We start from the raw sequence: 113,459 nt of genomic DNA on the forward strand, positions 1-113,459 counted from the left end.
CCTCCGTCACCGCATCCTCCTCCAATAAGGAGAACGCACCGTCACCACCGACTACGGAACAGAGCCGATCGTTTGACAGACCCTGGAGACTGGTGAGTGTCCTGCCACCGGTTCTGGAGGTCTCGCCAGCGGATGCCGTCGCCCGTGACCCGGCGGTCGTAGACGAGGGCGTTGTCGGGGTCCCCCATGATCTGAATGTCGTTGTCGAAGGAGGACAGGAAGCGGACGTCGGGCTTGGTGAGGAGGCGAAGATGACGTACTTCGGCCGCCGGTTGTCGGGGAGCCGGGTGGAGACCATGGAGAAGTGGGTAGACCCCCTCGGTCCCGGTCTCTCGCAACTCGACGGCCGCACCGCAGACGTGCGCGTTGATCGTGTCCACGGGGAGGCGCTGGGCCGGCTCTTCGAGGAGGACGTCTGCGGAGACCGCCCCTTAGAGGAACCGGGCGAACCTGGCGTCGCTGGCCTCGAATGCGCCCGGGTTCTCGAGGAGGTCCTCGGTCGACCAGTCCCCCGGGTTCCTGGTGATCTCCTCCCACGCGTTGACACGCGCCGGCACCGCTGGTGGCTTCAGCAGCCTGGCAGCCGGGTCCGGCCGCTGCCGGCCGCAACCGACGGCACAGCCGAGCAGCCGGACGCCCGCCCAGCTCCACCGCGATCGACCGCAGCCAGCCCGTCAGCTGGAGGCTGGAACGGCGGTGCCGCTCCGTCAGCCCGCCGACATGCTCGACGAACGTCCGGCGCGAACAGCTCTTCCGGTCGCAGAAGTATCTGCGCCCCGGAGCCGGACTATTCGCTTACCTGACCACCCGTCGGACAACCCGCTTCATGAAGGCGCGAGGCTAACGGCTGCTCATCCAGGGTCGGTTGGTGTGAGCGCGCTCGCGCCGTCGTGGTGAGGGGCAGGACAGCGAGAGCGGCGGCCGTCGCGGCCCGCATCAGGTTCTTGATCACGGACCGTTTTGTGGGCGGCGCAGCAGCATGTGTGACACGAGAGCTGCTCTCGTCTGAGCTGGTTCAAGGCGCTGTCCTTCGGCCCGCCCCCTATGCGCTCACGCTTCGGACGGCAGTCCTGCCCAGGGCGGAGTGATCAGTAGGTGAGTGCGTCCTCGGCGGTGCTGAAGAAGCTGGTGACCTGACCGTCGTTGACCGTGACGGGACCATCGTTGATCGGCACTGTCGTGGGGGTCTCGGAAGGGGTGAGCGCAACCTCCACCTTGTTGGCGCTCTTGCCTCCCGCGGTGTCGGCGCGCGAGAACATGATCCCGGCATAGGCGCTCTCGCCGGCCTTGAGGATCCAGTCCTTGCCGTCGGGTCCCACGTGCTCGGCGGCGCCGTCGAGCCCCGGAATCGTGATCACCAGCTCGTTTGCCGGCAGCAGACAGGGGTCGCTGCCCTTGTTCGTCGCGGTCAGCAAGGCGTGGTTGACGGGCTTGGACGCGACGGTGACGTTGTAGCCCAAGTCGGTCGTCTCGCACATGCCCACGCCTCCGTCCTGGCCGTCGTCGGACCCAGGCTGCGACGACGGCGGGGTGCTGCCACCGCTGTCGGAGGAGCCCCCGCTGGCGCTGCCACCGTCACCCGGGCCGGCCGTCGAGGGCCTGTCGGAGCCCTTGTCCGTACCGGGAGCGGACGGGTTCGCACTCGGAGCGGCCCTGTCCTGCTCGGCGTCGCCGTTGCATGCGGTCAGTGCCATGATGCCGAGCGAAAGAGCGGCTAGTACGGCGGTGGTACGGCGTGAACGAGCTGCATAAGCCATGAGAAGCCCCCGGGAGTCGGAATGTCCCGGTGATCGTGCCTCATGGGAGCGATGCTTCCGCCCGCTCACACCGAGCGGGAGCGGTTTTCGAACACGTTTGTGACACTGTGACAGCGACCATGGCGCAGCCAGGAATCACACGGGCCAACCAGGGCCTGTGTGATGTTGTGGTCAACCAGTGGCCTGCAGAAGGTCGTTGATGCTGGCGGGTGGCGAAGAGTTCGAGTGTGTCGATACGCGGTTCGAGAAGCCCCACTCGTTGTCGTACCAGGCGACCACCTTGACATGGCGGCCGTCAACGCGGGTGAGGGCCGAGTCGAAGATCGACGAGGCGGAATTGCCCGTGATGCCGGAGGACACGAGCGGGTCGTCCGCGTACTCGGGGATGCTGGCGAGCGGCGCCTCGGCTGCCGGGCGGTAGGCCGTCGGCACAAGTGCGCTCTTCGCGGCGCGCCGCCACACCGCAGCCACCCGACGCCGACCGCGGCCCCCGGCCACCGCACGCTGCCGCCGATCACGCCGGCGGCAGCGTGAGCGTGCACCCGGGAAGGTAGGCGAGGGCGGCGGAGGACACCACGTAGGCGGCCATCTCGATCTTTGTGCCCGTACGTGTCGATCACGTCGGTCTGCATCGGCTCGCCGGTCTACCTCTTGAGCAACAACTCTCCTCAGGCAACTGACAATCGGACGGGTGCGCACGAGCGCGGTCAGCCGCCGCGCGTTCCGTCCGAGCCGTCGGGGCGGACGCAATTTCGGCTTTCCGCTGGCGTGTGACGCCGCGGCCCGCGCCTCCTGAAGGGGGCGGCCCGTTCGGCAGGTCCGTTCAGAAGCTGAAACTCGTTGTTCTGAGTCGAGGACTTCGCCTGTGACCCCACGCCCGTGACCGCCGACGGCACCACAGTGAGGGCGGTGCGTCCGGTTTTGGTGTTACGGCGGAAGCGACCGGGTTTCACTGCCATCATGTCGAGCCATGGGTCGATGGATGCCGGGGTTTGCAGCAGGTCATTGCTTGCCCCAGAAGGCTCGGACCACCGCCGCCAGGGCGTGGATCACCTGGGACAGCGCCGTGAGCACGCGGGCTCGGCCCTGGGCGGAGGTGTCCCTCAATGCGATGTATGCGAGTAGCACCACTGTGATCGCCATGATCAGCCGGTCCGTCACCAGCGTCCAGTCTGTGATGCCGGTCATGTGTCGGCTCCCTTGTGTCAGAGGTGTGGTCCCGGCCGGTCGACCGGGCTGACGGCAGCGTCTCCGGCCTGACAGGGGGCGTCACGGAATCCGGAAGGAAGCGGAATAGGAGCACGAAAGTGCAGGTCGGATCAGTGCGCACACGGATTTTCCGGATGCTGCCCGGCACATGAAGGGGGGAGAGATGAAGAGACAGGGCGAACCCGGATGGGGACGGGAGTACCTACGGAGGGAGTTGCGCCGACTGCTGGATGAGTCGGGGCTGGGGCAGAAACAGGCCGTCACAAGGGCGAACAAGCTGCTGCCCGACAGTGTCCCGGAGCTGACTGTCAAGCGGGCCAGCGAACGTTTTGCGGGGGACCCCGGTTCCACCTTCCACCATGTGTGGGCGCTGGCCGAGGCCTTGCTCATCGCCTGCAACAAGCTCAAGCCCCGCCCCGCGGACCCCGGTAGGGGCGCGGTCACAGCCTTCGAGCTGGAGCGACTCCGCAGCTACGAGGAATTGCGTGCCCAATGGTGCTCCTGGTGGCACTGGCTGTGGGAACAGGCTCGCAGGGATCAGCCGCCGGGCACCGACCCACGTCTGTCCCCCTACCTGGTAGCTGCAGCGAGCTTCGCACGTATCCACCCGTACCCGGGGCTGGAGGATGCCCCCGATCCGTTGCCGCTGCCCGAGGGCTACGTGCCTCAACGGGCCCTCACCCTGCCCGTGCGGGATCAGACCGAGCTCGCATCACCGGGGCTCGCGCCGGCGCCGGCCACCACGGGTGTGGAGGTGTCCGCTCTCGACGTCTTCACGTCCGAGAGCCCCCTGAGCCTGCTCATCGGACCGCCGGGATGCGGCAAGTCGACCCTCCTGCGCATCCACGTCCTGGACGCCGCGGACGAGAGGACGGACGGCAAACGCAAGCGTGCCACCGCAGTTCCGGTCCTCGTCCCCGCCGTCAAGCTGACCGGATCGGAGCCGTTGCCTGAGGCCATGGCCGAAGCCGTCCATGAGTTGCTCGGGCAGTACCTGCCTCCGGATGTGTCCTTGACCGCGGACTTCTTCGAACAGTGCCCTGATCCGCAAGCCACCTGGCTCGTCTTGGTCGACGGCCTGGACGAGATCGCCGATCACGCAGCGCGCGCGAGCCTGCTGGATCGACTGGCCCAGGCGGCAAGAGGAACGCTGTACCGGATCGTCGTGGCCACCCGCCAGATTCCCCCCGGTGACGTCGCCACCTGGAAGACCGAGGCGACGCGCTTCGAACTTCAGCCCTTCTTTCCCGATGACCTGCGGTCATACGCGCAAGATCGGTTCCGGTCCCTGGGCAACCCGGACCATCACACTGAGCAATTCATCACCCTGATCGCGGAAGCCGGTCTGGATGAACTGGCCCGCGCTCCGCTCATGGCATCCATGTTGTGCCAGTTGTACGCGGTTGCCCCCGGCCGGCGTCTCCCCCAAGGACGCAGCAACGTATACGGCCGCTTTGTTGAAGAAATGTACCGGCGAAACGCCCACAAGCGCGTCGCCGACATCCAACGACAAGCCATCGAGGCGCTGGAAGCAAGTTTCCAGCACATCCCCGACAGGCAGGCTGTCAGAGCCGCTGCGGAGAGCACGTGCAACAACCTCCCCAAACTGATCAACTCCCTCGCGTGCCAGATGTTCTTCGAGGAGTTGACCCCCACACTCGACGCGGTGACCAGCCACCCCCTCGCCCGGCCGCCCGCCCCGGCGCGGAGGCCGGAATGGAACCAGTTCGTAGCCTGCCTACTCAATTCCACCGGCCTGCTGTCCGTCGAGAATGGGCAACTGGCCTTCCCGCACCGCACATTCCTTGAGTTCCATGCCGCCTGCTACGCCACCCGCGACAAGAAGGAAAGCGTTCGGGCGACACGTCGCCTGCTCAACAGGGGTTGGATGTCACTGCCCGGCACTTGGCCGTTCGGCCCCAGGGATTGGCGCATGACAGTCCGCGGGCACTCCCTGGACAGGCATCTGGGAGCAGACGAGGCATCCGCTCGTGAGCGCGAAGACATGTCCTACGCCGGCTTCGTGCTGGACCTCGCCAACGACAAGGGCGTCGCTGTCAAGAAGAGGCTTATGCGCGTCGCCAGGACGGGCGGCGCCAAAGGCGGCACCTTCATCGCCCTGCAGGCAGCGCTCGGCACCCGCATCTGCCCCGAGGCGGAGGCCGCCGCACGCGCCACGCTTGCCTACATGGCTCTCGGAGCTCACACGGAACCGGGCGCAGAGAGACTGCGGGCCGCCGAGACGCTGGTAAGACTCTGCGATGAACGCGGCCTGGAAGCCTTCACCGCCGTAGCGGACAACCCCAGCCTGCTCGTCACCCTGAACCCCGTGTATCTACCTCCCAGACCGGATATCCCGGGAACGGTCCCACCGCCCTATTCCCCGACAGAGAGAGCCGAGGCGCGCGAACGTACTCGCCGAGACACACTTGTCCACCTCGACGCCGTGATGCGCGACGCCACCCTTGGCGACGCCGCACGCCTGCAGGCGTCCCGCGCACGTGCGGCCATCAGCTGATCCGCTGCGCGGCGTACGCCGACAGGGCTGCCTCGGCCGTGGTTGTCGTTACATGAAGTGACCATTGCCGCACTCCGCGTTGTGTAGAGTTCAAGAAGGTTCTGAGGGGGTCCCATGTCCGAATTACTGACAGCCGCGGCTGTCATCGCGCCGTTCGTCAGCTCCGCCGCGACGTCCTTCGCCGGCGCCGTCGTCGACTCAGCGCAGAACAGGCTGGCGGACAGCGCCGTGGAGAGGGGGCGGGTGCTGCTTGGCAGAGTGCTGCGCAGAGGCGCCGACGACCCGCCGCGGACGGAACAGGACGCCGCCGCTGCCACAACCATCGCGGAACTCTCCCCGGACGACCGGGAGATCCTGGAAGGCGCGATCGGGGAATGGATGACCGACGGCGACGATCTGAGCGCCCGGTCCCTGCGGACGCAGATCGAAATCGCGCATCGCGAGTACCACGCGGGCGACCGGATCCAGGTGACGTCGCACGGCGACGGCTCGCCGACGATCGGAAAGCTGGACACGGCCAACTTCTACTTCAACCCCCGTCCGGACCAGGGCGGCGGTAGTTGAGGGCCGAGCCGCCGACACAGGGCGGAACCGTCACCTCCGGGGACAACTCACCGGCGATCGGCTTCGTCGGAAAGCTGTTCCTCAGCGTCTTCGTCGGTGATGTAGTCGAGTTCGCCGACAAAGCGAAAAGCTGGGGCGGCTGGAACTGGCCGCCGTTCCTGCTGGTCGTCTCGCTCGGCAGCTACGCCCTGATCAGCGCACCCGACGGGCCACTGCGCCAGTTCCTGTGGGTCTACCTCGCCATCGTCGCCGCTGTCGGCCTGGCACTCGTACGGCTGATCTCGCCCTCGGGCGAGAAGCGGGCCCGTCACTGGCGCGTCCTGATGTCGGCGACGGCGGTGATCTGCGCGGTCGCCGGCACGATCGGCATGGACCATCTCTCGGAACACGGCGAGATCGACGTCACGGGGCGGACCGGTATCACCGCCGGCACGGTCACGAACGGCTCCCGGCTGCGGCTCGTCGTCGACAGCCCCGCCGACCGCTCACGGCTGCGGCTGACGCTCACGATCCGCGACGCAGCCCGGTCGTCGCAGTTCTGCGCACCCGAAACCCGCTACTCCGCCCAGCTGCGGGGCAACGCGAGCACCCGCGTCGAGAACGTGGAGAGCGGGCGGACGATCGAGTTCCCGCTGGGCGGGCTGCAGGGCGAGATCGACGTGCGGATCACTCTGCTGACCGACGAGGGATGCCTGATGAACCTGTTCGTCGAAGACGCCGTACTTCACGACTGAGAGGACACTGTGGCTGCCACCTCAAAAACCAGGCGCTCGGCCCTCCGCCTGCCCGGCCGTGTGTTCGGGATTGCCGCCGCCGTGGCCTTGCTGGCGAACCTCGCCTCCTGCTCCTCCACGGAGCCGGAGCCGGAGTTCCTCGGCGCGAAGCGGATCACGGTCGCGATGCACAACGACCTGCCCGGTATCTCGTACTCCTTGAACTACGACCGTTCGGGACTGGACTTCCTCCTGCTCCAGAACGTCCAGGGGGAGCTCGACGTCGCGTTCAGCGATCCCGTCGACGTCTCCTCTGGCGACCGGGTCACCCAACTGCTTGAGCGCAAGGCCGACATGACGATCGCCTCGTTCTCCATCACCGCCGAGCGGATGGACCTGATCGACTTCGTGGGCCCCTATCTCAAGACCCGGCAGGGATTCCTCGTCGGCCCGGCGGGCGCCGACGTGCAGGAGCTGGAGGATCTGAGCGGCACCAGGATCTGCACCTGGCAGGGAACCACCTCGCAGGAGGCGCTGGACGGCATCAGGGATACGTCCGGGGCGGAGCCGGTCATCCTCACCGACGCGTCGGACTGCATCGAGCAGCTCCTCACCGGCCAGGTGATGGCCGTCTCGACCGACCAGGCCATCCTGTACGGCTTCGCCCGGCACTACGAGAAGGAGGGCCTGCGCGTGGTGCCGGACGTGACGATAGGAGCACCGCAGTACTACGGGATCGGGCTGCCGAAGGGGCATCCGGCGGATTGCCGCAAGCTCGAGGCGTGGCTCAAGAAGCACGTGGGCACCAGCACCTGGATCAGGGACGTCGAGACGTCTCTGCCCGCCCTCACCGAGGAGAACCGGGCCTGGATCAGCAGCCATAAGCCGAAACCCGAAGAGATCGAGGCACGGTCGTGCCGCGACAGCATCAGCCCCTGACCGCCGTGCCCCGCCCGGCGGCCCCGTACCCTGCCGGGCAGGCCGGGTACGGGGCGTCGGCGTCGGCGATTACTGAGGTTGAACTCGTGGAGTCGTAGGGGCTGACGGCTCGTCGCGCGTGCGGTATCACCGGGACATGCGGTATCCACAAGGGGGCGGGCTGACCGCTGAACGGCAGCAGTTCCGCGAGGAGTTACGACTCAAGGCGGCCGAGAGGTTCGCCAAGGGCGAGGCGAGCTCGGTAATCGCCAGGGACCTACGGGTCAGCGTCCGCTCGGTGCAGCGATGGCGGCAGATGTGGGACGAGGGCGGTCCGAGGGCTCTGCGGTCACAGGGGCCGGCGTCGCTGCCGAGGCTGAGCCAGAAGCGGTTCGCCCAGCTGGAGGCGGAGCTGGCCAAGGGACCGGCCGCGCACGGCTGGGAAGACCAACGCTGGACCCAGAGCCGTGTGAAGACGGTGATCGGCCGGCGCTTCCACCTGACCTACACGATCCAGGGCGTGCGCAAGCTCCTGGTGCGCAACGGCTGGTCCTGCCAGGTTCCGGCTCGACGCGCCATCGAGCGGGACGACGAGGCGGTGGCCGGGTGGGTCCTTGCGTCCGGCGGCGGGCCGACGGACCCGGATCTCGGTGCCGTCGACGATGCCGGTCGTCCCGCTCGCGCCGAGATGGTCGACGACCTCGGCCAGAGACCGCAGCCGCATGTCAGGACTGACGGTGCACCCCCGCTCGGCGAGCAAGGGCCGCACCTCACCGATGGCCCGGGTGATGGTTGAGCGGTCCACTCCGAACCAGCAGGCCAGTACGTCATGAGTGCCCCCTGACGAACATGGACGAGCGTGGCCAGGAGCCGGTCGAGGAAGACCAGCCGGTGCTTCACGCCGGCGCCCACGGCCCGCTTCCTCACGCGAGCGGCAAGCCTCGCCTGGTGACGCTCCTGCGACAAAGGGCCGACCTCATCGACGAGTTCAGCAATCACTCCGGCAGTCAGACCCGTGATCCGCCGATTGTTGATGATCACCACACGCGTCGAGTTCCCCACCACCTGACCATGATCAACCATCCAGACTCGACGTCTCACCCCTTACCGTGCACGAACTCGTTAGCCAGGCGCGGCGCGAACGGCACGACCATGGCGGCAATTTCGGTGATCAGGTCGGCACTGCTGCTGTGGTGCAGCACCGCGACGGCTTCGCTTATGTCGGAGAAAGCCCGCTTTCGGTCATCCGCCTCCGCCACCGCCGCTGGTGTTGTCTGCCCCGTAGTCCTGCTGTCGGCCCGGCTCCGAGCCTGGCCCCCATTCGCTGTACCAGACGAGCCACGCCCCTATGAGCAACACGGTGACTGTAGCGACCAGCGATATCCACGCTCCGGCTCCCATGCGTCGCAATTACCCACAACTGCTTGCCCTCAATGCAAGAGCCCGGGCGATCTGCCTCGGAGACGCAGGGCGGGCGGGCCTGTGGGGACCCGCGGGGCCCACAGGCCGCCCGACGGACAGTCGGCGGACGAGCGCCGGGTGGTGAGGTTCGAGTCATCGTCCTCGTGACGGAAAGCCACTCCGGCATGCAACGCCGCTGCAGGGACCGAACACTGGGACTGCTGCCTGGAATCCCTGCCGCCTCGACGGGCGCCCGCTGGCGCGCCGCAATCCCTGGAGTCGGCGGACTGCTTGCCCTGCGGCGGAATTAAGTTCGAGGGCGCCGATGAGGCAGTCGATTACCATCTCAGCCACATCTACGCCAAACTGCACGTACGGTCCCGAGTGGAACTCGCCAGTCGCCTCGCCGTCACCGGCGACTGATCAGCATTCCCGACGAACGACTCCTGGCGCTCGAAGCGTTCGTCGCCGTCGTTCGCGACTGCATCCACTGGGCTCCCCCTTGCCCAGTGCGGTGGGCAGGAGGTCGGCGAGGAGGCGTACGGCCACGGCGGCTGGTGACCGACAGGCCTGTCGAAGAGGTACGGGGCGGTGAAAGGCCGGCGATCAGGGCCTCGATATGCGGGCGTTCCAGGAGGAGGACGTCGCCACAGTTCTCGGCCTGTCGTGGACCCTTTGTCCTCGACCGGCAAGACAAGAGCCTGCCGGGAGGCAGTCAAGCCGCTCGCGGCACAAGGCTGGTGGTTGTTCATTGCGCGGCCCAGGGCGGTCGGCAGTTCTGCTCTTTCCCTGGCATCCAGTTGCGCACCTCGGCGTTAGCGAAGGCCCAGAGCCGCAGGCGTTCCTCTCCCTCCAGGAGGGGTCCACCCGGCGTTTTGACACGTCCCAGTTCCCGCAGGCTTCTTGGCGCTTACTCTGTAGCGAGCAGCGCGATGCGGGCGATGTCTGCGCCCGAGTCTCCTGGCTTGGTCATGCCAGAGGCTCAGCAGAAAGGCGGGCATGTTTGACCGCTCCCGCGGCCGCTCCGTGCACGTGCCGGTGGGGCACGTTCTGCTGGCCGGCGGCTTCCGGCACGACACGAACCGGGGCCAACTGGTCGCCATCTCGTTCGGCTACGGTCGAGCGGTCAGCGCCGGCTGGCCCCCCACCCGGGCCACGGACAAACTCGCGCCGGAGAGCCACGCCTCGGCCCGCCGCATCAGGTGGACCGTGGACCCCTACGGGAACTGGCTGGCCTTCGTCGATTCTTCTGAAGTCGGCGACGAGTGCACCGGATTGCTTCACGATGAGGAGGATGCCCGTGGGGTTCCTTCCGCATCCACTTCCAGGGAAAGTCCACCACGAGGCTGCTGGGTGACCTGGACGCGCACCGGCACGTCGACGACGGAAGCGAGGTCCTGAGCGACTTCTGCGGCGAGGTGTTCAGCAAATATGCCGCGATTGCGAAACCCGAAGAGGTACAGCTTGAGCGATTTATGCTCGATAGCACGCTCTCGAGGTCTGTAAGAAATGCGGATCGAATAGACGTCGGGCTGCTCGGTCATGGGGCACAACGCGGTCAATTCGTTCGAGACAAATGCGATCTCGTTGATTCCGGGAGCGCTGGCGATCGTCTCGATCGCCTCGGGCCCGATGGAGCCGCGCACCGGCCGGCCCAGCAAAGTAAGCCCCTCGGTGACCCTCGAGGTCGACGCCTCGTCGCTCATTCCTGTCCCCCTGAACTCGTCACCATGACACGGCGGATCTCGACCAGCATCCGGCGCCGACGTCTGCAATTGCCGACCGCCCCGGGCACTGCCCTACACCGGAGAGTCTCCGTCGTCGTCAGCACGCCTGGAGTCTAGTTGGGTGACCAGTTCCCAGCCAGGGCGCAGTGATGCGGGAACCGGCTTGGCGGGAGCGGCCGTGTATTCGCGAGCGAGCCCCCGTCCCTGCCCCAGTCCGGCGGCCCTCGCCCGACAGCCGCCTGTCCGATCGCCAAGCATAATTCGGGGCCCCTAGAGCCTTTGCTTCCGGGCCACTTGAGCGAACACTGCCGGCGAGCCCGCCACACCCTCTCCACGGCTATCGCGTGGAAGAGGAGTGGGAGAGGAGCCGCCGGCGAGCATCGCGTCGGGCGTCTCCCCTCGATTCCGAGCATGTGTCTGCGGCTGCCAGGCCCCCGGTGCGAATGAGCGCGCAGCGCTCGGTCCGGGTAGCCGCGGAGCGCGTGTCCGGCACAACATTCTCGGCAACAGGGTGCCCTGTTCGGGAGGCGGCGGCATGATGGTCCCGCGGTGAACCACTCTGGTCGCGGAGAGGAGCGGATCGATGACATCCACGCAGGACGACGGGCCGGACACCGAGGAGGCGGCAGAGCCGCCGGAGCCCGTACCCCACCGGGAGACAACGGCCATGGACGGCCGGATTCCGGCAGCCCTACTGGACTCGCTCGCGGGGGAACTCTCCTCGTACGCCTCCGACGGCGACGAAACCGCGGCCGACGCCTGACCTACGCCCAGCTATTGCCTCCGAGGCTGCTCTCCACCGCCGCGGCGGCTTCCTCGCCCCGGCGGTAGCCGATCTCCCGGGCCAGCTCGGAGGCTCGGCTGATCTCGTCCCAGGCGGCCTCCTCGTCGCTCACGTCCTGGTAGACACGGGCCAGGGCGATCCGGGCCTCCACCTCCGCGACCCGGTATCCGCCGTTGCCCGCCATCGCCAGCGCCTGGTCCGCGTCCCCACGTGCGCTCGCGGACCGGCCCGTGGCCGCGGCCAGGCGGCATCGCGCGAGCAGCGAACCGATCAACACGTCCCGGCGGGTGATGCCGCGCGCAATGGCGTGGGCCGCTTCGAAGTGGGTCCGGGCCCGCTGCAGCGCCTCCGTCTCGGCGGGGGTGCGCGGGTCACTGTCCGGACCGCCGCGGGGCGGACCCGCCTCGTCCAGCGCCAGGTCCCCCAGTCCGATCAGGCAGGCGGCCTCGTCGGCGGTCCAGCCGGCCCGTCGGCAGACGGTCAGATTGGCCTCCAGGGCCCGGCGTGCGGCCGCGGCCCGTCCGGTCGTGCGCAGATGTTCCGCGTAATGGATGCCGCTCCAGCTGTACAGGAGGGGGATCGGGGTGAACTCCCGAGCCAGGCGCAGCGCGGACGCGAAGGCTTCCTCCGCGGCGTCGTGGTCGCCCCGATAGTGGTGCAGCGTGCCGCTCAGGGTCTCGGCGACCAGTTCGTCCTCACGGTCACCCGCCCGCCGTGCAAGTTCGAAGGCACTCTCGATGGCCTCCTCCGCGCCAGCCAACTGTCCGAGAGCCAAGTGCAGTTCGACCCGGTTCTGGCAGCTGACCGCAGCCTGGTGGTAGCGGCCGAGACCGCGGAAGGCCGCCTCGGCCCGGCGCAGTATGACCACCGCGTCCCACAGGCGCCCCAGCATCTGGAGACCGGTGGCGACCTCGTGCAGGACCCAGCCGCGCATCTCCGGGTCACCGCCAGCCGTGAAGGGCTCGCGCCGGAAGTCGCCCCGCGGGAAGAAGTCGGTGAAGCAGGACAGGACCGTGTCGTACGCGCTGAGTTCACGGGTGATCAGGCCTCGATCGCCTGCGTACAGCTGGTCCGTGATGAGCAGATACGCCTCGGCGTACGCGCCGGAGCGGCACGCGTGATGGACGGCCTCGATCAGTGGATCGAGGCCGTCGAGTGTGGCAGGGGGGTCGGTGCGTGCGTCGGCGATGCGCATGTAGTAGCGCTTGGCCCACTCGTGGAGGCGGGTGTGGTCCACGCTGCTGCGCGCCGACTTGTAGTAGTAGTCGCGGATCAGGGGGTGGGTGCCGAGCCGGCCGCCCTGGTCGCGCCGCACCACCCGGGCGTCGACGAGATGAACCAGTGCGGCGGCATGGGCGACGGGCAGCGCCGAGCCGCACTGCACGTCCCCCTGCACGCCCTGCACGTCCTGGACGCTTTGCGCGTTCTGCGGGAGCACGGCCTCCAGAGCCTCCTCCCCCACCGGGGTGCGGAAGACGCTGAACCCGATGAGCAGTTCGCGCTCGTTCTCCGACAGCCACGCGTCGTACTCCCTCAGGATGCGCCGTACCAGCTCCCCGCGGGGCAGGGCCGGATCCGGTCGCGGCAAGGTGGCGACCCGGCGCACGTCACCTCCGTACCGCTTGACCAGATAGGCCGCGATCAGGCTGAGGGTGAGCGCGTGCCCGCCCCACTGGTGGGCCACCCGCTCGAGTGCCGCGTCGGAGCCGCGTACCCCCAGCGTCGCCAGGAGTTCACGGCCCGCCTGGGCGGTCAGCGAGGGGACGTCGATCTGCCGGTGGGTCACGAAGGAGATGAGGTCGACCACTGGTGCACGCGAGGTGATCAGGCAGAAGGACGGGTGGCCGGGTGTGGCGAAGAAGGTGAGGAAATCCCGCAGATCCGGGCTGAGTATGGCCCCGTAGTGGTCGCCGCGCTGCTCCTGTACGGCTTCGAGCCCGTCCAGCACGAAGATGTACGGCTGGGTGCTCAGCAGCGAGGCGATGATCTCGGCGCGGGCCCGTCCGTCGCCGCAGTCCTCGGAGGTGATCCGGCCGCCGCTGACGTAGTCGAGCGCGGCTTCCAGGAAGTCGTCTGCCCCGGAGCGTTCGGCGAAGGTCCACCAGAAGATGCGGGACGGCTGCGCGTCCTGGTCGGCGTCGACCCGGGCCGCTCTGCGCCGGCTTTCGAGCCACTGGCGGGCGATGGTGGTCTTGCCCTCGCCGCCGAAGCCGATCAGCCCGACGACCAAGGTCTCCGGGTCGTCCGCCACCCGGTCGGTCTCGGCGAGGAGCGCTTCACGCCCCACCCACTCGTTCAGCAAGGCGGGCGCGTCCTCCAGCCGGTGGGACCGCGGCAGCTGAACCCTGCGGAGTAGTTCGTCGTCCATCTGAGGCGGTTCCGCATGCTGCATCGGCAACGGGTCGGCCCGGATGACCAGCGAGAACGGCGGGAAGGTGACGAGGTGGGCGTTGACCGCCCAGGCGGTGTCGCGGTCCTCGGCCGCTCCCGACGAGCCCCATTTCTCGGAGACCATGCCGACGACCAGGTTGCGCACGCGGTCGAGCACCGGGGCTCCGCTCATGCCCTCGGCGATGCCCGCCGACCGGAGCTGGACGGGCTCCTTCAGCAGGGCGTGACCCTCCGGAGCCTCGATCTCGCCCATGATCGTCCCCTGGGCGAGGAGCCCTTGGTACTTGCCCAGCCTGCGGTACCCGTAGCCGATGAACTCGTTCCATGCAGATGCTGCGGCATCGCCGAGTACGGCCACTCGGCTGTTGGGGATCGGGGTCTCAGTCTTGAGGCAGACGATGTCGTCGTCGTTGTCCTGGCAATAGGCGACCACCCTGGCCCGGCGGGTGACGGCCTTCCAGTGGTCCACGGCCGGGAAGTGGATGTCGACCTCCGGAGGCTCGGACGCCCGTACGTCCAGCCCGCCCGCCTCCAGTACGTGGCGGCAGGTGACCACGAGCCCCCGGCTCGCGATGGCCACGCCGCTGCCCAACGTCTCCCCGCTGTCGGAGAGAGCGACCCTTACGGTAATGAGCCTTACATTCTGCAGTCTGACCTGGTATCCGGAGTTCGGCTCTCCCGTCATGGACTGTCCGCGCTCCAGGTGAGCCGCACCGTGAGCGCCGCGCCGACACCCGCCTTGGCGATCATCGCGCCGCTCTCGGCGTCCAACGTGATACCGAACTCGACCTCCACCTCGTCCGGCCGTCGCGGCAGCGTGCCGACTGCTGCATTGACCCGCTGTGCCATGGAACGGATGGTTCCCATGGCGGCGTTCACCGCGTCCTCCGAGCGGCGGAGCAGGTCGGCGGGACCGACCGCGACCTGCCTGATGCCGCGCCCCGGCGGGAATTCGACGAGTAACCGGCCGTCGTCCGGTGTGAGGTCGTCGCCGTCCGACTCGGTTGGCGCCGTGCCGTCCTGCCCAGTCATCAAGGCTCCCCCTGCTCCGGATCGGCCGATCGGCGATCCCCTGTCTGTTTTGCCCGCACCATGAAAGACTTCAACTCGTCGATCCCGCAGGAAAACTGGAATTTTGTCCGGCGCGGGGCCCCTTGTCCGAAGGGTCCGGCACTGGAGAGTTGGTTGTGTGACCCTCCCCACCATCGATCTGCGACCTTGGTTCGCCGAAGACCCCGTGGCCGTGCCCAGATCGCCCGGGTCGTCGACCGGGCCCTGCTCTCCGTGGACACGGGCCGGGTGGTGCTGCGGTCGAGGCGCGGCACCGAGATGCTTCGGCGTTTCCGGAGATTGGGGCTGGGGCCGCGCAGGCACCGGATGCGACCTCGCTGGACGGCGAGCTGGTCGTATGGGACGCCGCGGGTCGTCTCGCCTTCGAGCGGCGGGTCCCGACTGTCGGTGGTGTGATGGCTCCATGCGGCTTGAGCACTGTGTGACCAGGAACCACATCGGGGTGTGGAATGAACGCGTGCTGCCGCCGTTGCCGGAACGGATCACGTTCTGGCCGGTGCTGCGTGGCTCTTTCTTGCCGCTCCTGGTCTGGGCTGGCGTGACGTGCTTCGTGTACTTCGTCTACGACCCAGTTGCAGCCAGCAGCGGGAGCAATAGTCAAGACCTGTGGATCAAGCCCGTGGCAGCCCAATGAGCATGGCGATCTCGTTCGTCGGCCATGGTTCAGTCTTCGGTCATGGACCAGGTCTCCCAGACCAAGTCCAGGCGTCGGTACGCGTCGTCGAACCAGGCGTCGGCCAGTGGGACGGTGACCGTCACTGTCGTCAGGGACATGGAGTAGTCCTTGATCGTGATCTGGCACCGGTCGTCGTCTTCGTCGAGTTCGATGAACAGCCACGGGGCGCGTCTTCCCTCGCGCCAGGCGATGTCCTGGCCCGCGTCGAGCGAGTCCAGAGCCTGTTGCCACTGCCGCAAGTCCTCGGGAGAGATCCAGGTCTTGAGGGTGCCACGGACGAACGGCGTATCGAGTGATAGTCAGGTACCCGTCACGGGTGTTGCCCGTGCTGCAGTTGCTGGAATCACGGCACGGCGCGTCGTACTGGACGCCGCGAACCTTCGGAGGAGTATTCTGTGGCCTGGGCCGGACCGGCGGTCAGCGCGGCGAGTGCGCCGGCTGTGAGGACGGCGGCGATGGCGGCATGGGTGTACGCAAGATGTAGGTCCCACCTCAAGAGTGCTGATGAGCGGCAGAAGCCCAACACGAGCCGCTCGTTACGGTTTCAAGGTCCTACCCCGGACATCTACCGGCACGGTGTATCGCAGCCGGACGGGCGGGACTTCGAGGCGTTCCGTACGGGAGTCCGCAGGGAGACGGCGGGGAGACTCCCTCGAGGGACTGGCCAGAAGTGCGGTGGGTCGTACCGGACGTCGGCCGGTACAAGGGCAACAAGGGCAGGCCGGCCCCGGCCAACAGCGGAGGCCGGCGCACCGAACGAGCTCCGGCCGCGCCGGCCAGAGCCCTCCAAGGTGGCGAGCAGCGCGCAAGCAGCGGCACACCGTTACCCGGATCTTTCACCGCCTGGTCGAGGAGCGTGGGGCGGACGTCTCCTCCGGGATGGTTCCGCTACTACGTCGCCGGCCGGAAGCCGGAGATCCTGGCTGCGTCCGGCAAAACACCCTTGGAGCCTTTCGTTCCGCAGACCCCTCAGGCCGGTCTGGCGGCGGAAGTCGACTTCGGCGACGCGCCGTGCGACCGCTGCTGCCTACGCTCCCCCCACGGATGCCTTGGTGCTGACGGTCTTCCTCATCACGTCCACGGCCGTCGCCGGCTATCTTCTGCGTCGCGCATGGCGCTCCTGGTGTCTGATCCGGCGCGGGATACGGACCACTGGACGTGTCCTGTACGTCCGAGAGGACACGGACGGCGACGGGGACCCCAAGTACATCCCCGTGATCACCTTTCACAGGGCGGACGGTACGGAGTGCGAGGCCGAGCCGGCCGACGGAACCCCGAACAGCCGTCTGCTCTTCCCCGGACAGACATGGAACATCCGCCACCACCCGGCCTGGCCCTCGAAGATCTACATCGAACACTACGACTCGCCCGAGATGGAGATCATGCTCGGGCTCGTCGCCCTTCTTCTCCTAGTGGCCGCAGCGACCATCCTCGGGCACCTGCTGCTCTGAACCACTCCTCATCCCCGGAGACAAGCGGGGTTCACATGACCCGAAGTCTCAACCAGCTGGGCGCGTTCATCGACCAGCGGGATTACCGGTCGCGTACATCCCGGCCAGGGCACACCCCCGAACTACCCGCGCACGCAGGCGGAGACGACGTCTCGCTAAAGACGTTGGACGGCTCACTCTCCGTCGGCGGCAAACAGCTCCTGGACCACGTCGCCACCGCACATCCAAGCGTGGCCGAGGTGGCGGCCGATGGCGGCTCCCAGGGCACCGTCATCAACCACGGAGCGGGCCTGGGTATCGACGTGGAAGTCGTTGAGCGGCCCACCCGCTCGCGGTTCCAACCCCTGGCCAAAAGGTGGGTGATCGAGCGGACCTTCGGATGGTTGATGCAGCACCGCCGCCTGGCGCGCGACTACAAAGCTTTACCTCAGCGGTCTCAGGCAATGATCCACTGGGTCCTGGCTGACAAAATGAGCCGCGCGCTCACGGGAGAATCCACGCCAACCTGGCGAATCGAGAAGGGTGTCAACACGCCCTGAACACTGATCAGATGCCCTCTTGACGACCGAGCTGCCGAGTCCTGGGACCTAAGCCGTCTCTCCCTGGGCGGACTCCCGGCTCCAGCGCAGTTCGTGCACTGCCTCCGCCGCCTCCCTGCGTACCTCGGGGTGGGGGTGCTGGAGGAGCCGCTCCACGATCGGTAGCGCCGCCTGGTCGTGAGTCGAGCCGAGGATGGACAGGACGTAGCCCAGGAGCACGGGTTCGAAGCCATCCGCGCCGACAGCGAGCGGCTCCACCACCCGGTAGGGAAGCTCATAGTGCGTGGAGGCAGTGAAGACTGCGTGCAGCGCGGACTCCCTCACTGGGTAGCCCCTATCGGAGAGCGCGGCCATGACGAGGCGCTCTACGGCCCGCTCGGCGTCGCCTTGCGTCAGACGGCCCGTCTCCAGGACGTCGCTGACGACTTCGAGGCACAGGTCCCGGCGGTCCGCGTCGGAGCCGTTCAGCTCCTTCCAGGCCGATTCGATCAATGCCGTCAGGCCCTGGTATCCGTCCACGGCCAGAGCATACGGAGACGGTTGCCGCCTGGTCTCAGGGATAAATGAGCGGTCACGGCGCCGACACGGCTTGCGTTCCCTTGAGCACCGGTCGTCCGGCGCGGCAGAGGTCTTCTGCTTCGCGTACGGGTTGTGGGCCCAGTGGCCGGGCTGCGCGGTGTTGCGTCTGGCGCGGGTCCTGAGCAGGGGCCATCGGTTCTGTTTCTTGATCGCGCGTGGGCAGTCCCGGCTTACGGCGGGCTGGGAGGAGGAGGCTGCCTGCCGCCCGTTCAGCCTCGGTGAAGGATCGGATGAGCTTGGCGGTGGTCGCTCCGAGCTGGGACGGGATGCTGCAGCGGATGATGCGGACGCACTTCGGATAGGAGACGCGGTCGGCGTCCACGGCCGGGCGGGCGAGCGCCGCCGTGAGCGCGAACTGGCGGATTGCGTGGGGGACGGCGAGGTAGACGCACAGTTCCTGTCGTCATCGCCAAGCAGGGCGACTGGGCCCCACTCCAAGGTCCTCCCGCAGTATGGATGGGTCAGCGCTGTGGGCGCTTGGCACTTCAGCCGAACTCGCTTCTTCCGAGGCGGCCTCTCCAGGAACGGGGGATCCTCATCTGGGCGACGACTCCGCGTCAAGCGCGCGCCAGCAACATGCCACTACTGTCAACTGGCCCTGCACCGCAACCCTGGCGGGACGACGCCAGTCTCACTGGGTAGGCACAGCACCGTGTTGTGTTCTCGGCGTACGCGGCTTCGCCTCATGGACCGCCGCTCTGGGGGGATGGATGGGCTTCGACGAGAACGAGTCCCAAGCAGTGCGCGAGGAGCGCTTTGCGGCGGAGCGGGCCAGGCGCAGGGCTGAGCGCAGGTCGGCGTCGCTCGACCTGCGGGGCTCGCACGTCGGTGTGGGCATCGTGGCCGTCGTCCTGGCCCTTCTCGGCTGGTACGGCAAGCTCGTCGCGCTGGGCGTTGTCGGCGGGATCTTCCTGCTCTGGTTCGCTATCGCTCTCGTCTGGGTCCATGCCGACGGGGACCGAGGCGGGCATGCGATCCAGCGTGCCTACAGCGCCACCTTTGGCTGGGGCAACGGACTGTGACCTGGTCGATCCGGAGGCGACGGTGCTACGGACCGTGGGGGTCAGGTGGTGCAGGGCCGGGCACGCAGCAGGGCAGGGGAAGCTGAGGCGACTGGCGGAAGAGTGCCACCTGGCTCACCCCTGGAGTGCCGACCGCAGAGTCCAGCCAGCCGCCGGCTGCCCACCTGACCGGCCTGCTCCTGGGCGCGTCCATGCGGCGGTGGGCCAGCTGCGGAGCAGTGCGGCAATCCTGGCGGCGGTGCAGCCGGGATCGAGAAGGAGGCCGCGTAGAGCCATGACGTCGCGGCGCGCTGGTTTGACCGCGATGCCTGAGGCTTCGAGGTACATGACGCCGCTCGCGGCGGCGACGTCCATGTTGGAGCGCTCGAGCCATCGGTAGCGGCCGAGGGTGTGCACGAGGGCGGCGGCCTTGGCGTAGGCGCTGCCGTGGACGGGCTGCTCGAAGAATTCGGCGCGGTGGCGCGCGACGGCGGCGAGAGGTACACCGTAGTCGTCGGGGGCCGGATCGCCCGCTCCTGCGACTTCGGCGACCTGCAGGCCGCCCACGGCCTTGTCCTGGATACGCTGCCGGACCGCTCGCCGGGATCTACAACCCGGCCGGGCCGGGTCGGACAACTCTGGCAGGCTGAAGAGATGATTATGAAGAAGGTCTCGTGAGCGACGATGAGAAGTCCCGCCTCGGCGAGTTCAGCGCCCGGCTGAAGAGCGACGACATCGACGTCGTCTGCGGGGCTCTGGACGATTACCAGTCGGCACAGGCGGACACCAGGTGGGGTGTGGACAACCCTTACTGGCCGCTGGCCAACGAAGTGCGCTTCGCTGCCCGAGACCTCCTCGGGCAACCTCCGTCCGGCCACAGCCACGCGAGCGCTCTCACCATCATGTGGCATCTCGCCGAGGAGGAGGACGCGGACTTGATCGCGGATGCCCTCGAAGGCGCCCCGGACGCCGGGGTGCGGGAGGATGCGCTTCTCGCGGCCGGCACCGCCCTCGCGGAGGGTGAGGAGCCGAACCGGCGGCTGCTGGAGCTGATCGGTGCCATGGTGCTGGACGAGGGCCTCGATGTGCGGGATCGCAGGAAGGCCATGCACGCCCTGGACGATCTCGACCTGCCGGAGGTCGAAGACCTCATCGTCCGTCTCAGTGAGTCGTCCGAACTGGAACTCCAGTTGCACGCGGCGGGTTGTCTCGCGACGCCCCTACGGCTCCGCATCCACCGCGACCGCGTCAGGCGGCTCGTCAAGTCATGGCCGGAGGACGCGGGTTGGGAGGCCAAGCACATTCGCGAGGCGATCGAGGGCTTCCACAGCACCTACTGGAAAGACACCGAGCTGGACGATCCGGTACTCCGGAACGCCCATGACGAACTGAGGTTCCCGCTCAGCGACGAGGGATGCCTGCAAGCATTCGCCACCCTGCTCCGCAGCGAGGACCCGGTCGCCGTGGGCATCGCACTCGACCAATACGAGTCCTCGAAGGGGCTACGTCGCGTCCTGGAGGACGAGGAACGTGCCGAGGCATACCTGCCCGAGGTGCTGGCACGCGCTCGTGAGGTGCTCCGGCGGCCGATGTCTCCCGCCGAGGTGAGCGCCCTGAACATGATCGGGGCGCAGCACGCCGAGCCCGGCGACGCCGACCTCCTGCTGGACGTACTCGCGCGCCCGGACTCGGACGCGGTACGCGAGAGGGCCGTCTGGATGGCTTACGGCGTGCTCGACGAGGCCGAGGTGAAGGACGAGAGGCTCGTCGCCGCGCTGGGCGACCTGATCCTCGACCCGTCCGTCGGCTTCTACTTCACGAAGGAGAAGGCGATCCGCGTCCTGGCCGACAGCCTCGGCGCGGACGCGGACGGCATTCTCCTCCGGGCGCTCCGTGAGGGTGAGCCGAAGGTGCAGGCTCACGCGTCCTATTTCCTGGTCGGGACGGGAGGTCTGGATCGGCACCGTGCCATCCTGGAGGAGGTCGCCGAAAGCTGGGACGACCAGCCTCCGGCGCATCCCTGGGGCGAGGACCCCATGAAGCTGATTTTCGGCAAGCCGCACAGCGTCCACTGGGAGGGACACCGGCTGGCGGACCCGGACCTTTATCGCGCCCACAAGCGGCTGAGGGCGCCCACGGTGGACAAGTCGTATCACCAGGCGCTTCGCACGCTGCTCGAAAGCGACGACCAGGCGGCCGTGGGCATCGCCCTCGACCACTGGTGGAGTCCCGATGGCGCCGTGAAGCGGGGCGGCGAGGCAGCACGTGAACCGGAGAGGGCACTCGTCCTGGACCGGATCCGGGAGGTGCTGCGGCAGCCTCCCTCACCGGCCGAGCTCAGCCGCGAGTACGGGCCGGAGGCCAAGCACCTCACGGCACTGTCAGCGCTGGGCGTCGTGGCGGCGGAAGAGCCGTCCCTGCTGGCCGAGGTCGTGGAGGCCGCCGCGAGCGATCACGTCCGCGAGCGGGTTCTTTGTGCGGTGGAAGCGGTGTTCAAGGGCGCGGAGGAGGCCGACCCACGACTCGTCGAGGCGCTTGGGAATGTCGCCTGCGACGAGAACCTGCCGTTGAACGACCGCGTCAGGGCCCTGGAACTGCTGGACGAGTCCCCGGGGACCAACTCCGTGGACGCGCTCGTCCGGGCGACGCGCTGCCCCGAGGTAGAGGTTCAAGCCGCCGCGGCATGGGGGCTGATGTGGGAAGAGGTTGTCGAGGACCATCGCGCCATGCTTGAGGAGCTGAGTGCGAGCTGGCCCGTGGAGGACGCCCCGTGGGAGGTCACGCGAGTGCGGGACTTGCTCAACGCCGGTAAGGAGTGAGGCGGGCCGCGCGTGGCAGGTAGCGCATGGCGCGTGAAGCTCCTGGGCCGAATGAAATCTGCTGGTCGGACCGACTCCACACTGGCCACCCGGAGGCAGAGCTGTGACTGTCACGGCGAACACTGGCGATGACGGCTGGCTTGTGGGGCTGTCGCGGTAGAGCGCAGGCCCGTACGCTCCAGGCGTCCGGACGGGGAGGCCCCCACCCGGCGCCTGGCACGTTCACCTCATCCACTCGTACTCGTCGTCCTCCCCTCCGGCGTCACGGTCGTCGCCGTCGAGCAGGTTGTTCACCTCGTCCTCGGTGAGGAGTTCACGCGTCTCGTCCATGCCGTCATGATGCCGAGCCCGTCGTGCGGGCTGCGTCATCGGCCGCGCCGCGAGGAGTACACCGCCGCAAGCAGCGTGATCCGCATCGGGGAAACGGCGTATCTGACCACCCGAAAGCCACCCCTCGGCTACTTTTCCCCTGAGGCCAGAGGTAGGAGTCCGCGGCCGTCTCGGCCCACGACCGCGTGGAGGTGGACTGCGGCGGGCTGACCTGTCGAGGGTTGGAACGGGGCCAACGACGTGCTGTTCTTCGGCAAGAGCGGCGAGTTCGCCGGCAACCGCCGTGACGAGCAGGAACTGTCCATCCTCGCCCTGGTCTTCGTCAGTACCCTGATGATCCAGGACGTGCTCGCCGAGCCCGAGTGGGCCGGCGTGCTCACCGAGGAGGACCGCCGCACGCTCACCCCGCTGTTCTGGATGCACGTCCAGCCCTACGGCGAGGTGCCGCTGAACACGTCCAGCCGCCTTCAGCTCTCCGCCCCGACCCACTCGGAGCCGGGACCCGCCTCGGACTGACCGCCAGCGGCCAGTCCGAATCGTCACACTCAGCTACACGTCGGTTGGTTCACCATTCGTGGGCACGCCTCTCTGCGCGCCGGGCGGCGTGCTGAGCTGAGCCCGTTCCGGCTGGGCTGGTCACCGCGGCGCCTGCGCGAGGATCGCGGCGGTGCGGGCGTAGACCTGCTCACCGAAGGCGGGGTCCCGGGAGGCATCGGAGGACATGTCCAGCTCCGCAGCGCTGTAGTAGCCGCCGGTCGCGTCGTCCAATGCGGGGTCGCTGGCCAGTCGAATGCTGGTACGTGCGCCTTTCTCCGGGCTGGCCATGAACGCCTTCCCTACGATCCCGACCACCTTGAGGACGCCGCCGGCGTTGTGCCCGAACGCGGTTTTGACGCTGCCGGGATTCGCCGCGTTGACGGTGACCCCACTACCGGCGAGTTCCCTGGCGAGGGCGTAGGTATGGGCAAGGTTGACCAGCTTGGAGTCGCTGTACGCCTGGAGCTGGCTGTATTGATCGGGGTAAGTCCAGTCCTGCAGTTTCGGGTTCCCCCGCTTCTCCAGAATCGAGGACAGGTTGACCACGCGAGAAGGCCGTCCTGTCGCGGAGGCCCCGATGCGTAGGGTGTCCAACAGCTCCGAAGTGAGAGCTGCGACCGCCAGGTGGTTCACGGCCAGGGTCCGTTCCACCCCGTCGGGGGCCAGTGCGCGCTGCGAGAACGCCGCGCCTGCGTTGTTCACCAGCACGTGCAGACCCTTCGGGGTCACCTGCAGCACCTGCTCGACGAGACCCCGCACACCGGCCAGCGACCCGAGGTCACCCGACACCGGCACGAACCGTCCCCCGCTGCCCTTGAGCTCTCGGGCGACCGCGGCGGCCCGTGTCTGGTCGCGTGCATGGGCCAGGACGACCGCCCCGGCCTGGCCCAGGGCGGTTGCGGTTGTCCGACCGATCCCACTTGTCGTCCCCGTCACCAGGACGGTCCGCCCGTCCATCGGCCAGCTCCCTGTCGACTTCCGGCCAGCCATTACGGCCTCCTTCATGGATACTGAACCCCGACAGTACATTAATTGCTGAACATGTACAGCATTTTTCTCATGAGAGGTCGGGAATGGATCCAGCAGCTCGCTCAGAGGCTCACCAGCAGGCCGTGAACGGGGCGGCGCTCGCGGAGAGCCTCTTCGCGACGGCCCACAGGTTGCGACAGAGGGCCAGCAGGCAGCTGTTCAACGAGCAGGTCACCTATGAACGACTCCGGCTGCTGACGTTCCTCCGCGATGACGGTGACCTCACCATGAGCGAGATGAGTAGCCGACTCGGCGTGACTCCTCGGGCCGTGACCACCCTTGCGGTGTGCCTGGAGTCCGCAGGAATGCTGACCCGCCAAGTCCACCCCCGCGACAGGCGCTCGATCGTCCTGCACATCACCGACGCCGGGCGTGATGCCGCCGACCGCCTCTGGGACGCCCACCGCAACGCAATGGCCGCCGTTGTCGACAAGCTCACCGAGGATCAGAAGACCGCACTTCGGGACATCCTCGACTCCCTCGACACCGACCGCTGAGTCGCGGCAGGAGAGGAGCCCTCCGTCTCGGCCCCCGAGCCGGCCTGCCCGGCCCGTTCAGCACCTGACCCACCAGGACGAGCGGGGAGCCGGACCGCAGCCGGCCCGACTGGACCGACGACGAGCGAGCCGCCGGCACGCGCATCGGCGTCTCGGCGTCGCGCTGGGATGTGGTGGGTTCCACTCCCCCATGCCCGTCCACTACCGAGCTGTACATCGACAGCGGGGGCGCGCACGGCAGTTGACGTGATGAATGGCGTGATGCTGGGCTACACGGATCCTGGGGGCCGGCTCGGGACTTTGCTGAGGTGTCGGTAGACAGTGGGCGGGGTGACACCGATTCCGTAAGCGATCTGCTGCTCGGCATGCCGGCGGTGAGCTTTGTGACAGGGATCACAGCAACGGGCTTGGGTGGTCGGACAGGACGGGGTGTGGAGCTATCGTTGCGCGCTCGTGTGCGGGCCGGGGACTCGGCGGCATTCGGGCAGATCTTTGATGAACACGCCCAGGTGGTGTACAAGCACGCCGTGCACTGGACCGGCGATTGGGCCGCTGCCGAGGACGTGGTGTCACTGACGTTCTTGGAGGCCTGGCGGCTGAGGAAGAAACTGCGTCCGGGCGGAGAGATCCTGCGGCCTTGGTTGCTGGGGATCGCGACCAATGTTCTCCACAACACCGCCCGCGCCGCGCGCCGGCACCAGAGGGCGCTGACGCAGCTGCCTGCGCGCGAGGCAGTGCCCGATTTCGCGGAGGAGCTGGTGGGACGGCCGGCCGCCACCGAACAGCTGGCCGCGGCCAAAGCCGCGCTTGAGCGGTTACGGCCGGCGGAGCGGGAGGTGTTTGCCCTGTGCGTGTGGTCGGGCCTGGAGCGTGCGGCTGTGGCCGAGGCGCTGGAGGTGCCGGTTGGCACGGTCCGTTCCCGGCTGTCGCGGGCTCGCAGCCGGCTGCGGGAGCTGACCGAGCAGGAACTGGCCGGGGTTCCAAGCAATGTGCAACGCGAGCCTGGCAGCGGACAGATACCGGGTGACCGCACACCCGCGGTGGGGTCGATCCAGGAGAAGAACCGATGAATGCCAACCCGCAATCGCCACAGCGGTCGGAGCGAGGGGAACTGTCCCGGCTGCTGCCGGCACCGGCGGACCCGGATCTCTCTCGCGACCGCCACCTCTTGCTGAAGGAACACCTCATGAACCACGTGCAGGAAGACTCCCGTCTCACCGCGAGACGCCGGCGTCTCACGACGCGATTCGTTGTCCCGGTGGCGCTGGCGGCGGCCGTGGCCGGCGTCGCGGTGAGCATCGGTCAGACGCCTGGTGACACCGACACGGTCACCGTCGCGGCCGGGCCCGACCGGATCACGAACGTGGCCTACACCCTCGACCGGGAACCCCACAACATCGTGAAGCTCAGCATGCCGATCGAAACGTCGGGGATGAGCGTGCAGAGGGTGCTGTCCGATCCCGCCGGCCTGCAGCACGACCTGGACCGCATGGGAGTGAACGCCCGCGTCTACCGGGACGACCCCAGCTGCCCTGTCGCCCAGAAGGACCTCAACCGAGACAGGGAGGCCAACAAGGCCGCGGTAGGGAAGATCGGACGCGAGAACGACCGGCTGGTCACGACCATTCACCGGGACAAGATTCCCAACGGTTCCACCCTGGTCGTGGTCCTTCCCCCCACCGGAGGCAAGGGCCACGGACTGTTCGGCATAGACGTCCTCAAGGGGGAGCTCCCCTCCTGCTACCACGCCCAGAACGAGGAATTGCCCTAACCACCTTCGGCCCTTGCCTTGGCCGGTGAGCACAGACAAACCGCTCACCGGCCAAGACGTCTCTGCCGACTGTCAGTTCTTCCGGGCCAGTAGCAGGGTCATGAGGGTGACTCGCCCCGGTGACGAGGTAGACACTGGATTTCCTGTGGCCCATCGCCACGAGCGGAGCCGACCATGAGGAGCAGCAGGTATGAGAGCTTTGGTTTTCGACGATTTCGGACAGAAGCCTTCGGTCCGTGAGGTGCCCGATCCGGCGCCCTCCCTCGCCGGGGCAGTGATCAAGGTTGAGGCGGCAGGACTGTGTCGGAGCGACTGGTACGGCTGGCAAGGCCACGACCAGGACATTCGTCTCCTCCCGCACGTGCCGGGACATGAGTTGGCAGGGGTGGTCGAGGCGGTGGGATCGCAGGTCTCGAGATGGCGGCCCGGGGACCGGGTCACAGTGCCGTTCGTGTGTGCATGCGGGACCTGCGGCGCGTGCGCGGCGGGAGAGCAGCAGGTGTGCGAGCGGCAGACGCAGCCGGGATTCCATCATTGGGGCTCGTTCGCGGAGTATGCGGCAATCGATCACGCCGACGTCAACCTGGTCAGACTGCCGACGGCGATGGAGTTCACGACTGCGGCGGTCCTGGGATGCCAATTCGCCACCGCTTTCCGCGCCGTGGTCCAGGTCGGCGCGGTTCGACCGGGTGAGTGGGTGGTGGTGTACGGATGTGACGGGATCGGGCTCTCGGCTGTCATGATCGCCGCGACCGCCGGGGCCCGGGTGGTCGCGGTGGACAGCGGTGGCGAGGCACTGGCCATCGCCGAGCGACTGGGCGCTGCCGCAGTGCACCGCATGTCTGCGAGTGGTGAGGCCCCCGGCAGCACCGGTGGCGTCCCCGAGGCCGTTGATGCGGTCGCCGCCGCGGTCCGGGACATCACAGGAGGGGGAGCCCATCTGTCGATCGACGCCATGGGCCACGCCTTCAGTACCGAGCTGGGGATCGGAAGTCTCCGACGGCGCGGACGGCATGTCCAGGTGCGGGCCACCGGCGGGCTCACCGGGCTGTCGATGAATCGGGTGCTGGCGTACGAGCTGGTGGTCTCCGGTAGCCATGGCATGGCCGCACATGCGTACCCCGCAATGATCGACATGGCGGCGGCCGGCATTCTGCGGCCGGATCTGCTGATCACCAGGACTGTCGGCTTGGACAAGGCCGGGCTCGCCCTGGCCGAGATCGGCACCGTACCCGGCATCACGGTGATCCTCCCTCACGGCTGATGCCGCATCAGGCACGGTTCGCGCAAGGCACGACAGCAGCGCAGGAACTTCAGTTTCTCGACCTCGCCGCCCACATTGTTGGTGAAGCCTGCACCGGTCCGGTGACCAGCCAGTGCAGGCGTGATGGCCTCGGCTTCGGGTCGAAGATCAGCAGCCCGTTAGGCCTGCGCGCGCTCGTCGGTCAGCAAGTGGGCCACGCGGACGTGGGTTTCCCGCTCGTCGGCCTGGCGGGCGGTGCCCACCTTCTCCAGGAGGGTGACCACGCCAGGCCGCATCTCCTTCGTCGAGCTCCAGTACTCGCAGCCCAGGCGGACAACAGCGACGGGGAGTCGTCTCCATGGCGCGGGTCGGCAGGAACCCGTCCAGCTCCTTCAGCTCCAGCGACTTCGCCGGACGCCGCCCCAGATACTTCGTCACCTGCCGCAGATGGTCCGTACGCCTCTGCTCCCGGGCCCTCCCGTAGCCGCCCAGGACCTCGAGCGGCAGGCCGAGCTGCCGAGACAGGCGGCCCACCGCCACCGGCGGAGCAGAGGGAACCTCGGCCGGGGATGAAGCCGAGCCACGGCAGCGTGCACACCTGCACCACGGCGCCGAGAACCGTCTGGGTCGCAGGAACTTCCGCAGAAACGCCTCATCCGCCGGAGTGAGGGTGAAGTAGCGGATCAGCTCGTCCTTGCCGATCACCGGGAACGAGTCCGGGTGGCTCCGCCGGGCCCACCCGGAATGGGAGCCAGTGGCGTGGACGACGTCTCGTATCCGCTGTCCCCCTCCGGTGGACGGCGACAGGACCGGGACCCCGCCGCCCCGGCACGCCTCGTGCGGGGCATCCGGGGAGAGATCCGTCACCGTGCGTCGCGGAGCTGAAGAAGGTACGCGGCAGTCAGCGCAACGGCACGGTCCTCGTCATGAGACAGCTCCACAAGGGCACGTGACGCCGTCGTGCCCGGAATGCCCGCCAGTGCTTGGGTCAGCCGTCCGCGTGCAGGCGCTTCAGTGGTGTCGTGGGCAAGGCGGTCGACGAGCCTGGTCGCGATCTGCTCGGCCGTCGCGGTGTCGCTCGCCAGCTTGCTCAGTGCGTCGGCTGCATCGGTGTCGTTCCTTCCCTCCACGATCATGTCGATGAGCGTCGGCACAACTTCGGCCACACCACGTGTCCCGAGCGCCAGAGCCGCGTACCCGCGGACCGCGACGTCGGGGTTCGTGAGAGCGTCCCGCAGGTGCGCGGTTGCCTCACCACCGGGCAGCTCCGCGAGGGACTGAACTGCACGCTCCCGCACCGCGGCCACCGGTGAGCGCAGGCCCTTGGCCAGCAGTGCCGAGCCGCCGTCACCCGATCGCGCCAGCGCCCAGCGAAGGGCTCCGGCGACGTTCGGCTCCGTCTCGCTCAGTGCCGCCTCGACCAGGACCTCCACCGGAACCGGAACCCCGTCGGCCGAGGAGAGGGCCGCGCGCTGGCGGGCGTCGGCGCTCTGCGACCCGAGTGCCTGGAGGAGCGCAACGACCTGGAGGACGTCCTCCCAGTCGGCGGGGTTCGCGGCGTCGATCCGGCGCAGCCGCTTGAGCAGTTCGGTCTCGGCCGCGATGCGTTCGCGTGTCTGCCGGATGAGGTCGCCGACGAGCGCCGAGGGTGTGAAACCGGGATCGTCGAGCGCGCGCCCGATCTCGCGCAGCGACAGACCAAGCGACCGCAGGCTCTCGATGTGGAAGATCCGCCGGATGTCCTCCCAGGAGTACTCCCGATAGCCGGAGCCCGTACGCCCCGAAGGCCGCACCAGGCCGAGCGATTCGTAATGCCGGAGCATGCGGGCACTGACCCCGGACCGTCTCGCCACCTCACCAATCAGCACAGTTCAATCGTCCGTCTTGGGGGCCCGGGCGAGGGCCACGACGCGCTTGGCCTCCCCGATCGCCAACTCGAATCCGGCGTCCGGGTCTCGCAGCAGTTGTTGTGTGGCGAGCGCGTGCGCACGCACACGCGGGTCAGAGGCCGTCGTCGCAGCATACAGAGCCGGCACCATCACTTCACCCAGCGCGACCAGCGCCTGGCTGAGACTCAGCTGCGTCTCCCGCTCCCCGCGCCCGAGCTGCGTTGCCAGCACCGTGGCCAAGGCGGACTCCTCGCCTTCCGGGACGAGCACGACCGCGGCCCGCCAGGCGCTCCGCGCCACCTCGTCGTCGGCGTCGGACAGGAGCGTGCGTGTGATCGCCGGCCACGCCTGCCGGTCCCCGATCTTGGACAGCGTGTGCAGCGCCTGGCTCCGTGCCTGCGCACGCTCCGAGCGGACTTCGCGAAGCAGCCCGGGGAGCGTCATGGACACCGGATGGCGGGTGAGCGCCCAGGTCAGCATGTCGCGGACGAAGAACTCGGGCTCGATCGCGCATCGCTCGATTAGCTTGTCGACGAAGTACGGGTCAGGCGTCGTGCCGACCGCCAGAGCAGCCCGCAGTCGCACGGACGAACGGCCGTCCTCCAGCGCCTGGAGCGCTCGTATCGCATCCATGTCCTGTCTCGTCATGGTCATCGGGACCACCTCCCTTGGAAAGCAGTGAAGGCGTTGTCACCGTGTCAAGGTCAAACGGGGTCGGCTGCCCGATCACGAGTCACGAAGAGGACGCACCCGGTGTGCTCCAACTGGTCCGGCTCCAGGTAAGCGAGGGCTCGATGATTGCGGCGCGGTCACGGGCGGCGTAGGCGCGCGTCAGGTCGAGCGCCCACCACGCGGCCTCGTTCATCCGGGGGTCGGTGAAGCCCTGGAAGTCCTTCATCGCGTCTCCGTGCTCGATCGGTCGGCGGCGTCGGCCGGGATGCGGGGGCGAGGTACGGAGGCTGCAGTCCCGAGGTCGAGGCGCTTGTCCATGTCCGAGCGGAAGGTGCCGTACGGGTTGACGTTCGACCAGAACAGGACGGTCAGGCCGCGCCGGTCCTCGTCTCTGAGCTTCTTCGCCCAGGCCGGTTCGGCCAGGACCTGTTGCACCAGCAGCGTGTTGACGTGGACGAGTGCGGACGGGAGCAGGTACAGGGCGAGCATCGAGGTTTCGGCGTGTTCCTTGTCCGGGCCGGTCAGGGCGCCGTCCTTGCCGTAGCGCAGCACGGTGTTGGCGCTGCTCCAGTTCTCGACGACCTGGAGCCCGCCGTGGATCTCGCGGCGCGGGCCGGGGCTGGCCAGGTAATCTCAGGCGAAGACCGTGCGCTCGGCACGGCCGAGTTCTTCGAGGGCCTGGCAGGTGGGGTGCTTGGGGCCGCCGCGGGTGAAGCGGCGAGCACCTGCTCGGCCTCCGCCGTCCCCAAGGTGCAGCACGGTCGCGTACTTGACCATCTGGTCGTACTGCTGGGCGATCAGGTCCCAGCGGATCGGCCTCGTCAACGAGGCGCCGAGCGCGGGCCAGCCGGGCGGGGCGTCGTCCGGACGGTACAGGCGGATGCTGCCGATGTTCTTCAGCCGGGGCAACAGCGGAAGTTGAGCAGCTCGGTGAAAGCGAACCCGACGACCGAGGCTCCATGCGTATCGACGTGGTTCGACTCGATCTCGGCGTCTGTGCAGTGCCGCAGCAGGCCCCTCGATCATCGCCGCGACCTCGGATGACGAGCAGGACTTGAGCTGGGAGTAGACGCAGACGTCCTTGCGCTCCACGTGCCAGTGGATCACCACGCCATTGCCGCTGTAGCGGGCGTGGTTTGGGGGCGGACTGCGAGGAACCACCTCGCCGGCCTTCGCGGTTCGCGCGGGCGGCGCCCTCCACGGCCTCGACCTGCGGGCGGACCCGGATGCGGGTGCTGATCTTTTCGGAGAAGGTCCTGTCGCGCGGGATGCCGTGCGCGCTTAGCGCGTCCAGCTGCGATTGCAACTCCCGGGTGAAGTAGGAGCACCGCGCGTACCCCATGCGGATGTCCGCTGCCGTTGTGTCCGTCTCGGGCGCGGCCGACGGCGGGGGCGCCGGGCCGCCAGGGTTGGCCGTGGCTGCGGTCACGCAAGGGCCTGTCAGGGGACGGCGGGGGAAGTCGAGGCGCTCCTGGTGGTGCGAAAAGCGGGATGAGGGGGCGGCGGTCGCCATCGCCGTGTACGAATCGTTCGGGCGCGGGACGGAAACCTTCCTGGCCTGTCGGCATACGCGCCGGACAGCCGGGACAGCAATCAGCCATGTCTGAAAGCGACGACCAAGACGCCGACTCAGGAACCCGGAACGAGGCCGCCGCGTCCTCGGTCCGGCCGCTCGCTGCTGCCGGCGCCGAGCCTGACGGGCGGGACATCCAAAGAACTCGGCCAAGCAGTGGCTCAGCCGCCGGGGAGCTGCCCGCCGGCATGGGACACAACGGCAACGGGGGCGCCGGCGAGAGCGACGGCACGCGTGAGAGTAGTGGATCCGGTGACGCCGCTGGCGCCGGTGCCGACTCAGCCACCGATCACGGTGACGATGACCGTGGCACCGGCCGGGAGCCGGCCGAGCCGCCCGCCGATGACGCGCAGCAGCGGCCCTCCCCCGAGCTGGACCGGCCCATGCCCTCTCCCGGATCCTCCGAGTCCGCTCTCGTCCAGACAGGTCGCGCCGTGACGGCCGCTCTCACCGTCCTCGCGGCACTCGGCGGTCTGGTCCTCGGCATCAGGGCGGAGTTGCGGACCACCGAGGAGGCCGAGCAGGCGGACGCGAAGATGGTGTCCTTCTACCGGACCCCGACAATGATCACCGTGCTCAATGGCAGCAACCGCGTCATCGCCATGCGCCTGTCGCTGGAGCAGCCGAGCGTCTGGTGGGACCTGCAGGCCGTGCCGCCTTGTCAGAAGATCGACATTCCGCCGGCTCTGCTCAAGATGTCCATGTCGGAGGCAGTGCCGCGTGTGACGGTCGAAGACGTCGATCTCAATCGACTGCGACTGGAGTTCATGGACTCCGAGGGAAAAACTTGGACACGCGCCGGCGGAGGCCCGCTCCGCCGGTCCGCAGGCTGGGAGCAGTCCCTGACCTCTGTGCGCATGGTCAGTCCGGAGCCATGGAACGCCAAACCTGAGGAGGCTCCCGGTTGCGGCGCTTAGAGGAGCTTGGCGATCGAGTGATCGAGTGCTCGGGGCTGGGCAGCATGTCGCGGGCGGCTCGGATGATGTCCGGGTCGACGATCACGGTTTGTTGAAGCCTGGCGCAAGGTGTCGGCGCTCTCGCCCTGAGGCTTCAGTGCCGGCGGCGGTTCAGTACCCCGATGAGAGCGGCAAGGTCGGCGGCGCCCGCCGGGTCATCCGCGTAACGGGTGGTCTGGAGAGGGCCGACCTCAGGAAGGACAATGTTCTCCCTGGCCAGGACGTGGACCAAGGTCAACAGGGCAGCGCGGGCATTGCCATCGGTGAAGGGGTGGAAGAACGCCACGTCGAGGTATGCGCGGGCAGCGCGGGCCGCCAGCGGGATGTCTGGGTCGGTCGTCTCGCGGAGGCAGGAAGCGAAGTCGGCCTGGGTGCGCGGAGTCAGGCCGTAGCGCTCGCGGCCGGCCTTCGCATAGGCGTCGTTCGCGCGGAACGGTGCCTCTGCTTCGCCGAGGACCTCGCGCTGCCAGCCGGCCAGCAGGGCGAAGTTCAGAGGGATGCGGCGTGCGGCATTGGCTCGGGCCAAGGTGTGGGCGGCGAGCAGACGCTCGGCGCGAACGGGGTCGCGTCGGCGCACCGGCCCGTCGCACCAAGTCCGGAATCCGTCGCTCGCAGGGGGAACCCGCCGTAGGACTGGTGCGTGTTGCCAGTCGGCCTCGCGGCGCACGCGCAGCCAAACCGAAAGGCTGTCAGTAGCGGTCATGGAGATCCTCCAGGGCCGCCCTCTCATGGTGGTCCCGGTAGGGGGCGTGGCCGGTGAGGCCGACGGCGAGGTCCTCGCCGACGGATTCGATCAGCGTCCGTTCAGGGGTGACCCAGCTCTTGAACCGGCCGCCGATCGCGCTCTCCACTGCTCGCCCGGCTTCGGCCTGGTCCATGCCGGTGGTGGTGAGGAACCAGCCCAGAACCATCGAGGCCTGCCCGTGCCAGCCACCCTCCGCTCCCGAGTCGAGCGCGTGCGTCACGAGCCGGACGCAGGCTCGCTCCATGTGCCAGCTGCGATCCTCGGGTGAGGCGCCTGACGGCGGCGCCAACTCGGCGAAGCGCTGAGCCGTCCGCTCCAACCACTCCCGCCACTCCAACAGCGCGGCTACGACGCGTGCCGCGGTTTCGTCAGGGGTCGTCACCGAGCTTGCCCCGCTGACCCAGCTACCGATGGGCCCGCCGTAGCGGTAGCACCAGCTCCATCCCCAGGCCCAGGTGCCGTATCGCTCCCGGATGATCGCGTCCACCTGGCTTTCACACCAGCGTTCGCCCTGCCACCAGCCAGCCATACCGGAGAGCACGGGTGGCACCCACTCACGGACCAGCGAGCGGATGTGGGCTTCCTCGTCCTCGTCCCAGGCGAACGGGTGGCGGGCCGGGTCGAGTTCATCCCAGTTCCGAATGCCCTCGTAGGTGATGGGGGGCACACGGTTCTCGGGGAAGGGCAGGGTGTCACGGTTGTACGTCAGCGCTGGCCACTCTTCCTGTCCGATGTGATCGACCCGCCAGTCTCGCTCGAAGACGCTGGGGTCGCGAACGGTTTTCCGGACCGAGCCCCGGTGCGGCCATCCGTGCAGAAGCCCGCTCTCATCGTCACCGACCGACGGTTCTCTCAACGGCCGGCGCCCGGCCTCGGCGGGCGGAAGAACGTGTGCGGCCGAGGAAGTGATGTGGTCGAACTGGAGCGGAGACAGGCGCGCCAGCAGGTCGTGGGTGACGGGGAAACCGTCGGAGGCGAGCACACGTCGCGGAACCGGGAGTCGATGGCCGCAGGGTCGAGCAGGGCGCGGAGGATCGTCCGCGTCGCCTTGGTGTTGCTGACGCATCCCGGTGACAGAGCGGCGCACGACCGGATGGCGGGGTCGGGGTCGGCAAGCCAGCTGGTGGTGTCCTCGCCCCAGGCGCCGATGGCCAGGATGTTGGCAGCGCGTTCACGCCGGTCGGTGCTCTCGGCGAGTAGATGACGGAGGATCTGGGTGGTTCCGGAGACTCGGCCGGCCAGTTCGGGAGACTGGAGGAGCGCGGCGGTGGCGCTGAGGGCGGCCTCCCGGACGTTGGGGTCCGGGGCCAGGCCGCGACGAGGAAGCCGCCGCGCTGCTCGCCGCCGGGACCGAGCACTGGTGTTCCGACTTCCTGTGGTGCTGTCGAGGCCTCGATCGCGACACGGCGATCGGGCTGCTCGCCACGATCCGCGAGCTCCAGGGCCACACCGACGAGGCGATCGCCCTGCTGCGCACCGGCAGCACCACGCTGCTCAACAACCGAGAGCAACTGGCCGCGCTGCTGGCACGGCACGGCCGGCTCGACGAGCTGCGGGCAGCTGCGGCGACTGATGACTCGGGGTACGCCGTACAGCAACTCGCGAGGTTGCTGGAGGAGCGCGGCGACGTGGAGGGGGCGATCGCGGCATACCGGCAGGCCGACGGACCCGTGGCCCACGACACCTCTTCGGCGTTCGAGCTCGCGCAGCTCCTGGCCCGGCACGGCCGGGGGAACGAAGCGATCGACGTGATGCGCGTCCAGGCCGACGCCCGCAACGAGGACGACTGGATCCTCCGTACCCTGTCCGACCTGTGCCTCGACCAGGGCCCGCCCCGAGGACGGCCTGGCGCACGTCAACGCCCTCGCCGCCGCTCGCGGGGGCGAGGAGGAGTGGGACCTGTACTGGATACGGCTGCCGCTGATCGCCGCCCGCGACGGCGGCGACGAAGCGATCGCGCAGGCCCGCTCCCATCCCGACGGCGCCACCTCGTACGTGGCACCGCACATCGCCGAGCTGCTCGCCGGCGACGGACGCACCGAGGAAGCCGTCGCCGTCCTCGAACAGCACGCCTCCGCGAACAGCCATGACCTGGCCGGCTACCTCATCGACCTCGGCCGCGTCGAGGACGCCCTAGCCGTCCTCCAGCGGCGCACCCCCCGGCAGCCCGAGCTGTCGGACGGCACCTGGCACGACGATCCCCCGATCTGAGGCCGTGTTCGGACGCGCCGGGTAGCGTCCCGTCACCTGGAGAGCGGTGTGCCGGTTGGCCTGGGCGGATGGCATGAGATGCGCCGCCGTCACGCTGACAGTGGTTGACGGGATGCTGTACGTCGGCTGCGACGACAAGCAGGTGTACGCCTTGGCACTGAGGACAGCCGGGCATAGCTCCCGGGGTTTCTGGAAATCGCCGAACGGGCCGGCAAGCGCGACGACCGATCCCCAGCCTTTATATCCCGATATGATGGCTTCGTGATCATGCTTGGTCGGCTACGGCGCCGTCGCTTTCCCTACGACGGCAGGTGGGAAGCTGCACTGCTGTCGCCCGTGATCCTCACGGTCCTCATCGCCGGCCTGGCGTTCTCCACACCCAGGGAGATCGCTTTCAGCCGTCTCCTGCCCGCGGCGCCTGCCCTCGCCGCCGCGATGTGGCCCGTACTCCCCACGATCCTGCTGGGGGCGTTCTGCCTGCTGGTCATGATCAGCCTCAGCTTCTTCTACACCGACCTGGGGACGCCATACACGGGGGCTGCGATCGTCGCGGTCACCTTGGCCGCCGCCTACACAAGCCATCGCCGTCTCCAGCGGGAGGAGACGCTCTTCCATATCCGGCTCGTCGCCGACGCGGCCCAGAAGGTGCTGCTGCGCCCCCTGCCGGCTCGCATCAATGACATCGAGATCGAGTCGCTGTACCTGGCTGCCCAAGAGGAGGCCCGGATCGGCGGCGACTTCTATGAGGCGGCCGACACCCCGTACGGGGTCCGGCTGCTCATTGGTGACGTGCGCGGCAAGGGCCTGTCCGCGGTAGGAGCGGCATCGGCGGTGATCAGCTGCTTCAGGGAGGCCGCGTATGACGAGCCTGACCTGAGGGGCATCACCCGGCGCTTGGAAACCAGCATCACCCGCCACATCGCCGCGTTCCCCGGCCCGGACCTGCCGGAGCGCTTCGCTACGGCTCTCGTCGCGGAGGTCCCGCGTGGCGGTGGCCACGTCAGACTCATCAACTGCGGGCACCCTCCGCCGCTGCTCGTGCACCACGGGCAGACCCGCGTCCTGGAGCCTTCCACCCCCTCGCCGCCCCTCAACCTCGCGACGCTCATCGGAGACACCTACTGCGTCGACACGGTCGCCTTCGCCCCGGGCGACCAGTTGCTTCTCTACACCGATGGCGTGACGGAGACCCGGGACCACGCGGGCGAGTTCTTCCCACTCCCGGAGTGGATGGGGCAGCAGGGCCTGATGTCGCCCCGCGAGCTGCTCGACCGGCTTCACCGCGACCTGTTCCAGTACAGCGGCGGACGGCTCGACGACGACATCGCGGCCCTCGCATTGCGGCCGAATACCCGTGCCCCCATCCGACCTGGGTCCGAACAACGACAAAGCCCCGGGCCTGTGATCTGAGGCTTTCGCGGGGGGCGGGTGACGGGAATCGAACCCGCGCTCTGCTTGGGAATCTCCGCGCTTCTGGGCTTGATCCGACTCCTGACCGGCGGCAACGCCTGTCGTGGCGAATACTCGGACGCACCCCGGGCATCCGGTGTTGACCGCGGTTCACCGACCTGTCGGGCATGTATCGGCACGAGCGTGCGACCGGGGTTCAGACGCCTTCGCCGCGGTTGATCCGCTTCGCCGCCATGTGCTGAGCTTGGGCCTCGCGACGCAGGCGACGTTCGTAGTCGGCGACCTGTTGCCGCACGGGTCGGCTGGTAGCTGTCCGAATCAGCCGTTCGTTTTCGCGATCCACGAGGAATGGTCCGTTGCCCCAAAACGAGCGAGCTGTCAGCAGCCTCAGCCCTCACGGAGGCCACCGCACGCTCATCGCCTCGGCCAGAGCCTTGCGCGTGAGGCCCTGAGCATCCCGCGCGCTCTGCAGGATCTCCCACAGCAACTGATCTGGCTCCCACTCCGCGCCTCGCCCGGGCGCCGTCTCACGGTCTTGCAGCATCGGTCCCCTGACTGTGCTGCCCCGCTGCCTCGCGGGGCCGTACTCCACCGCCGACCACGCGGGAAAGGAGATTTCCCCTTTCTACCCGTGGGTACCGTTGCTGTCGGCACCTTGGCGCCGCCGCCCGGTCGGGCGGTGTCCCCCAGGTCAGCACGGTAACGGCCACCGGAAAGGAGGGCATCGATCGCCCGTCGATTCTCCCGTCCGCGACTCCCGTGGGCAGCCACCGACCCTCCCACGCAGTCCTGGGGCACGAGCATCTGACCAAGGACCCTGCCTGGCGCTCTCCGGCGGGCTCCGTACCGGACCACTGGGAACTCATCGCTCTCGTCCGCGGGGCCTCAGCAGGCGACGACCACAGCAGACTGCAACGCCTGGACCGGCACGTCCTGCGGTGGATGAGCGAGGCGTTCCTTCGCGGCCGCGCGCCGCCTGGTCGGCTCCGGCCGCAGTGAGGCGGATGAGCACCTGATCGCGGCGGCGCGCTCGATCCTCGCCGAGGGCGGCCGTCGGCCGGAGGGCCAGTCGGCGATCGCCGTGCACGGACCGCGTCCCGAGGGTGAGGACGCGGCCTTGCGGATCTGGCCCGAGCGCGGCCTGGCCGCCGACCGGACGGTCCACCGTTCTCATGGCTCGTGTCGATTCCGGTCTACACGGTCCGTCGAATTCGTTGGCGTGGGAATTGCCGTCAGGGGAGGAAGCGTCGTGATCCAGCTGCGTGAGCACCAGGTGGAGGCGAAGCGGGCGATTGTCAGGGCGGCCGCGTTGTCTGCACGCATGGAGGCTCCGGCTCGTGGTGTGCGGGCAACGGTGGTGTCGGCGACCGGTTCGGGCAAGACCTACACCGCGGCGGCGGCCGCACTGGACCTGTACCGGCACGGCCGCGTGTTGGTGATGGTGCCGACGCTCGAGCTTCTGGTGCAGGGCCCAGTCGTGGCGGAGGGTCGGCCACAGCGGGCCGATGGTCGCGGTGTGCTCGATCGAGAGGGACGAGGTCCTCGACGCGCTGTGCGTGCGGACGACGACGAACTCGATCCAACTGGGCCTGTGGGCGGGGTCCGGCCCTGTGGTGGTGCTCGGGGCCAGCTCCTGCTCCCTGGTCGCCGTAGGGAGCGATAACGGCCTCGTGGTAAGCCCGCCAGGACCGCCAGGAGTTGCTCTCTGTCCTCCTTGTCAGTGAACCGGTGGGCCCAAGGCGGCGCACCCTTGGTGCGGTCGAGCCGGGCGATCTCGTCGCGTACCCGTTCCGGTGGAGTGTCGATGACGGCCTTCATCGCCTCGCTCATCCCCTCCGCGGCCTCCGGCGGGTCAAGAAGTCGGGGAAGTAGGCCGTGCGTGGGAACACGGCGATGAGCAGCGTCAGCACGGCCTGGCCTTGCCGAGGGGCGTGCCGGTGAGCGCCGCACACGTCGTGCGGAACCAGTCGGCGTACATCCACCGGCCCTGTCGGTCTGGGAGCGGTGCAGGCTGCAGGCGATTGCCCACAGCGGATCAGGGCGTGAAGCCAAGCGAGTGCATAACAGGTCGGTGTTGCCGAAATGAATGCGCAACATGTCCGCTCCCCTACGCGGGCTGCCGCATGGCGTGTCCCAGGCCCTGCGTGTGCGTCGACTGGGCCGAGATTCACACACGCCCTCGGTCCCATTCAATGCGGGAACAGGCCGAACTTCCGCAAACGAAGCGAGACGTCCAACACCGCGCGTTCATTCCGAGGACGGCTCCCCATCCTCTGCCGGACCTGCGTTCTTCGACCGTGCTCAAATGTCCTCGCCGTCCAGACCGGATGCCGCCAGCATGGTGCTCGTTCGCCCATCACCGGCGCAGCAGAGCCGGATCACCGTCGCCGTGCGAAGAGACGGCAAGGGAAGACAGGGGAAAGAACATGTTAGGAACGCGCAGTATCCGCATCGCGCTGACCGGTGCCGCCGTCGCCAGCTTCGCCATGATCATGCCGCCCGCCTCGGCCTCCGAGGCGGTGCCCCCGCCCGCGTACGCCGACTGTCCCAGTGGCAGCGTCTGCTTCTATACGGGAACCGGCGGCACCGGTTCCCGGTGCACCTGGAGCAACGCCGACCCGGACTGGACTTCGGGGAGTGTCACCTGCTCCTGGGCGCGGACTCAACCGGCCCGCTCCATGTACAACCACGGAACATCCAGCGCCTACACCGCAGTCGCCTTCTACACAGGCGCGAACTACACCTCCTACAACGGCTGCATGGGGCAGGGCTGGGCAGGCAACATCGGCCCCGCATACCTGCGCTCCCACAAGTGGGTCACTTTCGCCTGCTGAGCCTGCCGCTCAGGACCGGTCACGAGGCTGGCGGTGCCAGTGCCCAAGTGTCACCTGGCCGTGGCGTCGGGTATGGGGGTCCGAGCGACGGCCGTCTTCGCCCCCAGCCCCCACCCCACCCCACTTCGCTGGGCACACGCAGGTGCCGCTGATCGCGACGTTCCCCGGCTCCCGGAAGGCCCGGGCTGGTGGTACGAGCCCAAGTTCGATGGACACGGTCATGCTGAGCGAGCCGGAGTCCGTGGTGCTGCAAGCGCGCTCCGGCCGGGCGCGCAGCGCACGAACCGGGCCGCAGGGCAGCGGAGCGCCCGGCACGCAGCAAGGCGGGAAGGAAGCGCAGCGGACCGCCCCCACCAGGCGACACGGACCACGCGACCTGGGGAGAGAGCGCCTGGCGGGGCTGCTGCGCCCGGGCTCCCCGCGGGCGGTTGGTGGCGAGCAGCTCGGTGCAGTCGACGTCCAGGGGCAGGCCGATGACGGTGAACGTCCGGGTGGCTGCCGCGGTCATGTGATCAGCTCGAACGTCGCGCTCTCGATGGACCGGGTTCGCAGGTCTCCCTCGGCAGCCGGGACGACGTAGGCGCCGTTGTCGCCACCCCAGAGGGTCTCAGGACTTTCCCCGTCCTCGCCCTCGGCCGCGGTGCGGGAAGTGCTCCAGAACGGCCTCTGCCGCGTTCTGTTCGGCCTCGTCGAGGGCTTCTCCCTCGGCGACGACGGCGAAAGCCGACGTGGGATCCCAGCAGTCGTACCAGTCGCCGACGATCGTGTATTTCATGGGATCCCTTTCTCGGTGATCCGGAGGCCCCGGCCCCGGAATTCACGTCCCCGGGCCCGGGGTGACCTGGTGTCAGTGGCGCCGCGCGCCCAGTAGGTGGGCGTTGATGCGCAGCAGGTAGAGGTCGAGCGGCGTCAGGGCCTGGTCCTCGGTGAGCCCGTGATGTCGGTCCTGGGGTCCGTGGCTCCGGTGAAGATGACGTCGCCGAAGTGCAGGCCCGGGTGGGGCTGGTAGTCCAGCAGCAGGGCCGAGGCGTGCGGGTTGCGCGGGCGGCGCAGCCCGATGGTGTCGGCCAATCGGGGGATGGCCGGCCCTGAATTGCCGTGCGTCGCCGGCGCATTGACGAGCGGTCGCCGGGGGCCGGGCGGCCGGCCGGGCAGACAGGTGCACCCCGGTGCGGCCACGTACCGTACCGGGGCGCAGGGAGGGGTGGTCAGGCCGCGAGGACGATGTGCGGAACACTGCCGCCGACGGGTCGCAACAGTGGGGGTCCAGGTCGACGGTGGCCGTCTGGGTGTCGCCGTGGACGGTGAAGACGGTGGCCCAGGCCGCGGCGCTGCGCTGGATGGTGAGGGCCTTGCGGGCAGCGTCGACCGGGTCGGTCGCGTTCAGATCGATCTCCCAGGTCACGTGGTACTCGGGCACGGTTCTGCCTTCGGCAGGCGAGGCGGAGGGCGCCGGCCGACGGCGCAGCCGGTCGCCGGCGGGGGTCAAGCAGCGAGGACGAGGGCCGCGTTGTCCAGGCTGCACTCGTCGACGCTGACGCAGTGAGTGAGGTGGTCGAGGTGGTCGAGCCGGACTTCTTCGCCCTCGGCGTCCTACTCGTCACGAGCGGCGAGGAGCTGGATTGAATCCTTTGGTGATGAGCCGGACGGCAAGTGTCACTTCCCAGGCGAATACGGGGATCGCCATGACCGACCCCACCAGGGAGACCTGCTCGTAGAGCCCGAACATCACAGCGGTCGCCGAAGCGCAGATCAACGAGCCCCCGACAAGTCCCAGGACGGCGATGAACCGTGGCACGAGCCCCGAGCGGTACATCAACCACGCCAGAACCAGCGAGTTCGCCCCCAGGATGAAGTTGGGCCCGAAGAGGAACGTCCAGTCATGGATCGCTACGAGCGTTTCGCCGGCCGTGACGAGAGACCCGGCATCGGCGTCCGACGTCTGCGCGAAGTCTCTCCTCAGCGTCACGACCGACAGGACGCTGATGATGCCGACGACGAGGACGGCGGCTTCAAGAAGGCGAGCGCAGACATAGCCCAGCGCGGCCCCCTCGTTCTGCCTCTTGATGATCGGAAACAGTGTGACCCCGGTGCCGATGACGGCCGTCACGAGGACGATCTCGAACAGCGCCCCCAGGAACACCCGAGTGTCGGCGCCGGAGCCGACGACGTACTCGGCGCCGTCCAGAGCGGGGCCGTACAGCGCGAGCCCGCCGATCGCGGAGACCTCGGTGAGAAGGAAGAACACACCCGCGACAACAGCGGTCTTTCTTGTTGAGTCCATCTGGACCCTCCACCTCATGCATGGTGTACGGCGTACACCTGCGGCCCAGGGTAGGCGTACGCCGTACACTCGTCAAGGTGGGAGTCCGGTTCACGACGGATCAATCAGGGAGCTGATCGGAAATGGCCCAGCAGACGGAGGCAGTGCGCCGGGCGCCTCTGAGCAGGGACCGAGTGCTGCGCGCCGCCGTCGCGCTTGCCGATGAAATCGGGATTGAAGCGCTCAGCATGCGAAAGCTCGCGCAGCAGCTGGGTGTGGTGCCGATGGCCCTCTACAAGCACGTCGCCAACAAGGACCAGCTCCTGGACGGCATGGTCGATGTCGTCGTCGGCGAGATCGACCCTCCGGCGCCGGAGTCCGACTGGAAGAGCGCGGTCCGACAGAGGATCCTCTCGGCGCGACGAGCTCTCCTGGGCCACTCCTGGGCGGCGCAAGTGGTGCAATCGCGAGCCCGCCCGACGCCGGTCGTACTCGCGTATATGGACTCGGTGATCGGAATGTTCCGGACCGGCGGCTTCTCCGTCGATCTGACGCACCATGTGATGCACGCCCTGGGCAGCCGGATGCTGGGGTTCACCCAGGAGCTGTTCGACGCCTCACCGAGCCCCGACCCGGAGGCGCAGGCGGTCGTGGTCCCTGCGGACGCCGGGAAGTTCCCCTACGTGACGGAGCTGGCCATGGCAGTCGCCCACGACGAGGAATCCGTCGTGGGCCAAGGCTGCGACGATCAGTTCGAGTTCGAGTTCGCGCTGGACCTCCTCCTGGACGGATTCGAACGACTCCGTCAGCAGGGGTGGACTTCCGCCACCCCTTCGGGGGAGAAGACCGCCTGAAGGGGGCGGCAGCACGGCGGGCGGGTGCCGACGGCGAACTCTTGCGCCAGGAACAGCGACTGCTCGGCGGCGGCGATGCGGGACAGCCCGGCGCGCTGCTCTCCGATGGCACGGCAGCCGTCCAAGGGGCGCAGGACGTCCGGCCGGAGCTCTTCTCGGTGTGTGTGCTCGATGGGGCGGCTGCCAGTGCCGCCGTGGTGGTGGTGCGCGGAGCATCGGTGACGCCGCCCGCCCCCGCGGTGGCGAAGGGCGCCTACGGTGAGCTGCGGGGCGGCGGATAGCGTGCGGGCATGGCGAATACGGGGAAGCGACGGGTCCTGTACCGGCAGGGCAGCGGATTCTGGCGGATGACGGCGAAGTGGGTTCTCGTCTTCGGGGCCCTGTACCTGCTGGACGGCGGGCTGCTCCGGTCGTGGGGCGACGCTCTGGTCTGGCCGATGATCGGGATCCTGCTGTGGGTGCCGTTCGGGATCGGCGTCGTCTGGTACCCGAAGAAGGACCAGCGCGTCGAGCTGACGGTGCGTGAACTGCGGGTGCGGCGCAAGCGGCTGCCGATGGAGAAGGTGAACCTGCTGCACGTGGCGCGGCTGTGGCTGGAGGGGCGGTCAACCGCGGACGACCAGCCGGTGCTGGAATGGACACGGTTCGACCGGGTGGTGTGGGTGCCGCTGCGGGACGGCCGAGCGTTCGGCGTGGAGTTCCGCGACCCGGCCGCGTTCGCCAAGGTCTTCGGCGCCTTCGCGGTCGCGGCGTGCGGCGGGCCCGACATGGTCCGCGCGAGGGCCGCAGCGGAGACCTACCCGGATCCGCTCCCGATGCGGCCCCGCCCCGCCGACGACCCAGGCTCCTGGCTGGACCTCCTGGACATCTTCAACTGACAGCGGAAACGCCGGCAAGGGGCAGCACTCCGTCAGGGACACGGGGAACTGCACAGGGCCGGCGTTCTCGACCAGCTCCCCCGGGAGGCTTTTCCACAAACACCTCCTGCTACTTGCCGAACCTGCCTGCGCCAACGAGTATGCGCCTGAGCTGAACAGGAACCCTTCGCCCCCTGGATCGCTGTCAACGCAATCGCATCCTGGCATATCGCCGCGGGCAGGACATCGACACCGCCGGCCCCTGGTCAGGGTGCAGGGCCAGCTGTGACTGAGCAGCTCAGATGGGGCGGGATCATCCGCCGAGCGTGGTTGGGCCGAGGCCGGACGGCAGCCGGCGCACTGCCACTGCCACGGCCTCCTGCGCTGTGGCGAATTGACCAAGGTCCTGGCTGATGAGGCCCCTGCCCACTCCGTACGTGCCGTCGCTGTTGGCGCTCAGGCACGGTCCGACGAGGGTCAGGTCCGGACGGGTGGTGGTCGAGAAGCGCAGTGCCCAGTGGCTCGTGAAGGGGTAGAGGGCGCGCAGCGCCGGCTCGGCGAGCGCCGCCTCGATCAGGTTGCGGTACGTCTCCTGCCAGGCGTATTCCAGTTCGGCCGCCTCCTGGCGCATGCCCTGCCATTCGGATTCCGTCAAGCGCGCGGGATCGTTGTCGGGCACCTCGAACCGGCCGGTCAGGTGCACGAAGGGTGCCGCCTGTCGGATGTCGTACAGGGTCGCCCCGTCGTGCCACGCTCGGGCGGCCCTGGCTACCTCCGCCAGGTCGTCCGTCCTGCCGTCGATGAGGGGCATGCTCTGGAACGGTTCCTCGCCGCGGATCGACCACCGCCGTTCGTGCGACCATGCGCTGATCGCCAGCGGCTCGCGGTGCGGCAGGGTACTTGCGACGGCCGCGTGGCGCAGCGGCGCGAAGCCCGGGGATGTAACGGGGACGGCCCCGAGGCAGCCGTCCGCCTCGGCCCGCAGCGCTGCGGCGAGGCTGCCGCGGGCCGCGATGTCGGGATACAGGACGGAGGGATCGGGAGGGGTGGGCACGGCTCCTGATTGTGCCCGAGTCTCCGATTCCCAGGGCAGGCGGATGGCGCGCCAGAGGCCTGGTCGGCTCCATTCAAGGTGCTGATAGCACCAGCCAAGGGCGTGCAGGACCCGCCCGCGGTGCCCGCTGAGGTGCTCCAGATGTGAATTGAGCTGACCAGTTGCCAACTGCAGTGGACAGTCTCAAAACGCTGTGACTGAGCGCTGTAGTTGGCCTCACCGGCCAGGTGCGTGCTCAGGTGCGACGTCCCGTCCGCCGCCTGAGCCCTCGAAGCCGTAGCGTCAGATTCCGGCGGCATGCAGTTGGGCGAAGGTGCCCACCTTCAGGACGATCGCGTCTGCGGCTCGCAGCCACGCCTTTCGCCGGCGACCGACAGCTCAAGGGCTGGCTGCGTAGGCGGGAACGGAAGCACCTTTAGCCCAGTTCGGGAGGGGTCGTCGGCTGATGGTGCGTGGAGTGTTGGTGAGAACCAACACAGCCCATCAGTGTGTGCAAGGGGTCGGGTGGTCCGGGGGTATCTCACCTCCGGACCACCCGACCGCTCTGAGGGCTGGGGTGGCGGGCGAGCCGGCGGAGGGGAGGGCTGGAGTCAGTTGTTGACGCGGTCCATGAGCTGGTCGGGGTAGCGCGGCCCGGCGGCGGCGCCGGGCGGGAGAGCTGCGTCCAGGGCGGCGAGGTGGTCGGCGTCGAGACGGGCGTCGGCGGCCGCGGTGTTCTCTTCCAGGTAGCTGATGCGCTTGGTGCCGGGAATGGGGATGATGTCGTCGCCCTGGTGGAGGAGCCATGCGAGGGCCAGCTGTGTCGGCGTGAGGCCGGCCTCTGCCGCGAAGGTGCGGACCTGGTCGGCCAACTGCAGGTTGCGGCGCAGGTTGTCGCCCTGGAAGCGGGGGTCGAAGCGGCGGTAGTCGTCTGCGGCAAGTGAAGCGGTGTCCTTGATCGCGCCGGACAGGAAGCCGCGGCCGACCGGTGAGTAGGGGACAAGGGTGGTCCCGAGCTCGCGGGTGGTCGGGAGGATCTCGGTCTCCAGGCCGCGTTCCCACAAGGAGTATTCGCTCTGGAGCGCAGTGATGGGGTGAACGGCGTGTGCCCGGCGCAGGGTGTCCGCGTTCACCTCGGACAGTCCGACGTGGCGGATCTTGCCTTCCGCGACGAGTTCGGCCAGGGCGCCGACGGTTTCCTCGATCGGAACGGCGGGATCACGCCGGTGGAGGTAGTACAGGTCGATGTGGTCCAGGCCCAGCCGGGTGAGGGAGGCATCGACGGCCTTCTTGGCGTACTGCGGGGTGGAGTCGACGGTGAAGGTGCCCTCGTGCAGGCGGGCGCCGAACTTGGTGGCCACGACGGCTTCCTCCCGCCGTCGGCCCGCCAGGGCGCGGCCCAGCAGGGTTTCGTTGTGGCCGGAGCCGTAGACGTCGGCAGTGTCCAGAAGGTTCACGCCCAGGTCGAGGGCGCGGTGGATGGTGGCTATGGACTGGGTGTCGTCGGTGGCTCCGTAGAACTCGGACATGCCCATCAGGCCGAGTCCGACGGCGGAGACCGACGTTCCGTTGATGCCCAGGGTGCGCTGCTGCATGAGTGATGGCTCCTTGCTGAAGCGGAGGGATGTGGGTGTGCAGCCGGAGCCACACGACCATAAAGTTATGCTCCATAATTATAATAGTCAACACTTGTCAGGTCGCATAACTTTTTATAGCTTGGAGGGATGACGGCAGACGAGCCCTTGACCTCCGAGGTGATCCACCTTTTCGCGAAGGTCACCGACCGCTACACCCGCGAGTACGAGGCCGCCGCGGCTCATCACGGCCTCACCCCTCAGCAGGTGAAGGCACTGATCGCCCTGAATGAGGCCCCGCTGCCCATGCGTCGCGTCGCCGAACGACTGGGAGCCGAGCCGTCCAACCTCACCGGCATCGTGGACCGCCTGCAGAACCGGGGCCTGGTCGAACGCCGGCCCGAACCCAACGACCGGCGAATCAAGCTTCTCGCCACCACAGACGCCGGGAAGGCAGCGGCCCAAGACCTGCGCAGCCGTCTGCGCTTCGCCCGCAACCCGCTCGCCGCCCTCGACGAAAAGCAGCGCCGCGACCTGCGCGACCTGCTGCAGCTGATGACCGACGAGTAGAGACCAGGTCAGCAACGCGCCCCCAGGCACGCCCCCACGTCCCGGAGCCCACCAGCCGATCGAAGATCCGCTTCACCGAGTGCCGCTGCTCGCTCAGGTCCGCCCGCAGCATCGGCTCGATCAGCGGCTCGGGCGTCGGCTCCTTGCGCGGCTCCGGCCAGCCGACACCAGGGCTTTCTCTACTGTCAGAAGGCCGACACCATCTGATCGTTTCAGAATGAAGTTCATCGTGCGGCTTGGAAGTTGGGTGTTGCGTCGGCAGGATCTGTTGGAGGTCTGCTGATCTTGCGCCTGATGACCTGTGGGAACGCGTGGCCCCCGCTGTTGCCTGCTCGTCCGCCTCGGCGGCATCGGTATCCCGGGCGGTTGCCGGCGGACGACCGGGCTGCCTTGCGGGGCGTCGTTTACCTGCTGTGCAGGAGCGTGAGCCGGGGGGACGTTCCGGCTGAACAGGTCGGCTGCAGCAGTGTGACGGCCTGGCGGCGTCTGCGGGAGTGGACCGAGGACGCCTTCTCCGGGCCCGCGGCATCACATCGAAGATCGACCGTGAAGGCACCGCCCACGGCTCCGGCCTGGGCGGGACCCGCTGGGTCGTCGAGCGGACCTTCGCCCGGCTCCACCAGTTCTAGCGGCTACGGATCCGCTACGAGATACGAGCCGATCTCCACCTCAGCCTGCTTCAACTCGCTTGCAGCATCATCCGCTTGAGGAGACTGCGAACCTCATTCTGAAACGATCAGCCAGGGAGGCATGGAAGCGAGCTCGCTGCCGTGGGCGAGAGCCGCAGGCCAGTACCGGAACCGCGCGGCCAAGACTCATCGCCATTCGAACTGCGGTTTCAAGTTCTCACCGCCACCCCCGCATGGTAACACCTGTTACCATGCGAATTATGGCGAAGAAACAGTTGGGCGCCCGTGTGGACGCCGACATTGCAGACCTGGCAACCAAGCGCGCAAATGACCTTGGCTTGAGCATCGGCGACTACCTGGCGCGCCTGGTGTCCGAGGACGTCAGCGGCCTGCGGGCCCGCGGAGTGGATGCAGCCGCTCGCTTCCTGGGCGAGCACCAGGCCCTGTTCGACGACGCAGAGAACGCACAGTCGACGCCGGGGACGCGCGCCGCCTGATGGAGCTGCATATCGACGTCCCCTGGATCCTGCAGGTCGCCGAGGTTGCAGGCGCCGGCGACCCTGCCCCTGATGACTACGGCGTTCCGCTCGCGGCCGTCGCCCGTCATCGCGCCGAGCTCTTCGGGCAGCCGGTCTACGACGGCCCGTACGCCAAGGCTGCCGCACTGGTGCACACCTTGGGACGCTGCCGGTGGCTCGAGCGTTCCAACCTTGCGGTGGCAGCCGCCACGGGCGTCATGTATCTGGAGGCCGCCGGAGTCTCGGTCAAGGTCACCCGCGACGACGCGATGGCCCTGCGCGACCTGCTCCTGGATCCGGCCTGCGACGCCCACAAGATCGCCGAACTGCTGCGCTCCTGGGCGCCGACAGATTGAGAGTGCGAAGCGCCGGAGCGATTTCCACTCCCAGAGCGGGATGCCGCTGGCGCCACTGATCGGCATCCTGCACCCCCTTTCGCCAGATATGTACAGTTTCCCGCTCACTTCCGCGGGAACCACCATCAATGCCAGGCGCAGGATGTGGCGGCTGACTGCGCCCGGCGGAGCGCAACGAACGCGGCCGTGCGATGGGGTGGTGAGAATCGTGACTCGTCCGGTGGAGTGGGGTTCTGAGCCTTGGGCTGGTCACCGTGCCAGTGAAGATGTACACGGCCACGGACAGCCACGTGATCCATTTCCGTCAGCCGCAGCACGGAACATCGGACCGGGTGCGCAATAAGCGTGAGTCTTCACGGCGTGAGGTAGGTGTGGAAGACATTCGCCGGGTCGTACGCGGCCTTCAGCGCACGCAGCCGCTCCCAGTCTTCCGGAGCGTAGGACCTCCGAGCCCTGGACGCGTCGGCGGTGAGGTCGGCTTCGGCGATGTAGTGGCCGGTTCCGTACGGCTCGACGGCACGCATGGTGTCCCGGAGCCAGCGGGTGTTGACGGCGTCCGCCGCAGGTTCGTCCCAGATCGCGAAGGGGGCGACATAGGTCTCACCCAGCACCGAGAAGGCCATGTCGAGTGAGAGGGTGGGGTCCCGCGAGGCGGGCCACAGGGGGGCGATGACGAGCGACCGCTCGGAGGGGGCGTGGGTGACCGAGGCGGCGAGCGCGGGCAGCAGGGTCTCGTGCCCGGTGTCCGACCACAGGGTGTCCACCATATTGCGGTGTCCTTGGGGCCAGAAGCCGGACGACGTGCCGTACAGGTCCTCGAAGGTCTTCGGCTCGTCCACCTGCCGGAACAAGGCGCGTTCGGCGAACGGGCAGGCCCGCAGCGGCTCCAGGCAGCGGACGGCCTCGTGACGCGTTCGAGCGAAGGCGGTGCCGGTGAAGCTGATCACCTTGGGCCTCGGCGATGCCGCCGTGATATGCGGGGAGGCGGTCGCGAGCATGAAGGACGCCTCGACATTCGCCGGTAGCCGCTGGGCTGCCTCGGTGGCCCAGCGGGTCACCGGTTCGACGTCGGCCAAGGCAAAGACGTACGTGGTCTCGGCGACCGCCGCCGGGAGGTCGTGCAGCGTTACGTGGAAGCGGGTGGCGACGGCGAAGAAGCCCGGGCCTGCCCCGCGTGCGGCCCAGAACAGGTCGCGGTTCTCGTCCTGGCTGCAGGTGATGCGGTCGCCGTCCGCCGTGACCACCTCGACCGCCCGCACGCCGGCGGCAGCCGGCCCGAGGTGGCCGGAGTTCCAGCCGAGGCCGCCGCTGAGGAGGTAGCCGCTCAGGGCGACGGGTCCGCAGTGCCCGGCCGGGAAGGCGAGGCCGTGCGGGGCGAGCGCGGCGACGAACTCGCGGCCGGTGAGCGCGGGTTGCACGGTCGCGGTGCGCGAAGCCGGGTCGATCTTGCACGTGTCGAGCACGGAGAGGTCGATGAGCATGCCGCCGTCGCGCAGCGGTGAGCCGCACCAGCTGTGCCCATGGGCGCGTATGGCGACCCGGAGATCCTCGGAGCGGGCCAGCCGGATGGCCGCCGGGACATCGCGTTCCGAGGCGACCCTGACGATCAGGTCGGGAAAGCGCTGCGGCTTGAGGTCGTTCCACAACATGGCCGACCATGTGCTGTCGTAGGCGGCGTCGCCCCGCCGGACGATTTCCCCCTCGATTTCTCCGCTCATGATGGGCTCCTCAGCCGGTGGTCAGCCCGAAAACCAGCAGGCACACCGCCCAGCACAGCACCACGAGGGCCGCCCCCGCCACATGGGTGCGCACACCACGCGCCCGTCCAGGCACCAGCCAGAAAGCGAGGACCCGGTTCACCAGGGGCATGAACAGCCAGGTCAGGGCGGAAACGCTGAGTACGTTTCCGATGAACAGGCCGATGTAGCCGGGCAATCCGAGGTTGTCCAGCTCATAACCGACTGTCAGGTTCAGGACCATGACTGTGGGATACAGCGCCAGCACCACGGTCATGGCCTGTTTCCAGTTGGGCGGGACCGCCTCGTCCGGGTCTTCCCCGAAGCGGAACCAGCCGCTGAACGCGGACCCCACCTTGCGCACATCGTAAGAAGAGAAGTACTCCTGTCCCTCCTCCAGGAGCTTTGCGCGGGCGCCGGACGCAAGCCACTCGTCGAGGTGTTCGCGAGTGTCGAATCGGAATACGACGACCCAGTTGTCCTGAACCCCCTTGACCGGCTTGAACAACTCGGCCCCCATGAAACCCGGATACTTCTCCTGGGCCTTGAGGACCTTGTCCTGCCACCGTACGAAGTCCTCCTCCCGGCCCGGTCGCACGTCATGGGAGATGACCGCCGTGACGGCTTCCCCTTTGACGGGCGGCGGCGCACCGCCGGCCAGGACTTCCTGAGTCGGCGTCCCATCGAACAGCGGACGGCCCTCTGCGAGTAGTTCCTGGCGCTCGCGGGACTCAAGCCAGGCGGTCAGCTGGTCGATACGGGAGAAACGGAAGACCACCACCCACGCGCGCTCGTCGCCGGTGCCCGGGGGATACATTTCCGTCCCCTCGAATCCGTCGAATGCCCGCACGGCCTGGTTGGTCCGCTCCTGCCAGCGCTGATAGTCGTCATCGCGGCCTTCCCGTACTTTCTGGGAGGTCACAACGGTCGCAGGGCCGCCGGAGAGGGCACGGCTTGCAGTGACACCCATGCCGAGTAGTCTAGTTCAAAGGGGTGTTATCGGACAAACGGGGCAGTTCTCTTCGGTAAATGGTAAGCGGAGGTCCGACATGGGTCACAAGGAGTTTTTGGCGGAAGCGGTACGACTGGCCACTGAATCCGTCGAAGAAGGTTGGGGCGGTCCGTTCGGTGCCGTGCTCACCCGGGACGGCGAAATCGTGGCCCGAGGGCAGAACCGCGTTCTACTCACCGGCGATCCCACCGCGCACGCCGAAGTAGAGACCATACGCAAGGCCGTGCAGCGCCTGAACCCCGAAGCTCCCTCCATATCGCCCGAACACCAGAACGCGAGCACACTCGAATATGTGCCGCGGCCCGAAGGATCCCCCGACCAGGTGCCGGAGCGGGCCCGGATGCTCAAAGGCTGCTCGATCTACATCAGCGGCGCACCCTGCCCGATGTGCATGAGCGCCATCTACTGGTCGAGGATCGACAGCGTCTACTACAGCTGCGATCTGACGGCCACACGCGAGATCGGCTTCGATGACGCCTTCCAGTACGAGGACTTCCAAAAGCCCCTCGACCAGCGCCGGATCCATGTAGAGCAGATCCACCCCGAGCTCGGCGCCCAGGCCTACGAAGCCTGGACACACAAGCCCGACCGGCACCCGTACTGAACAGGACGAGCGGAGGGAGGTTCCGCGGCCGTTCGCACGATACGCGGAACCGTCCCCCTCTCGCTCCCCCGGTCCTGCGGCTGCGTGCAAGTGGTCAGCGGTGAGTGTGCTGTTCGGCATGATTCCGGGTTCCGGTGGGACAGCCATCAAGCGCCCCTGGCGTGATCGGTTTGCTTGCCGGGCTGACTTTTCGGATTGCGGATGGCTGTGATGCCGGGGTCGGCATGGGCGCGCAGCAGCAGTGCGACCCAGCTGCGGTAGGGCGCCCACCGCTCGGCGATGCGGGCTAGTGCTGGAACGCCGGCCGCTTGACCTTTGAGGGTGTAGGCGTCGGCCATGGCTGCGTGCAGGCGAGGTTCGTGGCGGGGGAAGTGGTCGGGGTGGCCGGCGCCGCGGATGAGGACGAGTTCGGCGGAGAACGGCCCGATGCCGGGCAGTTCCTGCAGCGCGGCGAGGGCCTCCCGGGCCGGCAGGGCGCGCAGGCGGGCGGGGTCCAGTTCGCCCGCGATCGCGGCTTCGGCCACGGCGTGCAGCCGCCGGATCTTCTCCTTGGTCAGACCGGGAAAGCTCGTGATCGCCTGCAGGACCGGCGGGGCGGGGAACGCAGACAATTCTTGGCCGGCGACCGCGACGCGATGTCCGTGCCGCTGGGCGAGCAGGCGCTTGACGGCGGCGGCGTGGCTCATGCGGACTCGGCTGCCGATGACCGCCCATGCCGCTGCCTCGTAAGGGGAGTTGAAACAGACCGGCCGCAGGCCGGGGAACTCGTCCACCAGCCCGCCGACCACCGGGTCGGTGGATCCGAGCGCGATGAAGCGGGTGGCGTCCACGTCGAGAGACAGGATCCGAGCCACGTCGGCAGCGGCCTTCTCACCGAGGCCCTCGCCGACTACGGAAGAAGCCGGTGCGGCGCCGTGGGTGCCTGTGGAGTGCAGTGTGACCTCGGCCCGCACCGTGCCGGCCTGGGTGGCCACCGTCGTTTCATCCTGCTGCACCGCGGCGGTGACGGTGAAACAACCGTCGTCCGAGGGAAAGGCCAGCCGGAGCGTGCGATCCTGTCCGCTTTGGTAGGGGGCCGGGGCGAAGCCCTCCAGGAAACCAAGGCCGGCTGCGAGTGAGAACGGGCCGCGGGGAGTGAAGACGACGCCGGACATGCTCAGTCTCCGTGGACGGTGAGTCGGTAGCCCTCGGGGCCGGTGAAGGTGAAGGTGGGGCCGAACGGGCTGTCCTGCAGGGCCGTGACGTCCGGGACCTTGGCCGCCAGGAGTTGCTCGTGCACCTGTGCGGCGTTCGCGGCCCGCAGCCACAGCACGACCCCCAGGCCGGGACGGGCGTCACCGTCCAGGTCGATGCCCGGGAGCGGCTCGCGGACGGCGAACGGGACGGGGCTGCCGGCGAATACCACCGCGCCGGGCGGCGATTGCGGGGCACGGCGCATACCGAGGTGCTCTTCGAAGAAGGCCGCTGCGGCCTGAACGTCCTTCACCTGCAGGGCGACGAAGTCGGGGCCGTCGACAGTGGCGGGCATGGTTCCTCCAAGAAAGCTGATGTCAGGACTTTGACATAACGACTGTAGGCGCCGACTCTCAGTCATGTCAAAATGCTGACATGGATACTCCTGCACCCGCCCTGCCGCCCCACCCCACCGAGGACGTCACCGAGCACGTGGGATACCGCCTCAAACGCGCCTCCGCCGCCCTGCGCACGGCCATGGACAAGGCCCTGCGCGAACACGACCTCACCGTCCCGCAGTACTCCTGCCTCGAGCTCCTCGACCAGCAGCCGGGCCTGTCCAACGCCGACCTGGCCCGCGGCACCTTCGTCACACGCCAGTCCGCCAACGTCGTCCTGCGCGGCCTGAAAGAAGCCGGCCTCATCACCCGGCCCGCCACCACCGACCAAGGCCGCGCCCTGCCGGTCCACCTCACCCCGGCGGGCAAGCAGCGCCTGCACACCGCCCGCACCGCCGTCTACGCCATCGAGGAACGCATGGTCAACGCCATTCCCGGCAAACGCCTGACGGCCCTCCTCAAAGACCTCGACACGATGGCCGAGGCTCTCGGCGAGTGAGCAACGCACTTCCCTCCAGGCGCGTCCGCGAGGAGTTGGGCGCCGCAAGCGGGGCGAAGGTCGCCCTTGGCGCAAGGAGCGCGGCCACCGAGGCCGGGTCCCGGTTCTCGAAAAACGCGGTGATGAACGCCTGGGCGGCCTCGAGGGTGTCCTGGTGCACGCTGTTAGTGATCAACTACGACTGAGCGGCCGCGCAGAACGGCCATACGTCAAAGACTAGCTACTAAGGTAAGGCGTGCCTAAATTCCCCTAGCCCGCAAGGGGTGTCAAGTCCGCGGGTACGCGCTGACCTGTCCCGCCGTTCCGGCCGCGCCCCGAATATCCACCCATGTCGCATACCCCGCAGTTGGACCGCCCGACCCGGAACGCTTTGGAAAGACCCCTGGCCCCTCTCCTCTTCACGGCCACGAGCGTGGTCGGCACCGCTCCGGCAGCTCATGCTCCCAGCAGTCCCACCACGGCATCGCAATCGTCAGCGGACTCTCCTGCGCGTGGACGAGGCCGAAGTGGTCCTGAAGACGGCCAGGGGAGGCTGCTGCGGCTGGCGCTGAAGGAGCTGCTGTTTTCCGACACCGCGCTGTCATCAGCCCGGACGGTCCGGGGCCGTCGGCGGACGACGAGGGCGAGATCGTCTCCGTGGTGCTGGGGCAGCTTGATGAGGCGGAGAAACGGAAAGTCCGGGACCGGGCTGAGCATGTCCGAGAGGTGCTGACGGGCTATCGGTCTGGCAGTTCAGAAGTCGCACGCGACGATGAGCCTCGTCCCGAGTACTCGCCAGACAGGCCGTTGGAGGCCAGATACGCGGCGAAGATCGCCGAACTCGGAATGGGTTTGCGCACCTTGAAGAAGTGGATTGCCGGCGAGCAGGACCCCGACCTGCTCGCCGGCCTCTTCAAGCTCGACCACCTGGCCACCCGCATGCGCCGCAATGGGGAGAACCTACTCGTCCTCGCGGGTGAGGAGGCGGGCCGCCGCTGGAGCGCCCCAGTCCGGCTCGTGGATGTCCTGCGGGCCGCCACCAGTGAGGTCGAGCAGTACCAGCGTGTGCACCTACGCGGACTGGTAACCGCGGACGTCGACGGCAGGGCAGTGAACGACATCGTTCACCTCATCGCGGAGCTGTTGGAGAACGCGACCGCGTTCTCCTCACCGGACACCGAGGTGCTCGTCACGAGCCGGCTTCTGTCCGGCGGCGGAGCGACGGTCGAAATCCAGGACAGCGGCATGGGCATGACTGCAAAGGACCTTGAGGATGCCAACGACAGGCTCCTGAACCCGCCAGTCGTCGATGTGTCGGTGGCACGGCGCATGGGCATGTTCGTCGTCGGCCAACTCTCCGGCCGCCACGGCATCCGCGTCCAGCTCCGCAGGTCATCCACCCGCGGCATCACAGCAGTCGTCAGGGTGCCCCAGAGGTTGGTCCGGGCACACGGGGATCACATGGATCCTCCCGGACTGTCAGCAAGTTACGACTCGGAAGGGCGCCTCACGGGCTGGCGCAACTACGACACGACCGAGCAACTCAACGACAGTACGCTGGTCGAACGGGCGCACCGGACACGCCGTCACAGCGCCCGCTCCACCAGCAAGGAGAAAGGACTACCGCGAATTTGACCTGGCCCGAGGTGAAGCCTGGCGCTCTCGCGTCTACTGGAAACCGTCACGTCAGATCCTGGGCCTGGACCGCCGCGACCCGGCCGCCACCCCGGCCATGGCCGCACACCCCGCCGTACTCGACGCCATCGCCCGAGTCGTCACCGCAGCACACCGCCACAACCAGGTCTCCGTCTCGGCTACGCCGCCGCGCACCCCACGTCACCCCCTCCTCATCGGCCCCGGCTGCGACATACTCTCCATGGCCCCAGCCGCCCTGTTGCTGCCATGAAGCTCACGACATCCCTCATCCCAGCACCCCATCCCGGTTCGGACATCTCCGTTCTCTCCTGACACCTGGAGAGCCTGCCAAGGACTGCACTACTCCCTGGGCCGGTTCGAGCGGCAGGTCGCGAGGAACGGATCCCGGAGGACACCCCGTATGCACCTTGAACGCCCCATCGCCTCGCCGATCTCGCCCTTCGGTCTGGGCCTGGCCGCCGTCGGCCGTCCCGGTTACATCAATCTGGGTCGTGACGCGGACCTGCCCGCAGACCGCTCGGCCACCGTTCTGCGCGCCCATGCCCACCGGCTGCTTGACGCGGCCTACGCCCGGGGCGTGCGGTACTTCGACGCCGCCCGCTCCTACGGCCGGGCCGAGGAGTTCCTCGCCACTTGGCTGGAGGCCCGTCCCGATGCGCGGGATGTGGTGATCGGCAGCAAGTGGGGCTACATCTACACCGCCGACTGGCGCACGGACGTCGAGGTCCACGAGGTCAAGGACCACAGCACCGCGACGTACGACCGGCAGCTCGCGGAGACGCGTGCGCTGCTGGGCACCCGGCTCGACCTCTACCAGATCCACTCGGTCACCCCGGACAGCCCGGCGCTGACCGACTCCGCATTGCACGACCGGCTGCGCCGGCTCGCCGCAGAGGGGGTGACCATCGGACTGTCCACCAGCGGCCCGGCCCAGGCGGAAGCCATCCGGGCCGCGCTGGAGATCACGGTGGACGGCGAACCGCTCTTCGGCTGCGTGCAGGCCACCTACAACCTCATGGAGCCGTCAGCGGGGCCGGCGCTGGCCGAAGCACACGCCACCGGGCGCACGGTGATCGTCAAGGAGGCCATGGCAAACGGACGCCTGGCCGATCGGCACGCCACGGGGCGGGACACCGTCATGCTGCGCGAGATCGCACAGGAGACCGGCGCGCCGTGCGACGCCGTGGCTCTGGGCGCGGTCGCCGCGCGGCCCTGGGCGGACATCGTCCTCTCCGGCGCAGCCACGATCGAGCAACTCACCAGCAACCTCTTGGCGGCGGACCTGCACCTCAATCCCGATCAGATGGAACGGCTTGGCGGGCTGGCCGAGTCCGCCGGAGCCTACTGGGCGCATAGATCGCGGCTGGCCTGGGCATGAGAGGTCCGGGCCGCGACCCGCCCCCAGCCGTACGCTCACATCCCGAGAACTGCGCATCCGCACCGTGTGTATCCACCCGACCGTCCGGAGCGGCACCGGGTCCATCTGCCGAGGATCCGCGAGACGAAGAGAGACACACAGCTGCCGACAGCGGTGAGACGCACAGAACCGCAGGTCATGCTGTCCGAGGTGGGAAGCGGTCCTGTTTCGGCGGGCGCCCCTTTGCCGGGCCCGTTCCTGGTCGGCAGCGGCTTCCTCCAGGGCCTCCATGACCTTCTTGCCGATGCACATCCCGGCGGCGTCGTGGTGGGCACGGGCGGTGGTGGAGTCCACACTGACCAAGGACAAGTCCGTCTGCCCCTGGCGGGCGGCCTCAGCGATCACGCCTTCCAGCAGCGCGGTGAAGACGCCGGCGTCCCTCCAGACCCGGAAGCGGCCGTAGACCGTCGGCCACGGGCCGAACTCGCCCGAATCTCCCGCCACTGACTGCTGGTGCGGAACCCCCGGATCACCCCCTCGAACTGCTCACGCAGCCGCTCGGGGTACGGGCCGTACTCTCCCATCGGCAGGAACGGCTCGATCAACTTCCACTGCTCGTCGGTGAGTTTCCTGCGCGTCACGATCGTCTTCCTGCCGGATCCGGCTTCCAGACGCTCAGCGCCAGATCGCGCCCTCCCGGCGTTCGAGTCGGGTCTGATCGTGTCGCGTGGGGTAGGGCTGCCCCCGTCTCTGGCCATTCGAGATTGCCGGATCCGGGCACCAAGCGCGGGCACGACCTTGCCGCTCTCCGGCCTGTTGCCGATCGGCGGTGTGTGGCTCAATGCTCCCGGAGCGAAGGGGGCAACGGCGATGGCTGTGCAGACGGCGGAGCAGGGGGAGTCGGCCCGGCCCGGGAAGGCGTGGCTGCGTGCGGTGGCCTGGACGCTGCTTGGACTGGTATTGCTGGCGGTCTCTGCGGTCCCGAGCATTTCGGTGCCCAAGCGGATCGCCGATGAGAAGGCCTTCTTGGAAGCACAGCCGTGCGGCAGCGAGGAGGCGGCAGGGGTCTTGGCCGACTGCATGCGCACGATCCGCGGGACGGTTCGCTCTGCCGAGGACGCCAGGAGCGGTAGAGCGATGGTCTTCCGCGTGCAGTTGCAGGCTCCTGTTCCGGGCCCCGCCGCTCGGCCGATGCACCTCGATTCGCACGGCGAGTTGTCGGAACTCATCAAGCCGGGGGACGAGGTGGAGGTCACCGCCTGGCGGAACGTCCAGGTCGCCGTCAGCCACGACGGGATCAGCGAGACGCTCCCCGGGCTGCCGGACCAGAAGGCCACCATGCTCGTCGGGCTCACGCTGGCCGGTGTCTGGCTGGCGAGCTTGGCCTTCATCGCGGCGTTCGGCAGCGCCCGGCGGCCTCAGTGCTTCGCCACCGATCGCCGATGCGCACCCCGGGTCCGGTTCGGCCCGGCGAAGTGCGTAGGCGTGGTGGCCGCACCGCTCGCCGCGGCGTACCTCGCTAGCCACATCTGGGACGCCTGGACGGCAGTGGTGATGACGGTGGCCATCTGGGCGCTGATAGCGCTCCCAGTCACGATCGCCGCCCTGCTCTGGCACCGAGGTCAACCTCTCACCGCCCGGCGCCCCGCTTGACGCCGAGCACGGCCGGGCCGGCTGAAGCGCTCAGTCCCACAGCTGGGTTCCGGCCCTTCGTCGCTGCTCGTGCCCCTACAGGTCGACGTCGATGCCGTGATGCCCGCGACCATCGACACCCCGCACTTCGAGCAGGCGGCCAACTACACCGGGCGCAAAGTGGTCGCCATGCCTCCCGTCCACAGCCCTGAGCGGGTTGCCCGGGCCATCGTGGATCTGGTCCGCCACCCACGTCGCGAAGTGGTGGTCGGCCCCGCGGGCCGCGCTCTGGTACGCCGTTTTCGGATGACGCCGGGAATCGCGGCGCGGGCGATGGCACGGCAGACGGACGAGACCGATCTGTCTCAGGACGAGAAGGCTCCGGTCACTCACGGAGCACGCACGTACCGGCTCTCGGAGAGGGGGCGGTGCAGGGCGGCTGGAACGGGCGGCGGCGCTCCGCGATGCGCAGGACGGCCGTAGCCGCCGCGCTGGCGGGAGCGGCCGTGACCGCTGCGCGGCGGATGAGTCGTGGTCCGGCGGGGGCCTGACCGGCACCCGGCCGTGTGCGGGTTCCCCACACGCACTCGGCGCCCCATGCAGGACGCCGAACGCACTGCGACCAGATCCAGTCGGTGGCGCGAACGTAGGGGACCAAGGTGCGTATGCGACATGGGACTGGTGCCCTCGAGTGCTTAGCCGCCCTGCTCCGCCACCATCCATCGAGGAGAGCCGCCAACACATCGAGGGGCAAGCTCCCAGACGACGACCGGTCGGTGCCCAGGCTTTCCCGGAGGTCCCGGCCGGACGCCACTGGCATCGCGCCGCGGCAGCGCTCGGAGTTCAGCTCCGGGCGGGGATCAGCTGCGCCCGGCCGTGGAGCAGTACGAGCACGGCGTCTTCCTGGTTGAGCAGTGTGCGGACATGTTCGCCCGTGATCACCGGATCGCGTCCCACTCCCCTGATCGCGTCCCTCTCCCCTGGTGGCCGTTAGCCCGCCGACTGCCTGAAGCCGAGTGCGGGCACCGGTACACGGACGGCCTCGATGACGAATCCGCTGCGCACCCGCGCCGGGATGCGGTTCAGCGGGATGCTCAGGTCCTGTTTCGGCACGTCGTACTCCAGGCGTGCCAGCCGTGGCCCGACGGATCGCAGGAGTGCGATCGTGACGTCCTCACCGGGGCAGCGGTGGCCGGTGGCGCGGTCGCCGCCGCCCTGCGGGACGAGTTCGTCCCGGTGGGGCGGCCTCTCCAGGAAGCGCTGTGGGTCGAAGGTGTACGGGGTGTCCCAGAGGTCGGGGTCGTGGTCCTGTCCGTACAGGTCGAGGAGGATCAAGGTGCCGGACGGGATGGGTTCCCCCCGCCACTCCAGGTCGGTGACGGCCCGGCCACCGAGGAAGGGGGCGAAGGGGTAGAAGCGCCGCAACTCGTGGGCGAAGGCCACGGCGTAGGCGGGGTCGTCGTCGCCCAGCCGTTCCCGGACGTCGGGCCTGAGGCGCAGCGCGTGACCGGCGTAGGCGACGAACCAGCACACCGCGACGGTCGGACGGATGACATTGAGCAGTTCGACGGCGGCGGTGTGCGGGTCAAGGAGTCGGCCATCGGCGTCCCCGTGCCGGACCACGACGTCCAGTGCCGACCCGGCCGGCGCGGTGGTGGCTTCCTCCCGTACGTCTTCGACCAGACGCCCCAGCCACGCCTCACTGCGGGACCGCGCACGGCGAGCCCGCCAGTGGCGCAGCCCGGGCGTGGCGAAGCCGTCGACCATGGCGACCAGGTCCCGGGCCACCGACTCCGCGTCGTCGAGGGGGATTCCGGCCCACCGGCAGACGCCTCGGGTCAGAACCCGGCTCGCCTCGTCGAACAGGACGACCGCCGGACGGCCGGGCCACGACTCCACGGCTTGGTCCCACGCCCCGGCGACGCATTCAACGAGGCGGTCGACCGCCTCCGGCCCGGTGAGCAGGGAGAGGAACATCTCCTTACGCACCCGGTGATCCCGGCCGTCCAGGGTGTGTACGGCTCCGTGACCGAAGAGTGTGCTGAGCACCGGACCGGGAAACGCCGTACGACGCTCCACACGCCGTTCGTCGTAGAAGAACCGCACCGCTTCCGGACCGTGCAGGGCGACGGCGTGCTGTCCCATGACCCGCGCGCGCACCAGGGGGGCGGTGGTACGGCGCCGACGGTCGGGCAGCCAGGCGTACCCCTTGGCAAGAACGGCGAGTGAGCTGTCGACGAGCGGGGGGCGATGACTCTGATTCATGGTGCCCCGAGTGCCCGCCGCCCCAGACCGGAAACGCGGCCGGCCCCCGCTCACCCGAACAGGTACGGCCTTTCCCAAGCCCATGAGCGGCGGCCCATGACCAGTTCGCCCGGCTCGGACCGCCACCACGACCACCTCGTCATCCACCCCCGCAGTGGTATCGCCAACAGCGCGGCCCATCAATCTGACCACCGCCTCGACACCGCTCGAGCGAACTCGTTCGGCGGCTACGAACGGGAGAGGCCCGGCCTTCCAGAAAGGAAGACCGGGCTCATGCTGAAGGCGACATCGGGCTACCGCTGCCCGCCGCTCTCACGTCCGCCCTTCTGGCCGGCCTCCGAAGCTCGCGCCGGCGTTCGCGAGGTTCCCTGAGTTGTTGGACGCAGCCATGACTGCTCCTTCCCTCACGTCGCTGTGGTTCCTCACAGCATGTGTCCAGGGCGAGGTAGGTCAATCGGCACTCATACGACGTTTTACTGACTATTGGTCACCCCCTCGCCCGTGGCGCCAGGCGCGCGGCGCCGCCGGGCGCTGCTGTGCCGTCCGGCTTGGGAGCGCGGTCTCATCACCGCCGGGACAGCACACGATCTGACCGCGGGCGGCGAGGACCACATCGCAGCCGTCGCACCGCTTCGAAGGGGCCAGCCGAAGACGTGGTGACCGGCGGCGGACTCAATCCGGCGCTGCCGACCGGCCAGGGCCGCTGCTGGTCGCAGGCGTGGCCTTCTCCGCCATCGAGGCGGAACTACCGCCGCTCCCCATGCCAGATGTGGGTCCCGCCTATAGGTGCGCCGCATCATGCCTGCCCGCACCGAGCGCTTCCCGCCACCGGGCGAGCTGCGGCTGAACGCCGTCGTCCATCAGGACAGCCATCCCCTGCACCACGGTGGCCGAGAGGGCGCTTTGGGGGCTGGCTCTGGTTCTTCGTACAGCCCATCCCAGTGTGACCATTTCTGCACACTCCTGTCTTTCCTTTTTCACGCGAGGGCAGTTTCGGGCAGAGTTGGGTGATGGGCAGCAGCATCGCCCAGTTATTAGCATCTTCTGCATTCGGGGATTTTCTCGCTCTGTCCGGGGTGGGCAGTGATGGCGCGAGGACCTTCACGCATCTCATATGATTTGCGTCATCCACTATTTCTCTTGTTCCTGGGGGGACTTTCGTATGTCCGGACATGCTCAGCTCGCGCAGACCGGCGCTCCCGTCATCGTGGTAGGCGGTATGACCTATCCACTCGGCGGTTGGATGCTTGCCCTTGCTGCTTCTCTTGTTTGTGTCGGCCTCGTGGCTGTGAGGTTCGGGTTCCGCCGGAATCTGGCCGCAGGTCAGGATGCCGGTGCGGTCGTGGCGTCGCGGCGGCATCGTAAGTGAGAGGGCGCCGTCGCCATCAGCCGGTGCTGAGTGCCCATCAGCACCGGTCGGTGACTGTTCTGACGGGTATCGTCGTCCTGTTATTGGCGGCGGCATGGACGACGCACCATGCGGTTATTGCCTTCAGGGCTGACAGCGAGACGGAGAACCGGCTCAGGGTTGTATGGATCAGCCTTTTCCTCGTCTTCTTGCTACAGACTTTCATGTATCACCTTGAGGGTGTTCCGCGGCTTACGGACCGCACGGTGCGTCAATTGGCTTCCGCGCACGTGTCCATCCTCGTTCCGGTTTACAACGAGGACCCCGGTTATTTGAAGTTGGGGCTGGAGAGCTTCCTGCGCCAGACGCGGCTGCCTGATTCGGTGCACATTGTCGACGATGGCTCAACCAGCAGCGATTACGCGGATGTGCGTGCGTGGTGGGAGGAGGCGGCCCGCAAGGCCGGTGTCGCCACCACGTGGCAGCGCGTGCTCAACGGTGGCAAGCGGCATGCCCAGGCGCACGGCGTCAGGGTGAGCGCCGAGGCGGACATCTACATCACGTGCGATTCGGACTCGTGCTTTGCGCCGAGTGCGATCGAGCAAGTCCTGTTGCCGTTCGCCCGGCCGCGGGTTCAGTCCGTCGCCGGTATCGTGATCGCCACCAACAACCGGGTGAACTGGCTGGTGCGGGTGACGGACCTGTGGTTCGTGGTGTGCCAACTTGTCGACCGCTCCGGACAGTCCGCCCTGGGCGCTGTCATGGTCAACTCCGGTCCGCTGGCCGCGTACCGGGCCGACGTGATTCGCGACAATCTGGGCTCGTACCTCAACGAGACCTTCATGGGGCGGTCCGTGATGTTCTCCGACGACAGCTTGCTGACCTTGTATGCCCAGCAGCGCGGGCTGACCGTGCAGCAGCCCAGGCCATCTGCTTCACCGCCATGCCGGAGAAGTGGAGCCACTTCACGCGGATGTATCTGCGCTGGATGCGCGGCTCGACGATCCGTTCGGTGTGGCGCATGCGGTATCTGTCGCCGGCGCGCCCCGCCTACTGGCTGCACGCGATGCGGTGGCTGCAGATGGTGCTCACCCAGATGGTCGTCCTGTGGCTGGTGCTCGTCGAGCCGCTGCTGTACGGACAGATGCCGCCCGGGAGCATGCTGGTCATCCCGTTCCTGATCGGGTATGCACAGGGGTTGCGTTACCTGAGCATCATCCGTTCCGATGAGCGGATCCGTTCGCGGGCTCTGACCTGGCTCACGATGCCGCTGGCGATCGTCCTCGCCTGGACAGTGCTGCGCTTCTTGCGCTGGTACGGCATCTTCACGTGTGCCAGGACAGGGTGGGGTACCCGGCAGAACGGGGCCGAAGTCACTCTCGGCGGACAGAGCTCCCCGCCCCCGCCGGAAGCCGCAGCACAGAGCACGTACGTCAGGGCCGTCGATCCTTGGGACGAGTCCACGCTGGAGATCCGTCAGTATCGCGCCCACACACAGGCCCCCTGGCAGCGCCTCAGCCGCCCGGCACCTTCTTGCAGCACCTCGTCCCACGATGCAACGCGGGCACCTCGTCCCCCCCACACAGCCGGCCTGCGCCGCATCGTTTCTCTGTGAAAGTGAAGCCGCACATGCACAACTCGAACCACAACGTCGCGGTCTTCGGCGCCGGCTACATCGGATTGGTCGCCGGCGCCTGCTTCGCCGAACTGGGCCACCGCGTCACCATCCGCGACATCCAGCCGGCACGAATCCAGGCCCTGCAGTCCGGTGCCGTCCCCATCTACGAGCCGGGCCTGGGTGAGATGCTCGCCCGCAACAGCAAACGTCTCCGCTTCACCCTCGACGCCGACGAGGCGGTCCGCGATGCAGAGATCGTGTACGTGTGCGTGGATACCCCGCCCACAGCCTCGGGAGACGCCGACCTCTCCCGCATCTGGGCAGTGATCAATGCGCTCAAAGGAGCATCCCACCTGGCGGTAGTCACGGTGAAAAGCACCGTCCCCGTCGGCACCGGCGCCCGGATACGCGCTGCGATGGACACCGCCGGCCTGGAACACGTCCCCTACGCCTCCAACCCCGAGTTCACCGCGGAAGGGAGGGCCGTGGAGGACTTCATGCACCCGGACCGCATCGTCATCGGCACTGAGGACGACACCGCCGCCGAACTCCTCGCCGACCTGCACGACGGAGTGAAGGGACCGACACTGCTCATGGACGTCGCCTCCGCCGAAATGGTCAAACTGACCGCCAACGCCCTCCTCGCCACGAAGATCTCCTTCACCAACGAAATCGCCACACTGTGCGAGGCAACCGGCGCAGACATCGCCCACGTCACCAAAGCCACCGGCATGGACCACCGCCTCGGCCCACATTTCATGAACGCCGGCCTGGGCTACGGCGGCAGCTGCTTCCCCAAGGATTCCCGCGCCCTACGCGCTCTGGCCAGCAACTCCGGCTACGCCTTCCAACTGCTCACTGCAGTCATCGAAGTCAACGACCTCCAGCCACGCCGAGCCGTCCAGCGGCTCAAGAACGAACTGAACGGTCTCAAAGGACGCACCATCGCACTGCTCGGCATGACGTTCAAACCCGGCACGGACGACATGCGCGAAGCACCCAGCACCGTCATAGCCTCACGCCTGCAGGCCGAAGGCGCCCACGTGCGCTGCTGGGACCCCATGGCACCGGCCTGCAACGACGGGCCGTGGGCATCGGCACACCGCTGCGCCACACTCCCGCAGACGATGACAGCAGCAGACGGTGCGATCATCGCCACCGATTGGCCCCAACTCCGCCAGGCCAACTGGAGCCGACTGGCCACCATGATGAACACCCCGTGCTCTTCGACGGCAGAAACCTCCTCACACCACACGTCATGAAACAGCACGGCTACACCTACCTGAGCATCGGACGCCCCACCACACCAGCCACTCCCGCCACCACACCACACGACAGACATCCACAACGAGCCTGATGCCTGCCCTTGCGCCGCGGGCAGGGCGGACGCTCTCCGGCGCCAACCCCCCGTTGCGGGGCGGTGGAACCTGTCCCGGCGGTGTCGGACCGGTACGGCCTGGGGCGCCAGTGCCTCCGTCTGGTGCACCCCAAGAGGGCCGGCGGGGCTCGTCTTGATCTTCCATCCTGCTGCCACCTCGTCTTTCAGCGGCTCAGGCAAATCGCCCCTCAGGGTCCGTCGCCGGCGGTGAGATTTTTCCGCCAATCCGTCACGGGGCCTCGATGGGCGGCTACAAACAGTCATCGAACCTTCGTTCTCCCATCGCACCTCCCCCCACGTGGTGATCGCATCCGGGCATGCCGAGACGACGACGGCGGCGACTGACGCTCCTTGCCGTCCTCGAACGCCTTGCGCAACTGCCGGTACAGCGCAGCCACGTCCACCGGTTGGGATATGAGGTCAGGAGTGGGGTGGTGCGGAGCCATGCGCCAGTAGCGAGGAGAGGGAGCCCGGCCTGGCGGCAGCGCTGGCTGGCCGGCTCTCAGTGCACGCCAGCGGTGAGCTCTTCCAATCTGCAGCGCTGGGGGCCGGTCCGGACGCTTCCGGTGGCCGGGCTGCCACTGAGCGCGGCGAATGGTGCTGGGCTTGGTGCAGCGGCCTTGGCCGCGTTCGCGCTGCTGCGAGGGCTATCAGCACATCAGTGCGCCGACTCGGCTGTCGAGGTCCATTCAGGGAGCGGCGAGGGACTGGGGGTCGCCGTTGTAGGTGGAGGGGTCGGCCGGGACAATTCCGGCACCGACAGGAGCCGCCACGCCTCCCACGTACATCGCCCGGTAATGGTCGTAGGGGTGCTGTTCCTCGAAGTTCTGGGCGACTGCGGTCAGCTGAAACGGCTTTCCGTCGTTGCTGACTTCCCGCTTCACCGGTTTGTGGCCCGGCACGACCACGGTGAAGCGGAAGGTGAAGCCGCAGGAACGCTCATTGGCGCTGACGAACGCCACAATCGTTTCGGTCTCCCCGTACTTCAGGGTGATGCTCTTCCGGGCGAAATAGGGTTCGCTGTTCTCGTCCGTGGGTTCGGGGATCCGGTCGTCCAGGTTGAAAAACAACGTTCTGGTCTTGGACTCGCCGCCGTTGGTGCCGCCATTGAGGAAAAAAGTACCTGTGAGCGGCGGCGCACAGTCTCGTTTGAGGATCTGGATGTTCGTGATGCGGAGCTCTTTCTTGCTGCGTCCGCTAACGGTGAGCGAGATGGTCCTGAAACCGGCTGGTACACCGCCGTTCTCGTTGAACCAGTCCTCGAACGTCTTCCCCTTTCCGTAGTCCTCGTTCTTCAGCTTCTCCACCTGGGAGCCCGACAGCTTCATGGTGGACGTGAAGACGTAGTCGCCCGTGCTCAGCCCGAGGAAGGAGACGTCGTCCACAGACAGCGGCGGTGTCTCTGAGGCCGGGATCCAGAGGACGTACGCCGAGCCCGCTGCCAGCACCACGGCCATGGCGGCGCCTATGGCGTACGGCTGACGAATCCTCCGCGCTGCCGCGGTGTTCACGGACTGGCTCTCGGGCGTGCGCCGGTACTGCGGACGCGGTCGGCCGCCGCAGGCGGTGTAGCCGTCGGCCCAGCGAACGAGCAGGCCGTCGCGCGTGTCCTCATCCAATACGTGGTGCTCGCAGTACGCCAGGACCAGGAGCTCCACGTACCTCCAGTCCGGAAGCCTCTCGGCCTTCCTGCCCTTCACCGTGAGGGCGTTGAGCCATGTGCCCTTCGCCGGGCCGCTCACGCCCATCTCGAACCCGGGGGCGTTCCCCTCGCTGACGATGTCGCTTGCGATCTCGACCAGTTTGTCGTACGAGAGCCCGTCCGCGCGGAGTTCGTTCAGAGCCGCGCGGAACGCCTGCGGAGTGCGCTCCTCGACGGCGGTGTCCAAGAGTTCCTGCCGCCTCGGCGTCTCCTCGGTCATGTCGCCCCCCTGCTAGTGGTTCAGCAGTATCCCGGAAGGGCCGGTCCAGGGGAGGCCCTCTCGCAGATCCGGTGCAACTTCGGACACTTTGGCGGATTCACCTGCATGAATGCCGGTGTCCGCAATTGCCATGATCTTGGACTGGATGTGTCCGGGGGTCCTGCATGACGGTGTGGAGCACTCCACACGACGACCACGAAGGACTGACACCATGCCTACGCCGAGCCCCGCTGTCCGGGTCATGGCCCTCGCCATCGCGGCGCTGAGCGCCCTCGTCGCCGCGCTGGTCGGTTTCATCGTCCTGCCGCACCTCGGCGCGAGCATCCTGACGACGACGCTGAGCTCCTGCGGGGCCTTCGTGACCGTCAGCGCCGGCACCCTGCATGTGCTCCGGGAGTTCAACCTGTTCTGATGTACGGCCCGGACTCAGCGGGCCGCTAGACGCCCCTGTCGGTAAACCCATGTCTCCTCGACCTGACCGGACGGACAGCAATTGAAGTCGTCCTTCAGATAGAAACTGTCCACGATCGTGATTCGGCCGGGTTTCATCGACTCCACCTTCAAGAGATTCGGCGGTTCGCCGAGCCGAGGCTTACGGCTCGTCAGAGTTCCCAGCACGGAGAGTTCCCGAGCACCGCCGTCGAAAACAAGAATACCCATGGCTCTCTGCCCTGCGGCGGTGGAGTCGTGATTGGCGCACACCACGGGCAGCGCGGACTCGTCACGGTCGTCGCCAGTGATGTCGCCGTAGAAGATCTCGTCTGTGAGGGCCGCCACGTCCTGCGGCATGTTCGGCTCCGGTCCGTCGAAATCCGACGGCACGTTGACGGCCGATCCATCACGCAGACGTATCGGCTTGGGGGACCTGCACAACGACCCCGGGATCTCGACGCTGCGCCAGTCCACGGCACGCAGGTCGATCGGATCCTCATACGTTTCCCCGCGCGAAAGGAACCGATAGGCCGCGAGGGAGGCCACGGCCAGGACCACGCACACCATCAGCGTAAGCACCTTTGCCCGCCACATCGAACGGTACACGGTCCCCGCCTCTCGTTCCGCGCCGCGAAGAGTGGTCACAGTGTGCCGTCGCGGTCGGCGCCTTGGAAGCGGTTCGCCCTATCACCGTGGTGTGCGACCTCCCCGTTCGATAGGAGTAAGAGGGCATCTGATGTCGGTAGTTGGTGGTTCGGGATGTTCTTGTGACTGCTGGTGCTGGCGGTTCGTTGGGCTGGGTGTGAGTGATCGTCGTCCCTACCGCAGTGATGTCTCCGACGTCCGCCTTGATCGAACCGGATGGACCGAGTAGGACTGACAGCGAGCGTCACATGCAACCCACTCTGACCTGCGAACCGGTGCCGGCTGTCGACGTGGTCCCCACGGCAGGACGTAACGTCCCGCGGTGTGACGCGTTGATCGTGGGCGCGGCGTCGCACGGGAACCTGCCGGTGTTGCCGCAAGGCGGCCGTCAGCACCCAGGTGTCTGCGGCCGGCGGCCCTCGAGGACGGTGCCGTGGCTGACGGGGCGGGCTGTGAGGGGCTCGAGCAGCTGGGGCGGTTCGTGCGTGCTGCGTGTCAGACCGCTGAGGATCCGGGTACGCCACCAGCGGCGCTGTTGACCAACCGCCGGGCCGGTGGCGTACGTGCCTGGGCGGCGTACATCGCCGGCTGCTCAACGCGCTTGTCGTCTCCGCTACCGATGCCGCGCCCGACGTCGCACCGGGGTTACAACCGGAGCCGGGCAAGAAGGTCATGGAGGGCTGCCGACCAGGAACGGGCCCGGCAAAAGGGGCGGCCCGCCGGAACAGAACGGACAGGTCGGAAGTGACGCCCCCGGCCAGGACGAGCGGCGGCACGTCAGGCGACGGCGCAAGCTCCACTTGAAGCAACCCTGCTCGGCAGGTCCCGTGTCGGGTTGACCAGCAAGGTCATCTCGCCGCTGACCGCAAGTGCCGTCCGTTGTCGTTCGTCCTGACCGCAGGACAGGCCGCCGACAGCCCGCAGTTCGTGCCCGTGCTGCAGAAGGTGCGGGTCCGTCTACCGGTCGGCCGTCCTGGGACCCGGCCTGACGCTGTCGCCGCGGACAACGCACGATTCATTTTTCAGTAGCCACCGAAGATTTCAGTTCCGCGTGCTTCGAAGGCGGGACGCCGGGCAACTGCCCGGCCGCGCCGATCGTCCTTCAGGCATGACGCTAGCAACGCCCGACCCACCGTCCACCATCTCCCCGGCCTGGCCGCACTGCGGCCACGGCGCCGACCCCGCGATCGACCCCGTCGGCTGCCGCGGCATCCACGTGCCCGGACACGCGGCCTGCCTGGCCCACCTGGACGAGGCCGACCGCGCCGCCTATCTCGCAAGCCTGGCTCCCGGCGCCGATATCGACCACCGAGGCACTCCCTTTAGCGGAGCACTGTTGGGCGAGCTACTCGACGCCCTGCGCGACCCCACCACCAGCCACCCACGCATAGGCATCGCCTGGTTCGACGGGGCCACCTTCACCCGCAATGCCAGGTTCGGCGGGGCCACCTTCACCGGCGATGCCGTGCTTGACGGAGCTACCTTCTCGGGGGACGTCTGGTTCGACGGGGCCACCTTCACCGGCACCGCTAGGTTTGGCGCAGTCACCTTCGGCGGCGTTGCCGGGTTCGACGGGGCCACCTTTGCTCGCATCGCCTGGTTCGGCGGGGTCGACTTCAACGGTGACGCCAGGTTCGGGGCAGTGACCTTCTCCAGCACCGCCGGGTTCGACGGAGCCACCTTCGCCCGCATCGCCAGGTTCGTTACAGCCACCTTCAACGGTGACGCCAGGTTCGGCGCAGTGACCTTCTCCGGCACCGCCGGGTTCGACGGAGCCACCTTCACTGTCGCCAAATTCGGCGGAGTAACCTTCGCTGGCAACGCCGGATTCGGCGGAGCTACCTTCTCCGACATCGCCAGGTTTGACGGAACCACCTTCACCAGCGACGCCAGGTTCGACGGAACCACCTTCACCAGCGACGCCAGGTTCGACGGAACCACCTTCACCAGCGACGCCAGGTTCGACGGAGCCACCTTCACCGGCAGCGCCAGGTTCGGCGCGGTAACCTTCGCTGGCAACGCTGGATTCAGGGGAGCGACCTTCTCCGACATCGCCGGGTTCAGCGGAGCACGCTTTGAGGCGGCGTCGCGGTTGGGGCCGCTAGTGTGCGGTGACAAGGTGAGTCTGGACGGTGCGGTCTTCCAGCAGCCGGTGACAGTGGAAGCCGCCGCCCGCCGGATGAGCTGTGTGCGCACCAGGTGGGCATCGACCGCCACGCTGCACCTGCGCTACGCCGAGCTGGATCTGAGGGACGCGGTCTGCGAGTACCCAGTGGTGATCTCCGCCCGCCCCGCCCCCTTTCCCCGTCGTTCGGAGTCAGACAGCGTGCTGCCGGAGACGCATCTGTCGGGCGGCCGGCGCAGCGTGCGGCTGACGTCGGTGAGCGGGGTTGATGCCGCGCATCTGGCGCTGCACGACATTGACCTGAGCGAGTGCCGGTTCGCCGGCGCGGTCCATCTCGACCAGCTCCGCGTGGACGGTTGGTGCACCTTCGCCGCCACCCCCACCGGCTGGAGTCGGCGCTTCCCCTGGCGGTGGACCCGGAGGAACACACTGGCCGAGGAGCATCACTGGCGGATGAGCACCGCCCGCAGCCCCGCTCCAGCCCGCGGCTGGACCACACCACATGCGGAGGCCTCCGAGCTGCGTCCGGCGGCGGTGGCCGCGCTGTACCGGCAGCTGCGCAAGTCACTGGAGGACGGCAAGAACGAGCCAGACGCCGCCGACTTCTACTACGGCGAGTGCGAGATGCGCCGACACGACATCACCCGACCATGGGGTGAGCGGTCGCTGCTGACCGCCTACTGGGCCATCTCCGGCTACGGGCTGCGCGCCTCCCGCGCTCTGGCGTGGCTAGCAGCAGCGATGATCGTCACGGTCGCGGTGATGGTGCTGTGGGGCCTGCCCGCAGATGACCCCAAGCCGCAGATCACCGGCCGCCAAGTCGCCGCCGGGCAGCAGATCACCCTCACCACCGATACCCCCGACCCGGCTAAGCCCACCGGTCCGTGGACCCGCCGCGTCACCGCCGAGCGGTTCGAGAAGGCCCTGCGGGTTGTGATCAATTCGGTGGTGTTCCGCTCCTCCGGCCAGAACCTGACCACCGCCGGCACCTACACCGAGATGACCTCCCGGCTGGCCGAGCCCGTGCTCCTCGGCTTGGCGGTCCTGGCCGTCCGCAGCCGCGTCAAACGGTGACCACCGCCCACACTGCAGAGGAGACCGCAGACGCCACGGCCACCGGGCACTGAAGTGATCGGTGTGCTCGCACCGCCCCAAGTCACCGCACAGAAGATTTCGGTGGACAGGCCGCAGCCACGCCCACTGAACTCTGCCGTGCAGCCTGACCACCGCCCCAGCAGGGGCGCCGGCGACCGCCTCCAATCCGTGCGGAAGTGAGCGACACAGGGCACCGGCAGCCGAGGGCTGAGCCTGATCTTCGGACACCGCCCTGTCCGCGTCCCTGACCGATTCCCCGGCTACCGGCGGCGTGGCACGATCCGCGGGACGACCGACGGCCACGTGACCGATTCAATGGGCCGTGGCCGATGGCTGATCCCCCGGCACGCTTCCACCCCTGTTCGATGCCAACTAGGAAGGCGACCCCGTGACCAGAGCGCGACTCCCGACGCGGTGGCCTCGCTGATGTCAGTCCTCGAGGCCCGCCTCGCCCGACGGCTCCCGACCGTGGTCGACACGACCAGCGCCAAGCACTCCGACCGAGCCGAACTCCTGGCCCGCGCACGCCGTCACGGTGTTCCCACCATCGCCCTCCTGGTCACCACGCCCGCCTCCGTGTGTGTCGCTCGTCAGCAGGACCGGCCCGCCAACCGGCGCGTGCCGCAGGCGGTCGTCGAGGCGCAGCACGCCGCCATCGTCGCCGCGTTCCCCGGAATGCCGAGTGAGGGATTCGACCATGTCGTCTTCGCTGAGAGCATCGACCGGCTGGGGCCGCTTGCAGCGCCTCAGCGACCGCCGGAGCGCGGAGCAGGGCCTGAACAGCGACCGGTTGGGGGTTCTGCTGCTCGTACAACGCTCCTTCAGCCCTGAGATCCTGCCGATGTGGCGCTGGGTCGACGGGTCGCACCTCGCTGGCGGCGACCGGGTCGGTGAGATCCGCCTCGGAGGCCGCTCGCTCTGGCGCTCCGCCGGGACGTCGACGCCGAGGGCGACATGGGTTTCGACACCCTGCTGCCCTGCCCCGACGGCGACGACGGTGATGATGACGTTTCTATGAAAGTATCGGCTGGTTGTGCAGGCAGGGTTGCGCAGGAGCGACCACTCGGGAATGAACACGCGGACGTGGTGGGGGAATGGACGCTCTGGAGCCGGCGTGGGACGAGACGGCGACCATGCTGGTCGGCAGAGCTGACGAACTGAAGCGGCTCATCTCGGTGATCGGCAGTCTGGGGCAGGACGGCGTTCCCGCTGTCGTGGACATCGCCGGAGACGCCGGCATGGGGAAGAGCCGGCTGCTGAGCGAGCTCTGTGGGCGGGCGCGGCAGGATGGGCTGACCGTGCTGCGCGGCAGGGCCACGGAGTACGAGCAGCACACTCCGTTCCAGACGTTCACGGACGCGTTCGCCGACGTCGATCGTGCCTTTCTCGACTCGGATGCCGTGCCCGAGGTGGCGGCAACGGTGCTGCGCGGAGCCGACGGTGCGCAGGGCTCGGATTCGGGTTTGGGCAACCGTGACCGGTTCGGCCTCTATCGCGCCGTCGCGGAAGTGCTGACCAGGCTCGGTGAGCGCAGCGGGTTGGTGATGGCCCTGGACGACCTGCACTGGGCGGATCCCGCGTCCTTGGAGTTGTTGGACCATGTGATCCGGCACCCGGTGGGCGGCCGGGTGCTTCTGGTCGTGACCCGACGAGAACGGCAGACGCCGCACTCCCTTGCCGCTGCTCTGACACGCGGCGTCGACAGTGGGGCCGTACTGCGTATGGCGCTGCGACCGCTGCCCGAGCAGGCGTCGATCGAGGCGCTCGCCTCCGACCTGCCACCGGGAGACGCGAAGCAGATCTATGAATCCAGCGAGGGCAACCCGCTGTACCTCCACTGCCTTCTGCACGCCTACCGCCATGGCGCGTCGTCGCGCGGCACCACCCTCCGGGCCCACGACGACACCGCCTCCGCAGTGCCGAGCGGACTGGGATCCCTGCTCCTGGACGAACTGACTGCGCTGACCGCGACGCAGCGCCGTACCGCCGAAGCAGTGGCGGTCCTCGGCGACCATGCCACGCCCGCAATGCTGAGCCTGACCACCGGACACATCACGCCGGAGGAACTCGACGACTGCGTCGGTGCACTTGCGCGGCGCGATCTGCTGCGCATGGGGTCCGACGGCCGCTGGACACTGCGCCACCCGCTGCTGCGGGCACTGGTCTACGAGAACACCGCCGCACCACGCCGTGCCGAGATCCACCGCGGCGCGGCGGACGAACTGGCCCGGGCCGGTGCCTCCGCCGCCGAGCGTGCTCATCACGTCGAGCGGTCGCTGGTCGGCTGGGATCCCATGTCGGCGGCCGTGTTGAGTGAGGCGGCCGCCCAGTGCGCCCACACGGCGCCCGCGACGGCCGCTCATCTGCTGGACGTCGTCCTCCGGCTCATGCCGGACACGCCCACCTGCGCACAGCAGCGTGGAGAGTTGACACTGGCGCGCGCCAGAGCACTCGCTGTGGGCGGCAGCCTGCGGGAAAGCCGTGACCTGCTCCACACGCTGATCAGTAGGTCCGGGCAGGACGGCGCATCGCTGCGCAGGGATGCGATAGCGCTGTGCGCCATGATGGAACGGCATCTCGGACACTCCCCCGAAGCGACAGCCCTGCTGCAGCGGGAACTGGCCCGCAGTCCCGGCCCCGAGCCCCGCCAGGCGGTCTCCTTGGGACTCGCGCTGGGCATGGCCGCCCTGAACACCGTCTCCTACCCCGACGTACGTGACGAGATCGAGCGGACGCTTGCGGTGGCACGCTCCCACGGCGACCTCATGGGAGAGATGGGGGCCTTGGCGCTGGGGTCGTTGGGAGAGGCATACGAAGGGGAGACGGCGGCGGCCCGCCGGCTCGCCGATGTCGCCGCCGGGCTCGCAGACGCTCTGACCGACCCCAACCTCACGGAACTGTGCGAGTCGCTGGTGTGGCTGGCCTGGGCGGAAGCCCTGCTCGAGCGCTATGCCGACGCGGAACGCCACGCCGACCGGGGTCTGGACATCGCCCGCCGCAGCGGTCAGGTCCACGTCCTGCCACACCTGTTGAGCAGCAAGGCCTTTGTGCACCTCAACACCTGTCGGCTGCCGTCCGCCCTGGAGTCGGCCGAGGAGGCGGAATCCATCGCACGAGCCATTGGCAGCAGTGATCTCCTGGCCTTCACTCTGTGCTTCAAAGCGTTGATCCTTCTCCTGCGCTGCCCCCTGGGCGACACCAGGGCCTTGACGACCGCAGAGGAGGCCGTGGCTGCAGCCGGCGGAAGCAGACACTGGTGGGCGTCGTTGGCCAAGTGCGTGCTCGGCCACACGGCGCACGTGAGCGGCGACCCGCACCGTGCGCAGGACGCCATCCTGAAGGCCGGCGGTCCCGAACTGTTGGGGCTGCAGCCCTCCGTACGCCCTGGCCAGCTGGAAACCCTCGTCGGCACCGCCATCGCGGTCGGCGACGCCGATCAGGCCGCGCGCTGGGCCGAACAAGCCGTCGAGGAAGCCGACCGGATGGGTCTTCACGGTCAGCGCGGGGCGGCACTGCGCGCCCAGGCGGCGCTCGCCCAGCATCACGGTGACAGCCGCGCGGCCGCACAGCTCTTCGAGCGCGCCGCGCAGGCGTACGCGCCGTCCGGTGCGACGGTCTGGGAGGCGTACTCCCTGCTGTTGGCGACTGCCCAGGCGCAGGCCGCCGGCGACGGTCCGCGCGCCGTCGCGATGTGGGAGCGGGCCCGCCGTCTCGCCGACGACGGCGGCGCGCGCCTGCTGTCCGACCTGGCCTCGATCGTGCGCCCCCAGGCCGAGGCAACCTTGCGCGCACCCACGGAGCTCGACCAACTGACCACACGTGAACGGGAGATTGCCGAACTCGTTGCCGAAGGACTGAGCAACCAGGCCATCGCGACGAAGCTGTACCTCAGCCGCCGCACGGTCGAGACCCACCTGTCGGCCATCTATCGGAAGACCTCCGTGCCGTCCCGCTCGGCACTGGCAGGCCTCATGACGCGTGCGGCCCTCGACCGTCGCGCGTGAACAACGCACCACAGTTGAGGCACGACGCATGGCTCAGGCCGTGGCGTCCCGGTAGTCGCCGAGGCAGCGGAAGGCGCCCCCGGTCGCCCGGAACAGGTACATCGCGTCCGTGAAGCGGTAGGTCGACGAGTCGTAGCGCAGCCGTTTGGTGCTCCCCCGGTAGTCCGTCTCGCGCAACCGGCCCACGATCGCGCCCCGTTCCGCGCGTGACGCGCCCAGCGCCGTCATGGCGCGGGCCACGAAGAGCGTCGCGTCGTAGGCCTCGGCGGAGTACCGGGGCGGGGCGGTGCCGAAGCGTGCGCGGTAGGCGGTGACGAACGGCTTCGCGGCCGTCACAGTGGTCGGATCGAGGAATGCGGTGGCGAACACCCAGCCCTCGGCGGCGTCGCCCGCCGAGGCGAGGAAGCGGGAGTCGAGGGCGCGTTGGGTGGCCAGCCGGGCACCGGAGTAGCCGGCGGAGCGCAGCGCGCGGGCCAGCCGCGCGGCCCGCGCGTACCCACCGGCGAACACCACCGCGTCCGCTCCGGCATCCGTCACCGACTCCGCGAGGGCACGGAAGTCGTCGGCCGAGTCGTCCGCGGCGGCGAGGGTGTGCCGGACCATGGTGCGCTGCCCGGATCGCATGGCGTCGTCGACGCCCGCGCACAGACGCCAGCTGAAGTCGCCCTCGGCGGTGTCGTCGATCACCACCGTGTTGTGGGCCCCGGCGGTGCGGACGAGGTACGTGACGATGGGCGCCGCAAGGGTCGTGTCGTCGGGGCGGGTGGGCGTGTACACCCTGTAGGTGGTGGGGGACACATCGTCGAGTCCGACCGACACGGTGACCATCGGGAGCAGTGCCTGCTGGTAGAGGCCGAGGGTGGCCTTCGCGCAGGCGTCGGTGGTCGGCCCGAGCACCGCGCGGACCCGCTCGTCGGCCGCCAGTCGCCGGGCGACCTGCCGCGCCCGGGTCGCGTTGCCTTCGTCGTCGTGCACCTGGAGTGTCAGGTCGAAGCCCCGGCCGGCGCGGGAGTTGAGCTGGTCGACGGCGAGCCGGACGCCGTTTTCCTGGGCGCGGCCCGTCGTACGGCCGCTGCCGCTCAGGTCGGCGTGCAGGGCGACCGCCAGACGCGGCAGCCGCGCCTCGACGGCGTCCGTTGTCGAGGCGCGGCCGGGGCGGTTCGCCGTCCACCAGGCCGCCGTTCCGCCGGCGGACAGGACCCCGGCGGCCGAGCCCAGTACCAGGAAGCGGCGGCGCGTGGCGCCTCCCGGGCCGGCCGCCGTCTCTTGGCCGGGGGGTGCGTCGGCCGCCGTCGCCCCGGACACCTCGGTCGCCTCGACGGCGGGCAGGGCGAGGGCGGCGGCCGAACGGCGCGCGATCAGCTGGACCAGGGACTCCGGCAACCAGCCCCCGCCCTCGCCCGCACCGTCCAGGGCCCGCCGTACCTCGGCCACGGCCGGCCGGGAGCCGGGCCCCTTCACCAGGCAACCCCGCAACAGCGGCAGCAACGGTTCCGGTACGCCGTCCAGGTCCGGCTCGTCGTGGACCGTACGCATCAACATCTCGGCCGAGGAGCCCCGCCCGAAGGGGCGCTCGCCCGTCACGGCGTACGCCAGCAGACAGCCGAGTGAGAAGACGTCACTGGCCGGCCCGATCTCCCGGCCCCTGCCCTGGGCCTGCTCGGGGGAGAGGAATCCGGGGGAGCCGACCACCATCCCGCTGGCGGTGAGCGCGGTGTCCTCCGGCATCCGGGCGATACCGAAGTCGATCATCCGGGGTCCGTCGACTGCGAGCAGCACATTGCCGGGCTTGACGTCCCGGTGCACAAGACCCGCCCCGTGCACCGCGTCCAGCGCCTCGGCCAGCCGCGCTCCCAGGACGCGGACGGTCCCGTACGGCAGCGGGCCGCACTCCTCCACCGCCTCCGCCAGTGAGGGTCCGGGCACGAACGCCGTGGCGAGCCAAGGAGACTCAGCGTCCGGGTCCGCGTCGAGCAGCGGCACCACCCAGGGGTTGGTGACCCTGCCCGCCGTTTCCACCTCCCGGCGGAAACGGGCCCGGAATCCCTCGTCGTCCGCGTACGCCGCGCGGATCACCTTCACCGCGGCGAGCGCGCCTCCGGGGCAGCGGGCCAGGTACACCACGCCCATGCCGCCCGCGCCCAGCCGGCGCAGCAACCGGTAGCCCGCGAGCCTGGCCGGGTCGGCGCCGCGCAACGGCTTCATCAGCGTCCCATCAGGTGGACACCTGGTAGGGCGCCACGCCCTGGTACGCGAACCGGCCGCCGTCGACCTTCCACAGGTACACCCCGCTGCCGTCGATGACCAGGGTCCCGGTCGTCTTGTCGAACGCGAAGTTCCTGGCGATCCCCTTGTAGGTGGCCGAGCGCAGCGCCGTGGTCAGGCTCTGCCGGGTGCGGCGCGCGGCGGTCAGCGAGCCCAGACTCTTCACGGCGAGTTGCGCCACGTCGTACGTCTCGACGGCGTACCGCTGCGGCTCCGCGCCGAAACGCTTGCGGTAAGCGGCCGTGAACGCCTTCGCCTCGGGCGCCACGGTGGCGTCCATGACCGGGGCGACGATCACCCAGCCGTCGGCCGCGTCCCCCGCGGCGGACAGGAACCGGGCGTCGAGCACCCCCTGCGCGGCGGCCCTGGCCCCCGGGAAATCACGGTTGCTCAGTTCCCGGGCCAGCCGCGCGGCGCGGTCGTGATAGCCGGCGAAGACCACCGAGTCGGCGCCCCCGTCCAGCAGGGCGTCCAGGGTCGGCCCGAAGTCGGTGCGCAACGCACTGACCACCTTCGGCACGGCCGGCTGCCGTTCGTCCCGAAGGATCTGGGCGAGGGTGCTGCTGATCTCCCAGGCATGGGCGTCCGCCGCTCGGTCGTCGACGATCCCGACCGTGCGCGACTTCGCGATGCCGCGCAGGTACGCGTCGAGGTAGAGCGAGAGGATCGCGTCCGTCACCCGGGCGTGCAGGAAGGACCGGCTGCCGATCACCCCCAGCGCGGTGGCGCCGGGCGACACCGCGATCAGCGGCAGCGAGGCGGCGTCATACGTGGCCAGCGAGGTCAGGGCGGTGGCGTCCGTGGTGGGACCGATCACGGCCAGCACGGAACGGTCGGCGACGAGCTTCTTGGCCGCTTCGGGTGCCCGGGCCGGATCGCCGCCGTCGTCCACCGTCTTCACGGCGAGTGTGAAGGGCCTGTTCGCACGGGAGTTGAACTCGTCGACCGCGAGCCGCAGCCCCCGCTCCTGAGCCCGGCCGACCGCTTTCTGATCACCGGTCAGGTCAGCGTGCAGACCGAGGGTGTGCACTGAGCCGGTGGCCGTCGGGATGGGGCCGTCGTTCTTGCCGTCACGGGAGAGCGCCCACCACGCGGCCAGTCCGCCCCCGGCCGTGGCGGCCGCCGCGCCCCCGGTCAGGAGCAGGAAACGGCGCCTGCCGATGGCACGGGTCGGAGGCCGAGTGGCTGTGGTGTCCGTCGGAGCGGCGCCGGCGGACTCGGGGTCAACCTCGGTCTCGTCGACGGCGGGCAGCGCGAGCCCGGCGGCCGACCGTTCCGCGATCAGCCGGACCAACGGCTCGGGGAGCCAGGCCTCGTCACCGGGGGCCCGCTCCATCTCGCCGGGGGCGCGCTCCTCTTCGCCGGGAATTTCGTCCTCGGGCGATTGAGGACGTACCGCCCGCAGGGCCTCCCGCGGGTCGGGAGGCGAGGCGGGCGACGAGGTCGTGGCGTCGGTGAAGGCCTCGGACAGCGCCTCGGCCGTGGGCCGCAGCTCCGGGTCCTTGTCCAGACAGCCGCCCACCACCTCGGCGAGCTCCGCCGGAACACCCTCCACGTCCGGCGCGTCGTGCACGGTGCGGTACAGCAGCGCGTCGAGAGCCCCGGTACCGAACGGAGGGCGGCCGGTCGCGGCGAAGGCCAGCACGCACCCCAACGAGAAGACGTCTCCGGCCGGTCCCGGATCCCGCCCGCCCCGCGCCTGTTCCGGTGGCAGGAACCCCGGCGTGCCCACCACGACACCGGTTGAGGTGAGCGCGGTTTCCCCGGGATCACGGGCCACACCGAAGTCGATCAGCCGTGGTCCGTCGAGCGCCAGGAGCACATTGCCGGGCTTGACGTCCCGATGCACGAGACCTGCCACGTGGAGCTCCCGCAGCGCCTCGGCGAGCCGCGCCCCCAGCACCCGCAGGCTCCGCACCGGCAGCGCCCCGTGCGCGGCGACGGCCTCGCCGAGCGAGGGGCCGGGGATGAACGCGGTCGCCAGCCAGGGCTGCTCCGCCTCGGGGTCCGCGTCCACGAGGGACGCCACCCAGGGGCTGGTCATCCGGCGGGCGGTGTCCGCCTCGCGCCGGAACCGCTCCCGGAAATCGGTGTCCTCGGCGTACTCGGCCTGGATCACCTTCAGGGCGACCAGGGTTCCGACGGCCGAGCGGGCCAGGTACACCACACCCATGCCACCCGCGCCGAGCCGTCCGAGCAGCCGGTGGCCCGCCAGCTTGGTGGGGTCGGAAGTACGCAGCGGCTCCATCATTCCCCCTTCAGCCGCTGCTCGATGCGCGTCAGCATCTGAGCCAGGGCCTTGCTGCCCAGTTGTTCCAGTTCCTGCGCGGTGTTCCCCTTGGCACCCGTCGCGGAGACGGCCACGACGACGGTGCCCAGCCGGGCGACCATCCACCGGTACGGCTGTGCGGCACCGCCGTTCCCGACGTACTCGCCGGCCTCGACGACGTAGTCGTCGGCATACCCCTGTTCGCGGGCGCCGAAGGGGGTGCCGAGCGACATCAGACCCGTGATCCGCTCGTCGGACCGGGGCCGCTGTTCCGGGCAGCGCAGCACCTCTTCGAGGGTGGTGCTCAGCTGTTCGTCGGCGCCGAGGACGGAGGCGTGCACGGTGGCCACGGCCGTCACCTTGACCGCGCCCTTGCCTCCGCCGGCAGGCAGACTGCTGTAGCGGGACGCGCTCGCCAGCACCCCGTGCGGGAGCTTCTCACGCTGCCAGCGACAGCTCCCGTTCAGCACGGCCCAGGTGCCCGGGGTGCTCTCCCCCGGATCCTGGGCGACGAAACCCCGGCCCCAGTCGCGCGGGGCGAGCACGACGGACTCGGCCAGGCGGCGCCCGTCCTTCGAGGTCCGGGGGACGAGGGAGGCATCGGGCGTGAAGCCGGAAGTGGCGGCGGACGAGCCACCCGACGGGGGCGCTGCGGCGCTCGGCAAGTCACTGGCCGACGTGCTCGGTGACCTCCTGGCCGAGGGCGAACCGCTCTGCCGGGTAGCCCCGTCTTCCGGCTGGGCCGAACACCCGGCCAGCAGACTCCCCGCCACCAGCAAGGTCACCCAACTGCCCCGCATTCCATGGGCGTTGTCTGTCACTCGGTCCCCTCAACACCGTTTGCACCGTCCGACGCATCGAACGTAGACGGCTGGGAGGGAAGGCACCTCAGTGGAACCACGTATTCGGCTACGTATTCTGCAGGTGTGCCGCCTGGGGCAATCCCGGCCGACGCCCAGCCCAACGCGCAGCTGTCCAAGACGCATCCCAGCCTGCGGTCGCGACGACTTGGGACGGCGGCAACGCGTGGTCGGGCGCGGAGGGACCGCACGTACACGCGCTGCCGTGAGGCTCCGGCGGCTTGGACGACCGCTCCGGGCGCTGAACCTACGTACTCGATTACGTAGTTCCCCGGAAGCCTCCAGGAGATGCCGCGGAGGAGACTCACGCGACGGACGACGACGGGGGCTTCGATGACGGGCGACTTTTCGGACGGCTGGTGGGCGCTGCTGCTTTTCCCGGTGGCGCTGTGGGTGCCGTTCGGACCCTTCATCATGGGCACGCTGGGAGTGTGGTGCGCCCGTAGACCCGGCTGGCGGCCACGATTGTGGTCAGTGCTGGTGCCGCTGGAGCCGGTGGGGTTTCCGGTCACCCACACGATGCTGCCCCTGGACGACTTGGACGATCCGACCCAGAGGGACGACTTCCTGGGCGTGCTCTACGTCATGGTCCTGGGCACAACCGCACTGCCCTGGCTGCTCGGCTACGGCATCACGCGCGTGACGCGCACCCTGCGCGCCCGCCGGGGTCGGGTCTGATGGCGACGCAGGACGGGGAGTCCGCCACCACGACTGACCGGACCTCTCTGGCGTTTCGCGGCACCACCGCCTATTTCGCGGTGTCACTGGCCATCATTGGGCTGTACGTGGCGTGCCTGTTCGGCGCGAAGGTCCTCGCCGGTGCCGGGTGGGTCGGCACCCCGGGCCGGCTCGCGGTCGAGCGGTGCGTGGACCACGAGTCGACCTCGTCCGACGGTTACGCCGTCCGGACGTACCGGTGCTCCGGCACCTTCCGCCCGGACGACGGCGGACCGGAGATCGAGCACGTCACGCTCAAGGGCGGCCGCGGCGACGCGTACGTGCCGCCGCGGCCGGGAAGCTGGTGTTACGGCAACTCGCCGGACCGTCCCTGGTGGTGCAAGGGTGACCAGCCGACCTCGGTTGCGGTGCGCTATCTCGGCGGCGAGGCGTGGATGTTCGGCAGCGGCCTCTTCGTGCCGGGTCCCGTGTCCCTCTTCGGCCTGTGCGTCTTCGGGCTCGGGCTGCTGCTGACCCTCCAGCAGATGGTGTGGCCGGACCCCGAACGGCGCCCGCGGTGGCTGCGGCGCCGCATCTACGACATCTGCGTGGTCGGAACGCTCAGTTGGGTGGTACTACTGGCCGCGCTGGCGTTCGACGTCAACGGCTGACAACGGGTCCGCGCCCAGCCGTACCCAAGCACCCGTACGACGACGACCCACTGTACGCGGTGGTCACGTGTGGAGGGACGTTCCGGAACCCACCCGTGCACGTCCCTGAAGGGCCTGGGACCCTGCCCACCGTCCGCGACTCACCCGCATCGCTGTTTCCCTTCGTCGCGTTGCGTGATGCCGTGGCGGCGCTCAGAGGGTGGGGAAGAGCACTGCGAAGAAGAGCCACAGCAGTACGGCCCAGAAGGCCGCCGCCGCCAGCGACACGAGCAGGGAGCTGCGCCACCTGAGCACCAGGAACGGGAAGAGCCCCAGGGCCGCCCAAAGACCGGCCACGTCGATCGACATGCGGGCGGCCTGACCAAGGGTTTCCGCGCGCCCCGCGGCGATACGGCGCAGCAACCGCTGGGAGACGAAACCGTACAGGCCGAAGACGATCGGGAAGAGCCACAGCGGGGTGATCGTGACCAGCTCGGACTCGGAGAACTCGTTGAACATGACCAGGTAGACGAGGGCGGCGCCCAGCACACCGGCGATCAGCGCGGTCACGTAGAGGGCGGTCAGGGCGGCCGGCTCCGCCGCACCGGCAGGCGCGGGATCGGGCGCGAGCACGGGCGAGGCGTACGGAACATCGGCCGACGGGGCCCGGACCACCTGGTGGCAGTGGGGGCAACGGACGTCCTGCTCGGCGCGGTCGGCCGGAGCCGACATCAGGTGCCCGCACGAGGCGTGGAATTCCACTTGCTGACGCTGGTTCATGCGTTGCCTCCCCTTTACCGCTCCCGTATTGCTCGACGCCGGTGACGCGTCGGTCGACCGCAACAGCCCCGGCCCAAGGGACAAGAATGCCAGAGAGCGTCAAGCCTGCCCCGACGCACGGCTCGTGGAGCGATCTTCACAGCTGCGAGCCTCCCCCAGCATCCGGGAAACTGCGTACTCGCACACGTAGTCGCGCGGACCGTGGCCGTTACGGCTGGGCGAAGAGTCCGCGAGTTGCCGTTCCGCAACCGGCACCTGCCCAAACGGCGGGAAGCACGGTGGTTGAGGGCGTAACTGGTCCGTGGATGGACTGGACTTGGTCGGCCGGGCGCTGACGCGCTGGGCGCGGCGCGAGCGCGGCCCACGAGCTCAGAGTCCGGTGACTTTGGCACTCGCCGACAGCTCGTAGACCAGGGTGACCGTGCGGCGGCTGCCGGGTGGGAGGGCGACGTCCCAGCGGGCGATGCCCTCGGCATCGACCACGTCGGGCGCCGGGGAGCATGCATCCTTGTGCAGGCGTATCTCCACCGCCGAGACCTCGGAGACCGGGATCCGCTCCCGAAGGACGACCACCCGCTCGCCGTGCTCCCCGGGGGCGGAGAACCGGGACAGGTGCAGCCGGACCGTGCGGGTGACCACGGTCCGCTGTGTGATCCCGGCGGTGTCGCGGGACTCCTCGGCATGCCGGACCACCCTGTAGTCGTCGCAGCTGCCGAAGGCCAGCTCGACGGGGGCGCCGGGGGCGGTGAAGTCCAGCGTGCCGCGGCCGCTGAATCCGCTGCCACGGACCAGGTCCACGGGCCCGGCGAGCAGCGCGTGGCCGGACAGGTTGTCGAACCGCACCACCTGGGTGACCAGGGGGGACAACTCCGGTGAGCAGGCGTACTCACTGCGCGCGGCCGTGGTGAACGCGGAGAGCGGCACACGGTGGGCGCGGCCGTCACCGGGCACCGAGACCGGCGCGGGGGATCGCAGCACCCGCGCCTCGCCGCCGTCGTCCACCCCGGGCAGGCCGAGTACCGGGGCCGGGCCGAGGGCCCCGATCTCCTCCTCGCGCAGTTCGACGTCGACCGTGCGGTGCTCTGCTGCGGAGCGGTCCTTGAGCGTCAGCCGGTCCTCGCCCAGCCGTGGCGGATCGGTGGCCAGCGCCGAGCGGGCCGTCGACAAGGTCAGCCGTACGCCCGACCAGTCCTCACCGGTGCGCTGCCAGACCATCGCGTCGGTCTCCAGCGTCAGGGAGCCCCCGTCGAGCACCGCCCGGTAGGCGGGCCGCCACAGCGCACACGGGGTGAGGTGGCTCAGGCGCAGCCCGACCGGCCCGGCGACCGCGGCCTCCACGGTCAACTCGATATGACCGACCAGCTCGGCGGGCTCCTCCTCGGAGAGGTGCATGGCCCGCTGGGCTTCCTCGAGTTCGGCAGCGAGGACGGCCAGCCGGGCCTCCACGGTGCGAAGTTGCTCGCCGTACGCGTCTCGCTCCTCGTCCACCCGGTCAAGTTCGCGGTGCCAGCGGGACCGTTCGCTCTCCCCGGAGCCGGCGCCTTCGCCGATCTCCCGCAGCAGATCGGCGGCGAGGCGGCCGAGCAGGTCAAGGCGGGCATGCAGCCGGTCGCGTCGCCGCCCCAGGGCCGGCCGCTCCTCTTCGAGGGCGTGTATGCGGTGGCGCAGGGCGGAGTCGTCGTCGGCGGACGGCAGCGGCCCGCGCGGCGTCCAGCTCCGTACGATCCGTACGTCGAGCACGGTCGCGGGATGATCGGCCGTCAGCTCGGCGTGGAGGGTCCGGTCGACGGCCAGCGCACTGACCGGTCCCAGACGCAGCCGCTGGACCCCGGCCTCCAGGTCGAGCACGACGGTGCGCTCGATGTGGGCGCGGTCCTCAAGGCATGTGACGGCGGTGACGGGGAGGGCGATCGGCTTCGGGGCCGTGGACATGGCGGGTTTCAGCTCCTGCGGTTGCCGCCGACCAGGGCCTTGCCGGTCGGGATGCGGATCTCGTAGCCGCCGTCGAGGGCGGCGGTGGTGCCTGCGGGCAGCTCCAGCCGCCAGAGGCGGGTGCCCGGCGCATGGCGGTCTGGCCCCGTGCCCTCCCCCGGTGTCGTCCAGTCGGCCCGTTCCTCGATCCGGACGTCCGGTTCGGAGGTGACCGGCACCCGCTCGTGGACTTCGACGGTGGCGGGCCGCGCAAGCCGGTTGGCCAGCTCCACGTGGACGCGGTGGTCGAGCACGGTGGTGTTGTTGCGCAGGCCCGAGGTCGACTCGTGCAGGTTCGTACGGCGGGTGACCCGAATGCCCTCGGCCGGCCCGAGCCCCACCCGGCGGACACCGCCGGGGGCGAGCGTGGGCAGTGCGGCGGTCAGCAGGAAGTCGTCGTCGACGGTGACCTCGACCGGGCCGGCCAGGAGTGCCTGGTCGGTTGCGTTGGAGAGCACCAAGGTCGCGTACACGGTCTGCTCCACGGACGGCACGCAGAGGTACTCGGTGCGCAGGCCGACCGGGATCTCGCCGACGGTGACGGTGTGCCAGGTCCCGTCCGACGGTATGTCGCCGCGGGCGGCGGCATCGAAGCGGTGGTCGAAGGAACCCGCCGACTCGCGGGGCCGCACGGCGTGGCCGGGCAGCGGCAGCGCGGCCACCGCTTCGGCGCGGCGGCGGTACTCAGCCGCCACCGGGTCGAAGGGAGAGTCGGGAAACAGCCGGCCTCTGCGACCGCCCTGCTCGTCGGGGCCGCGAAGGACAAGGGCGGCGTAGTCGAGCTCGGCGCCGCTCGGCTGCGGCGGACCGGGCACCGGTGCCGCAGGGGGTGGCGGCGCAGCCCGGCCAGGAGCCGCGGGCGCCATGGCGGCGGGGGCACCCGCGAAGGACCTGCCGCCGGCACCCGGCCTGCCGGCCGGTCGTGACCGGGCCGGCCGCGCGAGGTCGGGTACCCCTCCGCCGGAGGCCTCCGGCGGAGCGCCGTAAGCGCTGCCGGGCACCGGGAACGCTCCGGGCGGACCGCCGTAACCCTGCGGTGCCGGCGGCGGTGGCGGAACGGGACCGGGCGCGGAGCCGGCCGCGACAGCCACGGGTGCGGCGGTCGTGGCTGGGCCAGGGCCTGCCGCGTCGTAGCCGGCGAACAGGTCGCCGAGCCCGGCCGGGGGCTCGCGCCAGCCGGAAGGCGCGGGAGCGGGCTGACTGCGTCCGATCCGGATCGAGCGGAGCCTGGGCAGGTCGGTGCGCCGCCGAAGATCGGCGGTGGCCAGGGCGATGCGCACGCCGGTCCAGTCCTCGCCGGTCCGCTGGGCGACCGAGGCGCGCAGCACCAGACGGCCGCTGCCGTCGCCCTGTCGGTGAGTGAGACGGTAGGCCGGCACCCAGACGGCGCCCGGCACCCCGTATTCCAGCTCCAGCTCCACCTCCGCGTCCCCCGTGCCGTCGAGGGTCAGGACCGCGCAGACCGTGGTCTCCACGTGCGCTGACGGTGCGTCGGTGGAGGCGCGGGCGAGCCAGTCGGCGGCGACGGTGAGCTCGTGCTCGACGGTGCGCAGCGCCTCCTCGAGCTCGACGAGGCGGGTGTGCAGTCCCGTAAGCCGCTCGTCGACGAAGTCGGCGAGTTCCAGCCACGCGTCGACCGGGGTGCGGCGGTGCGGGTCCTCGCGCCTGCGCGCAGGTGGGACCGGGTGGAGAGCCCTGACCTCCTCGATCAGGCTCAGCTGTCGGTCCCGGCGTCCCTGCGCCGCCGCGTACGCGTCGCGCAGCAGCTCGACCTCGCGCCGCAGCTCGTCGGGCGTGCCCGTGCCGAGCGGCTCGGCCTCGACTTCCACCCGGGCCTCGGTGACGCGCACCCCGGGGGCGCCCAGGACATGGGCTCGCAGCGAATCGGGGTCCAGCGAGCGGGGCAGCCCCGTCACCCGTACCCGGCCGTCGGGCGGCACGCTGCCCCGGGCCAGGCGGCGGCAGACCGCGCCCTGCGCGTACACCACGACCGAATCGAGGGTCGATGCCCACCTGTGTGCCGGCTCAGCCGTCATGTACTCCGCCCCCCGCGCCGCGTTCATGCTGAGCGAAGCCTACGCCCGGCCGGTCCGCGCGTCCGCCTAAGCTGCGGTCCGGCACCGGCCTCGATCCAGGAGCGCACCTCATGTTCGACCCCGCCCGGAAGCCCCCGTATCCCGACGCCCTGCGCCCGGACGACGCACCCGCACCGCACGCACTGCTCGCGCCGGTGATCGGGCTGCTGGGTACCTGGGCCGGCCGGGGCCGGGGCGGATATCCGACCCTCGACGAGGAGTTCACGTATGCGCAGGAAGTCACCTTCCGCCACGACGGGCGGCCCTTTCTCCACTACGAGGCGCGCGCCTGGCTGCTCGATGCGGACGGTACCCCGCTGCGGCCGTCGGCCCGGGAGAGTGGCTGGTGGCGGCTCCAACCCGAGGGGCGGGTCGAGGCGTTGATCACCCAGCCCACCGGCGTCGCGGAGATCCTGGTCGGCAGCGCCGACGCCGGCACGGTCGACCTCAGCAGCCACGAGGTGGCTCTCGCTCCCACGGCCAAGGAGGTGAGCGCCACCCGCCGCCGCTACACCGTGACGGACGAGGACACGCTCGACTTCGTCCATGATCTCGCGGCGGTCGGTCAGCCGCTGCAACACCACCTTTCGGCACGGCTTCGACGAAACCCCTGACCAGGCGTCAGGCGTGCGGTGCCCGTGGTTCGATCCGGAAGTCGAAGGCGAGTGTGCCGGGGTCGAGGGCGGTCACGCCGCCGTCGACGGTGAGGACGGCTCCGTTGACGAAGGAGGAGGCGGGCGAGAGCAGCCAGGCGACGGCCTCGGCGACCTCGCGCGGCTCACCGGGACGCCCGGCGGGCAGGACACGGGTCACCTCCTCGTACGCCGCCTCGACACCGCCTTCGCCCAGCCCCGCTTCGTCGGCGAACCGGCTCATCCGGCGGTCCGCCATGTCGGTGCGCACCCAGCTCGGGCATACGGTGTTGGCGCGCAGTCCCTTGGCCCCGTAGTCGACCGCGAGGGAGCGGCAGAGCTGGAGGAGCGCTGCCTTGGAGGTGGCGTAGGCGGCACTGCCCACGCCGCTCAGCAGGGCCGATACCGAGGCGACCGCGACCACCGCGCCCCGGGCGTCGAGCAGATGCGGGAGCGCGGCGCGCAGCAGGTGGAACGGGCCGGTGAGGTTGGTCCGCATGACGGCGTCCCAGTCCTCGAGCGTCACCTCGCCCACCCCTCCGCCGCGCCCGATACCGGCGTTGAGGACGAGCCCGTCGAGGCGGCCGTGCGCGTCGACGGCCGCGTCGACGAGTGCCCGTACCGCGTCGGGGTCACCGATGTCGGAGGGGACGGCCAGGGCTCCGGTCTCCTCCGCGACGAGCCGCAGCGGTTCGGGGCGGCGCCCGGAGATCACCACGTGGTGCCCCGCTTGGTGCAGCAGCCGGGCGGTGGCGGCGCCGATGCCCGTCCCGCCGCCGGTCACGAGGTACACGCGCTGGTCCGCCATGGTCGTCGAGCCTCCGTCGTCCGCCGTCTTCGTGATCCTATGCACCGGAGCGACGGCAGCTTCCGGCGGATTACGGCTTCGGTCGGTCGGCCGGTCGGCGTAGTCCTCGATCAGGTCGCCGATGAGCGCGAGCAGGGCGTCGGCCCGGTGCCGGTCCTCACGCTGGTTCCGCAGGGCTTGGTCGAGCGCGTCCGAAGTCTGGCCAGGGCGGCGGGTCCCGGGCTCTCACCCCTGTCGAGCAGCGGTGTGGCTCACACCCTGGGAGTGTTCTTCGAACACGGGACCTGCTGAGCGGGTACGACTGCCCCAAGCGCGCGTCGTTAGGCTGCGAGGCATGCGCGTCCACCCGATCTCGCCCCCGTCCGTCTACGGACGCCTCCCCGTCGAGCGGCAGAACCTCACCCCCGCCCGCTGGCTGGAGCAGCGCCCGCCCGACAACGACGGATTCGGCACAGTGGCGGGGGTGTGCGCACCCGGCTTCGACTCATACGCGCGGATCCTCCACCCGGCCCGACTCGGTGAGGAACCAGTGCGGTGGGACCGAGTCGCCGCCGCGTACGAACGATCAGTGTCCGCGGAGACGCGCTGGCACGAGCTCATCGGCGCCCGAGATCCCATCCTCTACCGCAACGACGACACCCCGGCCGTCCCCGGCGTCTGGGACGAGCATCCGCACGAGGGCCCAACCCCTGCCGACATGGCCCGCACCCTGATCTCCGTGCTGTCCCAGCACACCCGTACCCCTGACCGCTGCTGGTACGGACTGTGGGACGGCTACGGCCACTACGACTGGAACGACACACCGGTCTTCCGCACCCCCGGCCGCAACGAGATCCTGCTCGCCGGCCCTCTCAACGATGCCGACTCGCCCGCGCAAGACCCCCACGAGGCGTGGCTCGAGATCCCCGACCTGTGGTGGCCTCAGGACCGTGCCTGGTGTGTGGGCGGCGACGTCGACCTGGTGAGCACATACGTCGGAGGTTCGGCAGCCTGCATCGCACAACTCCTCGCGACCTCGGGCCTGGAGGCACACGCAGTAGCCGAGACATCCACGGTCAACTGACCCGGACGACCCTCAGGCCGACGCAAGCAGCTTCCATTGCCTCGCCGACGTCGCGCTCCAAGGGAGTGTGATCGCTGTCCTCACCGGCGGGGGCGCCACACCCCCCGCCGTCAAGGTGGAGCGCAGCCGGTCGGCTGCGAGCCCACGGCCCGTTCACTGCCACATCCGATTCCTGGCTCCCGGACCGCGCGGCAGGCGCGCAGTGATCCCGCATCCGACCAGGCCCCATCAGTAGGCGTACGCACCCGAGTTGGCGAGTCCGGGCCCGCACTTCGTGTTCCGCTCGGGCGAACGTCACGGCTGTGCACTGTGACGGTGCATGGGTGGCCGATCGAGTATCTCGATGTACATGATCCGGCCGTCCACGACGTCCAGGATCAGCATGCCTTTCGAGGGCGAGAGAGGCACGCACCGATGGCCCGGGCCGTACGGCTGACCCTGCGGATGATCTGCCGTCCGGATGCTCTGGCAAAAGTCATCGCCACAGCCGCACTCGTCAACCAGACGCAGATCCCACGCGCAGATAGCCGGCTCACGTGCTCCTTCATCCTCCAAGAGGGCAGGCAGCTCGGCGACGAGATCTGGGAAGACGTCGCGAATGAGGGGTGGTCCTGCTCCATGGGTGGACGGTAGCCGGGGCGGCTGGCTGAGCGCGATGACGTGATACTCAGCCACAGGCAGCAAGATCACGGTCTACCGCTGGAGTATCAGTCCGGTGGCCCCCACGAGCTCGGGAGCTCCGCATCCGGGTCGGCGTCGCGTACCTGGGCGTACAGGGCCATTCCTTCTTCGAACGCGGCCAAGGATTTCCCGTATTGGCCCACTGCGCCCAGCGAGTTTCCCAGATCGATCAAGGCCACGGCGAGGTGGGGTTGGTATGCCATTGTGTCAACTTCTGCCAGGCGCCGATAGATTTCGACCATCTCCTGGGCGGCGAGCACGGCCTGTTCGAAGTTTTGGCTTTGATACAGGTTGTCACCGAGATGACTCAGCAACTGGGCGAGCAGCGGCAGATGCGCCTCTCGACCGGCCGGTGGAAGGCCTCGCAGTGCGCCGATTGCCTTTCGGATTCGGTCCATGGCCTGTTCGCGATGTCCCAGCGCCCACAGCTTGACGGCAAGATTGTTCAGCGATGCCGCAAGGCCGGGTACGTACTCGTCGGGGTTGGTTTCGGCGAGGCCTTGGAAGAGGTCGACCGCTTCATGGGTGCGGGCCAGCGCCTGCTCGTCGTACCCAAGGCAGGAAAGGATCTCTCCGAAATTGTTCAGCGCTCCGCCGAGGTCCGGTAGGTGGGCATCGGGATTCGTCTCGACGAGGACTGAGTAGTGGGCGACCGCCTGCTGGATGCAGTCCAGGGCCTGCTCGTGGCGCTGGAGCCGGCCCAGTCTGTTGGCGAGGTTGGTAAGGGCTGTTGCGAGGTCCTTCAGGTGGGCCGCGGGATTGTTCCTGGCCGCCTGTCGGTACAGCTCGACCGCTTCCATGGTGAGCTCCAGCGCTTCTTCGCTGTGCCTCAGGTTGGCACGGAGGGTGGCGAGGTTGTCGAGCGAGCCGGCGAGGACGGAGAGGTATGCAGGGCGATTCGCCCGGACGAGCCGCCGTCGGATTGCCACGGCCTCCTGTGCGGGTGGCAGTCCCTCGCTGTACCGCCCGAGGTGGAAGCAGCGGAGCGCCAGGTTGTTCAAGCAAGCCGCCAGACCGGGCTCGTAGATGTCAGGGCTGGTGCGTGCCAGCTGCCGGTATATGCCGACGGCCTCTTGGGCGGGAGCCAGCGCCTGGGTGTGCTGTCCGAGTCGCCACAACCTGTTGCCGAGGCTGCTCAGTGCGTCTGCGAACTCGGACAATTGGTAGTCGGCTCCCCCTGCCGTCTCCGCGAGTTGCCGTCGGAGTCGGACGCTTTCTTGTGTGGCCGCCAGCGCCCGTTCGTAGTCGCCCAGGTCGGAAAGAGAGATGCCGAGGTTCTGCAGTAGCCCTGCGTACACGAGCCCATGAAGGGCTGGTACAGGCTGGGGCATGTCCCGGAAGATGCCGGCACCTTCCTCGGCCGCCGCTACCGCCTCCACGTGCCGGCCTAGTTTCGACAACGCCCCGGACAGGCCGTTCAGCGATACGGCCAAGTCAGGCAGGTGGTTGCGCTCCGCCGTGGTCAGCCGCCGCCAGATGGTCGTGGCCTCGATCAAATGCGGCAAGGCCTCCTCGGGCAGGCCGGCCTCGAGCATGACGCTCGCCAGATTGGCGCACAGGTGCGCCCGCTCGGCGGGGTCGTCGGTGCGGCCGAGGCGGTGATCGGTCAAGATCTTCGCTATGGCAGCGGCGGCCGGCGCGAAGTCGACGCTACGGCGAGGGAGGTGCGGTTCGATGGCCTCGAGAACGGCGAGGTCGATGTCCCTGATCTCGGTGAGCCTGATCAGGGCGGCTCCGCCGGCGGCCACAGCGAGGTGGGGGTGAGTGGTCAGGAGGGTGTACAGCTGGACCTCGGCCACGTGGCGCCAGCGATTGGCCGTTTCGATCAGCACCGTCAGCGCCGTACGGGTCCACGGGTGCGGCGATGCTGCTCGCTGGTCTGTGGGAGCAAGAAGGCGGGTGGGTGCCGCCGTGGCCCAGTCGTCGGGGATGTAGTCGGGAAGGCTGTGGCCGGGAGTGCGCAGGGCGATGAAGTCCTCGCCGAGCCGGTCCGGGTAGAGGGGTTCCAGCACGGTTCCCGGTTCGGCGGGCGGATAGCACAAGGCATGGTCGCCCAGCATCCTCTGGGCATCCTGCGGCGTTGCTGCGCGGGTCCAGGTGAGTGGGCCCACGGCGGCCTGGCGGGTGAGCGGACGGGTGAGGGTCGCAAGGTAGGAGGTGCGGGCCATCTCCTGCGGTGGCGTCGCGACCTGGTCATGGTCGTACAGGGTCTGCCAGTAGTCGTGCTCGCGGTCGAGCAGATAGGCGGACAAGGCTGCAGAATCCATCAGCGTTTCCCGGCCGCGGGAGTACACGGCGACGAGCGCCGCCATGTGCAGGGTAAGAACCAAGTCGAACCCTGGTCCCGTCAGGGCTTCGGGCGGGGGCTCGGCAACCTCAGTGACGGGTGCACCCAAAGCCGTGGCGAACTGGTCCCGGGCGGAGGTCACCACCTGCCACCGCAGCGCGGGGTCCACTGCGATCGATTCCAGTTTGAGCGCTGCCGCCACATCCAGGCGCATCTTGTCCAGGAGACGGTGGCGCAGCGAGGGCCACCAGTTCCCGGCCGGCCGGGCAACCAGAAGGACGCGTGTCCGCTCAGGTCGGCGCAGCATGGAGTTACCGAGCAGCAGTTGCAGATCGTCGACGGGCCAACGCTCCGCATACTCCACGATCAGGAGAAGGGTCGGGCCGCAGTCTCCGGGGACGACCACCGTCAAGGCGGTCGGATCGCTCAGATGGTGCGCAGACCATACGGTCCAGCCCCGCTCGGCCGAGTCGGCCGCGAACTGGGCGGCGAGGCGAGTCTTGCCCTGCCCGCCTGGGCCGTGCACCAGCTTCACCGACACACCCTTGACCTCGTTGTCGCGCCAGCTGGAAAGCTCGGCCAGTTCGTCGTGGCGACCAGTGAATTCGACTATCCGGTTCTCGGCAGCCAACAACCGGCTGGGCCGGACGGATACCTCATTTACACTGGGCGGGGTGGACTGGAGCGGGAAGGGCTCCACCCGATAGACGGGACAACCGTTACGAATATGCATGTCCCCGTGCAGCACCGCATACAGGCTTCCGCCCGGATGCACAGTGTTGTCTTGCAGGTACCGGCCCTGGTCCTCAAGGTCATTTTCGCCCGTCATGCCTGTTCATCCAGTGGTCTGCGGGTGGGTCGGGTCATTACTCAGTGCAGGACGTGGCGCCGTACACGTGGCGCTGCTCGGCGTAAATCGTTTACGTCGTCCCGGGTGCGGACATTCAGGTCGGCTCTTTACGCGGCTGGTCGGGCCGTGCACCCGCCGAATCGTTGAGCGAGCAAGATTGTTCTTGCCAGGCTGAAACATGGGCACCGGAACGTGAAGCCATTTCCGTACAGCGCCGTACTCGCTCTCGCCACGTACTCCCTGCCATGTACCGGAGGGGCCCGATCGCGGCCATGGTCACCCGGTGGACGGGGGACGAGTTTCCCTTGACGGCCGGCCCTCGTGGTAGATCAAGTTCCCGCTTTGCACCCCGAACACACGGCCGTTGCCGCCGGCGACGTTGGTCTGCTGGTAGATGTGTTCCCGCTCCTCTCGGCCCAAGGAGGGAGCCAGCACATCGTTCAGCACCCTCTCGAGTTCGCCGGCAAGTTCGGGATTCTGCCGGAGCAGCCGGGCCAACTGTTGCTGCCAGTCCGCGGCAAGTGCATCCTGCGTCGGTCCGTCTCCCCGTTGACTAGCCCCCAGCGCCTCTCGATGGAGCTCGTCCAGGTCCTCTTCGACTACGGCAGCCCGATCCGGACGGGCCCGGCGCCACATGGTCACCATGGCCGCCCGTGCCTGTGTCCAGGTATCCGTAGCCATCGCTGCCACCAGCGCGGACCCTGCAGCGGCCGCCAACGTGACTGGATCCATGTGCGATCGTCCCCCGAGAGTATGAGCAGCGTCCTGCAGGCGCCGTCAGCCTGCTGGCAACTGGCCGAAGCCGCGGAAGGCTTCGGATGCCCCTTGGAAAACATAGACACTCCCCGGTTGCCGTACTGCCTTTTCCGTCATTCTTTCCTGACTGGGCATGAAACGAACGGCATCGGTTGTCCATTGCCGGTGTTCATGGGGCTGCAGTGAAGTGCGCCGACCTGGGTGTCAGACTTCCTTGACGGTTTGCCGTCAGGAGATGGTTTGACGTTGCTCCTGGGTGCCCATGCCTTGACGTAGAGCCGGTTGATCGGTGCGGGGCTCCGGGAGCGAGCCGGAGGAGATCGCACATGATCACGCGGTCTCCCTCCTGCCGGAGCTCCGAGACCGACTTCGTGTTCCGCCCCCAGTGGATGTCGTCGTCGACGGTCCAATCCACGAGATGGTGGCGTCTGCCTTCAAGAGAATCGCTGGACCGACGCCCGACCGCGGCGGGCGCCTTGGGCGGTCGCGGTCCCGGTCAGATCCAGCAAGACTGCGTGCGCGATGCAGCGTCGTCTGGCGTCGGGTGGAGAGGGCCCTCCGCTGACCACCGCGGCGACCCCCTAACCGGGGAGCGCCCGGGTGGGCATACTCGAACGGGGGCGGTAGCCGTAGTGCCAGTCGGGATCATGCGGTTCGATGCCGAACGGAATCCGGACGTACAAGCTGCCCTGCAGCAGCTGTGTGTAGGGGGCCAGCTTTCCGCTTCCACCGTGGCGGCGCCGCCGTCGAGCGGGCCGCCCTCGACACCGATCGTGTACGTCGTCACAGACCTACCAACACCCCACGCACCAACCGGTCACCGTTGGCGCCCGGCATCGCACCGGACCTGGATCAGGGGCTTGTGCAACTCATGTGCTGCATCATCTGCATGCACCCCTGTCCAAGGCATCCCGACGCACCTAACCCACCCATAGAGAAGGACGTGATAGCGCGCCGCCTCACCGGCCAGACCACGCCAACCTGGCGCGGGTGACCGCATGGACGACCAGATAACACCGCTCCTGGAGCGGATCGACGCACGCGAACGCGAACTCGGCACCGCCGCGGAACAGCCCCGCACGCAGATCGACGAGCTCACCGCGCGCCTGCGTGAACTCGACGAGGAGATCGAGAACCTGGCGGAGACCGGCAAGACGCTCCTCGCCCTCCCGCCGGCGACCCCGGAGCCAGCCGAGGAGCGGCCCGTCCTGCCGGCCCACCCGGCCTACCAGCAGATCCTCGACGTCTTCGCCGACTCTGCTGGACCGATGCGTGCCCGCGACCTGTGCCAGGCCCTGGACATCTCGCTCAAGCCGAAGAACATCGAGAGCACTCGGCACAAGCTCAAGCGCCTGGTCAGCCTGGGTGTCCTCGCCGAGACCGAACCGGGCCTGTTCACCCAGCGCCGCCCGTAGCCGCCCTCCGTTCCAGGCCACCCGCTCCGTCACAGCTGCCGCACTTGCCATCCGGCTCACGCTGCGATCGCTAGTGACCCGTCATGCGGAGCCACTGCATCGTTGTGACGAGCTCTTCGCCGAAGTCCTCGCAGAGCGCGAGCAACTCGCGACCGGTGAACGAGTCGAGCAGCCCTGCTGAATCGGGGAGAACCCCGAGAGCACCGTGGCAGGCGGTCTCGACAGCGAAGTGGCGCGATGCGAAATAGCCCTCGCTCGCCCGGCCCGCCAGGTCGGCGAGGTACTGGCGGTGGGCTTCCTCCGAGGGGTGAGAGTAGAAGGAGCCCTCGACGAGACCGTCGAGGTAGTTCGCCAGGCCGGCCGAGGCTTCGACCACTCGCTCGACTTCGTCCACGCCAGGCTTGTCCAGCAGTTCGCCGAAGGTCAGCAGGTTGCTGATGGTCTCCAACTGAAAGAGCTGGACCGTGTCCGGGTCAACTTCAGATGTGAAGAGCGGGGCGGTGCACAGCTCGGCGATGGCTCGCCGGTATGCGCGATCCGACTCTTCACCAGCGGGTGATGCTGCCAGTCGGAACAGCGACTCCAGCACAGACTGGTCGACGCCCCACTCTGCATCCAATCCGAACGCGAGTATCGGCGCGCGCCACCGCCACAGGGCCAGGACGGCAGCCTGACGCTGGTGGACGGGCCTCAGGTCCGCCAATCGCTCGATCCGCACCACGTTCTCGAGTCAGCCCTTCTGATCCACCGGCCTCGCCCGCCCCCTTTACCTCGGGACACTGTAGAAGCCGCCGAAGGACCACGTGACCGCCAGGACGGTGTCTGGCCCAAGCCCACTGCGGGAATCGGGCATACCGGTTCAGAATGTCCTCTTAGAACTCCTAACGCAATGCCTGGGTACGCCTCACACGCTCTGGGCTCTTGGGCCTGTCGCGTATGCCAGGGGCGGTGCGATCGCTCGTACGTCCGCCTGCTCCGCCACCCACAGACCGATGAACAGTGCCGCGGTCGCCTCCAGCAGTCCGGCGCGTTCCAGCCCGCCCCCGGCCACCGGGGCGCAACCTACGTCCCGCACCAGTTCGTACACCCGCGTGAGTGCCGCCTCCTCATCCCCGCAGACCGGAACCGCGAGGGGCTGGCTGTCGAAGACCGGCGGGGTCATCCGCCACACGTCCTCGTGACAGAGGTTGAACGCCTTGACGACCTGCGCACCCGGTGCCGCCGCGGCAAGGCGGCACGCCGCCGAGGGGCCGCCTTCTGTCAGCAGCCGGAAGCCGGGCCCGACCGGATTGGCACAGTCGAGCAGGACCTTCCCGCTCAGCGCCGCCTGGAGCTCCTTGACGACGTCTGCCCCCGCGCCATATGGCAGCGCGGCCAGGACCACCTCGCCGAAGTCCGCCGCCTGCTGCAGACTCCCGTGGCCCGCACCTCCCCCGATGCGCGTCGCGAGCCGCTGGGCCTTCAGTTCGTCCCGGCCTCCGACGAACACCTCGCGCCCGGCCCGCCCCCAGTGCGTGGCCAGTGCGTCCGCCATGTTCCCCGTTCCCAGCACGCCGATCTTCATCGATTGGCCCCTCTCCGCGCTTGTTCCAACCGCTTCCGGGACGACACTAGGAAATCCGTCAGGCACCATTTGGTACGTGACGACCGACGCCTATCTCGCCGACTGCCGCGCCCGCCTCGCCTTCGACCTTCTCTCCAACACCTGGAACGCGGTGCTGATCTGGGTCCTGCGGGACGGTCCCAGGCGCCCTGGCGAACTCCGCGAGCGCATCGGCGGCATCAGCCCCAAGGTCTTGACCGAGACGCTGCGGCGGCTGGAATTCAACGGTCTGGTGGAACGACACGCCTATGCCGAAGCGCCGCCCCGTGTCGAGTACGAACTCACCGCTTTGGGAAGGACGCTGCTCGGCCCGATCGACGCATTCGGCGCCTGGGCCTTCGAGCACGGCGATGAGGTCATGGCTGCCCAGGACCGAAACGGCGGGTGAGTTCAGCCTGCGACCTCCACTCCAGCACGCGTGACACGCCATCATCGCAACGAGTTCAAGCGCCGCCAGCAGATCAGCGCGCATCCCAGAGTGAGGAAGGCTTCGTGGATGTCGTCGCGGATCTCCCAGCGGATCCGCAGGCGGCGAACCAGTGCAGGTGGGCGAAGGCACGCTCCACGACCCAGCGTTGCGCGCCCAGTCCGGAGCCGTGTTCGGTGCCGCGTCGGGCGATCACCGGCTTCACGCCGAGCGCGCGGACCAGACGACGGTACTTGTCGTGATCGTAGCCACGGTCGCCGAGTACGACATCGGGGCGGCGCCTGGGCCGGCCGCGCTTGCCCCGCACGGGCGGCACGGCTTCGAGTAGTGGGATGAGCTGGGTGACGTCGTTGCGGTTACCGCCGGTCAGGGTGGCCGCGAGCGGGACGCCGGTGGCGTCGGTGATCAAGTGGTGCTTGCTGCCCGTCCTGCCCCGGTCAACGGGGCTTCGTCCCGTCTTGGACCCCCCTTTAACGCCCGGATGTGGGAGCCGTCGACCGCCGCCCGGGAGAAGTCCAGCGCGTTCGCGCCACGCAACTTGGCGAGGAGAACCTCGTGCAGCCGGGGGCACGTCATGCCTGAGCCGAACCCGCGCTCCTGCGGCAGGTGCTCCCAGGTAATCCCGGTATGCAGCACGAACAGGATGCCCTGGAACACCAGCCGATCCGGATGCCGCTTGCGACCGGGATGCCGAAGCCGGCGCTCCACCTTCGGCAGCAAGGGCTCGATCACTGCCCACAACGCGTCATCGACATCCCACAGCTTCGGCCGAGCCACACCACACCCCCGGATCATCAGTCCCGCAGCATCCAACCACCCTGAAGATCCCTTTCGTTAGGAGTTCTTAGTAGGACTCCGTTAGGTCTTCGGGTTCGGCCTGTTCCTGGGCATGTTGGTGGATGGACGCACATGAAGTGAACCGTGTCCGGGCGAAGTTGGCGTTGTACGTGGCTGATGTGTTCGCCTCGGTGCCGCGCAAGGACCAGCGGGCCAAAGGCGACTGCTACCTGCGGGGACTGATGTTGGACGGCCGCCGCAAGTCGATCCAGGCCATGGCCTCGCGGCTGCCCGACGGTAACGAACAGAACCTGCAGCAGTTCGTGAACCAGTCCACCTGGGACCCGGTGCCGGTACAGCGGCGGATCTGCGAACGCATGCTCCCGCTGATCACCCCGACGGCCTGGGTGATCGACGACGTGTCGCTGCCCAAGGACGGAAGAATGTCGGTCGCCGTGGCCCCCCAGTACTGCGGGGCCCTGGGCAAACGCCAACTGCCAGGTCGCGGTCAGCGTCCACGCCGCCAGTGACACGGCCTCCTACCCGCTGCAGTGGCGACGCGATGATCAGCCTCATGACCCGCCGCCTCACAGCCGAATCCACCCCGAGCTGGCGCGACACCTGGAAAGCTCTCGAATCAGGATATTAAGGGACCAAACATTGGAGTGAAACGCCCTCTGATTCCCCGGGGAACGACGCGGAGCGCCACCGTCAGGTCACACCGTCCCCGTCGGCCGGGGCGAACAGGGCGGGTTCGACCCCCGGTGGGACGTACACTCCACCCATGCGTTGCACACATGCGGTGAGGGAGGGCCTGCGACAGGCACCTCGCGCGCTGTGCACCACCGGCCCCGGGGCCCGCTGCCGCGCTTTGCACGGCCACGGCTGACCTGCTCGACGGGCCCTCTCCCCCTCCCGCCCCGCCCGTGGAGCTCTTTCCGCGCAGCCGGGGCGTCTTTCCGGTTTCCGGAACACCGCTCCACTGATCTGTCTGCTGAGCACCACCCCAGCGACTCCTCGGCGTGCCGTCTGGCATCGCCCTCGGCGACGGCCGGACCACCCGCCCAGTCGCACCCTCGAAAGGACCCCTGTGAAGTTGAGCAAGTTGCTGGCCGGGCACGACCATGAGGTTCTACTGGGTGATCCGGAGGCGAGGATCACCGCGGGAATGTGCTTCGACGCCCACCGCGTCTCGCCGGGTTCGCTGTTCATCGCTGTGCCCGGTCACTTCGAGGGCGGCCCCGAGCTCGTCGGCCCGGCTCTGGCACGTGGCGCGGTCGCGGTGCTCGTCGACGACACGGCGCCCGATCTTGCGGCCGGGGTGTTGGCGTCGGCCGCCGGAGTGTGTGTCGTACGAGTGCCTGACACACGCAAGGCGGCCGCGGTGGTCACCTCCCGCTACTACGGTGAGCCCGGGCGGGAGATGGACATGGTGGCCGTCACCGGCACTAACGGGAAGACTTCGGTGTCGTACATGTTCGAGTCCGTGCTCCGGATCGCCGAGGGCGCACGGGTGGGGGTCATCGGGACGGCCGGCAGCCGGATCGGCGACGAAGTGATCCCGATGCCGAGATCGGTGCTGAGTACGCCGGAGTCGCCGGACTTCCAGTACCTGCTGGCGTGCATGCGCGACCGCGAGGTGAGCACCGTGGTCCTCGAGGCCACGTCGATGGGCCTGTTGACCCACCGGGTGGACCACGCGTTCCTTGACGTGGGGATCTTCACCAACCTCACGCAGGACCACCTGGACGATCACGGGACCATGGAGAACTACCGGGACGCCAAGCTCCGCCTGTTCCAGGGATTGTGCCGGCGCGCGGTGGTCAACGCGGACGACCCCGTGGGAGACGGGATCCGGGCGATGATGCCGGGCGCGGTCACGACGTACGCGCTCGACACGGAGGCCGACTACCGGGCGACCGACCTCAGCATGGACGCGCTCGGTACTCGCTTCACCCTCCACCACGCCGGACGCAAGTACCCCGCTGCGATCCCCGTCCCCGGGCGGTTCTCGGTGGCCAACGCGCTGGCCGCCGTGGCCGCCTGCCATCTCCTTGGGCACGACCTGACAGGACTGGTCACCGCGCTCGAGGGGATACCCCCGGTCCCGGGGCGCTTCGAACGCTTCGAGACTCCCCGCGGCACAACCGTGATCGTGGACTACGCGCACTCTCCCGACTCCCTGGACAAGGTGCTCACCGCCATCCGGGGCTTCGCCACCGGCCGGGTCATCACCGTCTTCGGCTGCGGAGGCGACCGGGACGTCACCAAGCGCGCGCGGATGGGGGAGATCGCCGGGACTCTCTCCGACCTGTGCGTCCTCACCTCGGACAACCCGCGGAACGAAGACCCCGAGAAGATCCTGGACCAGATCACACCGGGTCTCACGGCGACCGGGACCCGGTTCGAGCGGTTCGCCGACCGCCGCCGGGCGATCGACTTCGCGCTGTCCGCCGCGGAAGGGGACGACATCGTCCTGGTCGCGGGGAAGGGCAGCGAGCCGTACCAGATCATTGGCGAACGGCTGCTCCCCTTCAGCGACATGGCGACGGTGCGCGAACTCGCCGCGGTGCGGGGCTAACCACGTCGATCAACCGCCCGTGACGGCCAGCAAGAGATCGGAGACGATGAGGGCGGCCTCCCCGCCACCCCGGCCGGGACAAGGCCGGGTGTACGTTCTCGCGCTCGCCCCTGCCGGCGTCGCCCGTTCCGGGGTGCGTGTGCGCAGCGGCTGGCGGGCGCGGAGTCTACCGGGAGCAGGACGCGCAGCATGGTTGTGGTGGACGCGTTGGTGACCTGCTTGCCTGCTGGCTACCAGGGCGGTACTGACGGTTCTGTGGGCCGGGGTGGCTGGTCGGAGTCGTCGGCTGGGGTCGTGACGTCGTCGGTCTGCTGGTGCAACCGGTCGGCGGCGTCGTTCTCGCCCAGGGCCAGGTGGTGGAGGTAGAGAGGCACTACGCGGCGGCGGCCTGGCCGGCGCCTGCGGCGTACTGCCACGAGAATCGGGCGGCGACGTAGGTATCGGTGAGCTGCAGGACACAGGCGACGATCATGTCGCTGCGGGGCTCGGGCAGTTGCTCAGTGACGAACTCGGCGACGTCGGCGGCGGCGGTGCGGGTGACAAGCGTTTCGCACAGACGCTCGCCGGAGCTGACGTTGGCCGGCGGGACGTCCAGGAGACCCTCTCGGGGCAGATCCCGTACAGCCGGCGCAGCACCATGACGTCGAGCTGCTGTTCGGGAAGCCCGCTCATGGCCTTGAAGAGCTGGAGGCTCTCCTCCAGCTGGTTCATGCGCTCGGTCTCGGTGATCAGGTTCCGCAGCGCGACCGTGTCGAAAGCAGTTGCCCCGAACTCGTCCGGAAGTCAGCGACCGCCGCCGGCTCGGCGCGAATCGACTTCGCCCAACGAGTCGATGCGACCCAGCCGCTCCCTGATGCGCTTCATGGTGTCCATGTACTCGGTGCCGAACTGGCTGGTGGACCGCGGATCGTAGAGGTGCGTCTCGATGAAGTCGAGGAGGAAGCCGAGCACCCGCGTGATCTGAGTCTCGACCGCGTATGTCGGCGCCGTGTGCCGGTCCGACAGGTCTGGTGATCAGCCAAGGGCGTCCCGTCGCGCCATACCCCACTCCCACATGCTGTGCACCACCGGCTCCAGCGCCCGCCCCTGGCTGGTCAGAATGTAGCGGACCCGGGGAGGCCAACTGGCCTTGCGGTGGCGCTCGATGACGCCCGCACTGGTCAACTGGGCCAGCCGGTCCGAGAGGACCTTGTCCGAGAGAGCGGGCAGGGCGGCGGACAGTTCGGAGTATGTGGCCTGACCGCGGCGTAGGAACTCGCGGAGTACCAGCGGCGTCCATCGGCCGCTCAGCGTGGCGAGGGTGATGTCGACAGGGCATCGCGGTTCGTGGCCCGGCGGCACGAGGGCGCTATCCGGACAGTCCGCCAGGGGACCGTCCTGATCACCCGCCGGTGCATGTCCAACCGTTTGGTGAGTCACGAAGGCCCCTCCTAACGTCCGTCGCGAACAGCCCGCCCACTTGTCTCCAGGAGGCCTTATGCGTATCCACCACCTCAACTGCGGTTCGCTCCGGAAGATTCCACCGCTCGGCGAAGAACCCACGGCAGGCGTCGTGAACCGGGAACTGGCCGCTGTCTGTCATTGCCTGCTCATCGAGACGGATTCGGACGGGCTGGTCCTGGTCGATACTGGCCTCGGCACCGCCGACCTACAGCATCCTGACCGGTCGCTGGGTGCGGACTGGGTGGCCTACGCCCAGCCCGCGCTGGTCCCCGAGCAGAGCGCGCTGCATCAGGTCGTCCGCCTCGGGTACGCGCCGCAGGACGTGCGGCACATCGTGCTCACCCACCTGCATCGCGACCACACGGGAGGGCTGCCGGACTTCCCTCACGCACGGGTGCATGTGCACCCCGACGAGTACCGGGCCGTGACCGACCCCGCGGCAGCGCACCACCGGCACAGCCTCGACCGCTTCATGTCAGCACACCGGGCACACAACCCGCTGCTGACACCCGCACCCGTGGAGGAGCGCACTGAGTGGTTCGGCTTCCCAGGCGTGGCACGGCCGCAGGGTCTGGCGTGCGAGATGCTGCTGGTGCCGCTGCCCGGCCACTCGGCGGGACACGCTGGCGTCGCCGTGCGCGACGACAACGGACGGTGGCTGTTGCACGCGGGCGACGCGTACATGTATCACGGCGAGATCGAGCAGACACCGCCCCTTTCCCACCCCGTCCTCGACCCGGTCCAGCGGGGAGCCCAGACCGATGTCGCGGCTCGCGTCGTGACCCGCGACCGACTGCGCGGCCTCCGACGCGACCACGCGGGTGAGGTCACCGTCTTCAGCGCGCACGACCCGTGGGAGCTCGCCCGCCTCGCCGCCCTCACGGGCTAAGGACTGTCGGGCCCGGGATCAAGGCCGTGGCGTCCGGTGGCCACGGCGGGCCGCGGAAGTCCTCAGCGTGAGCGGGTGGAGCTGGAGCGCATGGACCGGACCGCGGCCGCACTTGACGCGGCGGAGGACGACGAGGCAGAGCGGGTATGGGTGAGTCAGAAACGACCCGGCAACCCCGTTCGAGACGCTGCCGGCAGACGCGGGACCGCCCCAACTGGCAGTGCTGGGCACGTCCTGGCGTTGTCACGGCCTCTCTCCCCCTCCCCGGCATCACCCGGGTCAGGCTGCCCTCGGCCTCAACCCCACTGCTGCGACAGCAGGTGGGGCAGGTCTTCCAACTCCACTCGAACCAACAGCGCCTCACGGCGCAAACCGAATCTGCGACAGAGCCGGAATCCTGATCGTTCCGCAGCGATGTCCACGTAGCACCTGGGGGAAGTGCAGGCCGCTGAGGCTGTCTGACCTGCGGAAGCCGACTATGAGCGGGGGTTTTCGTCCTAGCCGTTCACCGGAAGGGCCCGGTCAGCTCAGCCTCCAGCCGTCGCCGAGCTTCGTGGGCAGGGGGTCGGCGAGGTAGTGCTGGATGGTGGGGGCAAGGAGGTCGGTGACGGTGTCGGCGGGGAGGGTGGCGATGTCGCCGACCTGCCAGATATAGCGGTTCATGACCATGCCGACGATCTGGGTGGCGATGAGGCTGGCGCGCAGGGTGCGTTCGCTGTCGGGCAGGCTGTGGGAGACGACGGCCAGGACGAGTTCGGAGAACAACTGCCGCAGGCGGTGCATGGCGGCAGGTTCCTGGTCGGCGGTGAGGATGATGGAACGCAGGATCTCGGCGGAGGCGGGGTCTTCCCACAGGCTCATGGTGGCCTGCACGAACGCGCGTCCGCGCTGGTCCATGGGCTGTTCGGCGGCGGCGGCCACGGCTGCGCCGAACGCCTCGGGGGGTTGCATGACCGCTTCCAGCAGCCCGGTCTTGGTGCGGAAGTAGTAGGGCACCAGGCCGGGGTCGACGCCGGCGTCCTGGGCGACCGACCGCAGTGAGGTCGCGGCGTAGCCGCGGGTGGCGAAGGACCTGCGGGCGGCGGCGATGATTTTGGCCGCCTGCTCTCCGCGTTCTCCCCGGGGGCCTCGCCCAATCACACCGCATCACCTTCCGTAACAGGTCAGAGAAGGGACTTCCCGTCCGCGACAGTTTCAGCATACGCTGAAATTAGTTTCCGCACGCGAGGAAATTGGGAGGTGGTCATGCACGCGTTCAAGGATGAGAGGATCACGGCGTCCGACGGCGTCCGGATCTGCGTCGATGTGTACCTGCCCGACGGGGACGGCCCGTTCCCGGTGTTGTACGCGGTAGCGCCCTACCAGAAGGACCTGCTGTATCTGCCGGCGGTGTCGGTGTTCCGGTACATCGAGACCGGCCCGATCGACTACTGGACCGGCCACGGCTACGGGGTCGTGATCGGCGACCAGCGCGGCACCGGCAGGTCCGAGGGGGAGTTCGAGCTGTTCGGGCCCGCCGAGCAGCGCGACTTCTACGACACCATCGAGTGGATCGCCTCCCGGCCCTGGTCGACCGGGAAGGTGTCGATGATCGGGGAGAGCGCCTACAGCGTGAACCAGTGGCTGGCCGCCGCGCAGCGCCCGCCGCACCTGACCTGCGCGCTGGTCTACAGCGGGTTCACGAACCTTTACCACGACGCGGTCTACCACGGCGGGGTCTACTCCATGGGCTTCGTCAACTTCTGGTCGACCGACCACCTCCGCGCCAGCGCCACCATCGGCGGCGGCACCCCGGCCCGGCCCGGCGGCATCACCGCCGACATCATCGGCACGATCCTGGACCGGCCCGTCTACGACGACTGGTGGGACCAGCGAGCGGTGAAGGTGGAGGACATCGATGTCCCGGTGCTCAACATCGCCTGGTGGTACGGCGTCGGCCTGCACCTGCGCGGTCAACTCGACGGCTACGAACGGCTCAAGGGCACCGACAAGCGCCTCGTCGTGCTCGCCGGCATCGACAGCCACGAGCGCTACTACCAGACCGAGTTCCTCGACACCTACATCCGCCCCTGGTACGACCACTGGCTCAAGGGCATCGACAACGGTGCCATGGACTGCCCGCCGGTCCGCATCCAGGTCGGCAACACCGGGAGCCAGCCGCGGGCGGAATCCGAATGGCCACCCCAGCGCGCCGTGCCGACCACGTTCTATCTGCACCCCGAACCCGCACACGCCGTCCGCTCACTCAACGACGGCAGCCTCACCACCACCCCGCCCACCCAGCCGGCCGGCGAGCCGACCGTCTACGACTATCCCAACCCCGAGTGGACAGTGGGCACCACCGTCATCACCGACGGCATCCCACAGCCCACCCTCGGCATCCTCACCTTCACCACCCCGCCGCTGGAACACGACACCGAGGTCACCGGGAAGATCACCCTGGTGCTGTACGCCGAGTCCGACCAGACCGACACCGACTTCCACGTCAAGGTCTCCGAACAGAAGGCCGTTCCGAAGCTCAAGCAGGCCCTCATGCGCAAGGTCGCCAGGAACGTACCGCCGCCCTCCGCGATGGTCACCCGCGGCTGGCTGAAGGCCTCCCACCGCGCCCATCCGCCCCAGCCGATCGAGCCGGGGACCGTCGTCCGCTACGAGATCGAGGTCTGGCCGACCTCCTACCTCTTCCCCAGGGGCAGCCGCATCCGCCTGGAGATCGCCAACGGCGACTCCCCGGTCGCCGACGGCCTGTTCCACCACTACTACGGCCACCAGGTGGGCCGCGACCTCATCCACCACGACGCCGACCACCCCTCCCACCTCATCCTGCCCGTCATCCGCTGACCCCCACCTCTTCCAACGGAGCCCCATCATGGCCACCACATCGTCCTCGACGAGACGATCCGCCCGCTGCCTCACCAAGGCCCCCGCCCGGGTCCTGCGACCGGCCGCCATCGGCATCGCTCTCCTCGCGAACCTCGCGTACATGCTCGTCCTCACCGACGTCGCCGGGTACGACCTCAGGACTCCCGCTGTGTTCGGCCGGCCGGCCCAGCCCATCCTGATCAGCGTGGTGATCGCCGCCTCCGTCGTCCCGCCACTGCTCGGCTGGGGACTGCTGGAGCTGCTGGAACGATTCGTCCCACGGCGGGCCACCGTCATCTGGCTTGCGCTCACGGCTCTGGTGCTCGTCGGCGGTCTTCCCTACAACGGGACCGGCATCACAACGTCCGACCAGCTCCTGCTGGCCCTGATGCACCTGATCGTCGGCGCGGCGGTGATCCCCGCATTCGTGATCACGTCACTGCGCCGATCCTGACGCCCGGCTCAGGTCGTCCAGCGGCTGGGGGTGCACATCTCCGGCATCACCACCGACATGCACCGCCCGGCCCAGCCAGCCCACCCCCTCGCCTGCCGACAGGGCCACCGCCCCGTGGAGGTCCTCGCCGACGCCGGTGCCTCGCCCCCTTCACCACCCGGCCCGCAGGCGCCCACACCCGACCTGGAGAACACCATGACCATGGCCTACCTCGCCCAACCCGACCAGCAGCAGACCCTTGAATGGCTCGACGGCGGGCTGTTCACGATCCTGCTCGACAGCCAGGCCACCGAAGGACAGCTCACCGTCGGACGGTTCGACATCCACAAGGGCGAGGCCCCGCCCTTCCACCTCCACACCCGCGAGGACGAGGTGTTCCTCCTCCTCAAGGGCGAGGCACTCGTGTGGGTCGGAGACGAACGCCACGAACTGTCCGAAGGCGGCGTCGTCTACCTGCCCCGCAACATCCCCCATGGCTACCGCATCACGTCCGACCGCGCAGACCTCCTCCTGATCACCACCCCCGCGGGTATAGAGGAAATGTTCCGCCACGCCGGACGCGACGTCACCACCCCCCGCCCCGACGGGTTCGAGATCACCAAAGACAAGCTCGCCGAAGCCGCCGCCCTGCGCGGCAACCGCATCATCGGACCACCTCGCTGACCACCCGCGCATGGTGCGGCGACTACATCGACCCCATCGACTGGTGCCCGGACTGCACCCAGGACTCCCCCATGGTGCGCAAGCGGCGGCCCGCACCGCCGGCTCCGCAAGCGCTCCGACGCCGCCTGTTGCGACGCCGGTCACTGGGTGCAGCAGGCCCGATGACCGAGAGCATCCCGTCCGACGCGGACCTGCGGTCCATCAGAACCCTGCGTACGGCACCCATCTCCGTCGCCTGCAAGCCGCACCACCTCAACGCAGACGCTGCGGTCGAGACCCAGTCCGGCGGCGCTGCCTGGATTGCGATGGCTCACCACCCCACCGTCGCCCGCTGCGGGAAGCGGTCTTTTTCGCAGCACGGCGACCGGCACGAGGCGACCGGCCGCTTGGCCGACGAGCACCTCTGTGGCGCCTGCTACCGGACCTTTACGCCGAAGGACCAGGAGCGCGCCTTCGAGCACGAGCAGCCGGAGCTCACCGGTGAATAGCCCCGGAAAGCGGGGTCCCACCACATCGACAGGAGGCCCGCCAATGGCCAACCTTGCTCTCCTCTACCCGATCGGCGCCGCTGTCGGTGCTACGTACGCGGCCGCCTCATGGGCCTGGCGCCGCTACAAGGCCACCGCCCAGGACGGCGTGTACCCGGGATCCCCGCAGCACCAGACCGCGCTCCGGTCGGTCGAGGACCGCACCGCAATCCTGTTCACGTACTGGTCGTACCTGCCGACCGCGATGCAGGCCGCCCACGACGAGCGGGCTCTGGACACCGCGGCACAGCGGGAGCGCGACCGACCGACGTCGGCCGCCCGCTGAACCCACCACCGTCCAACCCGAACCCGAGGGAACCGTCATGACCAATCTCGCCACCCTGCTGACCGGCTCCGCGTCGGCCCACGGTGACCGGATCGCAGTACGGCACGGACCACCGCACTGACCTACGCCCGACTGGACGACCTGAGCGCACGGACCGCCGCGCTGCTGCAGGCCCGTGGCATCCGCCCGGGTGACCGGGTGGCCCTGATCATGCCCAACGTGCCGCACTTCCCCGTCGGTGAGGACCGTGCAGGCGCAAGACCGGTATCGCTGTCACGGGCACGCGTCGACCGGGTTCAGGATCCGAGGTGCTGACCGAGATCATTCTCGCGAACAGCACTGTGGACTGGGGAGGGCTGGCATCGATCCTGTCCGGTGGGCTACGTTATGCGGCGATGACTACCGGGACGGCATTGCGCCACACACGGATCGGTGACCCGGCGCTCCTCTGAACGCCGTACGGGCCGGTGCCGGCCCGCTGTCGGATCGAGGATCTGGCGCTGCTGCGCGGGCTCCGCCTCCTGTCGTGTTGATCACAGCTCGACACGTCAACCACGACAGGAGAACTCATGCCCACCAAGATGCTGCACATTCCCACCGCCGACGGTCAGGCCGACGCTTTCGCCGCGTTCCCCGACCGTGGCGAGCGGCACCCAGGGGTGCTGATGTACGCGGACGGCTTCGGCATCCGGCCCGTGCTGCGGGAGATGGCCCGCGAACTGGCCGGGCACGGGTACTACGTGCTCGTCCCCAACCTCTTCTACCGGCACGGCCCGGCACCGGTGATCGAACTTCCCGAGCACATCGGAGAAGAGGTCCGGCCAGCGGTCTTCGCCCAACTGATGCCCTTGATCGAGGCGCACACCGCCGAACGTGTCCTGAGCGACGCCGACGCCTACCTCAGGTTCCTCACCACCCAGCCCGAGGTCAACGCCGGACCGGTCGCGGTGACCGGCTACTGCATAGGCGGCCTCCTGGCGATGCGCACCGCCGCGGCCCACCCCGGCCAGGTGGCCGCCGTCGCCGGATTCCACGGTCCCGTGGGCGCCGACGGGCCCGACAGCCTCTCCAAGCTCACGGCCCAGGTCCACCTCGGCCACGCCGAAGGCGACATGACGCCCGAGGCCCTCGGCGAGCTCAACCAGGCCCTGGACGCCGCGGGTGTCGGCTACACCTCCGAGATCTACCCCGGCACCATCCACGGCTTCACCATGTCCGACACCGATGCCTTCAACCCCGCCGCTTTGCAGCGCCATTGGGACCGCCTGCTGCCCCTCCTCGACCGCACCCTGGTCAACAGCTGAGGCTCCGGCTCGGAAACCAAACCTGAAGTACATGGCTTCGGAGTCCTAGCGATGATTCGAAGCCGGTGTGAGGGCGGGCGCAGCCGCCCTCACACCGGCTGAGGACCGCCAGCACGTCATCCCGGACCCGAAGCCGAGCTCCTGGGGCAGGTACTCCCACTGGATCCCGGTGTGCAGTACGAACAGGATCCCGCGCAGAGCCTGCCGGTCAGACACCCGCGGCCGCCCCGCAACCTGCTTCCGCCCCGGCTCCGGCAACAACGGCTCGATCAGCGACCACAGTTCGTCCGACAGCACCAGGGACGAGGGTTCAGGCGGCCGGGCCTCGGTAAGCGCTGTGTACGGCGAACCGGTCACCACGACGGCATCACCGTCATCCTCGTCGCCCGGGTCGGCTTCGCCTTCGGCGGCGGCGCAGGGCAGGAGAGCAGCACAGCCAGGACCGGCAAGGGCGGAGAGGGCGGTGGAGGCGGGAACCCGGCCCCTCGGTTTCATCGAGATACGGGACGGGACCGCCACGTACAAGCCGATCCGCGCCCCTTGGACGAACGTCGTCGTCCCGCTGGCGGCGCTTGTGGCAGGAGCCACCGTCCCAAGGATCCTGCGAAGCCTCGCCAGGCGCCACCGTCACTGAATCCATGCTCCCGGCAGGGCACGTCCCGGTACCGCCAGCACACCAAGTCCCTGCACTGACCCGGGCAATACCCGAGGTCAGTGCACGAGATAGAGGGTGAGGGCTCCTCCTGACTCAGAGATGCTGGCTACGTGAGCATGACCACGGGCAGTGGCGTACGCGCCGGTGCCGCCGGTGATGGCGAGATCGAAGTCGCTGGGCGGAGTGCCGGCAGGGGTGGTCTGCAGGTGCTGCCATGTGACCTGCCCCCGGGGAAGGCTGAAAGTGCCGGTGCAGTGAGTGGTTTGCGCTGCCACTCGGGTGCACACTGCTCCCTCGGTGCCATAACTGACACCTCCGCGAAAGAGGTTCGCGGTGATGATGATCTGATCACCGACCCCGCGTCCAGGTGTCCCGTTGTCGACCACCGTTGTTCCTGTTCCCGTAGACGTCAGGCTGATGACTTCCTTGCGCTTGACGTCCATGCCCCAGTCCAGGGGGTACGGCTCATGGGACGCAGAGGCGGAACCGGCGAGAGTCGCGAGCGACAACGCCGTTGCTGCCACCACGCTCCACTTCGAAATGGATTGCATTCTTCCTCGCCTGATGAACGCGGGCTCTTCGGGTGCGCCCAAGAATTCTCATTGTGCGATGGAGCGTCAATTCTCAAACTCATCAAAGGTGCCTGGTTCATCCGTCCGGCGGCATCCCCTCGACACCACGCCCGGACCGACTGCGTCCAATGGCCCCGGGCGAGACGGTCGAGGCCTTGCCATGCGTCAGGCCGATCAGAAGAGGATGGCGCGGCCGTGCATCCGGCGGAGCTCCTTGCAGTAGGCGACGAGTTCGGCGCCGACTGGACGCTCGCCGCGACCGGCAGCGGCTACGTCGTGAAGGGCCCGGCCGTCGCTGTTGGCAAGGACGCTGCCTGCTCGGTCACCGTGCGCCAGTTGCCGGACGCTGAAGAGCTCCCTTCAAGACGCTGCAGACCTACAGCGACTCGGCCGCTGGATCGGACTCGGCGACACCCACAGCGACGGTCACGGCTCTTCGGCACCGGTGCTGAAGCTCAAGGCGGCTCCGCCCGGCGCCGAGCCGGCGCCCCGACGCCGTCCTTGGAGGACGCGAAGCCGTTGGCCGCACCCTCGTCGGCCGCTCCTGGGCCGGAGGCGCAGAAGGACGGCGACGACGGTTTGGGGGCGGGCGGTCGGGCCGGCACCGGTGCCGCCGCGGGTGATGGCCTCGTGGTGTCGGTCACGCCGGGTCTGGCAGCGGTGTCATGGGGTTGTCAGAGAGATGGTGCGTGCTGGGCACCGAGGTACGCAGTTCGCCCTCATTGGCCTTGGCCGGTGCACTCGTCGGCCAGTTCCTCCAGACGAGCACGCCATACCTTTCGCGTAATCTGGCGCCCTTGAAAGTGGGGGGCGCAAATGCGGGTGGACCAGGCGGTTGAAACCACCGAACGGGCCGGGGGTCTTCGGCTGTTGCTGCGGGGCGTCGGCGTGGCCGTGGTCGGCGGGCCGCTACTGCTGCTGGTGGGCACGGTGGCGATGGTGCTGGGCCCGGATCTTCTGTTCCGCCTCGACACACCGGCCCTCGCCGCGTGGCGCACCGTCTTCGCGGCCATCGTGGTCCAGGGACTTCCCTTCCTTCTGTTCGGCACGCTGATCTCAGCGGCGATCAGCGCGTTCGTGCCCGCTTCTACTCTCAACCGGCTGCTTCCGCGCCGCCCGCTCCTGGCCGTGCCGGTCGCCGGCGCGGCCGGCGCGGTCCTGCCCGGCTGCGAGTGCGCATCCGTACCGGTGGCCGGCAGCCTCATGCGCCGCGGCGTCGCACCTGCGGCGGCACTGACGTTCCTGTTGTCGGCACCAGCGGTCAACCCCGTCGTCCTCGTAGCCACCGCCGTGGCGTTCCCCGGAAACCCGCAGATGGTTCTCGGGCGCCTCATCGCCTCGCTGCTGGTAGCCGTGATCACGGGGTGGCTGTGGATCGGCCTCGGCAAACAGGAATGGCTCCGGCTCCCCAAGGGCGTGGACCGCGAGGACGCACGCAAGTGGGCAGCGTTCCGAGACGGTCTCCAGCACGACTTCCTCCATGCCGGAGGCTTCCTGATCGTCGGCGCCATGGCCGCCGCCACGTTCAATGTCGCCGCACCTCCTGCCCTGTTGGAGAGCCTGTCCGGCAACCCGTGGCTGTCGGTACTCGCGCTGGCCGGCCTGGCCGTACTGCTCGCGGTCTGCTCCGAGGCCGACGCCTTCGTGGCAGCATCGCTGACGGGCTTCTCCCCCACCGCCCGCCTCGCGTTCATGGTGGTCGGGCCCGTGGTGGACGTAAAGCTCATCGCGTTGCAGGCAGGGACCTTCGGCCGGGCCTTCGCCCTGCGTTTCTCGGCTGCCACCTTCGTCGTGGCAGTCCTCTCCAGCTTCGTCGTCGGGTGGTGGCTCCTGTGAGAACGAGATTTCAGGCCCTGTGCCTCGTGCTGACGGGAGTCGCCCTGTTGCGCATCTGCCTGTTCAGCGACCTGTATCTGCGCTACGTGAAGGCAGGCTTGCAGCCCCTTCTGGTAGCGAGCGGTGCGGTGCTCGTCGCTCTCGGCACGCTCACCGCGGCTCATGAGATGCGCTCCCGCCGGCGCCCGCGCACCGGCGACATGCCGCACGACGAGCGGCCGCCGGCCGACGGCGATGGGCACGGGCACGACCACACGCGTGGTCCGCGCATCGGATGGCTGCTCTACATACCGGCGATCATGCTGTTGCTGTTCGCGCCGCCCGCCCTCGGTGCCTACACGGCCGCCCGCGACGATGCCCTGGCCGCCTCGCCGGCCGGGAGTTTCCCCACCCTCCCCGAGACCGAACCCCTGCCGCTGTCCGTACGTGCCTTCAGCTCCCGGGCCGTCTACGACACCGGCGACTCGCTGCGCGGCCGCACCGTCACGCTGACGGGCTTCGTCACACCGGACGGACACGGAGGCTGGTATCTGAGCCGACTGCTCATCCGGTGCTGCGCCGCCGACGCGGGGGTCCTCAAAGTTGCCGTGTACGGGGCCAAGCCCCCACCAGCCGACACCTGGGTGACAGTCGAGGGAGTGTGGCACCCGACAGGCCCCGCCGGAGGAGAACGAACAACCCCTGCCCTTGACGCGACGGCGGTCTCACCGATTCCAGAGCCTGCCGACCCCTACACCGACACGCCCCGCGCAGGAAACAACGGCTGATTGCTCTGTCAAGTTGAGCGTATTGAGTCTGAGTAGGTGTCAGGCGGATTCGCGGCCGAGGAGGGTGGCGCGCCGGTAGTACTCGTGCAGGCCCTCGAAGACGGGCTGAGACGGCCTGCTCGGGGCAGCCGGGCGACCGCCGCGGCGCAGCCGAGTCCCGTGAGGGGCATGGCCGCCCAGGGAAGCCGGCCCACATGCGGTCGAACAGCGCGCCGACGGCCAGATTCCCCAACGAGACGGCAATACCGGAGGCCGTGTTGTAGGCGCCGTGGTACGTCGCGACCAGGCGATCACCGGCCAGGCGGACGACAGTATCCATCTCGAACGGATACAGCAGCGGAATCGGCGCCACCGCCATCCGCTGCACGATTGGTCCCCAACGCCGTTCTTGACGGGTGTGGCCGGATGCCGTGTCATGAGAGGGGAAATACGGCGACGAGGGGGCGG

At 68.7% G+C, this 113,459-nt stretch carries 99 protein-coding genes and 16 pseudogenes; 60 read left to right on the forward strand and 55 right to left on the reverse strand.

The genetic code is table 11. The features are described from left to right. Positions 1–41 precede the first annotated feature (41 nt). The 5 genes and pseudogenes from IE198_RS28325 to IE198_RS28340 form a co-directional block, all read right to left on the reverse strand. Positions 42–380: a hypothetical protein gene (locus IE198_RS28325; RefSeq protein WP_189891660.1), complete on the reverse strand. Its 339-nt coding sequence runs from the start codon at positions 378–380 to the stop codon at positions 42–44. 51 nt (positions 381–431) lie between these two features. Next, on the reverse strand, positions 432–557 hold the full coding sequence (locus IE198_RS36190; protein WP_268246506.1) for a hypothetical protein: 126 nt from the start codon (positions 555–557) through the stop codon (positions 432–434). A gap of 531 nt (positions 558–1,088) precedes the next feature. Further along, positions 1,089–1,694: a DUF4232 domain-containing protein gene (locus IE198_RS28330; protein WP_189891662.1), complete on the reverse strand. Its 606-nt coding sequence runs from the start codon at positions 1,692–1,694 to the stop codon at positions 1,089–1,091. Between the two features lie 274 nt (positions 1,695–1,968). Beyond that, a pseudogene (locus IE198_RS35635) lies at positions 1,969–2,189 on the reverse strand (type I glyceraldehyde-3-phosphate dehydrogenase); the annotation flags it as partial. A 570-nt stretch (positions 2,190–2,759) separates the two neighbouring features. Then, positions 2,760–2,945 (reverse strand): hypothetical protein, encoded by a 186-nt coding sequence (locus IE198_RS28340; protein ID WP_189891664.1) that lies wholly within the window; start codon positions 2,943–2,945, stop codon positions 2,760–2,762. A gap of 235 nt (positions 2,946–3,180) precedes the next feature. Between IE198_RS28340 and IE198_RS28345 the strand changes: the two genes are divergently transcribed. The 5 genes and pseudogenes from IE198_RS28345 to IE198_RS28365 form a co-directional block, all read left to right on the forward strand. Then, the gene (locus IE198_RS28345; RefSeq protein WP_189891666.1) at positions 3,181–5,484 is read left to right on the forward strand and encodes an NACHT domain-containing protein; all 2,304 of its coding nucleotides are present in this window, start codon (positions 3,181–3,183) and stop codon (positions 5,482–5,484) included. 114 nt (positions 5,485–5,598) lie between these two features. Beyond that, positions 5,599–6,048, forward strand: coding sequence for a hypothetical protein (locus IE198_RS28350; RefSeq protein WP_189891668.1), 450 nt, complete (start codon positions 5,599–5,601; stop codon positions 6,046–6,048). Beyond that, positions 6,045–6,782 carry a hypothetical protein gene (locus IE198_RS28355; protein WP_189891670.1) on the forward strand — a complete coding sequence of 246 codons (738 nt, stop codon included), beginning with the start codon at positions 6,045–6,047 and terminating at the stop codon, positions 6,780–6,782. The genes IE198_RS28350 and IE198_RS28355 overlap by 4 nt, the downstream gene beginning before the upstream one ends. 81 nt (positions 6,783–6,863) lie before the next feature. After that, on the forward strand, positions 6,864–7,700 hold the full coding sequence (locus tag IE198_RS28360; protein ID WP_229834411.1) for a transporter substrate-binding domain-containing protein: 837 nt from the start codon (positions 6,864–6,866) through the stop codon (positions 7,698–7,700). Between the two features lie 136 nt (positions 7,701–7,836). Further along, positions 7,837–8,304 (forward strand): annotated as a pseudogene (locus IE198_RS28365) (transposase); the annotation flags it as partial. A 472-nt stretch (positions 8,305–8,776) separates the two neighbouring features. On the opposite strand, the gene IE198_RS28375 reads toward IE198_RS28365, so the two are convergent. Together IE198_RS28375 and IE198_RS28380 are read right to left on the reverse strand one after the other, a co-directional pair. Beyond that, entirely contained in the window at positions 8,777–8,938 is a 162-nt protein-coding gene (locus tag IE198_RS28375) for a hypothetical protein (RefSeq protein ID WP_189891674.1), read from the reverse strand. 1,422 nt (positions 8,939–10,360) lie between these two features. Then, positions 10,361–10,786, reverse strand: coding sequence for a preQ(1) synthase (locus IE198_RS28380; RefSeq protein ID WP_189891676.1), 426 nt, complete (start codon positions 10,784–10,786; stop codon positions 10,361–10,363). A 604-nt stretch (positions 10,787–11,390) separates the two neighbouring features. On the opposite strand from IE198_RS28380, the gene IE198_RS28385 reads away from it, so the two are divergent. After that, a complete protein-coding gene (locus IE198_RS28385; protein WP_189891678.1) occupies positions 11,391–11,570 on the forward strand; it encodes a hypothetical protein in 180 nt (59 codons plus the stop codon). Between the two features lies 1 nt (position 11,571). Here IE198_RS28385 and IE198_RS28390 read toward each other — a convergent pair whose 3' ends face one another. Continuing rightward, on the reverse strand, positions 11,572–14,667 hold the full coding sequence (locus tag IE198_RS28390; RefSeq protein ID WP_189891680.1) for a trypsin-like peptidase domain-containing protein: 3,096 nt from the start codon (positions 14,665–14,667) through the stop codon (positions 11,572–11,574). After that, complete coding sequence (locus IE198_RS28395) at positions 14,664–15,014, reverse strand: CU044_2847 family protein (protein WP_189891682.1); 351 nt, start codon at positions 15,012–15,014, stop codon at positions 14,664–14,666. The genes IE198_RS28390 and IE198_RS28395 overlap by 4 nt, the downstream gene beginning before the upstream one ends. A 442-nt stretch (positions 15,015–15,456) precedes the next feature. On the opposite strand from IE198_RS28395, the gene IE198_RS28400 reads away from it, so the two are divergent. Further along, positions 15,457–15,687: a hypothetical protein gene (locus IE198_RS28400; RefSeq protein WP_189891851.1), complete on the forward strand. Its 231-nt coding sequence runs from the start codon at positions 15,457–15,459 to the stop codon at positions 15,685–15,687. Positions 15,688–15,716: 29 nt separating this feature from the next. Here the strand turns inward: IE198_RS28400 and IE198_RS28405 are convergent, their stop codons facing one another. Next, entirely contained in the window at positions 15,717–15,968 is a 252-nt protein-coding gene (locus tag IE198_RS28405; protein ID WP_229834412.1) for a DUF5959 family protein, read from the reverse strand. Between the two features lie 43 nt (positions 15,969–16,011). Next, positions 16,012–16,225: pseudogene (locus IE198_RS35645) on the reverse strand (lamin tail domain-containing protein); the annotation flags it as partial. A gap of 556 nt (positions 16,226–16,781) precedes the next feature. On the opposite strand from IE198_RS35645, the gene IE198_RS28410 reads away from it, so the two are divergent. Together IE198_RS28410 and IE198_RS28415 are read left to right on the forward strand one after the other, a co-directional pair. Then, entirely contained in the window at positions 16,782–17,180 is a 399-nt protein-coding gene (locus IE198_RS28410; RefSeq protein ID WP_189891684.1) for a DUF3592 domain-containing protein, read from the forward strand. Between the two features lie 35 nt (positions 17,181–17,215). Then, positions 17,216–17,719: a transposase gene (locus IE198_RS28415; protein ID WP_229834413.1), complete on the forward strand. Its 504-nt coding sequence runs from the start codon at positions 17,216–17,218 to the stop codon at positions 17,717–17,719. A gap of 48 nt (positions 17,720–17,767) precedes the next feature. Here the strand turns inward: IE198_RS28415 and IE198_RS28420 are convergent, their stop codons facing one another. Then, a complete protein-coding gene (locus IE198_RS28420; protein WP_189891686.1) occupies positions 17,768–18,238 on the reverse strand; it encodes a HEAT repeat domain-containing protein in 471 nt (156 codons plus the stop codon). 770 nt (positions 18,239–19,008) lie between these two features. Between IE198_RS28420 and IE198_RS28425 the strand changes: the two genes are divergently transcribed. Beyond that, positions 19,009–19,320: a hypothetical protein gene (locus tag IE198_RS28425; RefSeq protein ID WP_189891688.1), complete on the forward strand. Its 312-nt coding sequence runs from the start codon at positions 19,009–19,011 to the stop codon at positions 19,318–19,320. A 195-nt stretch (positions 19,321–19,515) separates the two neighbouring features. Here IE198_RS28425 and IE198_RS28430 read toward each other — a convergent pair. Next, positions 19,516–19,881, reverse strand: a pseudogene (locus tag IE198_RS28430) (fic family toxin-antitoxin system, toxin component); the annotation flags it as partial. A 92-nt stretch (positions 19,882–19,973) separates the two neighbouring features. Between IE198_RS28430 and IE198_RS28435 the strand changes: the two are divergent. Both IE198_RS28435 and IE198_RS28440 read left to right on the forward strand, forming a co-directional pair. Beyond that, entirely contained in the window at positions 19,974–22,118 is a 2,145-nt protein-coding gene (locus IE198_RS28435; protein ID WP_189891690.1) for a hypothetical protein, read from the forward strand. A gap of 555 nt (positions 22,119–22,673) precedes the next feature. Continuing rightward, a pseudogene (locus IE198_RS28440) lies at positions 22,674–22,964 on the forward strand (Tn3 family transposase); the annotation flags it as partial. Between the two features lie 120 nt (positions 22,965–23,084). Here the strand turns inward: IE198_RS28440 and IE198_RS28445 are convergent. Then, positions 23,085–23,975 carry an SDR family NAD(P)-dependent oxidoreductase gene (locus tag IE198_RS28445; protein WP_189891694.1) on the reverse strand — a complete coding sequence of 297 codons (891 nt, stop codon included), beginning with the start codon at positions 23,973–23,975 and terminating at the stop codon, positions 23,085–23,087. A gap of 83 nt (positions 23,976–24,058) precedes the next feature. Between IE198_RS28445 and IE198_RS28450 the strand changes: the two genes are divergently transcribed. The 4 genes from IE198_RS28450 to IE198_RS28465 all read left to right on the forward strand — a co-directional run bounded on the left by IE198_RS28450 (position 24,059) and on the right by IE198_RS28465 (position 27,546). Further along, positions 24,059–24,511 (forward strand): MarR family winged helix-turn-helix transcriptional regulator, encoded by a 453-nt coding sequence (locus tag IE198_RS28450; protein WP_189891696.1) that lies wholly within the window; start codon positions 24,059–24,061, stop codon positions 24,509–24,511. A gap of 431 nt (positions 24,512–24,942) precedes the next feature. Further along, entirely contained in the window at positions 24,943–25,581 is a 639-nt protein-coding gene (locus IE198_RS28455) for an RNA polymerase sigma factor (protein ID WP_229834414.1), read from the forward strand. 116 nt (positions 25,582–25,697) lie between these two features. Next, the gene (locus tag IE198_RS28460) at positions 25,698–26,282 is read left to right on the forward strand and encodes a hypothetical protein (protein ID WP_189891699.1); all 585 of its coding nucleotides are present in this window, start codon (positions 25,698–25,700) and stop codon (positions 26,280–26,282) included. A gap of 190 nt (positions 26,283–26,472) precedes the next feature. Beyond that, the gene (locus IE198_RS28465; RefSeq protein WP_189891701.1) at positions 26,473–27,546 is read left to right on the forward strand and encodes an alcohol dehydrogenase catalytic domain-containing protein; all 1,074 of its coding nucleotides are present in this window, start codon (positions 26,473–26,475) and stop codon (positions 27,544–27,546) included. Positions 27,547–27,885: 339 nt separating this feature from the next. Here the strand turns inward: IE198_RS28465 and IE198_RS36730 are convergent. From IE198_RS36730 to IE198_RS35660, 7 genes and pseudogenes are all read right to left on the reverse strand, one after another. Beyond that, positions 27,886–28,392: pseudogene (locus tag IE198_RS36730) on the reverse strand (DUF4158 domain-containing protein); the annotation flags it as partial. Continuing rightward, a complete protein-coding gene (locus IE198_RS28475) occupies positions 28,389–29,393 on the reverse strand; it encodes a MerR family transcriptional regulator (RefSeq protein WP_189891705.1) in 1,005 nt (334 codons plus the stop codon). The pseudogene IE198_RS36730 and the gene IE198_RS28475, both read right to left, overlap by 4 nt. 3 nt (positions 29,394–29,396) lie before the next feature. Then, positions 29,397–30,068: a HEAT repeat domain-containing protein gene (locus tag IE198_RS28480; protein ID WP_189891707.1), complete on the reverse strand. Its 672-nt coding sequence runs from the start codon at positions 30,066–30,068 to the stop codon at positions 29,397–29,399. A 79-nt stretch (positions 30,069–30,147) separates the two neighbouring features. Next, positions 30,148–30,312: a hypothetical protein gene (locus IE198_RS28485; RefSeq protein WP_189891709.1), complete on the reverse strand. Its 165-nt coding sequence runs from the start codon at positions 30,310–30,312 to the stop codon at positions 30,148–30,150. Beyond that, the gene (locus IE198_RS35650) at positions 30,309–30,638 is read right to left on the reverse strand and encodes a Tn3 family transposase (protein ID WP_229834415.1); all 330 of its coding nucleotides are present in this window, start codon (positions 30,636–30,638) and stop codon (positions 30,309–30,311) included. The genes IE198_RS28485 and IE198_RS35650 overlap by 4 nt, the downstream gene beginning before the upstream one ends. 81 nt (positions 30,639–30,719) lie before the next feature. Beyond that, entirely contained in the window at positions 30,720–30,995 is a 276-nt protein-coding gene (locus IE198_RS35655) for a Tn3 family transposase (protein ID WP_229834419.1), read from the reverse strand. Beyond that, positions 30,983–31,099, reverse strand: coding sequence for a Tn3 family transposase (locus IE198_RS35660; protein WP_308426868.1), 117 nt, complete (start codon positions 31,097–31,099; stop codon positions 30,983–30,985). The genes IE198_RS35655 and IE198_RS35660 overlap by 13 nt, the downstream gene beginning before the upstream one ends. 748 nt (positions 31,100–31,847) lie before the next feature. Here IE198_RS35660 and IE198_RS28495 point away from each other — a divergent pair. Continuing rightward, on the forward strand, positions 31,848–32,576 hold the full coding sequence (locus IE198_RS28495) for a hypothetical protein (RefSeq protein ID WP_189891711.1): 729 nt from the start codon (positions 31,848–31,850) through the stop codon (positions 32,574–32,576). A gap of 133 nt (positions 32,577–32,709) precedes the next feature. Here the strand turns inward: IE198_RS28495 and IE198_RS28500 are convergent, their stop codons facing one another. Continuing rightward, positions 32,710–33,192 (reverse strand): Fic family protein, encoded by a 483-nt coding sequence (locus IE198_RS28500; protein WP_229834420.1) that lies wholly within the window; start codon positions 33,190–33,192, stop codon positions 32,710–32,712. Positions 33,193–33,304: 112 nt separating this feature from the next. Next, positions 33,305–34,342: a hypothetical protein gene (locus IE198_RS28505; RefSeq protein ID WP_229834421.1), complete on the reverse strand. Its 1,038-nt coding sequence runs from the start codon at positions 34,340–34,342 to the stop codon at positions 33,305–33,307. Positions 34,343–35,355: 1,013 nt separating this feature from the next. Between IE198_RS28505 and IE198_RS28510 the strand changes: the two genes are divergently transcribed. From IE198_RS28510 to IE198_RS28525, 4 genes and pseudogenes are all read left to right on the forward strand, one after another. Next, a complete protein-coding gene (locus IE198_RS28510) occupies positions 35,356–35,571 on the forward strand; it encodes a hypothetical protein (RefSeq protein ID WP_189891713.1) in 216 nt (71 codons plus the stop codon). A gap of 261 nt (positions 35,572–35,832) precedes the next feature. After that, positions 35,833–36,981 carry a PP2C family protein-serine/threonine phosphatase gene (locus tag IE198_RS28515; protein WP_229834422.1) on the forward strand — a complete coding sequence of 383 codons (1,149 nt, stop codon included), beginning with the start codon at positions 35,833–35,835 and terminating at the stop codon, positions 36,979–36,981. 1,249 nt (positions 36,982–38,230) lie between these two features. Further along, a pseudogene (locus tag IE198_RS28520) lies at positions 38,231–38,627 on the forward strand (DEAD/DEAH box helicase family protein); the annotation flags it as partial. A gap of 780 nt (positions 38,628–39,407) precedes the next feature. Continuing rightward, positions 39,408–39,815 carry a peptidase inhibitor family I36 protein gene (locus IE198_RS28525; RefSeq protein ID WP_189891715.1) on the forward strand — a complete coding sequence of 136 codons (408 nt, stop codon included), beginning with the start codon at positions 39,408–39,410 and terminating at the stop codon, positions 39,813–39,815. A 607-nt stretch (positions 39,816–40,422) separates the two neighbouring features. Here the strand turns inward: IE198_RS28525 and IE198_RS28530 are convergent. The 3 genes from IE198_RS28530 to IE198_RS28540 form a co-directional block, all read right to left on the reverse strand. Continuing rightward, positions 40,423–40,590 carry a hypothetical protein gene (locus IE198_RS28530; protein WP_189891718.1) on the reverse strand — a complete coding sequence of 56 codons (168 nt, stop codon included), beginning with the start codon at positions 40,588–40,590 and terminating at the stop codon, positions 40,423–40,425. A gap of 134 nt (positions 40,591–40,724) precedes the next feature. Further along, positions 40,725–40,886, reverse strand: a complete 162-nt coding sequence (locus IE198_RS28535; protein WP_189891720.1) for a hypothetical protein — start codon at positions 40,884–40,886, stop codon at positions 40,725–40,727. Positions 40,887–41,415: 529 nt separating this feature from the next. Then, positions 41,416–42,099: a DUF4386 domain-containing protein gene (locus IE198_RS28540; protein WP_189891722.1), complete on the reverse strand. Its 684-nt coding sequence runs from the start codon at positions 42,097–42,099 to the stop codon at positions 41,416–41,418. A 122-nt stretch (positions 42,100–42,221) separates the two neighbouring features. On the opposite strand from IE198_RS28540, the gene IE198_RS28545 reads away from it, so the two are divergent. Genes IE198_RS28545 through IE198_RS28555 form a run of 3 tightly spaced genes read left to right on the forward strand, consistent with a single transcriptional unit; the run spans position 42,222 to position 43,810 of the window. Next, positions 42,222–42,932 carry a TetR/AcrR family transcriptional regulator C-terminal domain-containing protein gene (locus tag IE198_RS28545; RefSeq protein ID WP_189891724.1) on the forward strand — a complete coding sequence of 237 codons (711 nt, stop codon included), beginning with the start codon at positions 42,222–42,224 and terminating at the stop codon, positions 42,930–42,932. A 41-nt stretch (positions 42,933–42,973) separates the two neighbouring features. Then, positions 42,974–43,213 carry a hypothetical protein gene (locus IE198_RS28550; protein ID WP_189891726.1) on the forward strand — a complete coding sequence of 80 codons (240 nt, stop codon included), beginning with the start codon at positions 42,974–42,976 and terminating at the stop codon, positions 43,211–43,213. A 9-nt stretch (positions 43,214–43,222) separates the two neighbouring features. Then, the gene (locus IE198_RS28555; protein WP_189891728.1) at positions 43,223–43,810 is read left to right on the forward strand and encodes a hypothetical protein; all 588 of its coding nucleotides are present in this window, start codon (positions 43,223–43,225) and stop codon (positions 43,808–43,810) included. Between the two features lie 292 nt (positions 43,811–44,102). On the opposite strand, the gene IE198_RS28560 is transcribed toward IE198_RS28555, so the two are convergent. Together IE198_RS28560 and IE198_RS28565 are read right to left on the reverse strand one after the other, a co-directional pair. Next, positions 44,103–44,843: a DUF6193 family natural product biosynthesis protein gene (locus IE198_RS28560; RefSeq protein WP_189891730.1), complete on the reverse strand. Its 741-nt coding sequence runs from the start codon at positions 44,841–44,843 to the stop codon at positions 44,103–44,105. Between the two features lie 590 nt (positions 44,844–45,433). Continuing rightward, the gene (locus tag IE198_RS28565; protein ID WP_189891733.1) at positions 45,434–46,417 is read right to left on the reverse strand and encodes an aldo/keto reductase; all 984 of its coding nucleotides are present in this window, start codon (positions 46,415–46,417) and stop codon (positions 45,434–45,436) included. A gap of 129 nt (positions 46,418–46,546) precedes the next feature. Here IE198_RS28565 and IE198_RS28570 point away from each other — a divergent pair, with 129 nt between their 5' ends. The 4 genes and pseudogenes from IE198_RS28570 (at position 46,547) to IE198_RS28585 (ending at position 48,469) form a co-directional block, all read left to right on the forward strand. Further along, positions 46,547–46,966, forward strand: a complete 420-nt coding sequence (locus IE198_RS28570; protein WP_189891735.1) for a MarR family winged helix-turn-helix transcriptional regulator — start codon at positions 46,547–46,549, stop codon at positions 46,964–46,966. Positions 46,967–47,229: 263 nt separating this feature from the next. Beyond that, positions 47,230–47,697: pseudogene (locus IE198_RS28575) on the forward strand (transposase). Between the two features lie 158 nt (positions 47,698–47,855). Then, a complete protein-coding gene (locus IE198_RS28580; protein ID WP_189891737.1) occupies positions 47,856–48,092 on the forward strand; it encodes a hypothetical protein in 237 nt (78 codons plus the stop codon). Then, positions 48,092–48,469 carry a fic family toxin-antitoxin system, toxin component gene (locus tag IE198_RS28585; protein ID WP_189891739.1) on the forward strand — a complete coding sequence of 126 codons (378 nt, stop codon included), beginning with the start codon at positions 48,092–48,094 and terminating at the stop codon, positions 48,467–48,469. The genes IE198_RS28580 and IE198_RS28585 overlap by 1 nt, the downstream gene beginning before the upstream one ends. A gap of 353 nt (positions 48,470–48,822) precedes the next feature. Here IE198_RS28585 and IE198_RS28590 read toward each other — a convergent pair whose 3' ends face one another. Both IE198_RS28590 and IE198_RS28595 read right to left on the reverse strand, forming a co-directional pair. Then, positions 48,823–50,187, reverse strand: coding sequence for an FAD-binding oxidoreductase (locus IE198_RS28590; RefSeq protein ID WP_189891741.1), 1,365 nt, complete (start codon positions 50,185–50,187; stop codon positions 48,823–48,825). A 10-nt stretch (positions 50,188–50,197) separates the two neighbouring features. Then, a complete protein-coding gene (locus tag IE198_RS28595; RefSeq protein WP_189891743.1) occupies positions 50,198–51,175 on the reverse strand; it encodes an antibiotic biosynthesis monooxygenase in 978 nt (325 codons plus the stop codon). Between the two features lie 79 nt (positions 51,176–51,254). Between IE198_RS28595 and IE198_RS28600 the strand changes: the two genes are divergently transcribed. Next, positions 51,255–51,821 (forward strand): nucleoside deaminase, encoded by a 567-nt coding sequence (locus IE198_RS28600; RefSeq protein ID WP_189891745.1) that lies wholly within the window; start codon positions 51,255–51,257, stop codon positions 51,819–51,821. A gap of 146 nt (positions 51,822–51,967) precedes the next feature. On the opposite strand, the gene IE198_RS28605 is transcribed toward IE198_RS28600, so the two are convergent. Beyond that, entirely contained in the window at positions 51,968–52,975 is a 1,008-nt protein-coding gene (locus tag IE198_RS28605; protein WP_229834423.1) for a DNA-3-methyladenine glycosylase 2, read from the reverse strand. A 2-nt stretch (positions 52,976–52,977) separates the two neighbouring features. Continuing rightward, complete coding sequence (locus IE198_RS28610) at positions 52,978–53,349, reverse strand: VOC family protein (RefSeq protein ID WP_189891747.1); 372 nt, start codon at positions 53,347–53,349, stop codon at positions 52,978–52,980. An 80-nt stretch (positions 53,350–53,429) separates the two neighbouring features. Here IE198_RS28610 and IE198_RS28615 point away from each other — a divergent pair, with 80 nt between their 5' ends. The 3 genes and pseudogenes from IE198_RS28615 to IE198_RS28625 all read left to right on the forward strand — a co-directional run bounded on the left by IE198_RS28615 (position 53,430) and on the right by IE198_RS28625 (position 56,904). Beyond that, on the forward strand, positions 53,430–53,891 hold the full coding sequence (locus IE198_RS28615) for a MarR family winged helix-turn-helix transcriptional regulator (RefSeq protein WP_189891749.1): 462 nt from the start codon (positions 53,430–53,432) through the stop codon (positions 53,889–53,891). 861 nt (positions 53,892–54,752) lie between these two features. Beyond that, a pseudogene (locus IE198_RS28620) lies at positions 54,753–55,346 on the forward strand (sensor histidine kinase); the annotation flags it as partial. Between the two features lie 580 nt (positions 55,347–55,926). Next, positions 55,927–56,904, forward strand: a complete 978-nt coding sequence (locus IE198_RS28625; protein ID WP_189891751.1) for an aldo/keto reductase — start codon at positions 55,927–55,929, stop codon at positions 56,902–56,904. Positions 56,905–57,123: 219 nt separating this feature from the next. On the opposite strand, the pseudogene IE198_RS36950 reads toward IE198_RS28625, so the two are convergent. Then, positions 57,124–57,524: pseudogene (locus IE198_RS36950) on the reverse strand (transposase); the annotation flags it as partial. On the opposite strand from IE198_RS36950, the gene IE198_RS28635 reads away from it, so the two are divergent. Beyond that, positions 57,505–58,536: a hypothetical protein gene (locus IE198_RS28635; protein WP_189891853.1), complete on the forward strand. Its 1,032-nt coding sequence runs from the start codon at positions 57,505–57,507 to the stop codon at positions 58,534–58,536. The pseudogene IE198_RS36950 and the gene IE198_RS28635 overlap by 20 nt on opposite strands. Positions 58,537–59,505: 969 nt before the next feature. On the opposite strand, the gene IE198_RS28640 is transcribed toward IE198_RS28635, so the two are convergent. Next, a complete protein-coding gene (locus IE198_RS28640; RefSeq protein ID WP_189891753.1) occupies positions 59,506–60,780 on the reverse strand; it encodes a cytochrome P450 in 1,275 nt (424 codons plus the stop codon). Between the two features lie 1,572 nt (positions 60,781–62,352). On the opposite strand from IE198_RS28640, the pseudogene IE198_RS35665 reads away from it, so the two are divergent. The 3 genes and pseudogenes from IE198_RS35665 to IE198_RS28650 all read left to right on the forward strand — a co-directional run. After that, positions 62,353–62,982: pseudogene (locus IE198_RS35665) on the forward strand (glycosyltransferase family 2 protein); the annotation flags it as partial. Between the two features lie 89 nt (positions 62,983–63,071). Beyond that, the gene (locus IE198_RS35670; protein WP_229834443.1) at positions 63,072–63,743 is read left to right on the forward strand and encodes a hypothetical protein; all 672 of its coding nucleotides are present in this window, start codon (positions 63,072–63,074) and stop codon (positions 63,741–63,743) included. 14 nt (positions 63,744–63,757) lie between these two features. Continuing rightward, entirely contained in the window at positions 63,758–65,008 is a 1,251-nt protein-coding gene (locus IE198_RS28650) for a UDP-glucose dehydrogenase family protein (RefSeq protein ID WP_229834424.1), read from the forward strand. 805 nt (positions 65,009–65,813) lie between these two features. On the opposite strand, the gene IE198_RS28655 is transcribed toward IE198_RS28650, so the two are convergent. Then, entirely contained in the window at positions 65,814–67,046 is a 1,233-nt protein-coding gene (locus IE198_RS28655) for a hypothetical protein (protein ID WP_189891756.1), read from the reverse strand. Positions 67,047–67,257: 211 nt separating this feature from the next. On the opposite strand from IE198_RS28655, the gene IE198_RS28660 reads away from it, so the two are divergent. Continuing rightward, on the forward strand, positions 67,258–67,458 hold the full coding sequence (locus tag IE198_RS28660; RefSeq protein ID WP_189891758.1) for a hypothetical protein: 201 nt from the start codon (positions 67,258–67,260) through the stop codon (positions 67,456–67,458). A gap of 14 nt (positions 67,459–67,472) precedes the next feature. On the opposite strand, the gene IE198_RS28665 is transcribed toward IE198_RS28660, so the two are convergent. After that, positions 67,473–68,084: a hypothetical protein gene (locus IE198_RS28665; RefSeq protein WP_189891759.1), complete on the reverse strand. Its 612-nt coding sequence runs from the start codon at positions 68,082–68,084 to the stop codon at positions 67,473–67,475. Between the two features lie 718 nt (positions 68,085–68,802). On the opposite strand from IE198_RS28665, the pseudogene IE198_RS28670 reads away from it, so the two are divergent. From IE198_RS28670 to IE198_RS28685, 4 genes and pseudogenes are all read left to right on the forward strand, one after another. Then, a pseudogene (locus IE198_RS28670) lies at positions 68,803–69,134 on the forward strand (hypothetical protein); the annotation flags it as partial. A gap of 97 nt (positions 69,135–69,231) precedes the next feature. Beyond that, positions 69,232–71,322 (forward strand): pentapeptide repeat-containing protein, encoded by a 2,091-nt coding sequence (locus IE198_RS28675; RefSeq protein WP_189891760.1) that lies wholly within the window; start codon positions 69,232–69,234, stop codon positions 71,320–71,322. Positions 71,323–71,769: 447 nt separating this feature from the next. Beyond that, positions 71,770–72,174, forward strand: coding sequence for an AAA family ATPase (locus tag IE198_RS35675; RefSeq protein ID WP_229834425.1), 405 nt, complete (start codon positions 71,770–71,772; stop codon positions 72,172–72,174). A 263-nt stretch (positions 72,175–72,437) separates the two neighbouring features. Further along, entirely contained in the window at positions 72,438–75,347 is a 2,910-nt protein-coding gene (locus tag IE198_RS28685; RefSeq protein ID WP_229834426.1) for a helix-turn-helix transcriptional regulator, read from the forward strand. A gap of 33 nt (positions 75,348–75,380) precedes the next feature. Here the strand turns inward: IE198_RS28685 and IE198_RS28690 are convergent, their stop codons facing one another. Genes IE198_RS28690 through IE198_RS28700 form a run of 3 tightly spaced genes read right to left on the reverse strand, consistent with a single transcriptional unit; the run spans position 75,381 to position 80,546 of the window. Next, positions 75,381–77,552, reverse strand: a complete 2,172-nt coding sequence (locus IE198_RS28690; protein ID WP_189891763.1) for a bifunctional serine/threonine-protein kinase/ABC transporter substrate-binding protein — start codon at positions 77,550–77,552, stop codon at positions 75,381–75,383. A 10-nt stretch (positions 77,553–77,562) separates the two neighbouring features. Continuing rightward, positions 77,563–79,860, reverse strand: a complete 2,298-nt coding sequence (locus IE198_RS28695; protein WP_189891842.1) for a bifunctional serine/threonine-protein kinase/ABC transporter substrate-binding protein — start codon at positions 79,858–79,860, stop codon at positions 77,563–77,565. Then, entirely contained in the window at positions 79,860–80,546 is a 687-nt protein-coding gene (locus IE198_RS28700) for a hypothetical protein (RefSeq protein WP_229834428.1), read from the reverse strand. Before IE198_RS28700 ends, IE198_RS28695 begins: the two co-directional genes overlap by 1 nt. A 528-nt stretch (positions 80,547–81,074) precedes the next feature. Between IE198_RS28700 and IE198_RS28705 the strand changes: the two genes are divergently transcribed. Beyond that, complete coding sequence (locus IE198_RS28705) at positions 81,075–81,419, forward strand: hypothetical protein (protein WP_189891765.1); 345 nt, start codon at positions 81,075–81,077, stop codon at positions 81,417–81,419. Beyond that, positions 81,419–82,069, forward strand: coding sequence for a hypothetical protein (locus IE198_RS28710; RefSeq protein WP_189891768.1), 651 nt, complete (start codon positions 81,419–81,421; stop codon positions 82,067–82,069). The genes IE198_RS28705 and IE198_RS28710 overlap by 1 nt, the downstream gene beginning before the upstream one ends. A gap of 192 nt (positions 82,070–82,261) precedes the next feature. On the opposite strand, the gene IE198_RS28715 is transcribed toward IE198_RS28710, so the two are convergent. The 3 genes from IE198_RS28715 to IE198_RS28725 form a co-directional block, all read right to left on the reverse strand. Then, positions 82,262–82,828, reverse strand: a complete 567-nt coding sequence (locus IE198_RS28715) for a hypothetical protein (protein WP_189891770.1) — start codon at positions 82,826–82,828, stop codon at positions 82,262–82,264. A 369-nt stretch (positions 82,829–83,197) separates the two neighbouring features. Then, entirely contained in the window at positions 83,198–84,760 is a 1,563-nt protein-coding gene (locus IE198_RS28720) for a mucoidy inhibitor MuiA family protein (RefSeq protein WP_189891772.1), read from the reverse strand. Positions 84,761–84,768: 8 nt separating this feature from the next. Beyond that, the gene (locus IE198_RS28725; protein WP_189891846.1) at positions 84,769–86,835 is read right to left on the reverse strand and encodes a DUF4139 domain-containing protein; all 2,067 of its coding nucleotides are present in this window, start codon (positions 86,833–86,835) and stop codon (positions 84,769–84,771) included. Between the two features lie 110 nt (positions 86,836–86,945). Between IE198_RS28725 and IE198_RS28730 the strand changes: the two genes are divergently transcribed. Continuing rightward, positions 86,946–87,488: a nitrobindin family protein gene (locus tag IE198_RS28730; RefSeq protein WP_189891774.1), complete on the forward strand. Its 543-nt coding sequence runs from the start codon at positions 86,946–86,948 to the stop codon at positions 87,486–87,488. Between the two features lie 7 nt (positions 87,489–87,495). Here the strand turns inward: IE198_RS28730 and IE198_RS28735 are convergent, their stop codons facing one another. Continuing rightward, entirely contained in the window at positions 87,496–88,314 is an 819-nt protein-coding gene (locus tag IE198_RS28735) for an SDR family NAD(P)-dependent oxidoreductase (RefSeq protein WP_189891777.1), read from the reverse strand. Positions 88,315–88,648: 334 nt separating this feature from the next. Between IE198_RS28735 and IE198_RS28740 the strand changes: the two genes are divergently transcribed. Next, complete coding sequence (locus IE198_RS28740) at positions 88,649–89,377, forward strand: hypothetical protein (RefSeq protein ID WP_189891779.1); 729 nt, start codon at positions 88,649–88,651, stop codon at positions 89,375–89,377. Positions 89,378–90,084: 707 nt separating this feature from the next. Here IE198_RS28740 and IE198_RS28745 read toward each other — a convergent pair. Continuing rightward, positions 90,085–93,174, reverse strand: coding sequence for a tetratricopeptide repeat protein (locus tag IE198_RS28745; protein ID WP_189891781.1), 3,090 nt, complete (start codon positions 93,172–93,174; stop codon positions 90,085–90,087). Between the two features lie 297 nt (positions 93,175–93,471). Then, positions 93,472–93,927 (reverse strand): hypothetical protein, encoded by a 456-nt coding sequence (locus tag IE198_RS28750; RefSeq protein ID WP_189891783.1) that lies wholly within the window; start codon positions 93,925–93,927, stop codon positions 93,472–93,474. 1,022 nt (positions 93,928–94,949) lie between these two features. Here IE198_RS28750 and IE198_RS28755 point away from each other — a divergent pair. Beyond that, the gene (locus tag IE198_RS28755) at positions 94,950–95,366 is read left to right on the forward strand and encodes a hypothetical protein (protein ID WP_189891785.1); all 417 of its coding nucleotides are present in this window, start codon (positions 94,950–94,952) and stop codon (positions 95,364–95,366) included. A gap of 70 nt (positions 95,367–95,436) precedes the next feature. On the opposite strand, the gene IE198_RS28760 is transcribed toward IE198_RS28755, so the two are convergent. Both IE198_RS28760 and IE198_RS28765 read right to left on the reverse strand, forming a co-directional pair. Beyond that, positions 95,437–96,087 (reverse strand): hypothetical protein, encoded by a 651-nt coding sequence (locus tag IE198_RS28760; RefSeq protein WP_189891787.1) that lies wholly within the window; start codon positions 96,085–96,087, stop codon positions 95,437–95,439. Positions 96,088–96,270: 183 nt separating this feature from the next. Continuing rightward, positions 96,271–96,930 (reverse strand): NADPH-dependent F420 reductase, encoded by a 660-nt coding sequence (locus tag IE198_RS28765; protein ID WP_189891789.1) that lies wholly within the window; start codon positions 96,928–96,930, stop codon positions 96,271–96,273. Between the two features lie 76 nt (positions 96,931–97,006). On the opposite strand from IE198_RS28765, the gene IE198_RS28770 reads away from it, so the two are divergent. Beyond that, positions 97,007–97,357: a winged helix-turn-helix transcriptional regulator gene (locus IE198_RS28770; RefSeq protein WP_189891791.1), complete on the forward strand. Its 351-nt coding sequence runs from the start codon at positions 97,007–97,009 to the stop codon at positions 97,355–97,357. Positions 97,358–97,398: 41 nt separating this feature from the next. On the opposite strand, the pseudogene IE198_RS28775 reads toward IE198_RS28770, so the two are convergent. Then, positions 97,399–98,191 (reverse strand): annotated as a pseudogene (locus tag IE198_RS28775) (IS5 family transposase). A gap of 104 nt (positions 98,192–98,295) precedes the next feature. Between IE198_RS28775 and IE198_RS28780 the strand changes: the two are divergent. After that, a pseudogene (locus tag IE198_RS28780) lies at positions 98,296–98,818 on the forward strand (IS701 family transposase); the annotation flags it as partial. Positions 98,819–99,263: 445 nt separating this feature from the next. Beyond that, complete coding sequence (locus IE198_RS28785; RefSeq protein ID WP_189891793.1) at positions 99,264–100,754, forward strand: UDP-N-acetylmuramoyl-L-alanyl-D-glutamate--2,6-diaminopimelate ligase; 1,491 nt, start codon at positions 99,264–99,266, stop codon at positions 100,752–100,754. A 468-nt stretch (positions 100,755–101,222) separates the two neighbouring features. Here the strand turns inward: IE198_RS28785 and IE198_RS28790 are convergent, their stop codons facing one another. The 3 genes from IE198_RS28790 to IE198_RS28800 all read right to left on the reverse strand — a co-directional run bounded on the left by IE198_RS28790 (position 101,223) and on the right by IE198_RS28800 (position 102,095). After that, the gene (locus IE198_RS28790; RefSeq protein WP_189891795.1) at positions 101,223–101,465 is read right to left on the reverse strand and encodes a sigma-70 family RNA polymerase sigma factor; all 243 of its coding nucleotides are present in this window, start codon (positions 101,463–101,465) and stop codon (positions 101,223–101,225) included. Positions 101,466–101,537: 72 nt separating this feature from the next. Next, a complete protein-coding gene (locus tag IE198_RS28795) occupies positions 101,538–101,705 on the reverse strand; it encodes a hypothetical protein (RefSeq protein WP_189891797.1) in 168 nt (55 codons plus the stop codon). Positions 101,706–101,768: 63 nt separating this feature from the next. After that, positions 101,769–102,095: a winged helix-turn-helix transcriptional regulator gene (locus IE198_RS28800; RefSeq protein ID WP_229834435.1), complete on the reverse strand. Its 327-nt coding sequence runs from the start codon at positions 102,093–102,095 to the stop codon at positions 101,769–101,771. Between the two features lie 136 nt (positions 102,096–102,231). On the opposite strand from IE198_RS28800, the gene IE198_RS28805 reads away from it, so the two are divergent. Continuing rightward, positions 102,232–103,086, forward strand: a complete 855-nt coding sequence (locus IE198_RS28805; RefSeq protein WP_189891802.1) for an MBL fold metallo-hydrolase — start codon at positions 102,232–102,234, stop codon at positions 103,084–103,086. Positions 103,087–103,608: 522 nt separating this feature from the next. Here the strand turns inward: IE198_RS28805 and IE198_RS28810 are convergent. Then, complete coding sequence (locus tag IE198_RS28810) at positions 103,609–104,226, reverse strand: TetR/AcrR family transcriptional regulator (protein ID WP_189891804.1); 618 nt, start codon at positions 104,224–104,226, stop codon at positions 103,609–103,611. Positions 104,227–104,331: 105 nt separating this feature from the next. Between IE198_RS28810 and IE198_RS28815 the strand changes: the two genes are divergently transcribed. The 8 genes from IE198_RS28815 (at position 104,332) to IE198_RS28850 (ending at position 109,182) form a co-directional block, all read left to right on the forward strand. Then, positions 104,332–105,927 carry a CocE/NonD family hydrolase gene (locus tag IE198_RS28815; RefSeq protein ID WP_189891806.1) on the forward strand — a complete coding sequence of 532 codons (1,596 nt, stop codon included), beginning with the start codon at positions 104,332–104,334 and terminating at the stop codon, positions 105,925–105,927. A gap of 28 nt (positions 105,928–105,955) precedes the next feature. Continuing rightward, positions 105,956–106,402 carry a DUF6069 family protein gene (locus IE198_RS28820; protein WP_189891808.1) on the forward strand — a complete coding sequence of 149 codons (447 nt, stop codon included), beginning with the start codon at positions 105,956–105,958 and terminating at the stop codon, positions 106,400–106,402. Between the two features lie 30 nt (positions 106,403–106,432). Beyond that, positions 106,433–107,065, forward strand: a complete 633-nt coding sequence (locus IE198_RS28825; protein ID WP_229834437.1) for a cupin domain-containing protein — start codon at positions 106,433–106,435, stop codon at positions 107,063–107,065. A gap of 161 nt (positions 107,066–107,226) precedes the next feature. Beyond that, positions 107,227–107,553, forward strand: a complete 327-nt coding sequence (locus tag IE198_RS28830; protein WP_189891810.1) for a hypothetical protein — start codon at positions 107,227–107,229, stop codon at positions 107,551–107,553. Positions 107,554–107,596: 43 nt separating this feature from the next. Beyond that, on the forward strand, positions 107,597–107,878 hold the full coding sequence (locus IE198_RS28835; RefSeq protein WP_189891812.1) for a hypothetical protein: 282 nt from the start codon (positions 107,597–107,599) through the stop codon (positions 107,876–107,878). Positions 107,879–107,995: 117 nt separating this feature from the next. Further along, the gene (locus tag IE198_RS35680; protein WP_373300012.1) at positions 107,996–108,193 is read left to right on the forward strand and encodes an AMP-binding protein; all 198 of its coding nucleotides are present in this window, start codon (positions 107,996–107,998) and stop codon (positions 108,191–108,193) included. Next, positions 108,187–108,330, forward strand: a complete 144-nt coding sequence (locus tag IE198_RS28845) for a hypothetical protein (RefSeq protein ID WP_189891814.1) — start codon at positions 108,187–108,189, stop codon at positions 108,328–108,330. Before IE198_RS35680 ends, IE198_RS28845 begins: the two co-directional genes overlap by 7 nt. A 117-nt stretch (positions 108,331–108,447) precedes the next feature. Further along, on the forward strand, positions 108,448–109,182 hold the full coding sequence (locus IE198_RS28850) for a dienelactone hydrolase family protein (RefSeq protein WP_189891816.1): 735 nt from the start codon (positions 108,448–108,450) through the stop codon (positions 109,180–109,182). Positions 109,183–109,287: 105 nt separating this feature from the next. Here the strand turns inward: IE198_RS28850 and IE198_RS28855 are convergent. Next, positions 109,288–109,482: pseudogene (locus IE198_RS28855) on the reverse strand (transposase); the annotation flags it as partial. A 411-nt stretch (positions 109,483–109,893) separates the two neighbouring features. Further along, positions 109,894–110,388, reverse strand: a complete 495-nt coding sequence (locus tag IE198_RS28860; protein ID WP_189891818.1) for a hypothetical protein — start codon at positions 110,386–110,388, stop codon at positions 109,894–109,896. A gap of 837 nt (positions 110,389–111,225) precedes the next feature. Here IE198_RS28860 and IE198_RS28865 point away from each other — a divergent pair. Together IE198_RS28865 and IE198_RS28870 are read left to right on the forward strand one after the other, a co-directional pair. After that, positions 111,226–112,245: a permease gene (locus tag IE198_RS28865; protein WP_189891820.1), complete on the forward strand. Its 1,020-nt coding sequence runs from the start codon at positions 111,226–111,228 to the stop codon at positions 112,243–112,245. Next, the gene (locus tag IE198_RS28870) at positions 112,242–113,012 is read left to right on the forward strand and encodes a TIGR03943 family putative permease subunit (protein WP_189891822.1); all 771 of its coding nucleotides are present in this window, start codon (positions 112,242–112,244) and stop codon (positions 113,010–113,012) included. Before IE198_RS28865 ends, IE198_RS28870 begins: the two co-directional genes overlap by 4 nt. Before the next feature lie 104 nt (positions 113,013–113,116). Here the strand turns inward: IE198_RS28870 and IE198_RS35685 are convergent. Continuing rightward, positions 113,117–113,349: pseudogene (locus IE198_RS35685) on the reverse strand (MFS transporter); the annotation flags it as partial. Positions 113,350–113,459: the final 110 nt, after the last annotated feature.

Source organism: Streptomyces xantholiticus (assembly GCF_014651015.1).
In the GTDB taxonomy this organism is placed as follows: Bacteria; Actinomycetota; Actinomycetes; order Streptomycetales; family Streptomycetaceae; genus Streptomyces; species Streptomyces xantholiticus.

Excerpts from the sequence above, each read along its gene's own strand:
- IE198_RS28330 (WP_189891662.1), bottom strand. The coding sequence starts at position 1,694 with ATGGCACTGACCGCATGCAACGGCGACGCCGAGCAGGACAGGGCCGCT.
- IE198_RS28340 (WP_189891664.1), bottom strand. The coding sequence starts at position 2,945 with ATGACCGGCATCACAGACTGGACGCTGGTGACGGACCGGCTGATCATG.
- IE198_RS28350 (WP_189891668.1), top strand. The coding sequence starts at position 5,599 with ATGTCCGAATTACTGACAGCCGCGGCTGTCATCGCGCCGTTCGTCAGC.
- IE198_RS28380 (WP_189891676.1), bottom strand. The coding sequence starts at position 10,786 with ATGAGCGACGAGGCGTCGACCTCGAGGGTCACCGAGGGGCTTACTTTG.
- IE198_RS28385 (WP_189891678.1), top strand. The coding sequence starts at position 11,391 with ATGACATCCACGCAGGACGACGGGCCGGACACCGAGGAGGCGGCAGAG.
- IE198_RS28390 (WP_189891680.1), bottom strand. The coding sequence starts at position 14,667 with ATGACGGGAGAGCCGAACTCCGGATACCAGGTCAGACTGCAGAATGTA.
- IE198_RS28395 (WP_189891682.1), bottom strand. The coding sequence starts at position 15,014 with ATGACTGGGCAGGACGGCACGGCGCCAACCGAGTCGGACGGCGACGAC.
- IE198_RS28400 (WP_189891851.1), top strand. The coding sequence starts at position 15,457 with ATGCGGCTTGAGCACTGTGTGACCAGGAACCACATCGGGGTGTGGAAT.
- IE198_RS28415 (WP_229834413.1), top strand. The coding sequence starts at position 17,216 with ATGACCCGAAGTCTCAACCAGCTGGGCGCGTTCATCGACCAGCGGGAT.
- IE198_RS28425 (WP_189891688.1), top strand. The coding sequence starts at position 19,009 with ATGGGCTTCGACGAGAACGAGTCCCAAGCAGTGCGCGAGGAGCGCTTT.
- IE198_RS28445 (WP_189891694.1), bottom strand. The coding sequence starts at position 23,975 with ATGGCTGGCCGGAAGTCGACAGGGAGCTGGCCGATGGACGGGCGGACC.
- IE198_RS28450 (WP_189891696.1), top strand. The coding sequence starts at position 24,059 with ATGGATCCAGCAGCTCGCTCAGAGGCTCACCAGCAGGCCGTGAACGGG.
- IE198_RS28460 (WP_189891699.1), top strand. The coding sequence starts at position 25,698 with ATGAACCACGTGCAGGAAGACTCCCGTCTCACCGCGAGACGCCGGCGT.
- IE198_RS28465 (WP_189891701.1), top strand. The coding sequence starts at position 26,473 with ATGAGAGCTTTGGTTTTCGACGATTTCGGACAGAAGCCTTCGGTCCGT.
- IE198_RS28480 (WP_189891707.1), bottom strand. The coding sequence starts at position 30,068 with ATGACCATGACGAGACAGGACATGGATGCGATACGAGCGCTCCAGGCG.
- IE198_RS28485 (WP_189891709.1), bottom strand. The coding sequence starts at position 30,312 with ATGAAGGACTTCCAGGGCTTCACCGACCCCCGGATGAACGAGGCCGCG.
- IE198_RS28495 (WP_189891711.1), top strand. The coding sequence starts at position 31,848 with ATGGGACACAACGGCAACGGGGGCGCCGGCGAGAGCGACGGCACGCGT.
- IE198_RS28525 (WP_189891715.1), top strand. The coding sequence starts at position 39,408 with ATGTTAGGAACGCGCAGTATCCGCATCGCGCTGACCGGTGCCGCCGTC.
- IE198_RS28530 (WP_189891718.1), bottom strand. The coding sequence starts at position 40,590 with ATGAAATACACGATCGTCGGCGACTGGTACGACTGCTGGGATCCCACG.
- IE198_RS28540 (WP_189891722.1), bottom strand. The coding sequence starts at position 42,099 with ATGGACTCAACAAGAAAGACCGCTGTTGTCGCGGGTGTGTTCTTCCTT.
- IE198_RS28545 (WP_189891724.1), top strand. The coding sequence starts at position 42,222 with ATGGCCCAGCAGACGGAGGCAGTGCGCCGGGCGCCTCTGAGCAGGGAC.
- IE198_RS28555 (WP_189891728.1), top strand. The coding sequence starts at position 43,223 with ATGGCGAATACGGGGAAGCGACGGGTCCTGTACCGGCAGGGCAGCGGA.
- IE198_RS28565 (WP_189891733.1), bottom strand. The coding sequence starts at position 46,417 with ATGCAGCAGCGCACCCTGGGCATCAACGGAACGTCGGTCTCCGCCGTC.
- IE198_RS28570 (WP_189891735.1), top strand. The coding sequence starts at position 46,547 with ATGACGGCAGACGAGCCCTTGACCTCCGAGGTGATCCACCTTTTCGCG.
- IE198_RS28580 (WP_189891737.1), top strand. The coding sequence starts at position 47,856 with ATGGCGAAGAAACAGTTGGGCGCCCGTGTGGACGCCGACATTGCAGAC.
- IE198_RS28585 (WP_189891739.1), top strand. The coding sequence starts at position 48,092 with ATGGAGCTGCATATCGACGTCCCCTGGATCCTGCAGGTCGCCGAGGTT.
- IE198_RS28590 (WP_189891741.1), bottom strand. The coding sequence starts at position 50,187 with ATGAGCGGAGAAATCGAGGGGGAAATCGTCCGGCGGGGCGACGCCGCC.
- IE198_RS28595 (WP_189891743.1), bottom strand. The coding sequence starts at position 51,175 with ATGGGTGTCACTGCAAGCCGTGCCCTCTCCGGCGGCCCTGCGACCGTT.
- IE198_RS28600 (WP_189891745.1), top strand. The coding sequence starts at position 51,255 with ATGGGTCACAAGGAGTTTTTGGCGGAAGCGGTACGACTGGCCACTGAA.
- IE198_RS28605 (WP_229834423.1), bottom strand. The coding sequence starts at position 52,975 with ATGTCCGGCGTCGTCTTCACTCCCCGCGGCCCGTTCTCACTCGCAGCC.
- IE198_RS28610 (WP_189891747.1), bottom strand. The coding sequence starts at position 53,349 with ATGCCCGCCACTGTCGACGGCCCCGACTTCGTCGCCCTGCAGGTGAAG.
- IE198_RS28615 (WP_189891749.1), top strand. The coding sequence starts at position 53,430 with ATGGATACTCCTGCACCCGCCCTGCCGCCCCACCCCACCGAGGACGTC.
- IE198_RS28625 (WP_189891751.1), top strand. The coding sequence starts at position 55,927 with ATGCACCTTGAACGCCCCATCGCCTCGCCGATCTCGCCCTTCGGTCTG.
- IE198_RS28640 (WP_189891753.1), bottom strand. The coding sequence starts at position 60,780 with ATGAATCAGAGTCATCGCCCCCCGCTCGTCGACAGCTCACTCGCCGTT.
- IE198_RS35670 (WP_229834443.1), top strand. The coding sequence starts at position 63,072 with ATGCCGGAGAAGTGGAGCCACTTCACGCGGATGTATCTGCGCTGGATG.
- IE198_RS28650 (WP_229834424.1), top strand. The coding sequence starts at position 63,758 with ATGCACAACTCGAACCACAACGTCGCGGTCTTCGGCGCCGGCTACATC.
- IE198_RS28655 (WP_189891756.1), bottom strand. The coding sequence starts at position 67,046 with ATGACCGAGGAGACGCCGAGGCGGCAGGAACTCTTGGACACCGCCGTC.
- IE198_RS28660 (WP_189891758.1), top strand. The coding sequence starts at position 67,258 with ATGCCTACGCCGAGCCCCGCTGTCCGGGTCATGGCCCTCGCCATCGCG.
- IE198_RS28675 (WP_189891760.1), top strand. The coding sequence starts at position 69,232 with ATGACGCTAGCAACGCCCGACCCACCGTCCACCATCTCCCCGGCCTGG.
- IE198_RS35675 (WP_229834425.1), top strand. The coding sequence starts at position 71,770 with ATGTCAGTCCTCGAGGCCCGCCTCGCCCGACGGCTCCCGACCGTGGTC.
- IE198_RS28685 (WP_229834426.1), top strand. The coding sequence starts at position 72,438 with ATGGACGCTCTGGAGCCGGCGTGGGACGAGACGGCGACCATGCTGGTC.
- IE198_RS28690 (WP_189891763.1), bottom strand. The coding sequence starts at position 77,552 with ATGAAGCCGTTGCGCGGCGCCGACCCGGCCAGGCTCGCGGGCTACCGG.
- IE198_RS28695 (WP_189891842.1), bottom strand. The coding sequence starts at position 79,860 with ATGGAGCCGCTGCGTACTTCCGACCCCACCAAGCTGGCGGGCCACCGG.
- IE198_RS28705 (WP_189891765.1), top strand. The coding sequence starts at position 81,075 with ATGACGGGCGACTTTTCGGACGGCTGGTGGGCGCTGCTGCTTTTCCCG.
- IE198_RS28710 (WP_189891768.1), top strand. The coding sequence starts at position 81,419 with ATGGCGACGCAGGACGGGGAGTCCGCCACCACGACTGACCGGACCTCT.
- IE198_RS28715 (WP_189891770.1), bottom strand. The coding sequence starts at position 82,828 with ATGAACCAGCGTCAGCAAGTGGAATTCCACGCCTCGTGCGGGCACCTG.
- IE198_RS28720 (WP_189891772.1), bottom strand. The coding sequence starts at position 84,760 with ATGTCCACGGCCCCGAAGCCGATCGCCCTCCCCGTCACCGCCGTCACA.
- IE198_RS28725 (WP_189891846.1), bottom strand. The coding sequence starts at position 86,835 with ATGACGGCTGAGCCGGCACACAGGTGGGCATCGACCCTCGATTCGGTC.
- IE198_RS28730 (WP_189891774.1), top strand. The coding sequence starts at position 86,946 with ATGTTCGACCCCGCCCGGAAGCCCCCGTATCCCGACGCCCTGCGCCCG.
- IE198_RS28735 (WP_189891777.1), bottom strand. The coding sequence starts at position 88,314 with ATGGCGGACCAGCGCGTGTACCTCGTGACCGGCGGCGGGACGGGCATC.
- IE198_RS28740 (WP_189891779.1), top strand. The coding sequence starts at position 88,649 with ATGCGCGTCCACCCGATCTCGCCCCCGTCCGTCTACGGACGCCTCCCC.
- IE198_RS28745 (WP_189891781.1), bottom strand. The coding sequence starts at position 93,174 with ATGACGGGCGAAAATGACCTTGAGGACCAGGGCCGGTACCTGCAAGAC.
- IE198_RS28750 (WP_189891783.1), bottom strand. The coding sequence starts at position 93,927 with ATGGATCCAGTCACGTTGGCGGCCGCTGCAGGGTCCGCGCTGGTGGCA.
- IE198_RS28755 (WP_189891785.1), top strand. The coding sequence starts at position 94,950 with ATGGACGACCAGATAACACCGCTCCTGGAGCGGATCGACGCACGCGAA.
- IE198_RS28765 (WP_189891789.1), bottom strand. The coding sequence starts at position 96,930 with ATGAAGATCGGCGTGCTGGGAACGGGGAACATGGCGGACGCACTGGCC.
- IE198_RS28790 (WP_189891795.1), bottom strand. The coding sequence starts at position 101,465 with ATGAACCAGCTGGAGGAGAGCCTCCAGCTCTTCAAGGCCATGAGCGGG.
- IE198_RS28805 (WP_189891802.1), top strand. The coding sequence starts at position 102,232 with ATGCGTATCCACCACCTCAACTGCGGTTCGCTCCGGAAGATTCCACCG.
- IE198_RS28815 (WP_189891806.1), top strand. The coding sequence starts at position 104,332 with ATGCACGCGTTCAAGGATGAGAGGATCACGGCGTCCGACGGCGTCCGG.
- IE198_RS28820 (WP_189891808.1), top strand. The coding sequence starts at position 105,956 with ATGGCCACCACATCGTCCTCGACGAGACGATCCGCCCGCTGCCTCACC.
- IE198_RS28830 (WP_189891810.1), top strand. The coding sequence starts at position 107,227 with ATGACCGAGAGCATCCCGTCCGACGCGGACCTGCGGTCCATCAGAACC.
- IE198_RS28835 (WP_189891812.1), top strand. The coding sequence starts at position 107,597 with ATGGCCAACCTTGCTCTCCTCTACCCGATCGGCGCCGCTGTCGGTGCT.
- IE198_RS28850 (WP_189891816.1), top strand. The coding sequence starts at position 108,448 with ATGCCCACCAAGATGCTGCACATTCCCACCGCCGACGGTCAGGCCGAC.
- IE198_RS28860 (WP_189891818.1), bottom strand. The coding sequence starts at position 110,388 with ATGCAATCCATTTCGAAGTGGAGCGTGGTGGCAGCAACGGCGTTGTCG.
- IE198_RS28865 (WP_189891820.1), top strand. The coding sequence starts at position 111,226 with ATGCGGGTGGACCAGGCGGTTGAAACCACCGAACGGGCCGGGGGTCTT.